Annotated in this window: 108 protein-coding genes and 3 pseudogenes (2 of these 111 cut by a window edge); 54 read left to right on the top strand and 57 right to left on the bottom strand. The window is 65.6% G+C overall.

Translation table 11 applies throughout. The annotated features are described in order from the left end of the window. The 7 genes in view from ACGFK1_RS19895 to ACGFK1_RS19865 are tightly spaced (at most 55 nt apart) and all read left to right on the top strand, a layout consistent with a single transcriptional unit that may run on beyond the window. Window positions 1–1,308, top strand: the 3' portion of a protein-coding gene (locus ACGFK1_RS19895) for an FGGY-family carbohydrate kinase (RefSeq protein WP_393432884.1). The gene continues 207 nt to the left of window position 1, outside the view; only the last 1,308 of its 1,515 coding nucleotides appear in the window; its start codon lies off the left edge, out of view; the stop codon is at window positions 1,306–1,308. Beyond that, window positions 1,305–2,624, top strand: a complete 1,320-nt coding sequence (locus ACGFK1_RS19890; RefSeq protein ID WP_393432881.1) for an ABC transporter substrate-binding protein — start codon at window positions 1,305–1,307, stop codon at window positions 2,622–2,624. Before ACGFK1_RS19895 ends, ACGFK1_RS19890 begins: the two co-directional genes overlap by 4 nt. A gap of 55 nt (window positions 2,625–2,679) precedes the next feature. Beyond that, window positions 2,680–3,531 (top strand): carbohydrate ABC transporter permease, encoded by an 852-nt coding sequence (locus ACGFK1_RS19885; protein ID WP_393432878.1) that lies wholly within the window; start codon window positions 2,680–2,682, stop codon window positions 3,529–3,531. After that, entirely contained in the window at window positions 3,528–4,343 is an 816-nt protein-coding gene (locus ACGFK1_RS19880) for a carbohydrate ABC transporter permease (protein ID WP_393432875.1), read from the top strand. Before ACGFK1_RS19885 ends, ACGFK1_RS19880 begins: the two co-directional genes overlap by 4 nt. A 21-nt stretch (window positions 4,344–4,364) precedes the next feature. Then, window positions 4,365–5,462 (top strand): ABC transporter ATP-binding protein, encoded by a 1,098-nt coding sequence (locus ACGFK1_RS19875; RefSeq protein ID WP_393432873.1) that lies wholly within the window; start codon window positions 4,365–4,367, stop codon window positions 5,460–5,462. Then, complete coding sequence (locus ACGFK1_RS19870) at window positions 5,459–6,232, top strand: SDR family NAD(P)-dependent oxidoreductase (protein WP_393432864.1); 774 nt, start codon at window positions 5,459–5,461, stop codon at window positions 6,230–6,232. Before ACGFK1_RS19875 ends, ACGFK1_RS19870 begins: the two co-directional genes overlap by 4 nt. A gap of 46 nt (window positions 6,233–6,278) precedes the next feature. Beyond that, window positions 6,279–7,100: a BtpA/SgcQ family protein gene (locus ACGFK1_RS19865; protein WP_393432861.1), complete on the top strand. Its 822-nt coding sequence runs from the start codon at window positions 6,279–6,281 to the stop codon at window positions 7,098–7,100. Here the strand turns inward: ACGFK1_RS19865 and ACGFK1_RS19860 are convergent. The 9 genes and pseudogenes from ACGFK1_RS19860 to ACGFK1_RS19820 all read right to left on the bottom strand — a co-directional run bounded on the left by ACGFK1_RS19860 (window position 7,097) and on the right by ACGFK1_RS19820 (window position 16,539). Continuing rightward, window positions 7,097–7,732 (bottom strand): pyridoxamine 5'-phosphate oxidase family protein, encoded by a 636-nt coding sequence (locus ACGFK1_RS19860; protein ID WP_393432858.1) that lies wholly within the window; start codon window positions 7,730–7,732, stop codon window positions 7,097–7,099. The genes ACGFK1_RS19865 and ACGFK1_RS19860 overlap by 4 nt on opposite strands. 271 nt (window positions 7,733–8,003) lie before the next feature. Continuing rightward, window positions 8,004–8,474: pseudogene (locus tag ACGFK1_RS19855) on the bottom strand (VOC family protein). A 523-nt stretch (window positions 8,475–8,997) separates the two neighbouring features. Then, complete coding sequence (gene mgrA, locus ACGFK1_RS19850; RefSeq protein ID WP_393432855.1) at window positions 8,998–10,068, bottom strand: L-glyceraldehyde 3-phosphate reductase; 1,071 nt, start codon at window positions 10,066–10,068, stop codon at window positions 8,998–9,000. A gap of 63 nt (window positions 10,069–10,131) precedes the next feature. Beyond that, the gene (locus ACGFK1_RS19845) at window positions 10,132–10,761 is read right to left on the bottom strand and encodes a DAK2 domain-containing protein (RefSeq protein WP_393432852.1); all 630 of its coding nucleotides are present in this window, start codon (window positions 10,759–10,761) and stop codon (window positions 10,132–10,134) included. Between the two features lie 3 nt (window positions 10,762–10,764). Then, window positions 10,765–11,766: a dihydroxyacetone kinase subunit DhaK gene (locus ACGFK1_RS19840; RefSeq protein WP_393432850.1), complete on the bottom strand. Its 1,002-nt coding sequence runs from the start codon at window positions 11,764–11,766 to the stop codon at window positions 10,765–10,767. A 28-nt stretch (window positions 11,767–11,794) separates the two neighbouring features. Further along, entirely contained in the window at window positions 11,795–12,856 is a 1,062-nt protein-coding gene (locus ACGFK1_RS19835; RefSeq protein WP_393432847.1) for an ABC transporter permease, read from the bottom strand. Beyond that, the gene (locus tag ACGFK1_RS19830) at window positions 12,853–13,911 is read right to left on the bottom strand and encodes an ABC transporter permease (protein ID WP_393432844.1); all 1,059 of its coding nucleotides are present in this window, start codon (window positions 13,909–13,911) and stop codon (window positions 12,853–12,855) included. Before ACGFK1_RS19830 ends, ACGFK1_RS19835 begins: the two co-directional genes overlap by 4 nt. Then, complete coding sequence (locus ACGFK1_RS19825) at window positions 13,908–15,422, bottom strand: sugar ABC transporter ATP-binding protein (RefSeq protein WP_393432841.1); 1,515 nt, start codon at window positions 15,420–15,422, stop codon at window positions 13,908–13,910. The genes ACGFK1_RS19830 and ACGFK1_RS19825 overlap by 4 nt, the downstream gene beginning before the upstream one ends. 67 nt (window positions 15,423–15,489) lie before the next feature. Then, window positions 15,490–16,539, bottom strand: coding sequence for an autoinducer 2 ABC transporter substrate-binding protein (locus ACGFK1_RS19820; RefSeq protein ID WP_393432838.1), 1,050 nt, complete (start codon window positions 16,537–16,539; stop codon window positions 15,490–15,492). 206 nt (window positions 16,540–16,745) lie between these two features. Between ACGFK1_RS19820 and ACGFK1_RS19815 the strand changes: the two genes are divergently transcribed. Together ACGFK1_RS19815 and ACGFK1_RS19810 are read left to right on the top strand one after the other, a co-directional pair. After that, window positions 16,746–17,486: a DeoR/GlpR family DNA-binding transcription regulator gene (locus tag ACGFK1_RS19815; RefSeq protein ID WP_393432835.1), complete on the top strand. Its 741-nt coding sequence runs from the start codon at window positions 16,746–16,748 to the stop codon at window positions 17,484–17,486. 93 nt (window positions 17,487–17,579) lie between these two features. After that, entirely contained in the window at window positions 17,580–18,182 is a 603-nt protein-coding gene (locus tag ACGFK1_RS19810) for an HD domain-containing protein (RefSeq protein WP_393432832.1), read from the top strand. A gap of 23 nt (window positions 18,183–18,205) precedes the next feature. Here the strand turns inward: ACGFK1_RS19810 and ACGFK1_RS19805 are convergent, their stop codons facing one another. Both ACGFK1_RS19805 and ACGFK1_RS19800 read right to left on the bottom strand, forming a co-directional pair. Continuing rightward, window positions 18,206–18,514, bottom strand: coding sequence for a hypothetical protein (locus ACGFK1_RS19805; RefSeq protein ID WP_393432829.1), 309 nt, complete (start codon window positions 18,512–18,514; stop codon window positions 18,206–18,208). Window positions 18,515–18,583: 69 nt separating this feature from the next. Continuing rightward, window positions 18,584–19,345 carry an alpha/beta hydrolase gene (locus ACGFK1_RS19800; RefSeq protein ID WP_393432826.1) on the bottom strand — a complete coding sequence of 254 codons (762 nt, stop codon included), beginning with the start codon at window positions 19,343–19,345 and terminating at the stop codon, window positions 18,584–18,586. A 281-nt stretch (window positions 19,346–19,626) separates the two neighbouring features. Here ACGFK1_RS19800 and ACGFK1_RS19795 point away from each other — a divergent pair, with 281 nt between their 5' ends. Both ACGFK1_RS19795 and ACGFK1_RS19790 read left to right on the top strand, forming a co-directional pair. Then, on the top strand, window positions 19,627–20,244 hold the full coding sequence (locus ACGFK1_RS19795; protein WP_393432823.1) for a class I SAM-dependent DNA methyltransferase: 618 nt from the start codon (window positions 19,627–19,629) through the stop codon (window positions 20,242–20,244). A 58-nt stretch (window positions 20,245–20,302) separates the two neighbouring features. Continuing rightward, a complete protein-coding gene (locus ACGFK1_RS19790) occupies window positions 20,303–20,938 on the top strand; it encodes an FKBP-type peptidyl-prolyl cis-trans isomerase (protein WP_393432819.1) in 636 nt (211 codons plus the stop codon). A 49-nt stretch (window positions 20,939–20,987) separates the two neighbouring features. Here ACGFK1_RS19790 and ACGFK1_RS19785 read toward each other — a convergent pair whose 3' ends face one another. Next, entirely contained in the window at window positions 20,988–21,824 is an 837-nt protein-coding gene (locus ACGFK1_RS19785) for a class II aldolase/adducin family protein (protein WP_393432816.1), read from the bottom strand. Between the two features lie 84 nt (window positions 21,825–21,908). Between ACGFK1_RS19785 and ACGFK1_RS19780 the strand changes: the two genes are divergently transcribed. After that, window positions 21,909–23,729 carry a helix-turn-helix domain-containing protein gene (locus ACGFK1_RS19780; RefSeq protein WP_393432813.1) on the top strand — a complete coding sequence of 607 codons (1,821 nt, stop codon included), beginning with the start codon at window positions 21,909–21,911 and terminating at the stop codon, window positions 23,727–23,729. 5 nt (window positions 23,730–23,734) lie between these two features. Here the strand turns inward: ACGFK1_RS19780 and ACGFK1_RS19775 are convergent, their stop codons facing one another. The 4 genes from ACGFK1_RS19775 to ACGFK1_RS19760 form a co-directional block, all read right to left on the bottom strand. Continuing rightward, window positions 23,735–24,004, bottom strand: a complete 270-nt coding sequence (locus tag ACGFK1_RS19775) for a hypothetical protein (RefSeq protein ID WP_393432810.1) — start codon at window positions 24,002–24,004, stop codon at window positions 23,735–23,737. Window positions 24,005–24,102: 98 nt separating this feature from the next. Beyond that, window positions 24,103–25,092, bottom strand: a complete 990-nt coding sequence (locus ACGFK1_RS19770) for an amidohydrolase family protein (protein ID WP_393432807.1) — start codon at window positions 25,090–25,092, stop codon at window positions 24,103–24,105. Window positions 25,093–25,143: 51 nt separating this feature from the next. Next, window positions 25,144–25,737, bottom strand: a complete 594-nt coding sequence (locus ACGFK1_RS19765; RefSeq protein ID WP_393432804.1) for a hypothetical protein — start codon at window positions 25,735–25,737, stop codon at window positions 25,144–25,146. Between the two features lie 294 nt (window positions 25,738–26,031). Further along, window positions 26,032–26,793, bottom strand: a complete 762-nt coding sequence (locus ACGFK1_RS19760) for a CDP-diacylglycerol diphosphatase (RefSeq protein ID WP_393432801.1) — start codon at window positions 26,791–26,793, stop codon at window positions 26,032–26,034. 98 nt (window positions 26,794–26,891) lie between these two features. Here ACGFK1_RS19760 and proS point away from each other — a divergent pair, with 98 nt between their 5' ends. From proS to ACGFK1_RS19745, 3 genes are read left to right on the top strand one after another with little or no spacing between them, the layout of a single operon-like run. Then, window positions 26,892–28,298 carry a proline--tRNA ligase gene (gene proS / locus ACGFK1_RS19755; protein WP_393432799.1) on the top strand — a complete coding sequence of 469 codons (1,407 nt, stop codon included), beginning with the start codon at window positions 26,892–26,894 and terminating at the stop codon, window positions 28,296–28,298. 44 nt (window positions 28,299–28,342) lie between these two features. After that, a complete protein-coding gene (locus ACGFK1_RS19750; protein WP_393433196.1) occupies window positions 28,343–29,944 on the top strand; it encodes a methyltransferase regulatory domain-containing protein in 1,602 nt (533 codons plus the stop codon). Between the two features lie 30 nt (window positions 29,945–29,974). Further along, the gene (locus tag ACGFK1_RS19745) at window positions 29,975–30,208 is read left to right on the top strand and encodes a DUF6480 family protein (RefSeq protein ID WP_393432796.1); all 234 of its coding nucleotides are present in this window, start codon (window positions 29,975–29,977) and stop codon (window positions 30,206–30,208) included. A gap of 12 nt (window positions 30,209–30,220) precedes the next feature. Here the strand turns inward: ACGFK1_RS19745 and ripD are convergent, their stop codons facing one another. Together ripD and ACGFK1_RS19735 are read right to left on the bottom strand one after the other, a co-directional pair. After that, a complete protein-coding gene (gene ripD / locus ACGFK1_RS19740) occupies window positions 30,221–30,844 on the bottom strand; it encodes an NlpC/P60 family peptidoglycan-binding protein RipD (protein WP_393432793.1) in 624 nt (207 codons plus the stop codon). A gap of 236 nt (window positions 30,845–31,080) precedes the next feature. After that, window positions 31,081–32,406: a sensor histidine kinase gene (locus ACGFK1_RS19735; protein ID WP_393433194.1), complete on the bottom strand. Its 1,326-nt coding sequence runs from the start codon at window positions 32,404–32,406 to the stop codon at window positions 31,081–31,083. Window positions 32,407–32,592: 186 nt separating this feature from the next. On the opposite strand from ACGFK1_RS19735, the gene aceA reads away from it, so the two are divergent. Then, complete coding sequence (gene aceA, locus ACGFK1_RS19730) at window positions 32,593–34,893, top strand: isocitrate lyase ICL2 (protein ID WP_393432790.1); 2,301 nt, start codon at window positions 32,593–32,595, stop codon at window positions 34,891–34,893. Between the two features lie 5 nt (window positions 34,894–34,898). On the opposite strand, the gene ACGFK1_RS19725 is transcribed toward aceA, so the two are convergent. From ACGFK1_RS19725 to ACGFK1_RS19710, 4 genes are all read right to left on the bottom strand, one after another. Beyond that, window positions 34,899–35,246, bottom strand: coding sequence for a hypothetical protein (locus tag ACGFK1_RS19725; protein ID WP_393432787.1), 348 nt, complete (start codon window positions 35,244–35,246; stop codon window positions 34,899–34,901). 23 nt (window positions 35,247–35,269) lie between these two features. Beyond that, window positions 35,270–37,861: a hypothetical protein gene (locus ACGFK1_RS19720; protein ID WP_393432784.1), complete on the bottom strand. Its 2,592-nt coding sequence runs from the start codon at window positions 37,859–37,861 to the stop codon at window positions 35,270–35,272. 17 nt (window positions 37,862–37,878) lie between these two features. Next, window positions 37,879–38,733 carry a peptidoglycan-binding protein gene (locus ACGFK1_RS19715; RefSeq protein ID WP_393432781.1) on the bottom strand — a complete coding sequence of 285 codons (855 nt, stop codon included), beginning with the start codon at window positions 38,731–38,733 and terminating at the stop codon, window positions 37,879–37,881. Window positions 38,734–39,000: 267 nt separating this feature from the next. Next, window positions 39,001–40,359 carry an aldehyde dehydrogenase family protein gene (locus tag ACGFK1_RS19710; RefSeq protein ID WP_393432779.1) on the bottom strand — a complete coding sequence of 453 codons (1,359 nt, stop codon included), beginning with the start codon at window positions 40,357–40,359 and terminating at the stop codon, window positions 39,001–39,003. Between the two features lie 62 nt (window positions 40,360–40,421). Here ACGFK1_RS19710 and ACGFK1_RS19705 point away from each other — a divergent pair, with 62 nt between their 5' ends. Further along, complete coding sequence (locus ACGFK1_RS19705) at window positions 40,422–41,168, top strand: glutamine amidotransferase (RefSeq protein ID WP_393432776.1); 747 nt, start codon at window positions 40,422–40,424, stop codon at window positions 41,166–41,168. On the opposite strand, the gene ACGFK1_RS19700 is transcribed toward ACGFK1_RS19705, so the two are convergent. Next, on the bottom strand, window positions 41,150–41,725 hold the full coding sequence (locus ACGFK1_RS19700) for a TetR family transcriptional regulator (RefSeq protein WP_393432773.1): 576 nt from the start codon (window positions 41,723–41,725) through the stop codon (window positions 41,150–41,152). The genes ACGFK1_RS19705 and ACGFK1_RS19700 overlap by 19 nt on opposite strands. Before the next feature lie 81 nt (window positions 41,726–41,806). On the opposite strand from ACGFK1_RS19700, the pseudogene ACGFK1_RS19695 reads away from it, so the two are divergent. Further along, window positions 41,807–42,699, top strand: a pseudogene (locus ACGFK1_RS19695) (SDR family oxidoreductase). Window positions 42,700–42,782: 83 nt separating this feature from the next. Here the strand turns inward: ACGFK1_RS19695 and ACGFK1_RS19690 are convergent. The 4 genes and pseudogenes from ACGFK1_RS19690 to ACGFK1_RS19675 all read right to left on the bottom strand — a co-directional run bounded on the left by ACGFK1_RS19690 (window position 42,783) and on the right by ACGFK1_RS19675 (window position 46,761). Beyond that, window positions 42,783–44,113 (bottom strand): annotated as a pseudogene (locus tag ACGFK1_RS19690) (LLM class flavin-dependent oxidoreductase). Continuing rightward, the gene (locus ACGFK1_RS19685; protein WP_393432771.1) at window positions 44,110–45,156 is read right to left on the bottom strand and encodes an ABC transporter substrate-binding protein; all 1,047 of its coding nucleotides are present in this window, start codon (window positions 45,154–45,156) and stop codon (window positions 44,110–44,112) included. Before ACGFK1_RS19685 ends, ACGFK1_RS19690 begins: the two are co-directional and overlap by 4 nt. A 19-nt stretch (window positions 45,157–45,175) precedes the next feature. Beyond that, window positions 45,176–45,895, bottom strand: a complete 720-nt coding sequence (locus tag ACGFK1_RS19680) for an ABC transporter ATP-binding protein (protein ID WP_393432768.1) — start codon at window positions 45,893–45,895, stop codon at window positions 45,176–45,178. Next, window positions 45,892–46,761: an ABC transporter permease gene (locus tag ACGFK1_RS19675; protein WP_393432765.1), complete on the bottom strand. Its 870-nt coding sequence runs from the start codon at window positions 46,759–46,761 to the stop codon at window positions 45,892–45,894. Before ACGFK1_RS19675 ends, ACGFK1_RS19680 begins: the two co-directional genes overlap by 4 nt. Window positions 46,762–46,990: 229 nt before the next feature. Here ACGFK1_RS19675 and ACGFK1_RS19670 point away from each other — a divergent pair, with 229 nt between their 5' ends. Both ACGFK1_RS19670 and katG read left to right on the top strand, forming a co-directional pair. Further along, entirely contained in the window at window positions 46,991–47,446 is a 456-nt protein-coding gene (locus tag ACGFK1_RS19670) for a Fur family transcriptional regulator (RefSeq protein WP_393432762.1), read from the top strand. A 36-nt stretch (window positions 47,447–47,482) separates the two neighbouring features. Next, window positions 47,483–49,723 (top strand): catalase/peroxidase HPI, encoded by a 2,241-nt coding sequence (gene katG / locus ACGFK1_RS19665; protein WP_393432760.1) that lies wholly within the window; start codon window positions 47,483–47,485, stop codon window positions 49,721–49,723. Window positions 49,724–49,774: 51 nt separating this feature from the next. Here katG and ACGFK1_RS19660 read toward each other — a convergent pair whose 3' ends face one another. From ACGFK1_RS19660 to ACGFK1_RS19650, 3 genes are all read right to left on the bottom strand, one after another. After that, the gene (locus tag ACGFK1_RS19660) at window positions 49,775–50,467 is read right to left on the bottom strand and encodes an Rv0518 family GDSL lipase (RefSeq protein ID WP_393432757.1); all 693 of its coding nucleotides are present in this window, start codon (window positions 50,465–50,467) and stop codon (window positions 49,775–49,777) included. Window positions 50,468–50,583: 116 nt separating this feature from the next. Continuing rightward, complete coding sequence (locus ACGFK1_RS19655) at window positions 50,584–51,828, bottom strand: acyltransferase family protein (protein WP_393432754.1); 1,245 nt, start codon at window positions 51,826–51,828, stop codon at window positions 50,584–50,586. Between the two features lie 149 nt (window positions 51,829–51,977). Then, window positions 51,978–52,520: a hypothetical protein gene (locus ACGFK1_RS19650; protein ID WP_393432751.1), complete on the bottom strand. Its 543-nt coding sequence runs from the start codon at window positions 52,518–52,520 to the stop codon at window positions 51,978–51,980. Window positions 52,521–52,667: 147 nt separating this feature from the next. Here ACGFK1_RS19650 and ACGFK1_RS19645 point away from each other — a divergent pair, with 147 nt between their 5' ends. The 5 genes from ACGFK1_RS19645 to ACGFK1_RS19625 all read left to right on the top strand — a co-directional run bounded on the left by ACGFK1_RS19645 (window position 52,668) and on the right by ACGFK1_RS19625 (window position 57,454). Continuing rightward, on the top strand, window positions 52,668–53,954 hold the full coding sequence (locus tag ACGFK1_RS19645; RefSeq protein WP_393432748.1) for a GTP cyclohydrolase II: 1,287 nt from the start codon (window positions 52,668–52,670) through the stop codon (window positions 53,952–53,954). Then, the gene (locus tag ACGFK1_RS19640; RefSeq protein WP_393432745.1) at window positions 53,951–55,144 is read left to right on the top strand and encodes a DUF1688 family protein; all 1,194 of its coding nucleotides are present in this window, start codon (window positions 53,951–53,953) and stop codon (window positions 55,142–55,144) included. Before ACGFK1_RS19645 ends, ACGFK1_RS19640 begins: the two co-directional genes overlap by 4 nt. A 4-nt stretch (window positions 55,145–55,148) precedes the next feature. Next, complete coding sequence (gene upp / locus ACGFK1_RS19635; protein ID WP_393432742.1) at window positions 55,149–55,778, top strand: uracil phosphoribosyltransferase; 630 nt, start codon at window positions 55,149–55,151, stop codon at window positions 55,776–55,778. 329 nt (window positions 55,779–56,107) lie between these two features. Then, entirely contained in the window at window positions 56,108–56,770 is a 663-nt protein-coding gene (locus tag ACGFK1_RS19630) for an alpha/beta hydrolase family protein (RefSeq protein ID WP_393432739.1), read from the top strand. A gap of 33 nt (window positions 56,771–56,803) precedes the next feature. Continuing rightward, window positions 56,804–57,454 (top strand): MBL fold metallo-hydrolase, encoded by a 651-nt coding sequence (locus tag ACGFK1_RS19625; RefSeq protein WP_393432736.1) that lies wholly within the window; start codon window positions 56,804–56,806, stop codon window positions 57,452–57,454. Between the two features lie 188 nt (window positions 57,455–57,642). Here the strand turns inward: ACGFK1_RS19625 and ACGFK1_RS19620 are convergent, their stop codons facing one another. The 3 genes from ACGFK1_RS19620 to ACGFK1_RS19610 form a co-directional block, all read right to left on the bottom strand. Next, window positions 57,643–58,383, bottom strand: coding sequence for a DUF899 domain-containing protein (locus ACGFK1_RS19620; protein WP_393433191.1), 741 nt, complete (start codon window positions 58,381–58,383; stop codon window positions 57,643–57,645). Window positions 58,384–58,391: 8 nt separating this feature from the next. Further along, on the bottom strand, window positions 58,392–59,168 hold the full coding sequence (locus ACGFK1_RS19615; protein WP_393433188.1) for an ArsR/SmtB family transcription factor: 777 nt from the start codon (window positions 59,166–59,168) through the stop codon (window positions 58,392–58,394). A gap of 69 nt (window positions 59,169–59,237) precedes the next feature. Next, on the bottom strand, window positions 59,238–68,357 hold the full coding sequence (locus tag ACGFK1_RS19610) for a BTAD domain-containing putative transcriptional regulator (protein ID WP_393433185.1): 9,120 nt from the start codon (window positions 68,355–68,357) through the stop codon (window positions 59,238–59,240). Between the two features lie 219 nt (window positions 68,358–68,576). On the opposite strand from ACGFK1_RS19610, the gene ACGFK1_RS19605 reads away from it, so the two are divergent. From ACGFK1_RS19605 to yaaA, 3 genes are all read left to right on the top strand, one after another. Beyond that, on the top strand, window positions 68,577–69,713 hold the full coding sequence (locus ACGFK1_RS19605; RefSeq protein ID WP_393432732.1) for an alkaline phosphatase family protein: 1,137 nt from the start codon (window positions 68,577–68,579) through the stop codon (window positions 69,711–69,713). A 511-nt stretch (window positions 69,714–70,224) separates the two neighbouring features. After that, the gene (locus tag ACGFK1_RS19600) at window positions 70,225–70,845 is read left to right on the top strand and encodes a peptidoglycan endopeptidase (protein WP_393432729.1); all 621 of its coding nucleotides are present in this window, start codon (window positions 70,225–70,227) and stop codon (window positions 70,843–70,845) included. Between the two features lie 43 nt (window positions 70,846–70,888). After that, the gene (gene yaaA / locus ACGFK1_RS19595; RefSeq protein WP_393432726.1) at window positions 70,889–71,635 is read left to right on the top strand and encodes a peroxide stress protein YaaA; all 747 of its coding nucleotides are present in this window, start codon (window positions 70,889–70,891) and stop codon (window positions 71,633–71,635) included. Here the strand turns inward: yaaA and ACGFK1_RS19590 are convergent. Beyond that, complete coding sequence (locus ACGFK1_RS19590; RefSeq protein WP_393432723.1) at window positions 71,613–71,915, bottom strand: DUF1330 domain-containing protein; 303 nt, start codon at window positions 71,913–71,915, stop codon at window positions 71,613–71,615. The genes yaaA and ACGFK1_RS19590 overlap by 23 nt on opposite strands. A gap of 241 nt (window positions 71,916–72,156) precedes the next feature. Continuing rightward, on the bottom strand, window positions 72,157–72,309 hold the full coding sequence (locus ACGFK1_RS19585; protein ID WP_393432720.1) for a hypothetical protein: 153 nt from the start codon (window positions 72,307–72,309) through the stop codon (window positions 72,157–72,159). Window positions 72,310–72,489: 180 nt separating this feature from the next. Here ACGFK1_RS19585 and ACGFK1_RS19580 point away from each other — a divergent pair, with 180 nt between their 5' ends. Further along, a complete protein-coding gene (locus ACGFK1_RS19580; protein WP_393432717.1) occupies window positions 72,490–72,663 on the top strand; it encodes a hypothetical protein in 174 nt (57 codons plus the stop codon). On the opposite strand, the gene ACGFK1_RS19575 is transcribed toward ACGFK1_RS19580, so the two are convergent. After that, complete coding sequence (locus tag ACGFK1_RS19575; protein ID WP_393432714.1) at window positions 72,660–73,178, bottom strand: hypothetical protein; 519 nt, start codon at window positions 73,176–73,178, stop codon at window positions 72,660–72,662. The two genes, ACGFK1_RS19580 and ACGFK1_RS19575, sit on opposite strands and share 4 nt — an antisense overlap. Before the next feature lie 103 nt (window positions 73,179–73,281). Here ACGFK1_RS19575 and ACGFK1_RS19570 point away from each other — a divergent pair, with 103 nt between their 5' ends. Continuing rightward, on the top strand, window positions 73,282–74,142 hold the full coding sequence (locus ACGFK1_RS19570; protein ID WP_393432711.1) for an oxygenase MpaB family protein: 861 nt from the start codon (window positions 73,282–73,284) through the stop codon (window positions 74,140–74,142). 5 nt (window positions 74,143–74,147) lie between these two features. Here the strand turns inward: ACGFK1_RS19570 and ACGFK1_RS19565 are convergent, their stop codons facing one another. Further along, the gene (locus ACGFK1_RS19565) at window positions 74,148–75,779 is read right to left on the bottom strand and encodes a fatty acid--CoA ligase (protein WP_393432708.1); all 1,632 of its coding nucleotides are present in this window, start codon (window positions 75,777–75,779) and stop codon (window positions 74,148–74,150) included. A 96-nt stretch (window positions 75,780–75,875) separates the two neighbouring features. Here ACGFK1_RS19565 and ACGFK1_RS19560 point away from each other — a divergent pair, with 96 nt between their 5' ends. From ACGFK1_RS19560 to ACGFK1_RS19540, 5 genes are all read left to right on the top strand, one after another. Continuing rightward, window positions 75,876–76,238, top strand: a complete 363-nt coding sequence (locus tag ACGFK1_RS19560) for a hypothetical protein (protein ID WP_393432705.1) — start codon at window positions 75,876–75,878, stop codon at window positions 76,236–76,238. 56 nt (window positions 76,239–76,294) lie between these two features. Then, window positions 76,295–76,537 carry a hypothetical protein gene (locus tag ACGFK1_RS19555; RefSeq protein ID WP_393432702.1) on the top strand — a complete coding sequence of 81 codons (243 nt, stop codon included), beginning with the start codon at window positions 76,295–76,297 and terminating at the stop codon, window positions 76,535–76,537. Between the two features lie 81 nt (window positions 76,538–76,618). After that, window positions 76,619–78,046: an amidase gene (locus ACGFK1_RS19550; RefSeq protein WP_393432699.1), complete on the top strand. Its 1,428-nt coding sequence runs from the start codon at window positions 76,619–76,621 to the stop codon at window positions 78,044–78,046. 9 nt (window positions 78,047–78,055) lie between these two features. Then, a complete protein-coding gene (locus tag ACGFK1_RS19545; protein WP_393432696.1) occupies window positions 78,056–78,904 on the top strand; it encodes a hypothetical protein in 849 nt (282 codons plus the stop codon). A gap of 15 nt (window positions 78,905–78,919) precedes the next feature. Then, entirely contained in the window at window positions 78,920–79,834 is a 915-nt protein-coding gene (locus tag ACGFK1_RS19540) for an alpha/beta fold hydrolase (RefSeq protein ID WP_393432694.1), read from the top strand. On the opposite strand, the gene ACGFK1_RS19535 is transcribed toward ACGFK1_RS19540, so the two are convergent. The 7 genes from ACGFK1_RS19535 to ACGFK1_RS19505 form a co-directional block, all read right to left on the bottom strand. Further along, entirely contained in the window at window positions 79,769–80,746 is a 978-nt protein-coding gene (locus tag ACGFK1_RS19535; protein ID WP_393432692.1) for an ACP S-malonyltransferase, read from the bottom strand. The two genes, ACGFK1_RS19540 and ACGFK1_RS19535, sit on opposite strands and share 66 nt — an antisense overlap. Next, the gene (locus ACGFK1_RS19530) at window positions 80,743–81,351 is read right to left on the bottom strand and encodes a malonate decarboxylase holo-ACP synthase (RefSeq protein WP_393432690.1); all 609 of its coding nucleotides are present in this window, start codon (window positions 81,349–81,351) and stop codon (window positions 80,743–80,745) included. Before ACGFK1_RS19530 ends, ACGFK1_RS19535 begins: the two co-directional genes overlap by 4 nt. Further along, window positions 81,348–82,085 (bottom strand): biotin-independent malonate decarboxylase subunit gamma, encoded by a 738-nt coding sequence (gene mdcE, locus ACGFK1_RS19525; RefSeq protein WP_393432687.1) that lies wholly within the window; start codon window positions 82,083–82,085, stop codon window positions 81,348–81,350. The genes ACGFK1_RS19530 and mdcE overlap by 4 nt, the downstream gene beginning before the upstream one ends. After that, window positions 81,989–82,978, bottom strand: a complete 990-nt coding sequence (locus tag ACGFK1_RS19520; RefSeq protein WP_393432684.1) for a triphosphoribosyl-dephospho-CoA synthase — start codon at window positions 82,976–82,978, stop codon at window positions 81,989–81,991. Before ACGFK1_RS19520 ends, mdcE begins: the two co-directional genes overlap by 97 nt. A 2-nt stretch (window positions 82,979–82,980) precedes the next feature. Further along, window positions 82,981–84,624 carry a malonate decarboxylase subunit alpha gene (gene mdcA / locus ACGFK1_RS19515; protein WP_393432681.1) on the bottom strand — a complete coding sequence of 548 codons (1,644 nt, stop codon included), beginning with the start codon at window positions 84,622–84,624 and terminating at the stop codon, window positions 82,981–82,983. Continuing rightward, a complete protein-coding gene (locus ACGFK1_RS19510) occupies window positions 84,621–85,400 on the bottom strand; it encodes an alpha/beta fold hydrolase (RefSeq protein WP_393432677.1) in 780 nt (259 codons plus the stop codon). Before ACGFK1_RS19510 ends, mdcA begins: the two co-directional genes overlap by 4 nt. A gap of 86 nt (window positions 85,401–85,486) precedes the next feature. Then, window positions 85,487–86,698, bottom strand: coding sequence for an enhanced intracellular survival protein Eis (locus ACGFK1_RS19505; RefSeq protein ID WP_393432674.1), 1,212 nt, complete (start codon window positions 86,696–86,698; stop codon window positions 85,487–85,489). Window positions 86,699–86,790: 92 nt separating this feature from the next. On the opposite strand from ACGFK1_RS19505, the gene ACGFK1_RS19500 reads away from it, so the two are divergent. After that, window positions 86,791–87,165, top strand: a complete 375-nt coding sequence (locus ACGFK1_RS19500; RefSeq protein ID WP_393432671.1) for an amino acid-binding protein — start codon at window positions 86,791–86,793, stop codon at window positions 87,163–87,165. Here the strand turns inward: ACGFK1_RS19500 and ACGFK1_RS19495 are convergent, their stop codons facing one another. After that, a complete protein-coding gene (locus ACGFK1_RS19495) occupies window positions 87,166–87,390 on the bottom strand; it encodes a hypothetical protein (RefSeq protein WP_393432669.1) in 225 nt (74 codons plus the stop codon). It lies immediately after the preceding gene. 18 nt (window positions 87,391–87,408) lie between these two features. Here ACGFK1_RS19495 and ACGFK1_RS19490 point away from each other — a divergent pair, with 18 nt between their 5' ends. Continuing rightward, window positions 87,409–87,903, top strand: coding sequence for a macro domain-containing protein (locus ACGFK1_RS19490; protein ID WP_393432666.1), 495 nt, complete (start codon window positions 87,409–87,411; stop codon window positions 87,901–87,903). Then, window positions 87,900–89,000, top strand: a complete 1,101-nt coding sequence (locus tag ACGFK1_RS19485) for a glutamate--cysteine ligase (protein ID WP_393432663.1) — start codon at window positions 87,900–87,902, stop codon at window positions 88,998–89,000. The genes ACGFK1_RS19490 and ACGFK1_RS19485 overlap by 4 nt, the downstream gene beginning before the upstream one ends. Here the strand turns inward: ACGFK1_RS19485 and ACGFK1_RS19480 are convergent. Both ACGFK1_RS19480 and ACGFK1_RS19475 read right to left on the bottom strand, forming a co-directional pair. Further along, window positions 88,978–89,688, bottom strand: a complete 711-nt coding sequence (locus ACGFK1_RS19480) for a 2OG-Fe dioxygenase family protein (protein ID WP_393432660.1) — start codon at window positions 89,686–89,688, stop codon at window positions 88,978–88,980. The two genes, ACGFK1_RS19485 and ACGFK1_RS19480, sit on opposite strands and share 23 nt — an antisense overlap. Further along, a complete protein-coding gene (locus ACGFK1_RS19475; RefSeq protein WP_393432656.1) occupies window positions 89,685–90,962 on the bottom strand; it encodes a competence/damage-inducible protein A in 1,278 nt (425 codons plus the stop codon). Before ACGFK1_RS19475 ends, ACGFK1_RS19480 begins: the two co-directional genes overlap by 4 nt. A 39-nt stretch (window positions 90,963–91,001) precedes the next feature. On the opposite strand from ACGFK1_RS19475, the gene ACGFK1_RS19470 reads away from it, so the two are divergent. Further along, window positions 91,002–91,388: a PaaI family thioesterase gene (locus ACGFK1_RS19470; RefSeq protein ID WP_393432654.1), complete on the top strand. Its 387-nt coding sequence runs from the start codon at window positions 91,002–91,004 to the stop codon at window positions 91,386–91,388. A gap of 11 nt (window positions 91,389–91,399) precedes the next feature. On the opposite strand, the gene ACGFK1_RS19465 is transcribed toward ACGFK1_RS19470, so the two are convergent. From ACGFK1_RS19465 to ACGFK1_RS19455, 3 genes are all read right to left on the bottom strand, one after another. Continuing rightward, window positions 91,400–94,114: a glycoside hydrolase gene (locus ACGFK1_RS19465; protein ID WP_393433182.1), complete on the bottom strand. Its 2,715-nt coding sequence runs from the start codon at window positions 94,112–94,114 to the stop codon at window positions 91,400–91,402. Window positions 94,115–94,251: 137 nt separating this feature from the next. Next, window positions 94,252–95,595 (bottom strand): pyridoxal phosphate-dependent decarboxylase family protein, encoded by a 1,344-nt coding sequence (locus tag ACGFK1_RS19460; protein WP_393432651.1) that lies wholly within the window; start codon window positions 95,593–95,595, stop codon window positions 94,252–94,254. Window positions 95,596–95,620: 25 nt separating this feature from the next. Next, window positions 95,621–96,355: a glucose 1-dehydrogenase gene (locus tag ACGFK1_RS19455; protein WP_393432648.1), complete on the bottom strand. Its 735-nt coding sequence runs from the start codon at window positions 96,353–96,355 to the stop codon at window positions 95,621–95,623. Window positions 96,356–96,423: 68 nt separating this feature from the next. Between ACGFK1_RS19455 and ACGFK1_RS19450 the strand changes: the two genes are divergently transcribed. The 6 genes from ACGFK1_RS19450 to ACGFK1_RS19425 all read left to right on the top strand — a co-directional run bounded on the left by ACGFK1_RS19450 (window position 96,424) and on the right by ACGFK1_RS19425 (window position 103,057). Continuing rightward, window positions 96,424–97,497, top strand: a complete 1,074-nt coding sequence (locus ACGFK1_RS19450) for a diacylglycerol kinase (RefSeq protein WP_393432645.1) — start codon at window positions 96,424–96,426, stop codon at window positions 97,495–97,497. A 15-nt stretch (window positions 97,498–97,512) separates the two neighbouring features. Next, complete coding sequence (locus ACGFK1_RS19445) at window positions 97,513–98,280, top strand: HAD family hydrolase (protein ID WP_393432642.1); 768 nt, start codon at window positions 97,513–97,515, stop codon at window positions 98,278–98,280. A gap of 155 nt (window positions 98,281–98,435) precedes the next feature. Further along, window positions 98,436–98,699: a hypothetical protein gene (locus ACGFK1_RS19440; protein WP_393432639.1), complete on the top strand. Its 264-nt coding sequence runs from the start codon at window positions 98,436–98,438 to the stop codon at window positions 98,697–98,699. A gap of 129 nt (window positions 98,700–98,828) precedes the next feature. Further along, window positions 98,829–99,962: a nitronate monooxygenase gene (locus ACGFK1_RS19435; RefSeq protein ID WP_393432637.1), complete on the top strand. Its 1,134-nt coding sequence runs from the start codon at window positions 98,829–98,831 to the stop codon at window positions 99,960–99,962. Window positions 99,963–100,194: 232 nt separating this feature from the next. Then, window positions 100,195–100,788, top strand: coding sequence for a TetR/AcrR family transcriptional regulator (locus ACGFK1_RS19430; RefSeq protein ID WP_393432634.1), 594 nt, complete (start codon window positions 100,195–100,197; stop codon window positions 100,786–100,788). Beyond that, window positions 100,778–103,057 carry a molybdopterin-dependent oxidoreductase gene (locus ACGFK1_RS19425; RefSeq protein ID WP_393432631.1) on the top strand — a complete coding sequence of 760 codons (2,280 nt, stop codon included), beginning with the start codon at window positions 100,778–100,780 and terminating at the stop codon, window positions 103,055–103,057. The genes ACGFK1_RS19430 and ACGFK1_RS19425 overlap by 11 nt, the downstream gene beginning before the upstream one ends. A 15-nt stretch (window positions 103,058–103,072) precedes the next feature. Here the strand turns inward: ACGFK1_RS19425 and ACGFK1_RS19420 are convergent, their stop codons facing one another. Next, window positions 103,073–103,621 carry a TetR/AcrR family transcriptional regulator gene (locus ACGFK1_RS19420; protein WP_393432628.1) on the bottom strand — a complete coding sequence of 183 codons (549 nt, stop codon included), beginning with the start codon at window positions 103,619–103,621 and terminating at the stop codon, window positions 103,073–103,075. Window positions 103,622–103,678: 57 nt separating this feature from the next. On the opposite strand from ACGFK1_RS19420, the gene ACGFK1_RS19415 reads away from it, so the two are divergent. Beyond that, window positions 103,679–104,275 (top strand): DUF2867 domain-containing protein, encoded by a 597-nt coding sequence (locus ACGFK1_RS19415; RefSeq protein ID WP_393432625.1) that lies wholly within the window; start codon window positions 103,679–103,681, stop codon window positions 104,273–104,275. After that, a complete protein-coding gene (locus tag ACGFK1_RS19410) occupies window positions 104,272–104,742 on the top strand; it encodes a hypothetical protein (RefSeq protein ID WP_393432622.1) in 471 nt (156 codons plus the stop codon). Before ACGFK1_RS19415 ends, ACGFK1_RS19410 begins: the two co-directional genes overlap by 4 nt. A 1-nt stretch (window position 104,743) precedes the next feature. Here ACGFK1_RS19410 and ACGFK1_RS19405 read toward each other — a convergent pair whose 3' ends face one another. Beyond that, entirely contained in the window at window positions 104,744–105,259 is a 516-nt protein-coding gene (locus ACGFK1_RS19405; RefSeq protein ID WP_393432619.1) for a hypothetical protein, read from the bottom strand. Window positions 105,260–105,480: 221 nt separating this feature from the next. On the opposite strand from ACGFK1_RS19405, the gene ACGFK1_RS19400 reads away from it, so the two are divergent. Further along, window positions 105,481–106,731, top strand: a complete 1,251-nt coding sequence (locus ACGFK1_RS19400; protein ID WP_393432615.1) for a cytochrome P450 — start codon at window positions 105,481–105,483, stop codon at window positions 106,729–106,731. On the opposite strand, the gene ACGFK1_RS19395 is transcribed toward ACGFK1_RS19400, so the two are convergent. Then, on the bottom strand, window positions 106,682–107,014 hold the full coding sequence (locus ACGFK1_RS19395) for a hypothetical protein (RefSeq protein ID WP_393432612.1): 333 nt from the start codon (window positions 107,012–107,014) through the stop codon (window positions 106,682–106,684). The genes ACGFK1_RS19400 and ACGFK1_RS19395 overlap by 50 nt on opposite strands. Before the next feature lie 85 nt (window positions 107,015–107,099). On the opposite strand from ACGFK1_RS19395, the gene ACGFK1_RS19390 reads away from it, so the two are divergent. Together ACGFK1_RS19390 and ACGFK1_RS19385 are read left to right on the top strand one after the other, a co-directional pair. After that, window positions 107,100–107,876: a helix-turn-helix domain-containing protein gene (locus ACGFK1_RS19390; RefSeq protein ID WP_393432609.1), complete on the top strand. Its 777-nt coding sequence runs from the start codon at window positions 107,100–107,102 to the stop codon at window positions 107,874–107,876. A gap of 14 nt (window positions 107,877–107,890) precedes the next feature. Then, entirely contained in the window at window positions 107,891–108,307 is a 417-nt protein-coding gene (locus ACGFK1_RS19385) for a lipoprotein LpqH (RefSeq protein WP_393432606.1), read from the top strand. Here the strand turns inward: ACGFK1_RS19385 and ACGFK1_RS19380 are convergent. After that, a complete protein-coding gene (locus ACGFK1_RS19380) occupies window positions 108,285–108,842 on the bottom strand; it encodes a PadR family transcriptional regulator (protein ID WP_393432603.1) in 558 nt (185 codons plus the stop codon). The two genes, ACGFK1_RS19385 and ACGFK1_RS19380, sit on opposite strands and share 23 nt — an antisense overlap. Window positions 108,843–108,916: 74 nt before the next feature. On the opposite strand from ACGFK1_RS19380, the gene ACGFK1_RS19375 reads away from it, so the two are divergent. The 3 genes from ACGFK1_RS19375 to ACGFK1_RS19365 are packed head-to-tail and all read left to right on the top strand — an operon-like array spanning window position 108,917 to window position 110,728. Further along, entirely contained in the window at window positions 108,917–109,288 is a 372-nt protein-coding gene (locus ACGFK1_RS19375; RefSeq protein WP_393432600.1) for a nuclear transport factor 2 family protein, read from the top strand. A gap of 49 nt (window positions 109,289–109,337) precedes the next feature. After that, a complete protein-coding gene (locus tag ACGFK1_RS19370) occupies window positions 109,338–110,060 on the top strand; it encodes a FadR/GntR family transcriptional regulator (protein WP_393432597.1) in 723 nt (240 codons plus the stop codon). After that, window positions 110,057–110,728: a sterol desaturase family protein gene (locus tag ACGFK1_RS19365; protein ID WP_393432594.1), complete on the top strand. Its 672-nt coding sequence runs from the start codon at window positions 110,057–110,059 to the stop codon at window positions 110,726–110,728. The genes ACGFK1_RS19370 and ACGFK1_RS19365 overlap by 4 nt, the downstream gene beginning before the upstream one ends. Before the next feature lie 3 nt (window positions 110,729–110,731). On the opposite strand, the gene ACGFK1_RS19360 is transcribed toward ACGFK1_RS19365, so the two are convergent. From ACGFK1_RS19360 to ACGFK1_RS19350, 3 genes are all read right to left on the bottom strand, one after another. Continuing rightward, window positions 110,732–111,475: a L,D-transpeptidase family protein gene (locus ACGFK1_RS19360; RefSeq protein WP_393432591.1), complete on the bottom strand. Its 744-nt coding sequence runs from the start codon at window positions 111,473–111,475 to the stop codon at window positions 110,732–110,734. A 102-nt stretch (window positions 111,476–111,577) separates the two neighbouring features. Then, the gene (locus ACGFK1_RS19355) at window positions 111,578–112,159 is read right to left on the bottom strand and encodes a Pr6Pr family membrane protein (RefSeq protein ID WP_393432588.1); all 582 of its coding nucleotides are present in this window, start codon (window positions 112,157–112,159) and stop codon (window positions 111,578–111,580) included. 31 nt (window positions 112,160–112,190) lie between these two features. Then, the gene (locus ACGFK1_RS19350) at window positions 112,191–113,480 is read right to left on the bottom strand and encodes a hypothetical protein (protein ID WP_393432585.1); all 1,290 of its coding nucleotides are present in this window, start codon (window positions 113,478–113,480) and stop codon (window positions 112,191–112,193) included. Between the two features lie 210 nt (window positions 113,481–113,690). Here ACGFK1_RS19350 and ACGFK1_RS19345 point away from each other — a divergent pair, with 210 nt between their 5' ends. Continuing rightward, window positions 113,691–113,855 carry the 5' end (the start) of a peptide MFS transporter gene (locus ACGFK1_RS19345; RefSeq protein ID WP_393432583.1) on the top strand. It continues 1,302 nt past the right edge of the window, so only the first 165 of its 1,467 coding nucleotides appear in the window; its start codon is at window positions 113,691–113,693; its stop codon lies beyond the right edge, outside the window.

The raw sequence follows: 113,855 nt of genomic DNA, 5'->3' as shown, positions 1-113,855 counted from the left end.
GCCGACGAGGTTCAGGCGATCGCCGTCTCAGGCATGGTTCCCGCCGTCGTCCCATTGGACCGCGACGGAAATCCGTTGCGCCGGGCGATCTTGCAGAACGATGCCAGGGCCTCGCTCGAGATCCAGGACCTGGCGTCGGCGCTGGCCGACATCGACCTGGTGACGATGACCGGTTCGGCGCTGACCCAACAATCGGTCGCCCCCACCACGACGTGGCTGCGCGAGCACGAGCCCGAGGTCTACGAGCGCACCGCGCACTATGTCGGTTCCTACGACTGGGTGTTGACGGCGTTAGGTGCCGAGATCCACGTCGAGCAGAACTGGGCACTCGAGTCCGGTCTGTTCACCATCGACGGTGAGATCGCGCAACCCGTGCTCACCGCCGCCGGCCTCGATGCCGCAACGTTGCCGACGGTTCACCGACCGGGGACCCGGGTTGGGGATCTCAGCGAGGCCGCGGCGCGTCAGACCGGCTTGTCGGCAGGCACCGCATTGGTCGTCGGCGGCGCCGATCACGTGCTCTCGGCGTTCGCGGCCGGAGTCAACGGGCCTGGCGACGCGCTCGTGAAACTCGGCGGTGCAGGCGACGTGTTGGTCGCCAGCAATACCAGGATCGTCGACGAACGGCTCTATCTCGATGCCCACCCCGTGCCCGGACACTGGCTGCCCAACGGCTGCATGGCCACCAGCGGCAGCCTGATTCGCTGGTTTCAGGCTCTCGTCGGCGGCATAGACCTCACAGAGCTCGACGAGCAAGCAGCGTCATGCCAGCCGGCGGAAGTGCTGTGCCTGCCGTACTTCCTCGGGGAGAAAAGCCCGATCCACGATCCCGATCTGCGCGGGGTGTTCGCGGGAATGCATCTTGGTCACAGCCGTGCCGATCTCTACCGATCGGTGCTGGAGGCCATCGCTTTCGGCTTCCGGCACCACTTCGACGTGTTCGCTGACATCGATATCGAGCCAACAAAGGTGATGGTCACCAATGGTGGGTCAAAGTCGACGCTGTGGAAGCAGATCCACGCCGACGTGCTCGGCGTTGAAATGTTCCCCGTCCGTGGCCATCCCGGGGCTTCGCTGGGCGCTGCGGTGATCGCTGCCATTGGCGTAGGTGCCCTTGACGACTGGTCGGACGCCGCGCGCTTCGTCACGCTCGACCCGCCGGTTGTTCCGGAACCGGCGACGCGGGCGGTCTACGACGACGCCTACCAGACGTGGCGTGAACTCGGTGCCGCGGTGGCGCCGATCTCGCACACCATGGCACGACGTATCGGTAATCCACCAACAGTGAAAGGAACAGTGCCGCAATGATATCCACCACGACACCTCGGCGGAGGCGGCCGTTCATCGCCGTCCCTATTATCGCGCTATTGGCGGTGCTCACGTTGTTGATCAGCTCCTGCGCGGGCAGCGGTGGTCCCGAGCAGCCGCAGGGCAGCGGATCCGGCGAAGTCCCCAAAGACGTCAAGGGTACCGTGCGCATCCTGATGGAGAACGTCCCCGACACCGACATCGTGAAATCGATGGTGCCGGAGTTCAATAAGGACTACCCGAATGCCAAGATCGACATCGAGACCCTGACCTATGACCAGATGCGCGACAAACTGGTGTCGTCCTTCCAGTCGCCGTCGCCTGCCTACGATCTGATCATCGTCGACAACCCGTGGATGGTCGACTTCGCGAACGCGAAGTTCTTGCAACCGCTGGATTCCCGCATTGACAGCACGCCAGACTACGACGCGGGTGACTTCTTCCCGTCGCTGACGGCGATCACCACCGTCGACAAGGTGCGCTACGGCGTGCCGTTCTACAACTACGCGCTCGGATATCTCTACAACACAGACGATCTCGCACAAGCCAAATTGCAGGTGCCCACCACTCTCGACGAGCTGGTCAGCACCTCCAAGGCGCTCAAGGTCGGCGACCGAGCGGGTATCGCGATGCAGCCGCAGCGCGGCTACAAGATCTTCGAGGAATGGGGCAACTGGCTGTTCGCGGCGGGCGGATCGATCTACGACGCCAATGGCAAGCCCAGCCTGAACACCCCGGAGGCCAAGCGGGCGCTGAACGCGTACATCGACACCTACCACACTGCCGCACCGCCGAACAGCTTGAACTGGGCCTTCGACGAGGCGTTCCGATCCGTGTCCAGCGGCCAGGCCGCATCGATGATCAGCTACAACTGGAATCTGCCCGCGCTCAACGAGCCCGGATCCGGACCGTCGGCCGGAAAGTACAAGCTGGCCCCGATCCCCGGTGGAAAGCAGGTGCTCGGTTCGTGGAGCTGGGCCATCCCGGCCAATTCCGGTGCTTCGGATGCCGGTTGGGCGTTCGCGTCATGGCTCACCTCCAAGGCGCGTGACGTCGAACGAACCGAGAAGGGCGGCGCCGCGATCCGCCAGAGCACACTGAAGAACCCGGCAGTACTCAACGGCAAGTTCGGCGCGGACTATTACAAGACCGTCGAGCAGATTCTCGCGAACGCCTCACCGCTGAGCCAGGGCCCCAGCGGCGAGGAGATGATCCAAGCCGTCGGTACCGAACTCAACGAAGCCGTGGCCGGCACCAAGAGCGTCGACGACGCGCTCGCCGCAGCGCAGGCGGCCGCCGAGAAGATCCAGGGCTAAGTCGTTCGATGGCCCTTCGGAAACCGACCACGTCGATGGAAAGGACACGGCCGCTGTGGCATTCAAATATCGAATGATCGCACCGCTGATCGCCCTTTTCGTGGGCGTGGTCGGTTTCCCCCTCGTGTATGCGTTCTATTTGAGCATCACTGATTACAAACTCACCAGCCACCGCACGCCGGACCTGATCGGTATCGGCAATTATGCTGCAACCCTTAAGGACCCGGCGTTCTGGCAGGCGTTCGGCACCACCGCGACGTTTGTGTGCGTGGCGGTCGCGCTTGAACTGACCATCGGCCTCGCGATTGCTCTGGCCCTGCAAAAGCAGCGCTGGGCACGCGATCTCACCAGATCGATGCTGCTTGCTCCGATGTTCATCACCCCCATCGCTGTCGGTCTCACCTTCCGATTCCTGCTCAACGACCAGATCGGCGCGATCCCGCGCATGTTGCAGGCGATCGGCATCGACTACGACTTCTTCGGACCCGGCCGCGCCCTTTACACGCTCGCCTTCATCGACGTCTGGCAGTGGACGCCGTTCATGGTGCTGCTCCTGCTAGCCGGGCTGCAGTCGATTCCGCAAGAACCGATTGAAGCCGCCAAGGTCGACGGTGCCGGTGGGTGGTACGTGTTGCGTCGCGTCACGCTGCCGCTACTCGCGCCGGTTCTGGTGGTCGCGGTGTTGCTGCGCTCGCTCGACGCCCTGAAGGTGTTCGAGTATGTGTTCGCCACCACCCGCGGCGGCCCGGGCACCGAAACGCAGACGTTGCAGTATTTCGTCTATCAGACGGGAATACAGTTCTTCCGCATCGGATCGGCGTCTTCGATGGCGTTTGTGGTGCTGCTGCTTGTGCTGACGATCATCATCGTTGCCTTCCGCCGCATGGAGAAGGCCAAGCAGCCATGAGGTCATCGCGCACCCTCGCCGTCTGCCGCATCGCACTGTTGTGGGCCGCGGCCATCACGGTGCTCTTCCCGATGGTATGGATTGCCTTGGCAAGCCTGAAAACACCTGAGCAGCTTAACAATCCGTTCCTCGTGGCGTTCACACCTGACTTCGCCAGCTGGCGCAACGTGCTGTCTTCCGAGATCCTGGCCGCGGCCGGCCGAAGTGCGATCGTCGCGCTGAGCACCGTCGGTATCAGCCTTGTCGTGGGCAGCATGGGCGCTTATGCCATCGCCCGTTTCCGGGCCGGTGGCACCGCCACGCGGTTCGGAATGCTTGCCGCGCAGGTACTCCCGCCCGCAGTGCTGGTCTTCCCATTCCTCACGATGGCCTACGCCTTACGGCTCACCGACACCCTGGTGCCCGTGATATTCGCACACCTGAGTTTCGTGCTTCCGGTGGTGACCTGGTTCCTGATCGGTTTCTTCGAAGCGGTCCCCCGCTCTTTGGAGGAACAGGCCCAGGTCGACGGGTTCACTCGATTCCAGGCTTTCCGGCTGGTCGTGCTCCCCCAGGTGTATCCCGGGATCGGAGCTGCAGCGATTTTCGGCTTCACCCTGTCGTGGAACGACTTGTTCTACGGCTTGATTCTCGCCCCAGGCAAAGCGGCGATCCTGCCGGTCGCGATCGCCGGGTTCAACACGTTCCGCGGTGTGCAGATCGGGTCGATGAGCGCCGCGATCCTGATCGCCGTCGTCCCCGTCGTCATCGCGAGCTTTTTCATTCAGCGTCAGCTGGTGCAAGGCATCAGCGGTGGCGCGGTGAAGTTCTAGAAGGTTGGTGACTGTCCGCACATGGCAACTATCCGATTCTCCGGTGTCAATAAGTCTTACGGGTCGAGTTCTGTGGTCAGCGATCTGAACCTGGAGTTGCCCGACGGCTCGTTCACCGTTCTTGTCGGCCCGTCCGGTTGCGGCAAGTCGACATCGTTGCGGATGCTGGCCGGACTGGAATCGGTCACCTCCGGCACCATCATGATCGGTGACCGTGACGTCACCAATCTGCAGCCGCGCGATCGCGACGTCGCGATGGTGTTCCAGAACTATGCGCTCTACCCGCATCTCAGCGTCAGAGAGAACATCGCGTTCCCGCTGCGTGCCACCAAGACGCCGCGCTCGGAGGCCCTGGAACGCGCCGACAAGGTGGCCGAGTCCCTCGGGCTGAGCGCCATGGTGGGCCGTAAACCGAAGGATCTCAGCGGGGGCCAGCAGCAGCGAGTCGCCATCGGCAGAGCGATCATCCGGGAACCGTCGGTGTTCCTGTTCGACGAACCACTGAGCAATCTCGACGCCAAACTACGCGTCGAGACGCGCACCGAGTTGCTGCAGATCCAGCGCCGACTAGGGATCACCAGCCTCTACGTCACCCACGATCAGGAAGAGGCGATGACGCTGTCGGATCGGATGGTGGTGATGCGTGACGGGCGAACAGCGCAGGTCGGCACGCCGCTCGACGTGTACAACAGTCCGGTCGACACATTCGTCGCAGCGTTCGTCGGCAGCCCCAAGATGAACCTCATCGACGGCGACTTCCGCGGTGAAACCTTCACTCTCACCAATGGTTTCACCCTTACCGTCGCGGGGGGCGGCGCGAGCGGGCGTCTGACACTGGGTATCCGTCCCGACGACCTTGTACTGACGGCGGATGACACCGCCGAAGCCCGGGTTCGGTTCATCGAACTCCTGGGACCGCGAGCGATCGTCACTGTGGATGCACGTGGTACCGAACTCACCAGCGTCGTCGATGTGTCGCGATTGACGGGCATCGCCGAAGGCGCGCATGTCGCGCTGTCCGCTCGACCGGGCGGGGTGCATGCGTTTGACGCACAAAGCGGCCAACGCGTCGTTGGCTTCGACTCACAACAAGGGCAGATGGGAACGAACATCTCATGACCAAGACAGTCGTGGTCACCGGGGCCGGCTCCGGCATCGGCGCAGCCATAGCGATGACGCTGGCGCAACGGGACTGGCAGGTGATCGTCACCGACATCGACGGCGGCGCAGCGCAACAAGTCGCCTCATCACTGCCACCCATTGACGGCGTTGAGCACGAAGCCGCAGTGCTGGACGTCAGTTCACCGACGGGCGCGGCCGCCGTCGCCGATGACGTCGCCGGTCGCCTTGGGTTGAACGCGTGGGTCAGCAACGCGGGCATCTCCTTCATGCATTCCTTTCTGGACGCACCGGTCGAGCGCTACGACAAGACTATGGAGGTCAATCTCAAAGGTGTGTTCGTGTGCGGCCAGGCCGCCGCCCGAGCCATGGTGCGTAACGGAACAACCGGTGCCATCGTCAACACCGCGTCGATGGCCGGCAAGCAGGGCCGAGTGCCCTTCCTGTCCGACTATGTGGCGTCTAAGTTCGGCGTGGTCGGGTTGACCCAGGCAATGGCCTATGAACTCGGGCAATACGGCATCACCGTCAACTGCGTCTGTCCCGGCTATGTCGAGACGCCGATGCAATCACGAGAACTCCTGTGGGAGGCGGATTTACGCGGCGCCACACCCGACGAGGTACGCGACATGATGATCAACGACACCCCGCTGCGACGCCTCGAGCAACCCGAGGACGTCGCCCGCTCGGTTGCCTTCCTGCTCTCCCCCGACGCTCAGTTCATCACCGGCGAAGCCCTGGCCGTTAATGGCGGCGCATACATGGACTAGGCCACCCCGTCAACTTGCGATACACCACAATTGAGAGAGGTATAACGTGACCACCACCTGGCTGGACGAGGTCTTCAAGGTCAGAAAGCCCGTCATCGGCATGCTCCACCTAGCCGCACTTCCCGGCGATCCCAGCTTCGACGCCGCGGGCGGCGTAGCGGCCGTCGTCGCGCGAGCCCGCACCGAACTGGACGCCCTGCAGGCCGGCGGCGTGGACGGCGTGATGTTCTCCAACGAGTTCAGCCTGCCGTATCTGACCAAGACCGAACCGATCACAGCCATCACCATGGCCAGGGTCATCGGCGAGCTGCTGCCGCAGATTGTCATCCCCTACGGCGTCAACGTTCTGTGGGACGGCCAAGCGTCGATCGATCTGGCGGTCGCCACCGGCGCTCAGTTCGTCCGCGAGATCTTCACCGGGGTGTACGCCAGTGACTTCGGGTTGTGGGACACCAACGTGGGTGCGGTCGCTCGCCATCGCTCTCGGGTCGGAGGCGCCAACGTCAAGTTGTTCTTCAACATCGTGCCGGAGTCGGCTACCTACCTCGCCAGCCGCGACCTCGAATCAATCACTCGCACAACGGTGTTCGCGACCGCACCAGACGCAATTTGCGTGTCCGGAGCAACCGCTGGTTCACCAACCGACGCGGATGCGCTGCGGCTGGTGAAGTCGGCTGCAGGTGCTACGCCAGTATTCGTCAACACTGGGGTGCGCGCAGAGAACGTCGCCGATCAGCTCGAGGTCGCAGACGGAGCGATTGTCGGAACTTATTTCAAGCACGACGGTGTCTTCGAGAATCGTGCGGACCGCGCGCGCGTCGACGAGTTGATGGCCGCGGCACGAAAGTTCCGCGAGCAACTGGCCTAACCAGCCCCCGCTGGCGCCGGATCGCCGTACGCATGCACCGCGGTTGTCTTCGATACGAACCCGGCGTTCTCCGTCGACACGGCATGCGTAACGGCGAATTCAACGATCCGTACCGGCGTTGAGGCCGGCGCCGTCGTCTGCCTGGGGCTGGCTTGTCCGGTGAGCTGGAGCAGCACGCCTGACTCGAAACCCAAGACGGTCAGGCCCGCCCGGCCATCGGAATGCAGGTTTCCCAGCGTGTTGAAGACGCCGTTGCCGGGATAATCGGGGAACCGCAGCGTGGTCCCGTCAGCGGACGACTCGACGAACCCGGGCGGCCCGCCCCGGTGTGAGACGTCAGCGCTGCCGTCTGGTCCGATGCTCGCGATGAACATGGTGTCGGTATTTCGCACGAGCGCACGGCCCTCAGCGGAGAGTCGGTCAGATTGTGTGACGATCACGCGCGATGAAGCGTTGTCGACGGTGAAATCCCGGCTGTGAATGAATTTCGGGCAGTTGGCATAGCACTCCTCGACTGCGAGTGTCATTCCATCCTCATCGGCGCGTAGCGCCCCGTTGATCCGCGCGCGCATCCGTCCCTGTAGATCGATCGCGAGCATGCCTGCACCCCAGTCGCTTCCTCGCCCTGCCACCTGGAGTGGGTCCCCTTGTGGCAAGTGCGCGGCGATCCGGACGTTTGTGTCGGTAGGGGTGCGGATGATTCAACTTCGCCGAAAATTGGTGACGCCCAGACTCTTCCAACCTCGTCGGCGCTGCCGATGAGCGCCCACGGTAGCGTGGTCAAGAATCTCGACAGGGCGTTGGGTACACTCCTCCGGACCGTGCGCGCCATCTTCGCGGCCTGATCGACGGTATCCGCCTGGGTCTGTACTGCCAGCTCGCCAGCGTGATAGCTGCGCGACATCAGAAGAATCCGCAAGTGGGCGCGCCGTCGTCGCGTGCCGGGTGAGTCCCCAGGCCCTCGCGGGTGCAGATTTCGATACGGATTCCGTCGGGATCAGTGAAGAAAATGCCGCCTGATGCCGAACCTGGCTGATGGGCCACGATGTCGTCATAGGTCAGGGGAACATCGAGTTGCCGCAGTCGAGCCAACGCATCCCGCAGGTCCTGAACGGAGGGCACCGCGAACGCCAGATGATGCAGTTATGGCTGAGAAGTCTGAAAAACGCCGTCGCTCTGCTCCCATAGCGTCAAAGCGATCGTGTCGTCGTGGCCTAGAAAGGCGTACCGGCGGCCGCTGTCAGTGCCTTCCGCGAGCAGATCGAAGCCGAACACCGCCCGATAGAAGGCAAGCGACCTGGCGAGGCCCGTGACATTGAGACCGACATGCCCAATGACGGATGTCGCCGGCTTCGAATCCACATGCGCATCCATTGCATCCTCCTGGATTGTTCTAACTATATAAATCAGTGTATGCGGTTAGAACGACCGTTAGCAAGCGTCATGGCGCACAGGGCCGAGTTCATCGCCGCTGCTTCGTAGCTTCACTGACGTACCCAGCAGGGCTTGTTACGAGAACCGAATCGCTTCTTTCATTGCCTGCCACGCAGTTTCGCGGAGGCACGTCCAAAGGCGTCTATCTCCAGCGCAGCGATTCCATCCCCTATGAGGGTTCGCTCGACGTGTTGTTGTCCGCTCTGGTGGGCGGTGCCCGTCAGAGCGACGGCCTCGGTGGCGACGCAACGGCAACATCCTTGCCGGTGTGGGGTCGTCCGTGATCGAGCGGGGTCTGGACGGTGTGTTAACTCGCCAACGAGGTCCATTCCGGACCGATCGTGGTGACGCTGCAGGTGCTCAGGGTGATCACGATGGTGTTGGCCACCGTGCTCATCCCGAAGGTGATCGGATGGCTCGACCGCCGGTCACCGTCTCAGCGGCCGCCGTCGCCGCACAGCTCTCAGATATCGGAGCTTTCGCGCCACAGGTCGATACCGGATTCCCTCGCATGCTCGTCGATTTCGCTCAGCTCGTCGGGGCTGAAGTCGAGATTGTCGAGTGCTCCGAGGTTTTCCTCCAGCTGTTCGACGCTGGATGCGCCGACCAGTGTCGAGGCCACGGAGGGGTCGCGCAACACCCAAGCAAGGGCCATCTGGGCCAGGCTCTGACCACGTCGCTGGGCGATCGCGGCCAGGCCCCGCAGACGTTCGCGGACGTTGTCGGTGACCAGCTCATCGTCGAAAGTCGGACGCTCCGTCGCCCTGGAAATCTCGGTGGGCGACTGCTTCAGGTAGCGGTCGGTCAACAGCCCTTGCGCCAACGCGGTGAACGCGATGGCGCCCATCCCCGCACCGGCGAGTGTGGAAAGCAGATCCGTTTCGACCCAACGATTCAGCAGCGAGTACGACGGCTGGTGAATGACCAGTGGTGTACCCAGTCGCTGCGCGATGGCCGCCGCTTCGGACGTCTTGGCGGCCGAATACGACGAGATGCCGACGTACCGGGCCTTGCCTGCACGCACCGCGGTGTCCAGCGCGCCGATCGTCTCCTCGAGCGGGGTGACCGGATCGATGCGGTGTGAGTAGAAGATGTCGACGTAGTCGAGTCCGAGGCGGTCGAGCGACGAGTCGAGACTGGCGAGCAGATAGGCCCGGCTACCAAGCTGGCCGTACGGACCCGGCCACATATCCCAGCCGGCTTTGGTAGAGACGATCAGTTCGTTGCGGTAGGGCTTGAAGTCGCGACGCAACATGCGACCGAAGTTCTCTTCGGCCGATCCGTAGGGCGGACCATAGTTGTTGGCGAGATCGAAATGCGTGATGCCGCGATCGAACGCGTACCGCAGAACTCGACGCTGATCGTCGAACGCCCGGTTGTCGCCGAAGTTGTACCAGAGGCCCAGCGAGATCGCAGGCAGCAGCAGCCCCGAGGTACCCACTCGCCGGTAGGGCATCGTGTCATAGCGCTGCTGCGAAGCCACCCACGGATCGTTCGTGAATGGGACGTCGGAGATCGGGAGGTCACTGGTCATGAGATGATCCTACGGGGTGAAATAGCACAGTTGACAACGGCTTTCACGGGCTTTCGCTGGCTTTCAGGATGCGTCTGCCGCCTTGGCGGCATCTCGCCACGCTTCGAGGAAGCGAAGGAAGGCAGTCGCACCTGGGTCTTGCAGCCCGATGCTGCGCTCCTGCAACCAGGATGCGCGCCCGCGGCGGGACTGCAGCGCGGTGGTATCGACGACGGCGCGTTCGGCGCCGGCGATGGCGTGCTCCAAGCCCGAGGCGGCGTCGGTTGCGTTATCCAGGGCGTCCGCGGCGGGCATGATCGCGTCGAGGATGGTTTTGTCCCCGAGTTGGGTCTTGCCGCGCAGCGCGATATTGTCTCCGGCGGCGCGGATGAAGCTCGCCGCGTCGCTGACCGAGATTTCGGTGACATCGGTCCAGATCTTCGAGCCGGCGAGCAACCCGCCTGCGACCAGCGCGGCCATCGTCGACGGATTGGCGTTCGCGAACGCCTTGGCGCATTCGCGGGCAATCTGAGCAGGCGCGGCGGAGTCGGGCAGCGTCGTCACCGCCTCGATCACCGCCTCCGCTCCGAGTGTCACCGTGATGCCCAGATCGCCGTCGCCAAGGGCCTGATCGAGATCCCGCAATTCGTCTGCGCTCTTGACCAGTTCGGTCAGACTGCTGCGGATGTGCGTTTTCAATTCGTCGGCGTTCACGGCTCAGGCCTGCTCGAAGAACGGGGACGACGCCGGTGCATTCAAAAGGGCCAGCCTCTCGTCGTTGAGCGCCAGCAGCGAGATCGAGGCTCCGGCCATCTCCAGGCTGGTGGCGAACTCACCGACGAAATTCTTGGTGATCTCGATTCCCAGCCCACTGAGCACCTGGTGTGTGCGGCGGTACAGGATGTAGAGCTCCTCCAGGGGTGTCGCCCCGAGACCGTTGACGAGCACGGCCACCGGGTCGCCGGACGTCAATCCCAAATCCTCGACCAGAGCAGTGACGATGCGATCTGCGATCGCGTCGGCGCTGTCGAGCTTGCCGCGGTGAATCCCCGGCTCCCCGTGGATGCCGATCCCGATCTCCATTTCCCCATCCGGCAACTCGAAGCTCGGGGAACCGGTGGTCGGCAGGATCGTCGGAGAAAGGCCGATGCCCATCGTGGCCGTGTGCTCCACCACGTCCTCGGCGATGGCGGCGACACGCTCCAGATCGTCGCCTCGCTCGGCCGCGGCTCCGGCGGCCTTGTATGCGAAGAAGATCCCGGCTACGCCGCGGCGGTCGGCCTTGCGCTCCTTGGGTTGGCTGGCGACATCATCGCGACCCAGCACGGTGCGCGTCGGGATGTCCTCGAGCTCGGCAAGGTCGGCGGCCAGGTCGAAGTTGAAGACGTCACCGCCGTAGTTGCCGTACAGATACAGCACGCCGGCGCCGCCGTTCACCGCGGCGGTCGCCTCGAAGCACTGCTGCGAGCTCGGCGAGCTGAACACGTTGCCGATTGCGACACCGTCGCACAAGCCTTTGCCCACATAGCCTTTGAAGAGCGGCAGATGTCCGGAACCGCCACCGGTGATGATTCCGACCTTGCCGGCGACAGGAGCGTCGGCGCGTACCATGATGCGCCGGTCGTCGCCGGGCGTCTTGACCTTGTCGGGGTGTGCGAGCAGGATGCCTTCGACCATCTCGTCGACGAAATGCTCGGGCTGGTTCAGGATCTTCTTCATCTGTTCCTCTGTCCGATTAGTGGTGCGTTCAGCGGTCGGCGCCGATCGCGGATGGCTGCGCCGGTTTTCGCCGGCGGCGGCGCACGGTGACTTGATCGGCGATCATCACCAGGATCAGGATCACTCCCTGGGCGATCGCGTACTGGTATGCCGACAGCCGCAGTGCGGTGAAACCACTGGCGACGATTTGCAATGTGAGGGTGGCCAATACGACACCCAATACGGTGGCGAATCCTCCAGTCGGGTTGGTGCCGCCGAGCACCGCGATGACGATGACGAGCAGGACGTAGGACGCCCCGTAGTCGGCCGACGCCGAAGGATTGCGGGCGATGAACAGCACGCCCGCCAGCCCGCCCAGCAGTCCGGTGACGAGGTAGGTGCTGGTCAGCACTGAGCGGCTGCGGATGCCCGAGTAACCCGCCGCCATCGGATTGGAGCCCTCGAGCTGGATCTTCAGGCCCATCGGTGTGCGGTTGATCAGCAGTGCAACGAGCACCGCCGCTAATACGAAAATCAGGAACAGGATGGGTATACCGGCAATCGTCGCCTGGCCGAGGTTGGTCAGCCCGGCAGGAGAACCGTAGAGGGTGCGGCCTCCGGTCCACACCACCGCGATCCCGTTGTAGACCTGCATGGTGCCCAGCGTCGCCAGAATCGGCGTGATGCCGACGTAGGCGACCAGCACAGCGTTGATCGCGCCGCCGACCAAACCCATTGCCAGCCCGGCCAATACGAGAACCGGCACCAGTTGCTCGGCCAGCGCCGGGTTGCCGGCGTGGATGGTTGTGTAAAGCGTCGACATGGTGATGGCCGAGAGGTTGGCGATGTTCACCAGCGACAGGTCGATACCGCCCGTCAGCATCGCCAGCATCATGGCGATCGCGAGCACACCGACCTCCGGCGCTGCCAACGCCAGGTTCTGCAGGTTCAGTGTGCTGAGGAAGACGTTGGGGCGAAGCGCGGCGAAGAATGCGAACGCCACCACCAGCAGCAGCAGCATTCGCCCGGTCCCCCGACTGACGTGCAGCCGGTCGATGAGTTCTGTTGTGCGCGTGCCCAGATCGTCGTTGAGTTGGCGCAGGCCGGTCATACGGTCATCGCCTCCTGCGTCAGGTCGGGCCCCTCCGCGCTCGGCTGGCGTTTACGACGGCGCTTGGCCGAAACCGCCTGCACTCCGACGCCGATGATGAGCAGCGTGCCGACGGCGGCCCGCTGCCATGCGCTCGGAACTCCGGCCAAGATCAAACTGTTGCCGATCACCTGCACGAGCAGCACACCCAGGATGGTGCCGACAACCGATCCGCGGCCGCCGAAGATCGATGCGCCGCCCAGCACGACGGCGGCGATGATGTCCAGTTCGGTGCCGACCAGATCCTGTGGACTGGCGCTGCGGCCCATGATGATGTAGATCAGCCCGCCGAGCGCCGCCGTCATCCCGACCAGCACGTAGAGCATGATCTGCGTCCTGACCACCCGGAAGCCGGCGCGCCGCGCCGCCTCGACGTCGCCGCCGATCGCGTAGATCGAGCGCCCGAACATCGTGCGGCGCAACATGAGCGCGACCACACAGCACAGCAATACCGCCGGGACCACCATCACATGCAGGTATGCGCGCCCGCTTTCCGTCGCAATCGACAGCAGGTTGGTGGTCGACAGGCTGGCGATGGCGGGCGGGAGGTCGGCGATGTAGCGCGACCCGACGAAGGTCAGCAACGCGCCCTTGAAGATGCCCTGCGTCCCCAGCGTGACAATCAGCGTCGGCAATCGGAAGCGGGCTATCACCACGCCGTTGATCAGGCCGAGCGCAGCGCCGATCGCGAGGGCGAGCAGCACGGCTCCGACCAGTCCGGTGCCGAAGGCGCCGGACCCGAACGCTGTCACGGTCGTGTAGGCGGCGAATATCGCTATCGCGGCGAACGAGACGTCGATTCCGCCGGAGACGATGACGAGCAGCACCCCGAGCGCGAAGATCAGCGGCACGATCGAGCTACGCACGATCGCGAACAACGTCGACACCGAGAAGAACACCGGGTTGAGCATCGACATCACGATGATCAGTCCCAGCAGGATCAACGCAAGGATGCCTTCGTTGTTGCGTCCGCGCAGGTTCGGCATCGAGAAGCGTTGCGGCCGTGTCTCGGTCACGCCGCAATCCTCTCCAGGATGATGTCGGAGTTGACGTCGTCGTCTTGCAGGGTGTGGGTGATGCGACCCTGCCGGACCACGAGAACTCGATGGCACGCGGCGACGAGTTCGGGGACGTCGTCGGAGATGACGATGATGGCACGGCCCTCGGCCGCCTCGGTGCGCAGGATGTCGAGGATGTCCGCCTTGGAGCCGACGTCGACTCCGACGGTGGGTCCGTTGAGGATGAGTACACGCGGTTTGATGGCCAGCCATTTGGCCAACACCACCCGTTGGGCGTTCCCGCCGGACAGCGAACGAACCGGGGCCGCGATCCGCGGGGCCTTGATGCGCAGACGATCGAACAGTTCGCGGATGGTCGTGCGTGTTTTCGCGTTGTCCAGTGTGCGCCAGCGTGTTCGGTACCGGTCGAGCGATCCGGCGATGATGTTGTCGCCGATGGCGCGGTCCATGAACAGGCCCTGAGTCAGGCGGTCCTCCGGGACGTAGCCGATGCCCGCAGCAATGGCGTCCTGGATGGACCGCAGGGTGACCGGCTTTCCGTCGAGTTTGACGGTGCCGCTCGCCGCGGGACGCACACCGAACAGTGCCTCGGCGATCTCGGTGCGACCCGAACCGAGAAGCCCTGTCACACCGAGAATTTCGCCTGCGCGGACGGTGAAGTTGACGTCTGTGAAGGCGCCGGGGCGGGTCAGCCTCTCGACGTCGAGCACCACCGGGGCGGTAGCGGGAAGCGGACTGATGATGCGTTCTTCGATGATTTCGCGTCCGGTCATCAACTCGCCGATCGACTGCCGGGTGAACTCACTGGTCGGCCCGGTGACCACCTGCTTGCCGGACCGCAGGATCGTGACGCGCTGTGCAATACGCAGAACTTCATCGAGCTTGTGGGATACGAAGACCAGGCCCACCCCGCGCGAGCGCAAGGTGTCGACGAGGACGAAAAGACGGTCGACTTCGCTGTGCGTGAGTGCGGTGGTGGGCTCGTCCATGATGATGACGCGGGCCTCGTGGACGACGGCGCGACAGATCGCGGTCAGTTGGCGATCCGCGACCGTCAACGCCGACACGTCGGCATCGAGATCGAGGTTCAACCGCAGTTCGTCGACGATGCGCCGTGCCGTCTTCTTCGCGTCGGACGGCGAGTAGAGCCGACGGCGCTCGGCCACTGCGCTGGTGAGTGCGATGTTCTCGGCGACAGTGAGATTGCCGAACAGGGAGAAATCCTGGTAGATCACCTGGATACCGCTGGTGATCGCCGCGGTCGCGTTCATGAAGCGGTGTGCGACGTCGTCGATGATGATCTGGCCGGCGTCCGGCCGTTCGGCGCCGGAGATGACTTTGATCAGAGTGGACTTACCGCACCCGTTTTCGCCTGCCAGGCAGTGCACTTCGCCGGCGTAGAGGTCGAAGGAGACACCGTCAAGGGCGGTGACGCCGCCGTACGTCTTGACGATGTCACGTACCTGGAGCACCGCCTTGGCCGTGTCGGTGGCGCTTGGTGCTGTCATTGGTGAAACTTTCCGGCACGGCCGCGCGGAATCGGCGCGGCCGCACCTTCGGCTACGGTGCTGATCGTCAGAAGTTGTACTGGGACATGGTCTTCGCGTCGGCCTCCAATGCGGCGTTGCCGACGTAGACGTTGTCGTAGCCGTCGAGTTTGGTCAGCGACTCGTACCCGGGAATGTTGAGGTTGGTGCCGGCCTCGATCTTCTTGCCCTGGGCGAGCATCATGGCGATCTGAAGCTGTGCCTCACCGGCCTGTGCGGGGTCCCAGAAGAAGATCTTGTCGATCGATCCGTCGGCCAGGTATTTCGATGCCGCAGACGGGATCGAGGTGCCCATCACGCAGATCTTGTTCTGCAGGCCTGCTTCCTGAACCGCACGCGCGATTCCGGGCACATCGTTGCCCGCCGACCCCTGGAAGCCCTTGATGTCGGGGTATTTCGCCAAAACTTCCTTGGCCTTCTCATAGGCGGCCTGCTCGTTGTCGGTGCTCTCGATCGGGTCTTCGACGCGCGTCATGTTGGGGTATTGACTGGTCTGCAGATCATGGGCAGCGCCGACCCACTGCATGTGCGTCTTCGCGGTCAGACCACCGACGAACTGGACGTACTTGCCCTGCTGGCCCATGCATTGCGCGAGATTCTGCATGATCTGCTTGCCGTAGGCGGCGTTGTCGAAAGCTTCGATGTCGATGTCGGCGTTCTGGATTCCGGTGGCCTCGTGCGTGACGACCTTGATGCCCTGCGCCCGGGCCTGGCCGAGGACATTCTGCAACGCCTCCGGCGAATTGGGGACCACGGTGATGGCGGTGGGGTGCTGCGGGATCAGATCCTGGATGATTTGGATCTGCTTCTCCGGACTGGTGTCGTCCGCGCCTTCCTGTCGGGTGTCGACGCCGGTGCGTTTGGCGAAGTTTTGATCGCCGACGGCCATCCGGTCGAACCAGGCGATGCCCTTGACCTTGACGACGTTGACCATGGTCATGTTCTTGGGGTCCTGCGTGGCGCCGCCCGCTGGGGCGCTGCTGTTGCCTGCGGCTCCCCCGCCGACTGAGCCGCAGCCGGCGATCAGCGTCATGGTCAAGCCCACGGCGCCCAGAAGGGCTGCCCGCCTCTGCTGCATTCGTCACTCCCTTGTGAACTCGCGGAATTTCTGGCCGACGACGGCCGACCTGCGTGACAGTAGACGTGACCTTGCGCACAGTCAAGCATCTGCTGGCACGAAAACACGCATTTTGGTACGGCAAATGCACGAAATCGTGCATCATGTCGCGTACACGCGTTTCGGCTCTTGCCGCGTTCGCTCATTCGAAGAGAAGGCTGTCCCTCATGTCACGTCGCGCGGATATCGTCAACCGCCTGCGGGAGCACGGGTTCCAGAGCGTCAACGCACTGGCTCAGGCCTTCGACGTCGACGCCTCGACGATCCGACGCGACCTCGACAAGCTCGCCGCGGATGGCGTCGTCGAGCGCACGCATGGCGGTGCGGTGCCCGTTGACCGCGCACTCGCGCCGCCGCGCAGGGATGATCAGCACCATGCGGAGAAGGCAGCCATCGGTGCGGCGATGGCCGAACGGGTACACGAAGGCCAGACGATCCTCCTCGACACCGGCGAAACGACGCTCGAGGTCGCTCGTCATCTGCGGCATTCGCGGCTGACAGTCGTCACCCACGATCTTCGGGTCGGCCTCGAGATCGCGTCCAAGCCGTCGATCAACCTGGTGTTCGTCGGCGGGGAGCTACTGCCCTCGGGATTCGGCATGTGGGGTCCCACGTCCGTGCAGCAGGTCGAGAACTTGCGTGTCAACGTGGCCATCTTCGGTGCAGGCACCATCATGGACGACGGCATCTACTCCGCGTCCAGCTATGAGATCGAACTGAAGCGCAAGATGCGTTCCATCGCCAGCGAAGCGTTCTTTGTGGCCGACAGCTCCAAATTCGGCCGCGAGGCCCTATTCAAGGTTTTCGGATTCGAGGAATTCACCGCTGGCATAACAGATTCCATGCTCGACCCCATCAGGGCCGCTGCGCTCCCCCTGCCGGTCATCAGAGTAGCGGTCGACCGGTGACTCAGGGACGACCTCCCTGGCCTGACACGTCGCCGAAACATGCGGCCGCTACGTTGGTTCGGACCGGATAGACCGTATCGAGAGGAGTCGGCGATGAGCACCCGAACACGTGCGACCTACCGCACCATGGTCGAGGGCACCGCGGAAGACTACGCGCTCATCGCCCGCGCGGAAGCAACGAACAACGCCGGACTCGTCCCCCGCGTCCTCACCCTCCTCGAGGCCCTCGCCGACGGCGAGCAGGCGTATCCGGTCAGCAGGCTGGACCACTCACTGCAGTCGGCAACCAGGGCTTTCGACGACGGCCGTTCCGTCGAGTACGTCGTCGCTGCGCTCCTGCATGACATCGGGGACACCTACGCGCCGCATGCGCACGGTGCCTTTGCGTCGGCGGTCATCGCGCCATACGTGTCCGCCCGTATGGCCTGGATTGTCAAGGTGCACACCGAATTTCAGCAGTACTACTACGCTCCGCACATGGGCGGGGTCCGCGACGCCCGGGACAGGTATCGCGGCCATCCATGGTTCGACGACTGCGTCGAGTTCTGTGAGAACTACGACCAGAACTGCTTCGACGCGGAGTTCGAGCACCGTCCACTCGAGTTCTTCCGCCCGATGGTCGAGGAGATCTTCGCCCGCGAACCATGGGCCACCTTCGGGCACTCGGCCGAATCAGTTGTCAGGCAATCCCCTTAGCCCGCTGCCTTCCAGGCCGCGGCCTAGACCTGGCCCAGCGGCCGGCAGGCGTTGGAAACCGGATTCCAGTACTGACCGTCTCCGCAGTTGGGCGGCATCGGCACCAACGGCGGCCTGCAGACATTGCCGACCGGATCCCACCAGTCGCCGTTCTGGCATCCAAGGGGTGCCGGTGCCGGCGGTTGGCAGACGTTGGCGACCGGATCCCACCACTCTCCGTTCCGGCAATCCAGCGGTTGCGCCGAACCAGTCGCCGGGGCGATCAACGACAGGGCGGCGATCGGCGCGAGAGCGGCTGTCAGGATTGGCGCACGACAAACGAACTTTCGCATGGCATCAGCCTGCCCCGTCCAGGGCAGGCTCAAACCGCTGAAGGAGGCTTCGTTCCGAGACCCACGTCGTCAGCCTGAGGCCGCGTTGCCGGACCGGCCGAGGTGACGAGTGAAGAACCGGGCCGTGCAGTCGCGTTCGTGTTCGGGCACCGTGCGGTAGCTACCCGAGTGAGCGTGCAGCGTCTTCTCGTTCGAGGCGAACGCGTCGAACAACGCGAACGCAGCTGTCCGATCGAATTCATCGTCGTCCCAGGGAATTCGGTATTCGACGGGCACGGTGATTTGCCTCGCCGCCTCGATCAGGGTGCTGGACACGAAGACCGCACCGAAGCTCACTGCTGCCACCCGCGGCTCGGCCGCCGCCAATATCAGGCCCGTCACCACGCCCAGCGTTACGCCGCCGTAGCCGATCGGCGCTTCCATGTCGATCTCGGGCAATGCCTGCAGGGCGTTCATCGTCTCCTGCCATTCCGGCACCGCGCGCTGTGCCAGCGACGCGCTGAAGTCGATGACGATCGGAGCGACCGATTCGCCAGCCACCCTGGCCCGATGGATGGCCTCGGCCCATTGGTGGTCGCGGGTGTTGCGAGGGCGCTCACCGTGGCCAGGCGCGTCGATGGCGGCGACAGTGAAGCCATCGGTCGTCACGCTGTGGTGGGCGTGGGCGACCAGCCCCGGCGCCTTCTTGTGCATGCCGCCGGAATGTCCCAACAGCAGCAGTGGTGAGTCGACGGTCGCTGCTACTGGTGACCAGAGCACGCCGGTGATGTCCCCCAGGATGAAGCTTCGTTCGACGACGCCGTTCGACGATGTCTGTGAGGTGAATTGCATGATGTTGCCTTTCGGGTTTGCCTTGTTCAGGCGCTCCCGGCGACACCTACGGTTATCGCGGCTCGACCGTGAATGCGAGTGGGAGCACCCACATGGTCACTTGGTTCACGGGTCTCACCTCCTCGCGTGATGTCACGGTGTTGCGCACGTTATCAACCTGAAGAACAGCGCGTCCAACGCTTTTCGCGGTGCCGCCGGCGTCGGCGAATCCGGGTGATTCTGGTAGCGGCCACGGCGATTCAACCGCTGTCGGAATCCTCGAACCGATATCGTCTGTGAGGGTGCGGCTCACTTCAGTGAAGGCGATTTACTCACACCTCGCGAAAACCTACGACCGCGAACTGCGCGACGACATGAAGTACACGGCGTACGTGGAGGTGCCGCGGTTGATCGTCGGCGCGCTGGGAGCAACGCGGGCCAATGTCCTCGACCTCGGCTGCGGCACGGGGCTCTCGTCGCTGGTGTTCTTCGAACACGGTTATGACGTGACAGGCATCGAGGGCACCAGCGCCATGGTGCGTCGGGCGCGAAAGCTGCCATACAAGAAGGTGATTGAGCAAGACCTGGAATCACCATGGCGGGTCAAAGACCGCTCGTTCCATGCGGCGGTGATGCTCGGGGTGATGGAGTACATCATCTATCCTGCTCGGCTCCTGCGACAGGCGCACCGAAAGCTACTCCCGGGTGGGGTCTTCGGACTGACCGTGCCAGACAAGAGCGAGCTCTATGCGCAGTCCGGCTTGAAATCTTATTCCGCGGACGAAATCCTGCCGATGATCACCGAGTCCGGCTTCGAGGTCGTGACCTCGCAGAGGACGTTGGGCTACGAAGATGCGGGACGAGACGTCCTCTACTGGAACTACCTATTGCGCAAGGGCGCGATGGACGCGATGGAATAGTCAATCTGCGCCGGACCGCGTACGGGTGGGCGCGTCTCGCATCTGTAGCGTGTCGACCGTGAACTTCTCTCGTTGGCCTTCTTCTGTCGCACTCGTGACCGGTGCCGCCGCGTTCGCCCTCACCATCGCCGCGTGTGGCTCGGACTCCCAACCGTCGGCGTCGACCTCATCGTCATCTTCCGTCGCGGACGTGATCACGCCACCTTCGATCATGGAAACGGCCACCGACGCCAGCGCATGCCCGACCGCGGCTCCGCCGGGCGATGCTGCACCGGAGTGGACGCAGGCAGGCGCGACCGGAAGCGTCGCCGTCACCGGATCCACGGACACGGCTGCGCCGCTGGTCAAGGTGAACGGCCCGTTCAGCGTGCCGGAAACCGTGGTTCACACGTTGAAGCCCGGGGACGGGCCGGTCGTCCCGGACACGGCGACCGTGTCGGTGTGCTACATGGGTGTCAACGGACGCGACGGGTCTGTGTTCGACAGCAGCTATGAACGGGGCCAAGCCGCCGAGTTCCCGCTCAACGGCGTCGTGCCGGGTTTCCAGAAGGCCATCGCAGGGCAGAAGGTCGGATCAACAGTCGCGGTCGCGATGACCTCTGCCGACGGCTACCCGGAGGGCCAGCCGAGCGCGGGTATCCAGAAGGGTGACACGCTGATCTTCGCGATCAAGGTGCTCGGCGTCTCGGGCTGAGCGGATGTCGGCACAGCACGACGCGGCGGCCAATCCCGCTTGGGTGATCTCAATCCAGCAGATCAGGGTGTTCGGCGAGGATGTCGGCCAGCAACGGTCGGAAGCTGAACCAACCGGCGTAATGTGAGCCGACCTCCTCACGGGTGACTTCCGCTGTCGCATCGTCGATTTGGATCGGTTGACCGGCAGCCATCGCGATGAGCTGAGCCTGGCAAGAGCGCTCCAGGGTGATGAACCACCAGGCAGCCTCCCCCACGCTGTGCCCGCACGTGATCAGGCCATGGTTGCGCAGGACGGCGGCCTTGTTGCGGCCTACGGCTTCAGCGATGCGCTCAGCTTCCTCCGCATAGCTGGCGGGGCCTCCGTAACCGTCGTACAGGCCGATGTCCTGATAGAACGCCGCGGCATCCTGCGTGATCGGCGCCAATAGCACCCCGAGCGACGAGAACGCCTTTCCGTACAGCGAGTGCGCGTGGGCGGCGGCCACGACGTCCGGGCGAGCCCGGTGCACGGCCGAATGGATGCAGAAGCCAGCCCTGTTCACCGGCCCGTGACCTTCCATCACCTCGCCATGCTCGTCAACCAGGAGCAAGTCCGAGACGTGAATCTGCTTGAAGCTCATACCGAATGGATTGATCCAGAACCTGTCCTGGTATTCAGGATCGCGCGCGGTGACGTGTCCTGCGACCCCTTCTGAGAATCCGAATTGTCCGAAGATTCGGAAGGTCGCCGCGAGTTCGCGTTTGCGCAAGCTGCGTTCCTCGTCGACGGAGAGTTCCTCCGGCGGAACCGGCAGGCCGCTGTCTTCCGGCTGGAAAACGTTCGCATGGCCGCGGCTGTCGGCGTCGCCGGGTTTCGTGTGATGGGTGTGTGTTGATGTGGTCATGCCCTCAACGTAAAAGCGTGAGCAACGGGACAGCTATGGTCAGTTCATCCTGGTATCCAGGATTCGGGTGTATGGTCCGCCTATATGCCGGATAGTTGGCTGAGTTTGCTGCTGGCGGGCGCGTCGGTGGCCGCGATCGATCGACACCGCGACGACTTGATCCGAGGCGGGGCGGACCCCAACGACGCACACCGGCAAGCCGGCGAGGCGATTCAGCTGTTGACCCTGCTCGACGAGCGTCGCCGACGAGCTGCCGAATTGACCGCCGTGAACGACATCGCGGTGCATTTGACCAGCACCCACGCGGTCGATGACGTCCTTCGGCAGATCACCATGCAGGCACGTCGATTGCTCGGTGTGGATCTTGCCTATGTCGGGGTGGTGCGTGGGGAAGACTTCGTGTTCGAGGTGGCCAGCGGAGCACTGACGGCGAAGCTGGAGGGCTTACGCGTGCCACGTAGGACAGGAATGGTCAGTCTGGTGCTGGCCAGTGGCGAGCCGATCTGGACCAGTGATTACTTCAATGAGACTTCGTTCGTCCACGACCAGTTCGACGCTCTCGCGCGCGCCGAACAGTTTCGGGCATTGCTTGGTGTCCCGCTCACCATGTCCGGCCGCGTTATCGGCGTACTGTTCGTCTGTAAACGCGCCGAGCGTCATTTCCGCGACGACGAAATCGCCCTGTTGGCCGCGTTGGCCTCTCACGCCGCGGTGGCGATCGACAACGCGGCCACCATTGAGCAGCAACGTCGAACCGCGGACGAACTCCGTACGGCCAATCGGCAGCTGCAACGCTCGTTGGCGTGGGACCACCGGCTTTCCGACATTGTCCTGCGCGGGGGTGGGGTCGAGGACTTGGTGGCTGAGATCGCGGCGGCGGCTTCTGGCCGGGTACTCCTGCTGGACGCATACGCGAACCTGCCCGAGGACTTATCCCCCCGGTCTCCCGGATTAGCGCGGGCGCTGGCGACGGCGCAAGCCAATCCGGAAGCGGCCGAGTCGGTTTCGTCATTCGACAGCGGATCGACGAAATTCGCCTGGATAGTCGCGAACCGCGAACCGCTCGGTGCGTTGATTCTCGTCGACGGGGATGACGACGCCGGCGATCACCTCTTGCTGGAGAGGGCCGCACCCGCCCTGGCGTTGGCGATGCTCGAGGAGCGTGCGGTGGCGGATGCGACGCGGTTGACTCGAGAAGCCATGCTCGTCGATCTGATGACCCGGCCCGCCGAGGAGTCAGCGGCACTTCGCCAACGGATGCGCGCTGCGGGGCTCGACACGGCAGAGCGGTACTGCGTCGTCGCGGCACAACCGCGCACCCTATTCAGTCGGACGTGGCGAGCCCAAGCTGCGGCACTCATGCCCGTGGGCACGATCGCCGCCGCCGACGGCACACGACTGCTCGCGGTCGTACCGACCGACCGCCCGGACATCCTGGCGCGAGAGCTGACCGCGGCGGCTTCGCACCTCATGACCGCGGGCATCGCGGGGCCCGCCGACGGCGCCGCTGACTTGCACGAGTGCTATCGGCGAGCCGTTGACACGATGAACGCACTGTTGCGTCTCGAGAGGGCCGGCGCAATCAGCACAGCCGATGAACTCGGTATCTACCGAATCCTGTTGCAGCACACCGGCCGTCAAGAGCTGCAGGCGCAGTTCAACCGAGAACTCGGCGCGGTGGTCACGGAACAAGGACGGCGTGACATGCCGATGTTAGCGACGCTTCGGGGCTATCTCGACCACGGATGCCGGGCGGCGCCTGCCGCCAGGGCGCTCGGAATCCATGTCAATACGCTTTATCAGCGAATCGCGGCGTTGGACCGCCTACTTGGAGAGGATTGGCGAAAGCCCCCACGATCGCTCGACTTACACATCCTCGTGCGAATCGTTCCAGATCAGGGGTGATGCCGTTAACCGCCGCCGGTGACGGGGTTCGACGACAGCGGGATGAAGCCGCCGTTGATCCACACGCCCCACCGTCCGCCCCAGCCCGAATACCACACGACGGGCTGTCCGTTCCACACCTCCGCGGGCTTCCGCGGCGCCCAATCCGGCGGCACCTCACCCTGAACGGGCGCGGGTGGCGGCGGAACCGGGTCGGCGCTTGCGACGGCACCGCCCATACCGGTGAGTCCCCCCGCTAATGCGATCGCAGCAAGGGTGGTCCTGATCGAGATCATGAGATGACTCCAGTGGCTCGCTACCGATCCTTAGCTGACATAAGCATGCTAGCTCACGTCCGGCTGCGGTGGCTGCTCGCCCTGCGGCGTCGGTCAGGTCAGCGACGGATTCCGGCGCACAACTTCTCCCAGTTGCCTGCGGCGATGTTGTCCCGGTCCGATCCGCTGAGGTCGGCTTGTTCGAGGAAGCGGCGGCTGCCGCCATCCGGCGCCAGCACGTACGGATAGTCGGAGGCGAACAAGATGCGCTCAGCGCCGATCACATCGAGCGACCATTGCAGGTAACGCTGACTGAACACGCCGCCCGGCGTGACGAATACGTTGCTGCGCACGTAATCCGACACCGGCCGATCGAGATCGGCGATGCCAGTCATCCGGTCGATGCGGTCGAGGTAGAACAGCATCACCTCGCCCCAGTGCCCGAGGATCAGTTGCAGACCGGGGAATCGGTCGAACACCCCCGCGAGGATGAGCCGCAGCAGTTGTAGGCCCGCGTCGTAATGCCAACCGATTCCATGCGTGGCCAGCGCGCCGTCGACCGCATCCCCCAGTCCGCTGAAGTAGGCCGTCCGCACGCTCGGTGGCGGCGGCTGCGGGTGCAGGTACAGCGGCGCGTTGAGCGCCTCCGCTGCCTCGAAGATCGGCCAGAAATCACGATGATCGAGATTGCGGTCGCGGGTGCGCCCATAGAGCATGGCGCCGTTGAAGCCGAGTTTTATTACCGCCCTGTCGAGTTCAGCCGCAGCGGCCTCCGGTGCGGGCGTCGCTACGGCCGCGAAGCCCTGTAGCCGGTCGGGATGGCGACGCACCGCGTCTGCCAGGGTGTCGTTGCACACCCCCTGCAACGCCACGGCATCCTGCGGACTGAGGTTCTGCAGCCCCGGCGTCGTCATCGACACCACCGAAACGTCGAGGCCGGTCGCGTCCATGGCGGCGATCCGCTCGACGTCGAGGTCGATCAGCCGTCGGCCGAGTTCGTCGTCAGCCGACCCGGCGATCCCGACGTCTCGCCATTGCGGCTCCAGCGCCTGCCATGCCTTGATCACCTCGGGTGTCGCGAAGTGTTCCTCGAGACCAACCAGCTTCATTTCCGCGATGGTAAGAGCGGTTTCTGGGTTGGTCCTGAATGACCGACGTGGTTAAGGGGTCGGCGGCGCCTGCGGAATCGTCGGTGGCGCTGCCGGGTCGGCCGGTGGCGGCGTGTCGTAGTACCCGGGCGGCGGCGGCCCGTTCAGCGGGTAGTACCCCGGCGGCAATGGAGGCCCGCCCGTTGCCGGGCCCTTTGGCGGAGGGCCGTTGGACTCCGGGGCATTGATCGAGACGTATCCAGGTGGCAGCTGCGGCGGCGGACCCGCACCAGGGGGCGGCCCCGGTGCATCTTCGATCGGTGCGGTCAAGTTCTCCAACGGATTGCCGCTGTGAAAGGTGTGCCACAGATCCCTGAGGTAACCGAAATTGCCCGGCGTCTGCCCCGCGCCATAGACGGGGTTCTGAATCTCCGGCACGGTCGGCGGCCCCGCCGGCGGGGGCGGAGGCGCCGCGATCGCGGCGTTGGGATCCAGCACCGGCTGGCCGGGAGGCGGAGGCACCCCGGGGGTCGGCGTCGGTAAGGGCGCCGCGGGGTCTGCGACGGCCTGCCCCGCGACTGCGAGCGCACCACCTGCGAGGAAAACGCCCGCGACTGCCACTCGCACGAACGTGGCTGGGGACGTCGCGCGTGTTCGTTCGGCCATAAAACCCGGTTGTCCTCTCTGGTGGCGCTCGCGAGCGCCCCTCTCAGGAGCAGCGCCGCAGCGCCGGACCCGACTTCCGAGCAAGGCTAGCGCCTCGCCCTCTTCGGCGTCACCTGGTTCGCCTACCCCCGGGTTATCGGCAGAAGGCCGCCGCGAGTTACTCACGGCGGCCTCGTGGCCGCCGAGACTACGGTTTATGACGCAAATCGGGTGAAATCCCGTCATAAACCGTAGCTTCGGTGAGCCGGCGCAGGCTCAGAGCACGACCACCGACCGCAGCATCTCGCCGCGGCCTCACTTGGCGGGCGGACACCGCGTGTGGTCCTGCAGTTCCTCGGCTGCACCGGGGTTTCCGGTGGCCGGGTCGGCGCGACTGGCCAGCACGACGAAGCCCGGCTGGCCGTCAGGCAGATACGTGCCGACGACCGCCAGCGTCTGGCCGCCCATGTCGTCAACCCGCTTGGCAAGTGACTGAACAGGATTGGTGGCCTCAAGCGTCTCGCCCGCGACGGCCAGCGCCTGGTACTGGTGTCCCATCAAGGGTTCGGGGAACGGCGCCCACACGGGTCCGACATCCGCGAGGCGTCGGCTCAGCGTCTCCCGCACATCGGCGCGGACACAATCGATGTGGATGTGCAGTTGGTCCTGCGTTCTCGCGACGGCAGAGTTGACGGTGAGACTCAGCCAGTCGCGCGGAATGTCGACACCGGCCCGCTGGTCGACGAAAGTGGTTGCCTCCCAAGCGGCCGCGAAGTAGTTGGGCGCATCCGGGTCGAGAAGTTCGGGGCTATCGACACCAGAGATGCGCTCCGTGGGGATCAGCAGAAACTGCGTCGCACCAACGAGATCTTTCAGCACGGCGTACCCGCGCTGCTGCCCTGCGTCGAGGTTCACCCGCGAGCACGGGGCGGGGTTGCCGCTGGCTTCCCGATCCGGCACGCACTGGTCATGCACGATCGTCCACAGCGCATTCGGATCGGCATTCGCCGGCGAGGCCAGCACCCCGGCGGCGACCACAAGCGCTACCGGAAACAACAACCACCGGGGAGGATTCACGCCAGCGAGGCTACGGGCTTTCGACGGCCCCTCGTCGGCCTCCGTCGGCCTGCCCGTCGGCGAAAAATTCGTTTCTCCCACGCCCCTAGGCTTGTCGTATGGCGGTGCTGACCCCTCAGCGAGACGACTTCCCGCGTTGGTACCAAGACGTGCTGACCAAGGCGAAGTTGGCCGACAACGGGCCAGCGCGCGGGACGATGGTCGTCAGGCCAACGGGTTACGCGATCTGGGAGCGGATGCAGGCCGAGATGGACGCTCGCATCAAGGCCGCAGGGGCGCACAACGCGTATTTTCCGCTGCTAATTCCGATGAGCTTTTTCCAGCGCGAGGCCGAGCACGTCGAAGGGTTCAGCCCCGAACTCGCGGTCGTCACGCACGGCGGCGGTAAGGAACTGGCCGAACCGCTCGCAATCCGTCCGACAAGTGAGGCGGTCGTCGGCGAGTACATGGCCAGGTGGGTGGACAGCTATCGCGACCTGCCGCTGCTTCTCAACCAGTGGGCCAACGTTGTCCGGTGGGAGCTGCGGCCACGAATCTTCCTGCGCACCACCGAGTTTCTCTGGCAAGAGGGCCACACCGCACATGCGACGCAATTCGATGCGCGGCAGTACGCCCGTCGCATCCTGCACGAGGTCTATCACGATTTCCTGCGCAACGTGCTGGCCATGCCCGTCATCGTGGGTCGCAAGACCGCCACCGAACGGTTCGCAGGTGCCGAGAACACCATGACCTGCGAGGGCATCATGCGCGACGGCAAGGCGTTGCAGATGGCCACCTCACACGAGCTCGGCCAGCGATTCAGCCGCGCGTTCAACATCACCTACTCCAGCGCCGAGGGTGCCAGCGAGCTGTGCTGGACGACGTCATGGGGGTCATCCACCCGAATGCTGGGCGGCCTGATCATGTGCCACGGCGACGACCATGGACTGGTGCTGCCGCCGGCGCTGGCGCCCGTGCAGGCCGCCGTTGTCGTAGTCAAGGATGCCGAGGGCGCGGTGACCCGGGCAGGCTCGAGGTTGGTCGACGAGTTGGTCACCCGTGACGTGCGGGTGAGGCTCGACGGCAACGTCGATCAGCCCTTCGGAAGGCGTGCCACCGATTGGGACCTTCAGGGCGTGCCGATCAGGGTCGAGATCGGACCGCGCGACCTGGCAAATGATGTCGCGCTGCTGTACCGGCGCGATACCCGCGAGAAGTGCACTGTGCGGATCGATCGCGTCGCCGACGAGGTCCACCAGCTCACTAGCCGGATACAGCACGACATGCTCGAAGCGGCGACCGCGCGCCGCAACGTGGCCACGACCGACTGCACCACGCTCGACCAGGCCCGCGAGGCCGCACAGTCGGGCGTTGCACGCGTGCCGTGGCAGGTCGTCGGCGCGGCGGGCGAGCAGGACCTTGCGACCAGCGGCCTGACGGTGCGGTGCCTGCAGCTCGGCGACGGCTCGCTGCCAGAAGCCGACGACGATGGCGGCGCGCTGGCCTATGTTGCCCGCGCGTACTGAGCCGTCACCTTCCGTTAAGACAACCGTGGTCGGATGCCGCGGTGATGCAACCAGTTGACGACCTGACCGACGCGATCGAGCAACTTCGCGCCGACTATGACGCGACGCCCTACACCTCGAATTCATTTCCGCAGTCGGCGCCGGGATCGCTGGCCGCGGTCGCGTGCCTGTTCGGGTTGGAGACCCCGGATGTGGCGACGGCGCGGGTGCTCGAGATCGGCTGCGCGGGCGGCGGCAACCTGTACCCGTTCGCGGCGGCGCACCCGCACGCGCGCGTCGTGGGAATCGACTTGTCGCAGAAGCAGATCGACCAAGGCACAATGCGCGCACAGTCGTTGGGCCTTGGGAACCTCGAGTTGCTGTGCAGCGACATCGCCAACGTCGAGCTGGAGGCGCTGGGACAGTTCGATTTCATCATCGCCCACGGCGTGTACAGCTGGGTGCCGCCCGAGGTTCAGGACGCGCTGCTGGCCGCCATCCGTAGGCTGCTCGCTCCCCTCGGCGTCGCCTATCTGAGCTACAACGTGTACCCGGGCTGGAAGTCGAAGGAGATACTCCGCGACGCGATGTTGTTGGCCAGCGGCGGCAGCACGTCGCCTGAGCAGAAAGTGCGCGAGGCCAGGCGCATGATCGACTTTCTGCAGGAATCGACGTCCGCTGACAGCGCGCTGGCGAGAATAATCGCCGATTCCAAGGCCCACGCCCTCGGCTTCGCGGATTCGTTCCTGCTGCACGACGAACTCGAGACGTTCAACGCGCCCTGCTACTTCTACGAGATGCTGGGCCGCGCTGGGGCGCACGGCATGGTGTTCCTGGCAGAGGCACGCCCGGAGGCCATGGTCCCCGCCAACTACGGCCCCAAGGTCGCGGACTATCTACTGGAGAAATGCGGCGGCGTCCAGGTTCTGGTGGAGCAATATCTCGACTTCGTCGCGGATCGCACGTTCCGCGAAACGCTTTTCGTTCATGCTGAACGCGCGCAACAGATTCGCTACAACCCCGACCAGTCCCGCTTCCGCCGTTTCCACATTGCCGTGTCGGCGCCTCCTGTCGACGGGGAGACGCGCCTCGACCACTCGCGTCAGGAGTTCGACCAAGGTGACGGCGCGACGCTGTTCACCAACGATCCCGGCGTGAAAGCCGCCCTGGACGCGCTCACCGCCCGCTGGCCGTGGACGCTGTCCCGACAGGACCTGGTGGACGCCGTGCACAATCGGTTGCTGTCCGCGGGGCTGAACCCCAGCGACAGCATCCCTGACCTCGTCGACAATTTGATGGGCGTGCTGATTCTGCAGGGGCAGGGCCGTTGCCGCCTCGAACCTGTTTCGCCGGAACCAGTGAGCGGGAACCTTCGGCTCGACGAAACCGCAAGGCGGATGGCCGAATTGACGAGTAATGACCATGAGGCGTCGACGTTCAACCTCTGGCACGAGTCACAGGTGTTGTCACCGCTGGACCGTCTGGCGCTGCCACTGCTGGATGGCACCCGGGATCGCGATGCGTTGCTCACCACGCTTGCGGCCGTCGCGGCCGAGCGTGCGATGTCGATCGACCGCGATGCACTTGTCGACTACGTCGACGCGTTGCCGCAGCACCTCGCGGAAATGAAACTGCTGCGCGGTCATTTCCCTGCGGTCGACGTGTGAGCCGAGCGCGATCGGGTATTCGCTGCTCGTATGACTGCACAACCGCCCGATCCCAATCCGGCACGAACCCCCGGCCTCGAGCCCGGCGGCGGCGTCGCCCCCGGCGCGACCCCGCCCGACTCGGCGCAGACGTCAGGACTTTCCGAACCGGAACCCCGACCGAGGCGGCGGCTGACACCAACGACCGTCGTCGGGGTCATCGCCGTCTCCGCCCTGATTCTGTTGTTCGCGGCGGTCGCGATCGGCCTGCTCGTGTCTTTGTAGGCTGCGGTGCCGTCAGGCGATGATGCGGACCAGGTACGGCGTCATGTTGTTGATTCTCACCGGCGACACCGCGACCCCGCTGTCGGTCGTCTCGACCATCTGACCATTGCCGATGAAAAGCGCGACGCTCTGGGTGCCGTCGGGACCGTAGAACAGCAGATCGCCTGGCAGCGCCTGCGCCGGCAGCACCTTCTGGCCAACCTTGTACTGCTCACCGGACGACCGCGGCATCTTGATCCCGACGCCCGCGAAGGCGTAGACGATCAGACCGGATGCGTCGAATCCGACCTTGCTGACGCGCTGTTCGGCGGTGGGGGCTGCGAGCGGGTCGACAGCGGCGACCGCGGGGGTGGTGACCGGGGTCAGGCTCAGCCCGGTCGCGCCCGCGTTCGGCACAACCGGCGCGGCGGGCAGACCGGGGGTCGCGGCGATCTGCGGCGGCGCCTCGACGGCGACAGTTCCCAGGCTGGGTCCCGACGCGTTGCCGCCACCGTAGGCGAACGGCACGCCGCGCTGTGAAAGTGCCCGCTGGATTACGAGATTGATCGCCTGCTGGCGGTTCGCGTCAGCGGTCGCGACACCTGGCGTCGCGATCAGCAGAGCCAACCCGAGCATCACGGCGCAGATGCGTTTCATTTGTGCTTCCTTCGTCCTCGTGGCGGGGCTGCCACACCTGATCGGATGCGGTTTCCGGGCACCCTTGACCGCGTCGCCGACCTTATTAACACCAGTCACTATATTCACTTCAGCAACATACTGGCGCCGTGGGTGGCAGCTTTGCCGAGGTCAAGGCTGGATTCTTTGTCGTACTGTGACCATGCCGGTGACGATTCGTGATCGACCACCGAGACCGACGTAAGCGCCGCCCCCGGCTACTTCGGTCCTGGCAGTCGCAAGACCAGCCGCGCGCCGCCCAACGGGCTTGCCTCCAGCGCGGCGGTGCCGCCGTGCAACTCGGCCTGCTGGGCCACAAGGGCCAGCCCGAGACCCGAGCCCGAGCGTGCGGCCGTCGAGCCCCGGGAGAACCGCTCGAACACGGCGGCTCGCTCCTCTTCTGGCACTCCGTCGCCGTTGTCGTCGACGACGATCTCGACGCCGTCGCTGGAACTCTCTGCGCTGAGCCGGATTTCGGTCGCGCCACCGTGCTTGATCGCATTGGTGATCGCATTGTCGATGACCAGTCGCAGGCCGGCGGGCAGCCCTACCATCAAGACCGTCGTCGAACTTGCCAGCGAGACATGCAGATTCGGGTAGTTGCGCATCGCGTCGTGCGCCGCCCGGTCAAGCAGGTCGGTGATGTCGACGGGGACGAAGTCGTCGACGGTGGTCAACTCTCCTTGCGCCAGCCGTTCAAGCGCCGTCAGGGTCGCCTCGATGCGGCTCTGCGTTCTGATGATGTCGCCGACCACTTCTTTGCGCTGCTCGTCGCGCAGGTCGAGCGTCGACAGCACCTCGAGATTGGTGCGCATCGCCGTCAGCGGCGTGCGCAGTTCGTGCGAGGCGACCGCGGCGAAGTCACGCGCGGATTCCAGCGCCGCCCTGGTCCTCCGTTGTTCGTCACCGATGCGGGCGAGCATTCCCTCGACCGCTTCGGCGATCTCAACGGCCTCCTGCACCCCGCGCACTTGCACCTCATCCGGTTTGGACTGCGCGTTGATGGCGCGGGCCTGCTGGGCCAGCAGCCGGAACGGGTTGATCATGATCAGCCACATCACCCAGCCCACCAGGACGGTCCCGATGATCACGCCGCCGCAGATCAACAGCACGCGGCGGTGAAGTTCGTCGATGCGACGCTGTGTGTCGGCGGTCGGCGCCCCGACGGCAACCGATGCCATTCCCGCGGAGAACGTCCGGACGCGGTATTCAACGCCGTTGATGGTGGTGTTGGCGTAGCCGTTCTCGAACTGCGGCAAGACGACGTCGCGGGGCACCGAGACCGTGCCGCGCCCGATGCGCACGGTGCGGACCAGGCCGCCGTTGGGAAGAGGCTGGTCGACGGTGTTGTTCTGAACGCTTCGCAGCAGTGTGTTGATGTCACCGAGACTGCTCACCGAGTCCAACCGCCGGTCGAGCTGGCTGTACTGGTCGTTGGTCACCCCGAACCAGACCCATGCGCCCAGCGTGATCACGAGGACAACGACCGAAATCGCCGCCACGATGACGATGATGCGCAGCGAGAGGACGCGGGTCAGCAGCATGTTCAGCCGTTGGCCGCGGAGCACCAGAACCCTCGTATCGCCGAACCCGACATGCCTGACATATTGCCGGATGTTAGCGGTTGCTGATTACGCCATCGCACCGCAAAGCCGCGCCGTATGGTCTGGTATGTGACGGCCCACGCGTGGGTTGTCGTCGAAAGCTGGCTCAAAGAGGAGCATTGACCCATGGCCATCATCGAAACGGATGCGGCGCCCCAGACACCGTTCGACCGGGAAGTTGCCGCGACGCAGCAATACTTCGACAGCCCGCGGTTCGACGGGATAATCCGCCTGTATTCGGCGCGGCAAGTCGCCGAGCAGCGCGGCACCATCCCGACCGACTACACCGTGGCGCGTGAGGCGGCCGAGGCTTTCTACCCGCGACTGCGCGAGTTGTTCGCCAAGAAGAAGAGCATCACCACCTTCGGCCCCTACTCCCCCGGCCAGGCCGTGGCGATGAAGCGGATGGGCATCGAGGGCATCTACCTCGGAGGCTGGGCGACGTCGGCCAAGGGTTCCACCACCGAGGACCCCGGACCGGACTTGGCCAGCTATCCGCTCAGCCAGGTGCCCGAAGAGGCCGCGGGGCTGGTTCGTGCCCTGCTCACCGCCGACCGCAATCAGCAGTATCTGCGCCTGCAGATGACGGAGACGCAGCGTGCCGCGACGCCCGCCACCGACTTCCGGCCGTTCATCATCGCCGATGCCGATACCGGTCACGGTGGAGATCCGCACGTGCGCAACCTGATTCGTCGCTTCGTCGAAGCCGGCGTGCCGGGTTATCACATCGAGGATCAGCGTCCGGGCACCAAGAAGTGCGGCCATCAGGGCGGCAAGGTACTTGTTCCTTCGGACGAACAGATCAAGCGGCTCAACACCGCGCGGTTCCAGTTGGACGTGATGCGCGTGCCCGGCATCATCGTCGCCCGTACCGACGCCGAAGCCGCAAACCTGATCGACAGCCGCGCCGACGAACGTGACCAGCCTTTCCTGCTAGGCGTCACCAACCTGAAGATCCCCTCGTACAAGGCCTGCTACCTGGCGATGATGCGACGCTTCTACGACCAGGGTGTCGCCGAAGTCAACGGCCACCTGCTCTACGCGCTGCCCGACGGCGAATACACCGCGGCCGACGCCTGGCTGGAAAGGCATGGCATCGCCGCGTCGGTTGCCGAAGCCGCCGCGGCCTACCAGGACGGTGCCGATCCCTCGATCGACGCGACCTTCGACAAGGTCGAGTCGGAGTTCGTCGACGCGTGGCAGGTCGATGCCGGCCTGATGACCTACGGCGAGGCGGTCGCGGAGTTGCTCGAATTCCGGGAGAGCGAGGGCGAGCCACTCGACATGAGCGTCGCCGAGTGGCGCGAGTTCGCCCAACGCGCACCGATGTACACCGCCAGGGAGAAGGCGAGAGAACTGGGTGCTGCGGTCGGTTGGGACTGCGAACTCGCGAAGACGCCGGAGGGTTACTACCAGGTGCGCGGCGGCATCCCGTACGCGATCGCCAAGTCGCTTGCCGCCGCGCCGTTCGCCGACATTCTGTGGATGGAGACCAAAACGGCCGACCTCGCCGATGCGCGCGAGTTCGCCGACGCCATTCACGCCGAGTACCCGGACCAGATGCTGGCCTACAACCTGTCGCCATCGTTCAACTGGGACACCACCGGGATGACCGACGACGAGATGCGGGCTTTCCCTGAGGAACTCGGCAAGATGGGCTTCGTCTTCAATTTCATCACCTACGGCGGCCATCAGGTCGACGGCGTCGCGTCCGAAGAGTTCGCCACCGCGCTGCGGCAGGACGGCATGCTCGCCCTGGCTCGGCTGCAGCGCAAGATGCGTTTGGTCGAATCTCCTTACCGGACACCGCAAACCCTTGTTGGCGGGCCCCGTAGCGACGCAGCGTTGACGGCGTCCTCGGGCCGCACGGCCACCACCAAGGCGATGGGCAAGGGCTCCACCCAGCATCAGCATCTGGTGCAGACCGAGGTGCCGAAGAAGCTGCTCGAGGAATGGCTGGCTATGTGGGGCGAGCACAACCAGATCGGCGAGAAGCTGCGTGTGCAGTTGCGGCCCACGCGACCCGGCTCGGACGTGCTGGAACTCGGCATCTTCGGCGAACGCGACGGCGGAGACGGCGAGAAGCTGGCCAACGTGATCGTCGACCCGATCAAGGACAGGCACGGACGCAGCATCCTGACCGTGCGCGACCAGAACACCTTCGCGGAGAAGCTTCGCAAGAAGCGGCTGATGGACGTCATCCACTTGTGGCTGATCCATCGCTTCAAGCCCGAGATCGTCTATTACGTCACGCCGACCGAGGACAACATCTACCAAACCGAGAAGATGAAGTCCCACGGCATCTTCAGCGACGTGTACCAGGAGGTCGGCGAGATCATCGTCGCCGACGTCAACCAGGTCCGCATCGAGGAACTGCTCGCGCCCGACCGCGAGGCGCTCGGCCGGTTGATCCGCAAGGAGGACTGAGTCGTCTAGTACGGGTAGCTGTGCAGGGCCAGGCTGAAGAACAGATACGCCATGCACAGCAGTGAGTTGAGCAGAAGGAGCACCAAGCCCGCCACGATCAGCCATCGCATGAGTCGACGCTGGGTGCGCTTGAGCTTGGCGTGGCGTTCCTCGCGCTGAAACTCGGTGGCGGCGATCGCGAAGCTCACGTCGGTCAACTCGGCCTCACATGCCGAGGCGCCCGCAGATATCTGCCTCAGCCTCGCGGCGGGAATGGAGACGCCCACACCGTCGAAGCGCCGACTCATGCGTCGCGCCTGACCGCGGGTCAGCGCCCGATCGTGCATCAGCACGCGATGCGACGGGCGTGTCACAGGTGCCAAGTCTAGGTCCGCGATTACGGTGACGTCGCCGTTCCGCCCGAAGTCGTTCCACCGGAAGTGGTGTTGTTGGAAGTAGAGTCGCCCGAACTGGTTCCGGTGGACCCGTCAGAAGTCGTGCCGGTCGACGTCGACCCGTCCGTGGTGCTGTCGGTTGAGGTCGTGCCACTGGACGTGGTGGGGCCACTGGTCGTCGCAGTCGGGCTGCTGGACGAGGCGGTGGGCGACGAGCTTGTCGTCGGACTCGGCGACGCCGTCGGCTCGGCGGTCGCGGACGGGCCCGGAGTCGGGGTGGACGACACCGTCGCTGTCGCCGTCGGGGTCTGTGACACGGCTTGCGACGCTGCGGGTGTGGATGCAGCGGACGGTGGCGGTGGCGTAGCCGTTGCCGACGCCGTGGAAGACGAGACCGTATCCGTTTGGTCGGCGAGGATTTCCTTGATCTGAGTGCTGAACTCCGCCAAGTCATCATCGATCTGGTTGATCTCGTCAGGCGTCAACCCACCCGCGTCGATTTTTGCGTTCAGCTCGTCCTCGTAGTCTTGAATCTGCCCCCAGAGCTCCTCGAGCTGGGCCCTGTTCTCGTCGGTGAGCGGACCGTCGACCGTGATGAAAAGCTGTTCAGCGAGAGCGTATGTCATGCAGTTGACGCAGTCGTAGTTCAGCGCGCCCGCCAGGTTTTGCGGAGCCGCGACGTTGTCGTCGGTGTTGTCGGTGTCGATGACGAGAACTACCTGATAGGCGACGGCGACCGCAGAGCAGGAGTCGCATGACGCGTACGCCTGCGCCTCGTTGACACTCATCGCATCGCGGCCGTCCTCGACCCAGACCATCGCGAACGCGACCTGATAGTCCGTCGTGTTGTCGGTGGTGTTGAAGACCAAGGCTTGGTTGTCGTCGGGAGATTCCCGAACCAGGGGCTTGCTGACCGGAAAAACCCAACCGTGATCAGCGGTCGTTGTGGGACTGGCGAATCCGGCACCGCCGCCACCCACCACCGCTCCGGGAACTTTGCTGGGCACCAGGATGACCGCAAGCTGCGGGTGGGTGAAGGTCGGCGGCCGCTTGGTGTCCAACACCGCGCTCATGACTCCGCGCTGACCCTTCACGAGCGTCCTGGACGCCGCGGCGGGGCGCGGTGCCGCAGTGGTGCGCGGTGGTTGGTGCATCCGCTCGACGCCCAGCGCATAGGCGATGTCGCCGACGGTGCCGCGTTCCCATGGCTGGATCGGCCGGTACTTGCCATCCCCCGGCCACCACGCGTAGGCGATTCCGGCCATCACCACAGCGCCGACCAGGACGGCCAGCGTGCGCATGACCGGTTTGCCTGCTGTGCTCGAAACGGCGCCGACGATGGTTTGCCTGGCGATCCGAACCAACATGTACGCCACGCCGGCGACCGGGATGAGGATCGCGATGATGGCCAACACCCGCGCTGTCGCCTGGATGATGTCGCCGTCGGCCCACGCGGTCACGAGCACATCGTGCTGCTTACCGAGCGCCGACCACGCCGTGCCGATCAGGCGGGGAAGCGCGAGGATCGCCCCGGCGAGCGTGCACAGCAGCAGCGGCACGACGACCATCACCCATACGGTCACCAACGTGCGGGCCCACGGCTTGAGCATCCGCGCGTGCGGGTCGCCCCACCGCCACGGCAGCAGGCCCAGCAGCGTCGGTTTGATGCGTGAGTACAGATCCGGCACCCCGGTGATGTCCGCCAGCATGTGGTATCCGTCGAACCTGACCATCGGACCAAGCTGCCGAATCATCTGCAGGATCTGGGTGGCGACAACCAACAGAAGTGCGTCATACCTCACCCACCACCACAAGCCGGTGATCGCGACCGCGACAATCGCGTTGAAGTAGAGCCCGCCGAGGTCGGTGCGCACCCGTCCGGTGCGGCCGAGTCGGTACGAATCGGTGACGTCGGTGTAGAACGCAGGCCAGACCAGGTAGATGCCGAAGCCCATGACTCCGGGCGTCGCGCCTCCGTACCTCGCCGCCGCAGCGTGCCCGAACTCATGGAAGCCGGCCGACAGGATGGTTACGGCGAAAACCAGGATCAGCAGGCCCGGGCGCTCGAAGGCGTCATAGGCGGCGTGCGCCAACCCTTTTCGGAAGAACACCCACCAACACACGACCGCGAACGCCGCCAAGAGAGGAACGACCATCCACGGTCGAAACAGGAACCGGAACGGATCGGTGAGCCGCTTGGTCCGCTCGGGCTCCGTCACCGCGTATCGAAACCGCAAGCCCAACAACGGGTTCCGCTTCTTGGTCCGCGGCTGGCTACCGTCTGGCTGCACCAAGAGCCCGAGGGGGCGCAGCTGCTTGTCGACGAGGTGACGGATGTTGTCCTCGTTGACGTCCCGGTCGGTCGCGTCGGATACTGCGCCGGCCACCTCCTCTGGGGTACGGCGGCCGTCGATCTCGCGCAGCGTCGCGTACAACAGCGGGGTCAACTGGATCGTTTGGCCATCGGCGCGGCGGACCAAGGAGGGCGGGACCTTGTAACCAGATCCCGCCATCTCCCCGATCAGTTCGACACCATCGGCTCGCAGCAACACCGCCTGCGACGGCGGGGCCACATGCTCGGTGGTCGCGGTCACCTTGTGCTCCTAGGGGATCAGTTGGTGCTCGTGCCTCCGGTGCTGCCACCGCCGCTGCTTGTGCCACCGCTGCTCGTGCCGCCGGTGGAATCGCCGGCACTCGTCGTGCCGCCGCTGTCACCCATGGTCGAGGCCGTGGCTCCCGCTGTCGAGTCGCCCGTGGTGTCACCAGCGGTCGTGCCGGTGCTGCCCTGGTCGATGCTGGAGGTTTGATCGGAGTACGCGGTCGCGTGGACGTCGTACATGCTCTGGTTGATGGTCGCGTCCTGGATGGTGACCGCGTTCGCAGTCGAGTCGATCGACCCGATGTTCGCCGCCACACCGGCGTTGATCGGCGCGGCTACGTTGGCGTTGGCTGCCACGGCGCCTGCGATCGGTGCGGCAAGGTCGGCGTTGAGGTCGACGTTGACATCGACGTTGAGCAGCGCGCCCTCGGTCAGCCCTGCTGTGCTGGTGTCCACCGTGGTGCCGGTATCGGTGCCGCCGGTATCGGTCCCACCGGTGTCCGTGCCGCCGGTGTCCGTGCCACCCGTGCTGGTGTCGCCGCTCTGATCGATGCCGCTGTCCTGCAGCGACGTCGCGGTCGCGTCCACGTCGTTCATGCCCTGGTTGATGAGCACGCCGCCGTCGGCTGAATGCGTCGCGGTCGAACTGGCGTCCGACCCGTACGTCAGAACGTTGGCGCCTGCGGCGGCCTGAATCGGTGCCGCGACGTTCAAGTTGGCGGCCGCCGACAGATCGATCGGTGATGCGGCGTCGATCCCGACGTTGATATCGGCGTTGACGTCGATGATCGACACGACCTCCTTGGCTGGGAGCGCGATGCCGATTTCGGCTGCCAGCTCCTCGGGGCTTAGTCCCTTGCCGCTCATGACTGCGTCTCCTGTTCCATGTCGCTCCCGGCCACGGCCGTTTGCCCACGCCGAGGAATCTCGTCAGCACTTGTGCAAGCGCGAGTACCCAGTAGCTGCCATGATCAATAAGAAAAATCCAGGAAAATTTCAGAAATCAGGCTTCGGCCCAGGTCGGACCGAGAAAGAGAATTAACTATCCCGTTGATAAGCTCTCGCCGCCCAGCAGGTCGTTGTTGCGTTTCGCCAGCTAATCGAGCGTGGAGTCTTTGCTGACGGAGAACCGCGTCAGCCCGGCTGCGACCAGTGCACCACTTTCATCGCGGTCATCTCGTCGAGTAGTTCGGGGCCGAACCCGAACCCGCTTCCGCTCGCGCGGCGCGGTTCGGACGCACCGCCCGGTGCTCCGCCGAACACGGCGTTGATCTTCACCGTGCCCACCGGAAGGCTGCGCCAGGCCCGCTGAGCCCGTGCCATGTCTGAGGTCAGAACGGTCGCGGCGAGCCCGTAGTCGTCCGCGGCCGCTTCGGCCAGCGCGGCATCGAAGTCCGGCACCACCCGCACCGGGGCAATGGGCCCGAACGTCTCCTCACGCATCACCAACATGTCCGGCGCGCAGTCGACAAGGACCGTCGGCGGATAGAACGACCCCACGCCGTCGCGCGGTTCACCGCCGATCACGATGCCGGCCCCACCCTTCACCGCGTCGGTGACGTGCCGGTGTACCACCTCTCGCTGCCGCTCGTCGACGAGAGGACCGATGCGTTCAGTCCACCGTCGCGCCTCGGTGACCAAAGCGTCGATGAACGCCTCGGCCACCGACTCGACGACATAGATGCGTTCAACCGAGGTGCAGATCTGGCCTGCGTTGGCGAACGCACCCTGTGCCGCCTGCTCGGCGGCCCACCGGGGGTCGACATTGCCGTCGACGATCAACGGGTCATTGCCGCCGTTTTCGAGCAGCGCCTTGGCTCCTCGCTCCGCACATGCCCTGGCGATCGCGCGCCCGGTGACGCTGCCGCCCACATGAGCGACAACGTCGACGTCTTTGGCAGCGGCCAGCCGGGCGCCGACTGTAGCATCGCCGTCGAGGATCTGTAACACGCCGGCGGGCAACTCGGCGGCGAGCAGTTCAGCGAACCGTCGTCCGGTACCGGGACACCGCTCACTTGGCTTGTGCACCACGGTGTTTCCGATGACCAGTGCGGCGCCGAGCAATCCGGCCGCGACCGCAACCGGGTCGTTCCACGGCGTCAGTACCGCCACCACGCCGCGCGGCTGCGGAATCATCAAATCGGTTGCGCCCCAAGCGCCCTGCAGGCTGCGACCGCTGTGAAGCGGGCCCAGCTCGGCGTACTGCACCAGCGTGGCAGCGCCTGCGCTGACACCGCCCAGCGCATCGTCGCGCAGCTTGCCGGTCTCGCGCTCGTTGAGATCGGCAAGCTCTTCGGCGGCGCGCCGGACCTTCTCGGCCGCAGCGCCAACAGCCGCGGCGCGCTCGGCGGGTGGCGTACTGGCCCAGTCGGCGCACGTCGCGCGGGCCACCGCCACCGCCGCATCGCACACCGCCGCGTCGGCGATGGGCACGCGGGTGACCAGTTCTCCTGTGCGTGGATCGTTGACAGTGATCGCGGTGTCCTCGGCCATGACGGTGAGTTACCCCCGACAGGACCGTCGACACCTTCGTCAGCCGTTAGATTGAGCCCATCATGTCAACAGCCGCCCCGTTTTTGCTGCTCTCGATACGCGCCGAGGACGCCGCAGCCGACGACGAATACGAGGCGATGATGCGGTTCGCCGGGGTCGATGCCGACGGAATGCACCGCATCCGGCTCACGCACCAGTCGTTGGGCGATATCGATCTCGGCGACTGGTCGGCCATCATCCTCGGCGGCGGACCGTACAACGTCAGCGACCCGGTGGCATCGAAATCGAAAACCCAGCGACGCGTCGAATCGGAACTGCTTCCGCTGATCGGCCGTATCGTCGACGCCGACTTCCCGTTCCTCGGTTGTTGTTATGGCGTCGGCACGCTCGGTTCTGTCGTCGGTGCGTCCGTCGACCGGACCTATCCCGAGCCCGTCGGTGCGATGACCGTCGCCCTCACCGACGAAGGCCGCCGAGATCCGCTGTTCGGCGACTTACCCGAACGCTTCGACGCCTACGGCGGCCACAAAGAGGGAGCCAGTGCCCTGCCGTCGCACCTGGTTCGGCTGGCGTACTCCGCGGATTGTCCGATCCAGGCATTCCGCGTGGGCGCCAACGTGTACGCGACGCAGTTTCATCCCGAACTCGACGCCGACGGAATATGCACTCGAATCGACGTCTACAAGGATTACGGCTACTTCGCGCCCGAGACCGCGGAGTCGTTGAAGTCGGATGCGTTGCAACACAGGGTCGAACATCCGCCTGCGATCCTGCGTAGGTTCGCGCAGCGCTACGCCCGTCGGGTGTGATCGGTCAGCGCCTTCAATTCGTCGAGCGATCCGCCGATGACGCTGGTCAGATCTTTTCGTCCCGCGGTGCTCAACCATCTGCCGTAGGCCACCTTGAACACCGCGATCGCCGTTTCGGCGGTGAGCGCGGCCGCGGACTCGGCGACACCGCGGCGCCTCAGCGCTGCGGCCATCGCCTCGGCCAGCGATGCCAGCTTGATCAACTCGCGCTCCTGCAGTCCAGGATTGGCGTCGATGACGGCTTGGCGCCGCCGGGCTTGGGCACGGCGGGTCTCCAGCATTTCGCCGGCAGCCCTCAAGCCCTCCCCCGCCGCGTCGATCGCTGACGCGGACTCAGGCGCCTGCGCGATGGCCGTGGTCATCCGTTCGATGAGCGCGTCCTGCCCCCAGAACAACACCTCACGCTTGTCGTTGAAGTGCCGGAAAAAAGTCCGCTCTGTCAGGCCTGCCCGGTCGGCGATCTCGGCGACCGTGGTCTGGTCGAATCCACGCTCCGTGTACAGCTCCAGCGCCGCCTGCTCGAGGCGGCCGCGCGCGTTGGGCTGCCACCGGCTCACCTCCCCGAGCTTACGGGAATGACAGTCACTGTCATCGTCGTTGCTGTGATGACAGCAGCTGACATCAATGGGAGGTTTCCAATGCGAGTGTTCATCACAGGCGGGTCGGGTTTCGTGGGGTCGGCCGTCGTTGCGCAACTTCTCGCCGCCGGTCACCAGGTCGTCGGCCTGGCTCGGTCCGAGTCATCGGCGAGTGCACTCGAGCGCGCGGGTACGCGGGTGCACCGGGGTGACATCGAAGATCACGAAAGCCTGCGGGCGGGTGCTGATTCCGCCGATGCGGTGATCCACCTGGCGTTCACCCACGATTTCGCGGACTTCGCAAGGGCCGCGGACAGCGACCGTGGCGCCATCGAGGCCATGGGCGAGGTGCTCGCCGGATCGGACCGGCCATTCGTTGCGACCTCGGGGCTGGCCGGGTTCTCGCTCGGTCGAGACCTGACCGAGACGACGTCGCGTCACCCAACTCGCCGCGCTTCTCGGAGCAGGCGGCGCTGCAATTCGCCGACCGTGGTGTGCGCGTCTCGGTGGTTCGATTGCCGCCGTCGGTCCACGGCAAGGGCGATCACGGCTTTGTTCCTCGACTGATCGAGATTGCAAGGGAGACAGGGGTTTCCGGCTTCCCCGCGGACGGGTCGAACCGGTGGCCTGCCGTCCACCGACTCGACGCCGCCCGGCTGTATCGGTTGGCCCTCGAATCGGCGCCTGCGGGCGCGCGGCTACACGCCATCGGTGACAACGGAGTCGCGGTCCGCGACATCTCCGCTGTGATCGGGCGCCATCTCGGCTTGCCTGTCACTTCCATCGCACCGGACGCCGTGGCCTCCCACTTCGGCTGGCTCGGTGCTTTCTTCTCGCTCGACGTCGCGGCGTCCGGCACCCGCACGCGCGAACTGTTGGGGTGGCAGCCCACCGGCCCCGGGCTGCTCGACGACCTCGAAGAGGGCCACTATTTCCAGGCGCGAGCGGCCTGACCGCTCGAGACTGCGGCCAGATCGCGGTTCTCGGTAATCTCGTGATCTGGCCGCAGTCTCGGCGACATGGTGGCCCCGCTGCGTCACCCGACGTTGTGGAACTGGTTGGCGGGCACGGGAAGTCCGTAGTGCTCACGCAGCGAGGTGCCGCTGTAGTCCTCGCGGAACAGCCCCTTGCGCCGCAAGATGGGCAGCACCTGATCGATGAACGTCTCCAGTCCCGACGGCAGCGCCGCCGCCATGATGTGAACCCGTCAGCGGCGCCGCCTTCGAACCACGCGACGATCGTGTCGACGACCTGATCCGGCGTGCCAGTGAAAGTGAAGTGTCCGCGTCCACCGCCGAGCCGCGACAGAATCTGGCGGACGGTCAGAGCTTCGCGCTGTGCCAACTCGATGATCAGGTCGGCGCGACTCTGGGCGCCTTCCAGTTTCGGACGCGCCAACACCGCTGCGGGTAACGGCGTGTCGAGTTCGAACGCCGACGCGTCGACCTCGAGGATGTTCGACAATTGCCACAACCCGTACTGCGGCACCCGAAGCTCGTCGAGTTCCTTGGCCAATTCCGTGGCTTCGCGCTCGGTCGACCCGATGATCGGCACGATCCCCGGCAGCACGAGCACGCCGTCGGGATCCCGGCCCGCCGCTTTGGTGCGTGCCTTGATGTTGGCGTAAAAGTCGGCGGCCCGCTCGTAAGTCTGGTGCGCGGTGAAGATCGCCTCGGCGTGCCGGGCGGCGAACTCCTTGCCGTCCTCCGACGATCCCGCCTGCACCAGCAGCGGATAGCCCTGCGGTGGACGCTCCACGTTGAGTGGACCGGCGACGTTGAAGTGCTCCCCGCGGTGGGAGATCGCGTGCAGGCATGCGACGTCGGCATAACGACCCGATGCTTTGTCGCCGAGGTAGGCCTCGTGTTCCCAGCTGTCCCACAAGGCTTTTGCGACATTCAGGAACTCGTCGGCCCGAACGTACCGCGACGCATGGTCGAGGCGGTTGTCGAGCCCGAAGTTCGCCGCCTCCTCCGGAGTGGCTGAGGTGACGATGTTCCACCCGGCGCGGCCACCGCTGACATGGTCGACCGACGCGAGCCGCCGCGCCAGGTTGTACGGCTCGTTGTACGTCGACGACACGGTCGCGATCAATCCGATGCGGCTGGTGTGCTGCGACAGCGCGGTCAACAGTGTCAGCGGCTCGAGTTGGCCGGGCGGGCGGAATGCCCCGGTGCCCGTCAGCGCCGGGCCATCGGCGAGGAACAGCGAGTCGAACTTGGCGTTCTCCGCCAGTTGCGCCAACCGAATCCAATGCGCCAGGTCGAAGTCGGCCCGCGGGTTGCTCTGCGGTAACCGCCACGCCGCCTCATGATGACCCGCCTCCATCAAGAAGGCGTTGAGATGAAGTGCCCGACGGCTGCTCATGTCAGCTTGGTGCTGTCGAAGCCGTCAGGAAGCAGGTTGTCGGTGATCTCCGCGACGTCGACCTTCTTGGTGATCTCACCGGCGTCGAGGAAGGCGTCGCTGAGGTCCTGTTCGGCCTTGATGTCCTCCGGCAGCACTTGAGTGACCTTGAACTGGCACGCGTCCACCGTAGTTCGGGCATCCTCCTTGGAGATGCCGGTTTCCTTCGCGATCGCCTTCGCGTAATCGTCGGGATGCAGCTGAGCCCAGTTGAAGATCCGCGCGACGCGGGTCAACACGTCGGCAAGCGCGGCCCGTTTGGTGGGATCGTTGAGCGACTTCTCGTTCGCCACGTAATAGTTGTTGACTTGGTCGATCGGCGGCACCCCCTTGGCCAGGATGCGCGCCCCGTCCTTGACCGCGATCGCCGACGGCGGATTCCAGATGGACCACGCGTCGACCTTGCCGGTGTCGAAGGCCGTCGCGCCGGCCGCCGGGCTGAGGTACACCAATTGCACATCCTTCGGCGTCAGACCGACGCTCTTGAGCGCGAGCAGCGCAAGACCGTGCGCCGAGCTCCCCTGCGGCACCGCGACTTTCTTGCCCCTCAGGTCGGCGAGCGTTCGGATCGGCGAGTCCTTGCCCACAATGATGTTCTCGGCGGCCTTGTCGGGATCGGAGCCGTGTTGGGTGGCGACGATCTTGAAGCCGAATTGCTTTGCCGCACCGGTGATCGGTGGCACCGTGCCCACGTAGCCGAGGTCGATGTCGCCCGTCGCGGCGGCCTGGACCAGTGGTGGGCCGTAGTCGAAGCGGGCGAAGCGGACTTTGTACGGGGCATCGTCGAAAGCGCCGGTCACCTTCGCCAACTCTTCGCTGCCGTCACCGCCGTTGTCACCGATGGTGAAGGTGTACTGGCTCCACTCGGGGTGGTTGGCCGCGGTCGATCCGCCCGCGCTGCTCAGCGGAGCGTCAGGCGCTTTTGCCGAGGAGCACGCGGTGAGCACGCTCACGGCGGTGAGCAGCACCGCTCCGATGCTCACATGGAAAGACTTGTGCGACATGATTTCTCCTCGAAGTGGGTTAGTGCTGGCTGGCGAGTCCGAGATCGGTAAGAAGCGAGGCGCGTAGCTCCTCGCGGGCGACGCTGGCCTCCCGCTCGGCGGCAGTCAGTCGGACAGCGTGCGCGTCACCGATCCTGCCGCTGCTCATCACGACGATCCGGTCGGCGAGGGCGATCGCTTCGTCGACGTCGTGGGTGACCAGCAGCATGGACGCGTGGTGCTTGCGGCGAAGTGCGCGCACCAGGTCGTGCATGCGCAACCGGGTGATCGCGTCCAGTGCCGCGAACGGTTCATCGAGCAGCACCAGGTCGGGCTCCGAGACCAGGGCCCTGGCCAGCGCGACCCGCTGCGCCTCGCCACCGGAAAGTTGCTTGGGCCAGGCCCTTTCGCGACCTGAAAGGTTCACCTCGGCCAGCGCCTTGCGGGCTCGGTTGACGGCGTCAGCGCCGCGCAGACCCAACGTGACGTTGTCCAGCACGCGTTGCCAGGGCAGCAGACGGTCGCCCTGGAACACGATCGCGCGGTTGGCAGGCACTTCGATGCGACCGCCGTCCGGCTTGTCCAACCCCGCGAGCAGTCGCAACAGGGTGCTCTTGCCGCAGCCCGACGGGCCAAGCAGCACCACGAGTTCGTCGTCGTCGATCACCAGGTCGAGGTGGTCCAGCACGACGCGGTCACCGAACCGGCGGACGACCTGTTCGGCGAGCACCCCCTTCTGGGTGCGCAACGCGGCCGTCATACCGCCTCATAGCTGGGTCGCCACCGCAGCAGCACCCGCTCGAGAATCCGGACGGACTGGTCGGCCAGCAGGCCGAGGACCGAATAGATCACCAGCCCGACGAAGACCTTGTTGGTCTGTAGATAGGTCTGGGCCTGCGTGATCAGGAAGCCCAACCCCTCATCGGCGTTGACCGTCTCCGCGGCGACCAGCCCCAGAATGCTGTAGGCCAGTGAAAAGCGTAGGCCGACAAGGAAACCCGGTAACGCGCCGGGGACGAGGACTCGGGTGACGATTCGCCAAGGACCTGCCCCCGTGGTGCGCGCCATCTCGATCAACCGCTGGTCGACGCCGCGGATCGCCGAGAACAGGTTGACATACATCGGCACCCCCGCCCCGAACGCGATCAACAAGACCTTCGTCAACTCGTCGATGCCGAACCACACGACGAACAGTGGCAGCACCGCAAGCAGCGGAATGGTGTTCAAGATCTGCGCGACACCGTTGAAGAGGTACTCGCCGGCGCGCAGGAAGCCGCCGAGCACCCCGGTCACGATGCCGACGGCCAACCCGATCGCCAGGCCGATCCCCGCTCGCTGCAACGAGATCGCCAGATCCGGACCGAGCACCCCGTCGCGCCAGAGTTCGACCGTCGTGGTCAAAATGTCCGACGGCGCAGGCGCGTAGGCCGGCTTGAGCAACCCCGCATGGGCCGACACCTCCCAGATCAACAAGATCAGCACCGGGGTGGTGTAGACGCCCAGTGGCCAGCGCAGCCTGCGGCGCAGCGTGCCGAGGCGAGACCGACGACGGGCGTCCCCCGGCAGGAATACGTCGCGCGGTCGCGGCGGTGTGCTCGTCAGCGCCGGGGGCGCAAGTAGAACCATTGTTTGCCTTTCGAAGGCGACATCCATGGCCGTGCGCGCTGTTGCGTTGCGCGCCGGGAAGATTCGCGGACAACTGGTGTTGTGAGCACCATGCCGCAATGACATTGCGCGCGGGAGCCATGAAATCGACGCGATTATTTGTCGCCGCCTGATTGCGGCCTCGGCGCGCCGCGAAATGGTCCTGCGGAGATACTTGACTCATTCCAGAAACGCGACAATATTGGGTGCCGTGACATCCGGACCCGATTACGCCGATCAGCTTCGTGCTGCTGATCTGCGCGTGACGCGGCCTCGGTTGGCGGTGCTGCAGGCGGTTCATGCGCTGCCGCACGCCGATACCGAGTCGATCTTCGGAGCCGTGCGGTCCGACCTGCCCGACGTGTCGAGGCAGGCGGTGTACGACGTGCTCGCGGCCCTGACCACCGCGGGCTTGGTCCGGCGGATTCAGCCCTCGGGTTCGGTAGCCCGCTACGAGTCGCGCGTCGGTGACAACCACCACCACGTGGTCTGCCGATCCTGCGGCGTCATCGCCGACGTCGACTGCGCGGTCGGCGAGGCACCGTGCTTGACTCCGTCGGACCACGATGGCGCGCTCGACGGCTTCGTGCTCGACGAGGCCGAGGTCATCTACTGGGGTCTGTGCCCCGACTGCTCGGCTTCACAAACAGCGCGATCACATCCGTGATCACAGCCCGTAACACCCACCCTCGGAAGGAATGCTGTGTCATCTGATACATCTGACGTTCGGCCGCCGCATGACGACTCCAAGACGGCCAGTCACAGCGAGAGCGAAAACCCGGTCATCGATTCGCCGAAACCGAAGACGCATGCTCCGCTGACCAACAGGGATTGGTGGCCGGAGCAGGTTGACGTTTCCGTGCTGCACAAGCAGAACGAGAAAGGCAATCCGCTCGGTGCGGACTTCAACTACGCCGACGAGTTCGCCAAGCTCGACGTCGAGGCTTTCAAGCGGGACGTCATCGACCTGATCAACACTTCGCAAGACTGGTGGCCCGCCGACTACGGCAGCTACGCCGGTTTGTTCATCCGCATGAGCTGGCATGCCGCGGGCACCTACCGCATCTTCGACGGCCGCGGTGGCGCCGGGCAGGGCGCGCAGCGCTTCGCCCCGCTCAACAGTTGGCCGGACAACGCCAACCTGGACAAGGCGCGCCGGTTGCTGTGGCCGATCAAGCAGAAGTACGGCAACAAGATCTCCTGGGCCGACCTGATCGCCTATGCGGGCAACGCCGCGCTGGAGTCCGCCGGCTTCGAGACGCTCGGCTTCGCGTTCGGTCGCGAGGACATCTGGGAGCCAGAGGAGATGTTGTGGGGCCAGGAGGACACCTGGCTGGGCACCGACCAGCGGTACGGCGGAACCAACGACACCGATCGCCACTTGGCCGAACCGTTCGGCGCCACCACCATGGGCCTGATCTACGTGAATCCCGAAGGCCCGGAAGGCAAGCCTGATCCGCTCGCCGCCGCGCACGACATTCGCGAGACGTTCGCCCGGATGGCGATGACCGACGAGGAGACGGCTGCGCTGATCGTCGGCGGCCACACGCTGGGCAAGACGCACGGTGCGGGCCCGGACGAGGGTATGGGCCCCGAGCCGGAAGGTGCCCCGATCGAGCAGCAGGGTCTGGGTTGGAAGTGCCCGTTCGGCTCCGGTAAGGCCGGCGACACGGTCACCAGCGGTCTCGAGGTCGTCTGGACGGACAAGCCGACGCAGTGGAGCAACCGCTATCTGGAGATCCTCTACGGCAACGAGTGGGAACTCACCAAGAGCCCCGCCGGTGCCTGGCAGTTCGAGGCCAAGGACGCCGAGCCGACGATCCCCGACCCGTTCGGCGGATCGGATCGCAAGCCGACGATGCTGGTGACCGACATCTCGATGCGGGTCGACCCGATTTACGGTGAGATCACCCGGCGGTGGCTCGACCATCCGGAGGAGCTCAACGAGGCGTTCGCCAAGGCGTGGTACAAGCTGATGCACCGCGATATGGGCCCGATCGAGCGCTACCTCGGGCCGTGGGTGGCCGAGCCGCAGCTGTGGCAGGACCCGGTTCCCGCTCAAGAGGGTGAACTGATCGACGAGGCCGACATCGCGTCGCTGAAGGGCAAGCTGCTCGATTCCGGCCTGACCGTGCAGCAGCTGGTCAAGACGGCATGGTCGGCGGCGGCGAGCTTCCGCGGCACCGACAAGCGCGGCGGCGCCAACGGCGCCCGCATCCGCCTCGAGCCGCAGAAGGATTGGGAGGTCAACGAGCCTGCCGAATTGGCCAAGGTGGTGCCGGTGCTGGAGAAGATCCAGCAGGAGTTCAATGCCGCCGGCGGTAAGCGGGTCTCGCTGGCCGACCTGATCGTGCTTGGCGGTTCGGCAGCGGTCGAGAAGGCGGCGCGCGACGCCGGCTACGAGATCGACGTCTACTTCGCGCCTGGCCGCACAGACGCGTCGCAGGAGCAGACCGATGTCGACTCGTTCGCGGTGCTCGAACCGCGGGCCGACGGGTTCCGCAACTTCGTGCGTCCCGGCGAGAAGGCTCCGCTGGAGCAGCTGCTCGTTGAAAAGGCATACATGCTGAACCTGACGGCGCCGGAGATGGCGGTGACGGTTGCCGGTCTGCGGGCGCTCAACGTCAACCACGGCGGCAGCAAGCACGGCGTGCTCACCGACACACCGGGCACGCTGAGCAACGACTTCTTCCTCAACCTGCTCGACATGAGCACTGAGTGGAAGCCGTCGGAGACCGTGGAGAACGTCTACGAGGGACGGGACCGCTCCTCGGGTGCGGTCAAGTGGACGGCGACTGCCAACGACCTTGTGTTCGGTTCCAACTCGGTGCTTCGCGGCATAGCCGAGGTCTACGCGCAGGACGACAGCAAGGGCAAGTTCGTCGAAGACTTCGTCGCCGCCTGGGTCAAGGTGATGAACAACGACAGGTTCGACCTGGCCTGATCGAAACCACGGCGACGCCCCGCAAGTCACCCGGCTTGCGGGGCGTTGTCGTCAGATCTGCCGACTGAGTTGCGCGCCGATTAGTGGCGCGATCTTTTCGGCCATGTAGGCGTGCCCGGCGTCGGTGGGATGCACGCCGTCCTTTCCGATCAACTCCGGGTGTCCGACGAACCAACCCTGGGCGATCGGATCGATGAACGTCGCGCCCGCGACCCCTGACTGATACTTCAGCGTGTCGCGGATGCCGAGCACCCATGCGGGCGGATCGGCGGTCGGCCACGGCGGACCGATCACCAGGAACTTCGCGGATGGTGCTGTGCGACGGGCCAATTGGAAAGTGCCCCAAGCCAGGACCGACAATTGAGTCGGGTCGACGTTCTGGTCGTTGCGGGAGCCGTAGAACACCACCAGCGCGTCGTCTGGCTTGACCGCATCGGCCGTCAGGTCCTCGAACACGCTGCCATGGTTTCCGCGGGTGCCGTAGCCCGCGCCCCCTTCGGCGGCCACGTCGGCCGCCACCCGGACACCGTCGCGCGCCAGCAACTGCCACGCGCGGGTCGTCCAACCCTTTGCCCCCATACCGCCGAGATCGGTGCCCGTCGTATACGAGTCTCCGACCACTGCGATGCGATTGATCGAGGCGTCGAGCGTCTTTATCTCGTTGTGCCTCACCGACGTTGGAGCCGGGTTCAACAGAGCAACCAGCAGAGCGATCGCAACGACGAATGTGACCAGACGACTCACCGGAACAGCCTACGGCCGGATCCTGGGAATTGCCGCGCCGGCCCCAATTGTGCACAACGCGTTACAGAACCACCGCATCGCCGTCGGACGCAGCGCAATTGGATGATCACCATGCGTCAGCCGGCGCGGGCTGTCACCGCACTTGCGGTCACTTGCCGGGGGCCGTGGATCGGTTGAAGCTTGCCCTGCGCTGGGTCGGGTTCCTCCGAATGCGGATCGGCGACTGGAAGGCGTCGCTCCTTGACCATTCTGCGCATCCAGATGCGCGCTGGTTCTTCGACCAAGTGGTACAGCAGCACCGCGCCGAGAAGGGCGACGGCGAACACAGCGGCCACGATCAGCTTGGCCGACCAACTCGGGGTGAGGACGATCTCGAATTGGGCGGTGACCCAATTCCATGCGGTGTGCACGATTTCGTGGACCATGTACAGGCTGAACGAGATGTAGCCGCCGTACACCATCACCCTGGTCGACAGCAGCCGCGGCAGGCTGCCGACTCCAATGGCCAACGTCACGACGAACGGGACGAACAACACGTCGACGAGCCCACTGGAATCCGACACCTTGGGTACGGGGTGCGCGTCCAGGAAGTACAGGATGGCGATGATGCCGATGCCGATCGCAAGGGATAGATAGCCGGCGCCACGGCGGACCCGGTCGGACGGCTGCATCTTGCGGACGGCCGCGCATGCCAGCGCACCCGCGGTGAACTGCATGACAATCCGCGGGAGCCAACTCCATGGGGTGTAGAAGTGGCCGGTCGCGAGCAACAGCAGCGCGGGCGGCAGGCACGCTACTGCGGCCAGCATCAGCAACCCCCTGACGCTGGTGGCCCTGGCGATCCGGAAGATGACCAGCACCGTGGCACCGAACAGCAGATAGGCCAGCCACTCCGCGCTGATCGACCAGGCGGGTCCGTCCCAGCTCGACCCGTCGAAGAACGGCTGGAACCACAATTGCACCAGCAGGAGTTGCCGGGCGTAGCTGACGGCGCTGAGCTGATCGGCCACCGGTGACGGCAGGTGGCCGACGTACAGCGTGAAGATGATCCACGCCAGCGCCAAATGAAGCGTCACCACGTACACCGGCCACACCCTGGCCAGCCGTAGCCACAGGAAATGCAGTGTGGCCTTCATCGAAAACGACTCGCCCATGCGGTCGACGTAGTTCCACGTCAGCACGAAGCCGCTGAGGATGAAGAAAAGGTCGACGCCCTGGGCGCCGCAATTGATCACAGGAGCCAGCGCCGCCCTGAACCCAGGCGCCGACACTTCGAGCCACGGCCGGAAATGGAACAGCACCACCCACACTGCGGCAACGATGCGCAAGCCGGATAGGGCTTTGATCTCTCCGGTGCGCACAAAACTCTTTTCGTGAGGGACTCTGCTGTTTCGGACCGCGACGCCGGCGGCTCAAGCCCCGGCGTTGGCAGAATAACAGCGGCCTTGGCCAATCGCCGTGCACCAAATGCTGTGTGGTTTCTGTAAAACCCACGGCTCGCGAGTGACGCCTACAGAAGTCCGCCGAGCAGGCCGCCGCCGTCATCGTTTTTCCGCGGCGGACCGTGATTCGGGAACGGCGCACGCGATTCGGGGCTGACGCTGATCGGCGCGCGGGTTGTTGGCGGGGGCGGCATGGTCGCGGGCGGTGCGCTGGCGGCAGTGGGCGGCACCGGCGGTGGCGGTGCGGTCGGAGTCGGCGGTGCGGAGGCGCTGACGGTCGCGGGCAGCCCGGGCATGGACAGTTCTGTCGAGGTCGGCGCCGCCGGGGAGGGCGTGGTCGAGCGCGTCGTGGTCAGCGGTGTGGTGTCGGTCGGCGTGATCATGGGCCGCGCAGGTGCGATCGGCCCGAGTAAGACGACGACCGTCGCGGCGGCCGCCGCCAGCGTTGCTAGCACGACGCAGGTGAGCACGATTCGGCGCGACCAGCGGCCGTCTTCTCGCCGGCGGGGAAACGCGTACGCGGTCTCATCGGCGCCGTCACCGGCGGACTCGTCGGCTTCCAGCGGCTCGAACAGGTAGTCGAACCGGCCGGGGGCGTCCTCCCGCAGCATGCCGTGATGGTACGCGCGGTGTTTGCCGCCGCGGCGCGTTGTAGGCGAATTTGTGTTTGCTATGGCGTGTCGCGACCGATGCCTCTGCATGAACAGCGCCGAACGGGCAGAGTGGATATGCTTGCGCCTTCTCGAGCGAGGACGACCATGTCTGCTGATGCCGGTGCCGATGAGCCACGGCCTGCGATGTCGAGCGGCGCTTCGGGGCATATCAGACTGACGTCGCACAGCGGCGGCCTCGATGCCCCGCCGATTCGCTGGGGTGCGCCGACCGCGACGGAACGCGGTCCCTTGATCGGCACCACCACCAGGCGCGCGCATCGCAATGTGATCGGGACGCACAGTGGCTCGTACAGCGTCTACCGCGCATTGGCAGTGGCGGCCGGCGCGCTGTCGCGCGAGCACAAGGCCGATCTGACCGACACCGCGCCCACCGACGTCATCGGTCCATCTCCCAGGTGGAGCGAACCAGGGGCGATCGTCAGCCTGGATCCGTGGGGAGCCATGGTGGCTGACGTCTTCGCCACCGACCTGGCCGCCGGCTACGACATCAGACCGACGATCGCGATCACCAAAGCGCATGTGATCGTGCCGGAGATCATGGAAGCCGTTCACAAGGGACGACTGGTTCCCGACGGCCGGATCCTTTTGCCGACGGGCGCCGCGCTGGTGACCAAGGCGGCGATCGAACCAGTCTGGCACCTGCCCGGCGTGGCGCAGCGGTTTGGCTGCAGCGAGACGAGTCTGCGCCGCGTGCTGTTCGAAGAGACCGGCGGCATGTACCCCGAACTGGTGACGCGCTCGGACCTGGAGGTCTTCTTGCCGCCCATCGGCGGGCAGACCATCTACATCTTCGGCAATGCCAGGGACCTGAGTGATTCCAGCGTCGAACTGACCGCGCGGGTGCACGACGAATGCAACGGGTCCGACGTCTTCGGGTCGGACATCTGCACCTGCCGCCCGTACCTGACGCATGCGATCGAAGAGTGCATCCTCGGCGCCCAGCGCGGCGGCGTCGGCTTGGTCGCCTACTCCCGCAAGGAGGGCCGCGCGCTGGGTGAGGTGACGAAGTTCCTGGTCTACAACGCCCGCAAGCGCCAAGCCGGTGGCGACACCGCCGAGGCGTACTTCGCCCGCACGGAATGTGTGGCCGGCGTGCAGGACATGCGTTTCCAAGAGTTGATGCCCGACGTGCTGCACTGGTTGGGGATCACCAGAATTCACCGACTGGTCTCGATGAGCAACATGAAGTACGACGCCATCACCGCGTCGGGGATCGAGGTCGGCAAACGGGTGAACATCCCCGACGCGCTGATCCCGCCCGACGCCCGCGTCGAGATCGACGCGAAGATGGCCGCGGGTTACTTCACTCCGGGACCGGTGCCCGACGCCGAGGAATTGCGCAAGGCCAAGGGTCGGGGGTTCGACGGATGAGCCTCGCCGGCGTGCGGGCCGAGCACGACACCAACAGCCCGGTGGGCGCGGTCACGGCACTGCGCACCACCACCGCGATCCGCGAGCGCGCGCACTATCTGCTCACCCGGGCCAGGGCTGGCGACTCCCCCTGGTTCGTGGTCGACGACGACTCGCTGCACGCGGCCGCTGCCGATGTCGCCGACCTCACCCGAGCCCGCTACCCGGATCTGCACATCCCGTTCCACAGCCGCTGGCGTCACTTCGAGGCAGGCGGTGTCGAGCGCAGGGCCGATCTCGACCCGCGGGCAATGGTCGATCTGACCGTGGTCAGCGTCTTACTCGACGCGGGCGCAGGTCCGAACTGGCACTACCTGGAAACAACGACCGGACAGCGCTTCAGCCGGTCCGAAGGCCTCGGTGTGGCGAGTTGGCACGCCTTCTGCGCGGGCGTGTTCTCCTCCGATCCGGCGCGCCCGTTGCAGGTGGACGGATCGGGCTTGCGGGATCTGACCGCGGCCGGGCTGGCCGACGCATTTCAGTGCCGACCAGGCAACCCGCTGGTGGGGCTCGAAGGCCGGGTGTCGGTGCTGCACAGGCTGGCTGAGGCGTTGGGCCCCGATGGTCGGCCGTGTGATCTTTTCGATTTGACGGCCGGTCGCCGTATCGCCGCACACGACATCTTGACCAAGGTGTTGACCTCTTTGTCCCGAGTGTGGTTGGCGCCCAACGATATCGGTGACGAGCCACTGGGCGACTGCTGGCGCCACGCCGCCGTACCGGGGCCGGGCCTGACCGGCGGTTGGGTGCCGTTTCACAAGCTGTCGCAGTGGCTGACCTATTCGCTGCTGGAACCGGTCCAGTGCGCTGGTATGCGGGTGGAGAACCTGGATGAACTGACCGGTCTCCCCGAGTATCGCAACGGTGGCCTGCTGCTGGACACCGGTGTGCTGCGGTTGCGGGATCCGGAATGGGCGGTGCGCAGTTGGGACGTCGGCGACGAACTGGTGGTCGAGTGGCGGGCGCTGACCGTGGCCCTGCTCGACGAACTGGCTCCGCTGGTGCGCACAGCTCTGGGCGTGGCCGCCGATCACATGCCGTTGGCGTGTGTGCTCGAGGGCGGCACCTGGGCTGCAGGTAGAGCACTGGCCGCACGCCTGCGTGACGGGAGTCCCCCGATTTCCGTTGTCAGCGACGGGACGGTCTTCTAGCGCCATGGCCGCCGTACACCTGATCGAGCATCCACTGGTGCAGCACAAGCTCACGCTGATGCGTCGAAAAGACGCTTCCACCAACAGCTTCCGCCAATTGCTGCACGAGATCTCGGCACTGATGGCCTACGAGGTGCTGCGCGACATGCCGCTGCACGACATCGCGATCGATACCCCGTTGGAGAGCACCACCGGCAAGGTGATCGACGGCAAGAAACTGGTGTTCGTATCGATTCTGCGGGCAGGCACCGGAATTCTGGACGGCATGCTCAGCGTGGTGCCCGGTGCCCGCGTCGGCCACATCGGCCTGTACCGCGACCCCAAAACGCTTGTCGCCGTTGAGTATTACTTCAAGATGCCCGGCGAACTAGCCGAGCGCGACGTCGTGGTGGTCGACCCGATGTTGGCGACCGGCAACTCGGCGGTGGCCGCGGTCGATCGGCTGAAGGAATGCGGGCCGAAATCCATCAAATTCGTCTGCCTGCTGACCTGCCCGGAAGGCGTCGCCGCACTGCACGCCGCACATCCCGACGTGCCGATCTACACCGCGGCCATGGATCGCCGACTCGACGAGCACGGCTACATCCTGCCGGGCCTTGGTGACGCCGGGGACCGCATCTTCGGCACCAAATAGCCCCTAATCCCCCAACCTCGCGACCGCGGATATGCCCATGGCGGGCAGACGGCGTAGGGGCGTGCAACCCGTTTCGGCGCTCGTCGCAACTCCATAGTGTGCTGCTCAGACATACAAACCGCGGCACGAGAGGAGTTGAAAGTCATGGTGCACTGTCGGTACTGCAGTCGATTCAGGCTGACGCGAACGGCCGGTCCCGGGGCTTGGCTCCTGGAATGCGGGCACACGTATCTACCCCTTCCCAGCGAAGCGCAGATCTGGGCGGCGTACACCCGGGACGCCCGTCGCTCACGGGGTTAGCCGCGGCGCGCGGTGGGCAGACTGCGGACATGCAGACGCTGGAGTACGGCCCCGGCAGGGCGGTTGACGTGATCGGTGAAACGGGCCCCGTGGTGCTGATGTGGCACGGCGCGCAGACCGATGCGCGCGCTACGATGCGACCGCTCGCCGAACTGGTGGCCGGCCACGGGCTCACGGTGGCGGTGCCGGATTGGAACTCCCACGCCGCTGATGGCGGCCGCAGGGACCTCCTCGGATCGGTCGAGTTTGTCGCGCAGCGATTTGGTCCGGACGCATTCAGCCTCGTCGGCTGGTCACTGGGTGGTGCCGCCGCTGCCGGGCTGGCCATCAACGCCGGGGAATTCGATGTGTCTGTTGCGCATACCATCTGCCTGGCCGGTGCGTTCATGGCACGAAGCCCGATAACCGGCGCACCCCTGCCCACCCAATTGCCCAACAACCCTTCACCTTTCACGCTGTTGCACGGTGCGGCCGATGATGTGGTGCCCGTCGAGGTGAGCCGCTCGTTCGCGGCGACGATGCGCGACAACGGTTGGCCCGTCGAGTTTGTCGAGCTGGCCACCGATCACGGCGCGATCGCAGGCGCCAGCTACGACCGTGCCGCCGATCGCTACGTGGCCGCTGACGACCCTGACGTACTGGCGGTGGCGGCCGATGTGGCCCGACGGATCGCGTCCGCGGCCAGGGCTTGACCTCAACAACGGTTGAGGCAGCACGGTGGAACCATGAGTTCCGAGATGACCCAGATCCGCGAGGATCTTTGGCAGACCCGCACCGATTCCCCGTTTCCCGGGCTGACGACCCACGCTTATCTGTGGCAGCGGTCAGGCGGAAACATCCTGTTCTACAGCCTGGCCTCCGATGCGGACTTCGACGCAATCGACGACCTCGGCGGGATCAGCGCGCAGTACCTGTCGCATCTTGACGAGGCCGGTCCGATGCTGGCCCGAATCGCCGAGCGGTTCGGTTCCCGGTTGCACGCACCGGCGGCCGAACTGGCTGCCATCAACCGGCACGCGCGCGTCGACGTGCCTGTCGGCCCTCGGCGGCATGTCGACGAGAACGGGCTGGAAGTGATTCCGACGCCCGGACATTCCGACGGCAGCACGTGTTATCTGGTCGAGGGTGCGGGCGGGAAGAAGTATTTGTTCACGGGCGACACGATGTTTCCGACCGGCGACGGCACGTGGGCGACATTCCTTGCCCCAGGCCGCGGCAGCGCTGCCGCGCTGAGGTCCAGCCTTGAAGCGCTTGCGGCCGTGCAGCCGAAAGTGGTGATCTCCAGCGCATTCGGCGGCGACACGGCGATCGAGGCGGTGGACAACGGCCGCTGGCGCGAATGCCTCGACGAGGCGCTGAAGACGGTGCCGTCCTAGCCGTCGATGTAGGTGACTGTCTCGTCGAGCGGTGCTCGACCGGTCCGCGGAGAACGCACCGTGGTGTCCTCGTATCCGATCGGTCGGATCGATCGATACCGTCGCATCTATCCGCGAAATGCACGTTTTGCAGGGAAAGTGCGAGTAGGCCTGCGCAAAACGTGCATTTCGCGGAGCCAGGGCCGCGTCTATGATTCCTTTCGCGGTGGCCGCTGGTCATTGGGATCCATCGGGTCCGGATCGCCGAACCATCGCCACGGTGAGTGCTGTGCGTAGGTGTCGTGCCAACTCCACCACTCATAAGGGGGGGTCTGCGGGTAGCCATCCGGGGAATCTTCCCAATCCTCTTGTCGACCCAGGGCTGTCACGTCGAGCAAGTTCCAGGTGTTGACGAAAACCTCGTCGCCACGACCATTGATGAAATAGGTGCGGAACACGCGGTCGCCGTCCCTGATGAACACGTTGGTGCCGTGCCAATCCTTCACGCCGAAGTCGTCGGCGAAGTCGTCGGTGATGGTGAACCACGGGTGCCGCCAGCCCATTTTTCTCTTCATCCGTTCCAGATCCTGCTGCGACGCACGCGACGCGTAGACGAAAGTGGTGTCGCGTGCATTCAGGTGCGCGAGGTTGGGCACGTGGTCGGCCATCAGTGAGCAACCCACGCAGCCGTGGTCGGGCCAGTCACCCGTGCCGGGTTCGATGAACGCGCGGTAGACGATCAACTGGCGCCTGCCGTCGAACAGGTCGAGCAGGCCCAGCTTGCCGTCGGGGCCGTCGAACGTATATTCCTTTTCCACTGCCAGCCAGGGCATTCGGCGACGCTGCGCCGCCAATGCATCCCTGGCGCGCATCACTTCCTTCTCCTTGGCGAGCATTTCACGCCAGGCGGCGTCCCACTCCTGCGGCGATACGACCGGTGGTGTATTGATGTCGCTCGTCATGATTGCTCGAGCGCCGTCTTCAGGTTGGAGAGCTTCCACGGCCAGCCACCGGAGATCAGGCCCAGCACCGTGCTGTCGGGACCGAAGTCGTCGTGGATGACGGTCAACTTGACCATTTCGCCCTCCGGTTCGATGTCGAAGGAGACCTTCGAGCGGCCTTCCGCGGCACACGTGGCCACGGTCTGTTCGTCGAGTTGTTCGACGGCCGTAGCGAGTTCGGGCACGAAGGTATGGAAGGTGAACGCCAGCCTGCGGTACGGATCGGACTCCAGAATCACCTGCTCGGGGTGTTCGATTGTCAGCCCGTGGTCCTCCCAGGCGTATGTGGAGCCCTTCTTCCAGTCAGACACCATTGCGTGGCCCATGTACCGATGCGAGAACGCGGGATCCGTGATCGCCTGCCAGAGCTTCTCCGGCGTGGTGCGGATATAGGTGGTGTAGACGAATTTCATACTGTCGCTCATTGATTCGCTCTCCAATGCTGTCTTGAGGTCCGCGAGCGCCTGCGCCCGCGCGCGGTCATACTGCGTTATCCAACGGTCGGCGATCGCGTTGATGGGTTCCGCGTTGAGGTAGTGCAGCTTCTCCCGTCCCCGCCACACCGTGGTGACCAGATTGGCCGCCTCGAGCACGGCAAGATGCTTGCTGACGGACTGCCGCGCCATCGACAGCCGTGCGCATAACTCCTGCAGGTTCTGCCCGTTGCGGGCATTGAGGCTGTCAAGCAACAGGCGGCGGCTCGGGTCCGCCAGCGCCTTGAATACCTCGTCCATCTCTGCCATATCCGTTATATGCAGCTGAATGGCTGCATGTCTGACTATATGCAGCCCCACGGCTGCATGTCAACGGGTCGACTGATCGAGTTCCCGGAACCGCGTGACGGCGAAGTCGCGCTGGTCGGAGTCGAACATCTCGAAGTGACTGAGTCGACCACCGTCGAACAAGCCGAGCATCACCATCGGAATCTCGACCTCGGTACCGTCTGCCGATGTCCCCCTCGCCAGTAGGTCGCTGAGAACACCCGACGCCGAGTAGTCGATGATTTCGGTGGGCTCCACCCAGACGTTCGGGATGAGCGAGGCGATCGCGGCGACTGATGTGCTGAAGTCATCGACCGTCTCGCCTGCTCCTAGTTGACGGTGGTTGAGGTACGTGGCGCCGGCGATGCTTGCCCGCCACGCCGGCCAGTCGTGACGGTTCAGTTGCTGAAGTACCTTCAGGTGCGCTTCGATGACTTCGGGATTCGTCACCTCGCCTGATGCGAGCCAGCGAGCGGTGAGTTCAGCGAGCGCGCCGTTCATGTCCTCCGGATCGAAAATCACTGCGTTGTGCGCCAATTCGTCATCCGTGACTTCGGTCAGCGTCAGGGATTCGACGGTGACCGGACGGTCCGTTTCACCCATGTCCCGCCATTTCTCCCGGGTCAGCCCAAGGTGCTTTCCTCGGATGGCAACGGGTGCTACCTCGAAATGCCAAGAATCCGGCGCTCGGCACATGGCCTCAGCGGCTTTGCGTCGTTCGAGCCCCACATGCGACGCGTGCAGACCCTTGCGCCGGTCCTCCAACCGTCCGTCAGCCGACGAGAGGGCGTGGAAAGCCTCCGCATCGCGTCGATTGATCGCGTCGACTATTCGCGTCCACGTCCTGATCGCGGCGTTCGCGAGTCCTTGTACGTGGGAACTGAGTTCGGTGAAGCGTTCAAGCGCCATATCGCATTGCGACAGGTCGAACGCCTCCATCCGAGCAACACGGGTTGCGTCGAAGACGATGAGAACGAGGGCCGGAAGCTCGATCGCGGTACCTCCGGCGGTGGTGCCTCTCACGATGACATGACTGACGACGCTGGTCGCTGAGTGCGCGAGTATCTCGGCAGGGTCCACCCACATGTCGGGGATCAGCGAGGTCAGCGCGCGGATCGATCGCCAGTGGTCGGCAATCGTTTCGGGATGTTCACTCGTCAGTTGCCGATGATTTACGTAGGCGGCATCGGCTTCGATGGCAGCGATCGCATCCCAGTCGTGACGGTTGTACGCCTCGTTCTCTTGGCTGGCTGCCTCGATGACCGCCGGATGCGTGACCTCCCCCGACGCGATCCAGCGCGCCGTGAGTTCCGCGATCGCGCCGTTTTTGTCGTCCGGATCGAAAAGAACTGTGCGGCGGATCAAGCCGTCGTCACCGAGTTCCGTCACCATCAATGTCTCGGCGGTGATCGGCTGGTCGTCCTCGCTGGTGTCACGCCACTTCTCCCGGGTGAGGCCGATGCCAGAACCTCTGATGGCGACTGGTTCCACTTCCATCCGCCAGTTCTTGGGGGCGTCGAGCACCGCGTGCACCACCCTTGGCTCGGCTCTTCCGCTGTCTCCTAGACCTTTTCGTCGATCGTCGTAGCGCCCGTTTTGATCATGAAGGGAAAGGAACCGGTCCATGTCGCGGCGGTTGAAGGCCTCCGCGAGCTGCGCCCTGGCGTGTGTCGCCGCGTTACCGAGGTGGCGTGGTGCGGCAGTGAGTTCGTCGAACCTGGCGAGAGCGGCGTCGAGATCTGCCTCGTCGAACATCTCGCAGCGGTTGACCGCGGTGCCGTCGATCGCCAGCACTGTGACCTCTCGCCACTCTGCGTGAAAGCCATCGGGTGAGGTGCCGTATGCCGCATGCGTGACGACTGCACCGCGATCGCTCAATTGGTGTACGGCCTCGACGCGAACCTCGATGTCCTTCGCTAGCTCAAAGGCGGCATGGATGTAAGGAATCAAGTCCCCCTGGGCGAAGGTGACCCCTCGTCTGTGGTCGACACTTACGAAATCCGTTGTGGTCGTCGGTGCCTCATGCCGGTTGAGCGCCGCGTAGCCAGCGGAAATGACCGACCATGTGTGCACATGCGCGGCGGCTTCACCGGCAAGGTATCGGGTGTTGAGTTCCTCGAAGGCTGCGTCGAGATCTTGAAGGTCGAAGCTGATACCCGCCACGATTCGGTTGTCCGCGTCCGTTTCGATGACAGTGAGCATCTCGAGGTTGAAAGCCTCCGCTCGTCGGCCGCCACCCGATACCCGGGTTCGGCCGAGTGCGAGGCGGTCGCCGCGCGTCGCGATGACTGTCGCATCGAGTTTTCTGACACCCACCTCGACAACGGCCCGTAGATTGGCGATCTGGGCGTCTCGACCGCGTTGGATGCCGCTGCTGATCACACGTCGCCGATCCTCGTTCACTATGCCGTCGGCGATCGTCTGCGCCATCGCATTCCAGTCCCGATCCGCGAGGCTGGCGTTGAAGTGTTCGAACACCCGGCTTGCGGTGTTCTCCAATCGGCGTGTCGCTGCGGCAACGTGGTCGAACCTCTCCAGGGCCACGTCGAGATCCGCTTCGTCGAAAAGCTCGCAGCGGGTGATGCGGTCGTTTTCGACCGTCAAGAGTTGAACCATCCGCCATTCGGCGCCAAAGCATTCCGGTGAGCTCCCGTAGGAGTTGTGGGTGACCAGGACTCCGCGACTGCTGAGTCGATGCACCATCTCGACATAGACATAGAGGTCCGGCGTGAGGTCCCACACCTGAGCATGCCCAGATGAAGCGAGGACATTGGACGCGAACGGTGTCCCATGGCGGTGGTCGACGAAAACCCAGTCGAGCGCTATCTGCTCGCGCCGATTGAATTTCGAGTAGGCCTCGGCGATCACCGACCACGTGTGCGCGTGCGCTGCGGCTTCGCCGACAAGGTAGCGGGCGTCGAGTTCTTCGAAGGCGGAGGCCAGGTCATCGGGGTCGAAGACGGCACGGGCCGCGATGCGTCCGTCCGCCCCGATCTCGACGACATCGAGGAGGTCGGTACGAGACGCGTTGGGTCCCCGGTCATGGCCGTAGGCCCAGCCATGATTGAGGACAAGCCGCTGGCCCCGGGTTGCGACCACCTCGGAGGCGATGAACTTCATTCCCACTCCGGCCATCGCCGTCAAGTCGGCGATGGTGGCGTCCCGGCCTCGTACCAGGCCCGCATTGACCACGCTGCGACGGTCGTCGGTGACCACGTCTGCGGCCAGAATTTCGGCCACACGGTCCCAGTCGCGGTCCATGAAGCAGGCCTTGATCCGCTCGTACGCTCGGCTCGCCTCGTTCTCCAGTTGTACGGGCGGCTGAGCGCGCTGTTCGAACCCGGCGAGCGCGGTGTTCAAGTCATCCTCGTCGTACACCTCCACCCGCGCTGACTCGGACGTCCACGACAGAGCGAATGCCCATTGCACTTCGGTCCCGTTCGCGTGCGTGCCGTCGACCGCCAGGCCGATGACCGCACCGTCCGCGGTCAGTGCGTGCACCCGCGTCACGCGATAGTGTGCATCTGGCGCGAGGTTCCACAGGGTCCGCAGGGCATGTTCGAAATCCCCTGGCGCAACGGGGATTCTACGATGGTCGATGAATTCTGTGCTGTGAAAGGTCGGCCACAATTCGTGACGGTTGAGCGCGGCGACCATGTCGATGACCGCCTGCCAGATGCGCGCATGCGGTGCCGCCTCGCCTGCGAGGTAGCGAGTATCGAGTTCAGCGATCGCTTCGTCGACGTCCTCAGGATCGAAGGTGCTCAGAGCCACGATCCGGCCGTCGGCGTCGATCTCAAGAAGGTCGAGTGCTTCACCGACAACTGCAGCGGAACGGTCGCGGACGGCGAATGCGTGATGCTCCAGTGCCAGGCGTTGCCCGCGAGTCGCCACTGGGGTCGATAGAACCTCGGTGCACCCGAGTTCAGCGCCGACTCGCGCGTTCGCAATTTCGGCATCCCGACCGCGCCGGATTCCACTGCCAACCACCCGGCGGTGATCATCGCCAACGAAGGCGTCGGCCAGCATGGCCCTCATCGCATCCCAGTGACGGGCCGCGAAGTGCGCGAGGTAACGCTCGGCCGCGCGACTGGCGCCGTTTTCCAGCCGTCGCTGCTGCGGGCGCAGCTCTTCGAAGCGGGCGAGCGCAGCGTCCACGTCGTCGTCCTCGAACACCTCCAACCGCGTTCGTCCAGACTCGAACGTGATGACGTCGGCGACCGACCAACGTAATTCATTGCCGTGTACGTCGATGCCGTCGATGACGAGATTGATGACCGCGCCGTGGGCATCGAGCGCGTACACCGCTACTGCCCGATAACGCGCCTCCGGCAACAGCTCCCACAGCCTGTCGGTCACATGACCGATATCGTCCGACCCGAAGGAGATTCGTCGATGGTCGACGAATGCGGAGATGCCCTCCGCCATCGCGCCCGGCTCGCGACGGTTGAGTGTGATGCCGCCCTCGACAATCGCTTGCCAGACGTCTGCGTGGGGTGCGGCCTCGCCGGCAAGATAACGGGCGTTGAGTTCGACGAACGCGGCGTCCATCTCGTCGACGTCGAAGACGGTGAACGCAGCAATACGTCCTTGCGCGTCGATTTCGGTGATGCGCAGCAGTTCGCCGTAGTAGGCGTCGGGCCGTGGTTCTCGACTGAGGTCAAGGGTGCGGACGAGAGCGAGGCGCTGGCCGCGGGTGGCGAGGACTTCAGAGGTCATCGTCGCCGTCCCCACGTCACCGGTCGCCTGTACTTCCGCGAGCATCGTGGCCCGTCCGATCCCCACCCGCTGGACTCCTCGACGCCGGTCGTCCACCCGAATGTCTTCTGTGAACGATTCACCGATCTCGTCCCATTGCCTGCGGGCAAATAGCGAGTTGACTCGCGAATCGGCTCGGCTTGCAGCGTTCTCGAGCGAGGCGCCTGGATGCCGACAGTCGAATCGGGCATGCGCGGCATCCAACTCGACGAGTGCGCCGTCGATGTCTTCGACGTCGAACCACACCTGCATGGCGATTCGACCGTTCTCATCGAGACCTGCGAGATGGAGCAGTTGGTCCTGCGGCGCACCCGAACTCAGATCCGCGGTGCTCAACTCCAACCGCGTGAGCGCAAGACGCTCGCCCCGCACGGCGACAACCGCGTGCCGGTAGCACACCATGCCGGTGTCGACGAAATGTCGCATATACTGCGGCCACTCGCTCGATAGGACGTCGATCCGAGGGAAGCCGACGATCTTTCGTCTGCTCTCGACGGATACGCGCGGAGCAAGCAGTCGTTCGACCTCGTCCCATGCCCCGCGATTGACGGCGTCGATCACCCGGCTGCCCGCCCGTACGCAAGCATTCACGACCTCGACGCTGCGGTGGTCATCAGAAGCGCGCTCCGGTGTGACCGCATGTGTAGTCAGCAGCCTGCGCGCCTTCTCGATTAGCGCCGCAGCCCCTTTCCGTTCGTACAGACCCACCGCCTGCTCGGCCGCGGCCCGCGCGCCGGTCACATCACCGATGGCCTCCAACACCGTTGCCAGCGCAAGGCACGCGTCGCCGTGGTCGACCAGCGCATCCGTGCGCCCAGCGATGGCGACGGCCTCCTGTGCCACGCGCCGCGCCTCATCGGCTGCGCCGCTGCGCGCCAACAGCTGCGCCCGCACCGTGCGCCAGGCGATCGCCGCCCTCAGCGCGTGGCCGGCCAAACGCTCGCTCTCCGTACACAATTCATCGGCCTCGGCGTCCCTGTCCATCGCGAGGCAGACTCGCGCCAACAACGCGGCCGTCTCGGCGGTGTCGGTGTCGATACCCATCCGTCGGAAACCGCGGTACGCCCGGCGCAGGTACGGTTCGGCCGCCGCAGGATCGTCGGCGACCAGTTCGACGATCCCCGCGAAGTGGTCGACCTCGAGGACGGCGTGCCGTAGGCCGAGTTCGGTGAGCGTGCGTCTGGCGGACTCGATCAGGCTGCGACCCGCGGCCGCGCGTCCGCGAAACGCATCCAGCACTCCCTGGCAACGGGTGGACGTCGCTTCGACCACGGGCGAGCCCGTCGTGATGCGAAGCAGCCGCACCACGTCGAGGCACCGCCCGCCCGCCCGCGGAACCGGGTTTGGACCCCATAGCGCCGCGAGCGGCGCGTTCGCCAACACCGCGTTCACGCGGCGGTGTTCGCGGGTACGGCGCGCCGCAGTGAGCGCGCGGTCCAGCGCCAATTCACAGTCGGCGATTCGACCGAGGCGAGCGAGGCAACCGGCCCGCACGGTGTGAGCCATCGCCTCCCCCGCCGCGTCGTTCAGCGCAGCCAGCTCTTCGGCCGCGGCACCGAGCACGGATTCGATTTCGTCCAGCCGCTCGGGATGGGTCAGCATCGACAGCTGGCCGTCGAAGCAGGCACCCCAGGCGGTGAGACGAGGTGAATCACCTGTCGCGCACTGCAATTGGGAAACCGCACTCGCCGCCGTCGTGACGTCGCCTGCCGCCAGGAGCGCCTCACAGCGCGCGACCAGCAGTTCGCCGTGCACATCGTCGCGGTCCGCTAACTCGTCGTCGAGTTCCTCCAGCGCGTGCAGCGCACGGTCGTAGAGTTCGGCCGCGCCCTCGTAAGCCAACCGGGCCATCGCCTGGTCTGCTGCGCGCCTGCAATATTCGACGGCCTTGGCCGCGTTGCCTGCCCACGCGCATTCGAAATAGTGGTGAGCTAGTTCGCCCAACAACTCGTCATCCGCGCCTGTCTGCGTCTCGAGTGTCGCGGCGATGCGCTGATGAAGCCGCATCCGGCGTACCGACGCGAGTTCGGCGAGCAGTGACTGGCGGACTATGGCGTGATTGAACCGGTAGCGGCCGCCGGGCTCTTCGACGACGATGCCCGCCTTGCACGCCTCGTCGAACGCATCGACGAGGTCGGCGCCGACGACCCGCTCCACGAGGTCGACGGCAAACCGGCTGCCGACCACCGCCGCAGCGGCGAGGGCCGTGTTGGTCTCCGGCGAAAGTCGAGACAGTCTGCGGCTCACCGCTTCCCGGACGCCCTGCGGCAGGGTGTCGGGATTCCAGCGACCGCCGCTCTCAGCCACGTGACGCAGCGCCTCGATGAGGAAGAACGGGTTACCGCCGGTGACCGTAGCCAACGCCCGGCCCAGTTCCTCGTCGTCGTAGCCCGCTTCGGCCACGTATGCGCTGACATCGTCTTCGTCGAGCCCACGGAGATGAAGGCGAGTGTCCGACCCGTCGCGGTGAAGATCGGCGAGCATCCCCGCAAGAGGGTGCGAGCGGTCGAGGTCGGTGCTGCGGTAGGTGCCGACGATTTGAACGTGGGCGTGCTCGCCGAACCGCAGAAGGTGGCGCAACAGCAGCAGCGTGGGCTTGGCCGCCCAGTGCAGATCGTCGAGGATCAAGACGACGGGAGCACATGTCGACGCGACGCCCAGCAGCGCGACGACGGCGTCGAACAGTGCATAACGTTCGGTGTCCGGGTCCGCGCGCGGCGGCGCGGCAAGATCCGGCAGCACGTCGGTCAATCCGGGCACCAGCGGAAGAAGCGCTTCGACGCCGCGAAGGCGCCGCAGACGGTCGGCGCCGATGCACGGCACGAGCGAACGAAGCGCTTCCGCGAACGGCTGGTACGGCGCACCAAGATCCTCATCGCAGCGGCCGTACAGCACCACGGCGCCTTCGTCGTAGGTCTGGCGGGACCATTCAGCGGCCAGGCGGGTCTTTCCCACCCCGGGCTCGCCGGCGATCAACACGGCGTGCGCGCCCGCGGCCAAGGTGGTCTGCCATGCCGACCGCAGTGATTCCAGTTCGGCACCCCGCCCAACGAACGGCCCAGGCGCGGCGAGCACGGCAGGCAGCACAGGTCGCTCGATCGGGACATCGGTGAGTGCGGCGGTAGTACCGTCGGTGGTCTCCAAGCGAAGCTCGAACACGTGCTCCGGGCGGGTCAGGTTGCGCAGACGGCGCGTCCCCAAGTCGTCGAGCACGACGGTCTCGGGCAGCGAGTCGATGACGAGTTCTGCTGTCGCACCCGAACACAGGATCTGACCGCCGCTCGCCAGCGACCGCAGGCGGGCCGCGCGATTGACCGCCCGACCGAAGTAGTCACCGTCCCGCAATTCGACTTCGCCGGTGTGCAGCGCCACCCGAATCCGCACGGGCTGCACCAACCGCCACGGTTCATAGCGGATCGCGTCTTGCAATTCAATCGCCGCGGCCGCGGCCGCTGACGGCCGGTCGAACACCGAGAACGTCGCATCACCTTCACCGCGGGTCTTGACCAGCCGACCGCCGCGCGAGGTGACAACCTGTTCGACGATCTCGTCGTGTCTGGCGAGCGCCACGGCCATGGCGTCGGCATCGGCCTCCCACGCCTCCGTGGATCCCTCGATATCGGTGAGGAGAAAGGTCACCGCACGAGTCACTATCGAGAGTTGCTGTGGCACAGCAATTTCCAGTGCTTCATCCTGCGCGACGATCGCGGCTTCCAGCCGGCGTAGCTCCGGTCCCGGGTCGACACCGAGCTCGTGGGCGAGCAATGAGCGCGCACGCTGATATGCGCTGAGTGCCTCACCCTGTCTGCCGGCCCGGTACAGGGCGAGCATCAGCTGGCCCCACCGCCTCTCGCGCAAGGGAGCGTCGGCGACTGAGGCCTCCAGCTCGCCGATGATCTCAGCGGCGCGGCCCGTCGCAAGCAGCGCGTCGGCTCGATCCTCCACCAACGCGGCGTGGCCCTCGATCCAGCGCGTCTTCTCGGCTGCCCCGCGTGGGCCGCCGGGCAGTTCCGGGATGCCGCGCCACACGGCCAGCGCCTCGTTGAAGCGCGCGACCGCCTCGCTGGTGTTCCCGCCGGCGACGGCCTCGCGTCCCATCTTGACGGCCGACTTGTAACGCGATGCATCGATCTCGGTGGTGCTCAGTGTCCAGCCGGAGCCCTCAGTCAAAACGAAGCCGTCGCCCAATGTGCGCCGCAGTGCGGATATGTGAGTCTGTAGAGCCTTCCCGGCGGTGCGTGGCGGATCGGCCTCCCAGAGAAGCTCCACGAGCACGTCGGCCGGCACGACAGAGCCGCCGTGCAGCCCCAGCATCGTGAGGATGGCCCGCGGCTTGGCGCCAGGAACCGCGACCGGCAGCCCGTACTGCCGGACCTGCAGAGGCCCCAAAACCCCCAGCTCCACCGTTTGAAGGTTACTCATTTGGGCATCGTCAAAAAGCCGAATCAACAGGTGGTCAAGGTCGAGTAAAGGTGCGCAGTAACTTCATTGCGTTGACAAGCACATAGGACATCCCGCCGCCACCCGGCAAGCGCTGCGCGACTCCTGCGCCTCGCATGCCCGGCGTGCCAAGTGATGCGCCGCTCGAACGCGCGTAATCCGCCTTTGTGGCAGGCTCGCGCTGTGGACCTGCCCAAGCCCGATCCCGACCTTGCACACCTTGCCGATGTGGTGCCATCGGTGCTTTCGGCCATGGGCGCCGACGATTTTGACCGGCCGATCCCGCTGCGTGACGGGATCACCGGCGCCTGTGTGCTGTTGGTGGACGGGCTGGGTGCCGAACTGCTGGACACCTACGCCGATGACGCCCCGGTACTTGCTGGGCTGCGCAGCAACACACTGCAAGTCGGATTCCCGTCGACCACGGCGGCCGGCCTTGCTGCGGTGGGAACCGGCCGCCACTCCGGTGAGCACGGCATGGTCGGCCTGTCCTTTCGGCTACCGGGCGGGGAGGTGATGAATGCGCTCAGTTGGCGGCCCCATCCGAAGGGGAGCGACCTGCGCGACAAGGCGGTGCCAGAACAGGTTCAACCCCTGCCGACCACCTTCGAGCGTGCGGCGGGGGCCGGGATCGCGGTGAGCGTGATCTCCGGCGCGGAGTTCAGTCACTCCGGGTTGACCAGGGCGGTGTTGCGCGGCGCGCGCTACGTCGGCGTGCATGCCCTCGGCGACCTGGCGGCGGGTGTGCAAGCAGCACTCGCCGACGGCGGGTTCTGTTACGGGTACCACTCCGAACTCGATCTGCTCGGGCACGTCTACGGCCCCGGTTCGGCCGCCTGGCGGATGCAGTTGCGACAAGTGGACCGGTTGGTGGAGTCGATCGTCGAGGCACTACCGCCCGACAGCTTGCTGGCCGTGGTCGCCGACCACGGCATGGTCGCGGTAGAGGCCTCGGACACCGTCGATATTGACACCAGCCCTCCGTTGCTGGACGGAGTCGCGGCCATCGGCGGCGAGCCACGTGCCAGGCACGTATACGTCGACGACGGCGCACTCGACTCGGTGCTCGCAGCCTGGCGGGAATCCTTGGCCTCGCAGGCTTGGGTGGCGTCGCGCGACGAAGCGATCGCCGCAGGCTGGTTCGGCGAGCGCGTCAGCGACGACGTTCGGCTCCGGATCGGCGACATCGTGGCCGCGGCCCGTGGCGCAACAGGATTGATGCGCCGCACAGTGGAGCCGTTGTTGTCCTCGCTCATCGGTCAGCATGGTTCACTCACGACTGCCGAGCAGCGGATACCGTTGTTGCTCGCATACGGCTGATATCGAAATTTCCTGTGCCGCATGGTTATTGACGACGTACCAAACTATCTTGGTCGAGAACAGTTTTCATTGCGATATGCCGTAATGGCTTGCTTGCAAGGCAATTCCCAGCAACCACTCGGGCAACTGGCAGCCCCATGGCCAACCAGCGCCACGGAATCGTGTACTAGGCCGCGGGTTTCGGCATCCGCGCGCTGTGGCGCAGCGCACATTTTCTGATCTTGAAGTGTGATACGCAGCACTGGTGAGCGGGCTGCGCGGCGCGTCGTCCGACCGACGGCCAGCACGAATCGGCAACAGTTCCATCGCTGGATGGCATTTGATGACACCCCTTTGCAGACGAAATTATGCCTTGCGAGCTGGGTCTTTCTTCGAAATATCAAGCGGCGGTGTCGGATTGGAGGGGTGAACGAATGCTCGGCTCGGGTGAACTGGGCCGCATGAATTGCGAGTTGTGAAGGGGGTCACAGATTTTGGTACGTTACAAAACCCTCTAGTAGCGTCCGGCCGCATGTTTGCTACCGTAACGCTTTTGACGCTCGTCAACTCGGTTTCAGGCACGCCGTACATCTCGGGTGGCGACTCCCCCCGTGGCACGGACTGCTCGGGGCTGGTTTCGTGGGTCGCCAATGCGGCAAGTGGCCGACCCGTTTACGGCGATCGTTTCAACACCGGCAACATCGAACGGGCACTGCTCTCCCGCGGATTTCAGTACGGTTCACAGCCCGGCGCGCTGAACGTCGGATGGAACGGCGGACACACCGCCGCGACGCTTCCGGACGGCACGTCGGTCTCCTCAGGCGAAGGCGGCGGCGTGCGAGTCGGTGGCGGCGGCGCATTCCAGAGACAGTTCACTCACCACATGTTCTTGCCGATCGCGGTCGAAGAGGCCCCGGCGCCCGACGCGATGCCTGCCCCCGACCCGATCATGCCGTTCGCACCTCCGCCGCCCGAGATGGTGCCGCCCGCCCCGGAAGCGCCCGTCGTGATGATGGCCGGCGACGCCCCGGCCCCCGAAATGGCCCCGCCTGCCGCGGCTCCGGAAATGGCCCCGCCGCCACCCCCTGCCGATCCGTTCGCGCCCCCGCCACCGCCTGCCGATCCGTTCGCGCCGCCGCCTCCGCCGGCATAGGTCCCTCCGCAGGCCTGCGCCCGACTCGGCTAGCGTCACGGCGGTGATCGTGCTGCTGCCGCCGTCGGAGACGAAACACGCAGGGGGTGACGGTCCGCCCCTGCGACTGGACGGGCTGAGCTGTCCGGAGCTCGGGCCGTTGCGTGAGGCGTTGGTCGACGAACTCGTCGAGCTGGCGCGGGACCACGACGCCTCCCGCAAGGCGCTCGGCATCTCGCAGTCTCAGCACGCCGAGATCGAACGCAACGCCGCTTTGCGCAGCGCGCCGACGTTACCCGCGATCAACCGCTACACCGGTGTGCTCTACGACGCACTCGACGTGGGGTCGCTGCGCGGCGCATCCGCTGCGCGGGCCAACAGCCGGCTCGCGGTCGGCTCTGCACTGTTCGGCTTGTTGCGGGCGGATGATCCGGTGCCCGCCTACCGGCTCTCTGCCGCGTCGAAACTGCCAGGGCGACCGACGTTGGCGGCGCGATGGCGTCCGCTGCTCGAACCCGTCCTCGCGCAAATCGCGTCGACGGAGTTGATCGTCGATCTGCGCTCCGGTTCATACGCCGCGTTGGGACGGTTGCCCGGCGCGGTCAAGGTCGACGTGGTGGCCGAGCATGCCGACGGCAAGCGCACTGTAGTGAGTCACTTCAACAAGGCGCACAAGGGTCGGCTGGCGCGGGCGTTGGCCACCACCCGGTCCGAACCCAGCGATGCGGCGCAGGTGGCGAATGTGGCTCGGCGGGTGGGCATGCAGGTCGAACGTCAGGGCAACGAGCTCACCGTGGTGATTCCCGGATAGCCTGCACCAACAGCACCACTGTCTCAGCGCCAGCTCGTCGATCTTCCGAAATCTGTTGATATTCAGGCGATTCCGCCCAATCGCGAAATGCCTGTTCGTGGGGAAAGCTCATCACCACGACCTTGTCCCCGGCCCAGTCGCCTTCGATCACCAGCGGCGCCTCGTCGGCGGCCAGAAGCGTTCCCGAATAGCGTTGGAACACGTCCATGAACGCCGCCTGGTAACGGTTGTAAGCGTCGCAGTCGGTGAACTTCAGCTGCGCGATGGCGTAGACGGTCACCCCGACACCCTAGTACCACTGTCGCGGGCGTCAGTGGGATAGCTAGCAATTACCCAGTGCATCAACAACATTCGCTCACCTCGACTTGGGTCAGCCGAGCGTTCGTCCGCGACCGTTGTTGTGCAGAATGTCCGCACGATAAGTGCACGAAGTTGCATGACGGGAGCGACCTTGGTCACCAGCGCGGGGTATCTGACTCGATCGTCCCGAACCCGCGGCCGACATCGGAAACCGCCGTCAGCTACGCGACTTCTGCTGCAAAGGCGGATGGTGCTCGGGGATCGGCGGCCTTGCTGGCGGTGCTGATGGTCTCGGCGGGCGTCTTGATGAAGTCGGCAACCCACCCGCCGGATGCACCGACTGCCCGTGCGCCGCAACCCCCGACTGCGCTCACCCCTGTGCGTCCAACTCCTCCTCGCCCGGCCGTGCCTGTCCCCTTCGCGGTCGATGCGAAAGGGTTCGTGAACTCCCCGCGCGATGCGACGGCGCCCAAACCGCCGTCGCGATCGGCAGGACCCCCGGTTCACTCGTGGTGATCTGCGGCGACCCGAGCGGTCGGTACGGATACCGAGGTGTGCGGCTCAGCGACGATGCGGTACTGACCACCTCCGCCCGCAGCACTCCGGCTGACACCTTCGTCGCGCAGCGTTCCAGCGTGACGTACTCGGTGTCTCCGACCGAGCTACGTGTCACCGCGGGCAACGCGGTGATCAAGCACGAGCCGATGCTCGATTACCGGAGGCCTTAAAGCTTCGCGATGAAGTCGGAGGTGTAGAACTCGTCCGGTGTCTGCGACAGATAGCCGGGGCGACTGACGTACATCCATGCGCCCGTGGCGCCGGGCGCAATCGGACCTCGAACGGTGGTACTGCCGTTGCCCAGATCGTCGGCCGTGAGCACGCCCGAGATCACGCCGGGGTCACCGGGGTTGCAACCCACCGCAGACGAGTGAGGGATTTGGACCAATCCCACGACATAGACGGTGCCAGGGATCGCCCTGACAACCTGGACGTCGGCGATCACCTCGCCGCCCGACCTGCGCACGGTGGCGCTCGGACCCGCGTAGCCGGTCGGCCCGATGTGTGTGTTGGCGCTGAAATCGCACCGCCTGAAGATCTGGGCGAACGCCAGGTAGGTCCCGCCACCCCCCGTTGCGCCGCCGCCCGTCGGCCCGTCGGCATGCGCTGTGGCGACGCCGACCGCAAAGGCCGCGGGCATCGCCACGACCATCGCTGCCACAGTGTTCAGAACGCGCTGCCGCATCATTGCTACCTGCCGTTCATCGGTGCCTGCGTTGCCTCGACACTAATAATTGACGCCTCGTCGGACCGCGAAACCGCCGATCCGTTCGCGTACCGTCGAAAGCATGACGGTGTTGCCGGACCTCGGTGCGGTGCGCCAATCATTGGGGCGCAGCCTGTTCGGCATGGTGGCAGGACCAGAAGGACCCGCAAACCGAGCGCGCATCCACCAGACGCCCGGGCCACGCTGGTTCGCCGAAGACCGCCCGATCCGCCAGGTGCACGCCGACGCCTCGATGTTCGTCGGCGGCCTGCGGGCTCTGCTGCTCCAGTCGCTACATCCGCTGGCGATGGCCGGCGTGGCCGAACACTCCGACTACCGCGGTGATCCGTGGGGCAGGCTGCAGCGCACCAGCACATTCCTCGCGGTGACGACCTTCGGACCCGCAGACGATGCCCGACGTGCGGTCGACCGGGTACGCGGAATCCACCGGCGGGTGCATGGCACCGCCCCGGACGGCAGGCCATACCAAGCGTCGGATCCGCACTTGCTGGAATGGGTACACATCGCCGAGGTCGACAGCTTCCTTCTGGCCCACCGACTCTACGGCGCGCAACCCCTCGACCAGGACGGCCGCGACGGATACGTGGCCGATACTGCCCGTGTCGCGCGGGCGCTGGGAGTGCCCGACCCGCCGTTGACCGAACTCGACCTACGCGACCGTATCGAGGCGTACCGTCCGGAACTCGTGGGAACACCGGCGGCGCGCGACGCGGCGCGCTTCCTGCTGCTGACTCCGCCGTTGCCGATCGCGGCACGGGCACCCTACGGCCTGCTGGCCGCCACTTCGGTGTCGATGTTGCCCAGATGGGCCCGAATGCCGTTGCTGTTGCCCTATTTCCCGCCGATCGAAGCGACCGTCATTCGGACGGCCGGGCACTTGGTCGTCGGTGGTATCCGGTGGGCAATGACGGCGGGCCGCTGAGCCGGTCAGTCGCGACACTCGAGAATGTCGAAGGCGCCGTCGGCGTAGCGACCCCTGATGACCTTCTTGTCGAACTTGCCGACACTCGTCTTGGGGACCTCGTCGATGAAGGTCCAACGCTCCGGCAAACAGAACCGAGCAACCTTGTCGCACAGGTGCTTTCGTAACTCGGCCGCGGTGACCGCAGCGTCTTTTTTGACCACCACCGCCGCCAACGGTCGTTCCTGCCACCGCGCGTCGGGCACTGCCACCACCGCGGCCTCCAGCACCGACGGGTGATCCATCAGCAAGAGTTCCAGTTCCACCGACGAAATCCATTCGCCGCCCGATTTGATGACGTCCTTGGCGCGGTCGGTCAGCGTGATGAATCCCTGCGGATCGATGCGGCCGACGTCGCCAGTGCGAAGCCAACCCTCGTCGAACTTCGCCGGGTCGGCATTCTGGTAGTACGAACCGGTGATCCACGGTCCGCGAATCTCGATCTCGCCGACGGCCTTACCGTCGTTGGGCAGTACGCCACCGGCGTCGTCGACCAGGCGGACCTCGACTCCGCTGATCACCCGGCCCGCGGTGGCCCGCAAGGTCCAGTGGTCCGCCTCGGACGCCTCCGGTGGCGGTGTCGCGATCGCGGCAAGCGGCGAAGTCTCCGTCATGCCCCAGGCTTGCCGGATGTGCACACCATGGGACTGCTCGTATTCCTTCATCAACCCGACGGGGACCGCCGAACCTCCGCACGCCACCATGCGCAGCGACGAGATGTCCCTCCCCGGGTTGGCATGCAGGTACTGCAGCACGTCGTTCCAGATCGTCGGCACCGCGGCGGCCACGGTGGGGCGGCGCTGTTCGATCATGTCGACCAGCGGTGCGGCCTGCAGGAACCGGTCCGGCAACAACAGGTCGGCGCCGGCCATCACCGCCGCATACGGCTGACCCCATGCGTTCGCGTGGAACATCGGTACGACGGGCAGCACGCGGTCGCCGTCGCGCAGGCCCAGCGCGTTGGCGGTGCACACCGACATCGAATGCAGGTAGCTCGACCGGTGGCTGTACACCACACCTTTCGGGTTTCCCGTCGTGCCGCTGGTGTAACACATTGCAGCGGCGCTTCTTTCGTCGAGATCAGGCCAGCTGAACTCCAGTGGCTGGCCGTCGAGCAGGTCGTCGTATCCGATCACGGTCTTGCCCGACGCGGTCAGCGGCGACGGGTCGCCCTCACCGACTGCGACCACGGCGCGCACTGTGGTCAGCTGCGGCAGTACCTCGGCAAGCAGCGGCGCGACTGACATGTCCACCACCACAACGCGATCCTCGGCCTGGTTGGCAATGAAGGCGATCTGCTCGCCCGCCAGTCGGATGTTCAGCGTGTGCAGAACCGCACCCATGCACGGTGCGGCGAAGTAGGCCTCGAGGTGTTCCTGGTTGTTCCACATGAAGGTCGCGACGCGATCACCATTGGCGACCCCGAGTTGCCGCAGTCCGTGGGCGAGTTGCGCCACCCGCGTTGCAAGCTCGCCGTAACTGCACTCGCGGTACCCGTCGCCGGTGGCAGTCGTGACACGCCGGTTCGAGTTCCACCCGGTGCCGTGCCGCAGAATGCCGGTCACAGTCAGCGGGAAATCCTGCATCGTGCTCTGCATGTCCACCCCCAGAGTCGCTGGCGCAATGATGGTGCATAGCGGATCGACGCCGTCAACAAACCGCTAAACAACCAGTACCCATTAGCATCGCGTGTCATGGCGCATCCCGGTCATCCGTCGCCGTCGAAGCCGCCGATCGCGACCGCGGACTTGTGGATATCGATCGTCGTACTCGTGATGACGGTGGCGTTCGGGGTGCTCGCCGCGACCATGGGCTTGTTCCTGCTCGCATTTCTGGACCACTGCCCGCCGGAAACCTGCAGCGTCGACGGCGCCGTCAGCGCCGTCGGCACCACATTGCTGGCGGTCTGCGGCATCGGCGTGGTCGGCATGGTGGTGACGGTGATCCAGCTGTACCGGCGTAAGCCGGGCTGGCCGTTTGCCGTCGCGACGCTGCTGTTGTGCGGGGTGGCGGTGGTGCTCGGTGGCGTCGGCTACTCGATCGCGGTCGGTGGTTGAGCCGGGGCGGGCGAAACCGGCCCACCGGGGAGGTCGGTTCGCCTACGGTCGTCAAGGTGGAACCACACCATTTGCAAGCCCCCGAGCTGGTGCCCGTCGAGGCGCTGCGCTCGGGGGAGCATGTCACCGACGTCAACGGCGGCGGCGCGCATTACATCGTGTTGGAATCGAAGGTCCTCGGCGGCGGATGCGTCGTGCTGGAACTTGAATCCAAGGCCCACGATCAGCTCCGGGTCATCGAGATGTCCTTCCCCGCCGGCTACGAAATGGGTAGATCACCGCGCCGTCCCATGCTCTGACACCACCTGAGTCCAGCGGTTCACACTCCAGGCGCCGCCTCGAGTTGCCCCGCGATGCTGCCCGCTGAATGATCCGTGCCAATGGACACCACAGATGCCTTTGCGCTCGCCGACGTCGATGCCATCGGCCAAGCGCACTTGGTCGCCTCCGGCGAGTTGACGGCGCCCGAACTGCTCGAGGCGGCAATCGTGCGCCTGGAGGCTGCCCGTTCTTTGAACGCCGTGACAGCGGATCTGTTCGATCGCGGACGTCAGCAGGCCGCGGCGCTTACCGCCCGGGGGCCGCTCGCGGGAGTTCCGTTCCTGCTCAAGGATCTTGGGGCATCGCTGGCCGGCGCGCCGGAGGCGATGGGCTCACGGGCGCTGCGTACGCACATCGCCGCCGAGTCGGCCTGGATCGTCGATCGGTACCTCGCGGCGGGCCTCGTGGTGTTCGGCAAGACCAACACTCCTGAGTGGGGCAACCACTGCACCACCGAGCCGTCGCTGTTCGGGCCGACGGTGAACCCGTGGTCGCCGACGATAACGCCCGGCGGGTCCAGCGGCGGCTCGGCCGCAGCGGTGGCGGCGGGCGTGGTGCCCGCGGCCTCGGGCGGCGACGGCACCGGATCAATCCGGGTGCCCGCATCGTGTTGCGGATTGGTCGGGCTGAAACCCCGTCGCGGCCGCACCTCGTTCGCGCCAGGTGCAGGCCACGGACTGGAAGGGTTGGTCAACGAGCATGCGTTGACCCGCACCGTGCGCGACAGCGCAGCGCTTCTCGACGCGGTCGCTGGATCGGCCCCCGGTGATCCGTACAGCGCTCCCCCACCGAATGGTCCCTTCCTGCAAGCGATTTCGCAGCAGCCCCCGGCAACTCGGATCCTGTTGGCAACCTCCTCACCGTATCCAGGGCCGGCCACGCACCCGGAGGTGGTGGCGGCCGTCGAGCAGACCGGCGCCGCGCTTGGTCACCTCGGCCATTTCGTCGAACCGGGCGCTCCCTCAATCGACGCGGACGTCGTCGCCGACGCGATCGCCGTCCTGCACAACGTCAGCAACGTCCAGTTGCACGCGCTGGCGACGGCGCACCTCGGCCGGGAACCGCGCGAGGACGAGTTCGAGCCGAGCACCTGGGTGATGGTGCGCGAGGGGATCAGGACGACGGGCGTCGCGTACGCAGACGCCATCGCTGCGGTGCACGCGCAGACGCGCCGGTTCGTGGCAGGCATGACCGGATACGACGTGTTGCTGGTGCCTACCTTGCTGACGGCTCCGCCGCCGTACGGGCTGCTGGACCAGCCGCGCGGCACGACCAGGGCCTTCTTCGACGTCGAGTTCGCCACCACGGGTTGGACCTCGCTGGCAAATGTGACCGGCTGGGCGGCGATCTCGTTGCCGCTGGGCGTCACCTCCGATGGACTGCCGATCGGTGTCCAGCTGATGGCGCCCGACGAGACGATCCTGCTTCAGCTCTCCGCGCAACTCGAGATCGCGATGCCATGGTTACATCGGCGGCCCAGTATGTAATGTCGCGGCATGGTGCGCGACATTCGCGAGCTGACCGATTCGCCCGAGGCGTACGCGGATGAATTGCGGCGGCGGTGGGGTGGATTGCTGAGCTACCGCTACATCGGCCGCAGCTACGCGCAGATGGACCTCGGGCCGGAGGACAACACCGTGGCCATCCGGCGCGATATGCGCAACGGAGCGGACGGGCTACTGCTGGCGGTGTTGGGCATCGCCTCACCGGAGGGCGGCCACATGTCCGATCTCGAGGCGGTGCCCAATCCCGTCATCCACTCGTGTCAGATCGTCGACCCAGGCCGCGACGTGCGGCGCATCGAGGTCGTGTCCGAGGAACTCAAACGTGGTCGCCAGATGGGTTACAGCCGATCCAGAGTCGTCGACGCCGACGATCCGGACCGCGTGCTGGCCTTGACCCAGGGCCAGGGCGTCAGCATCGGCGTGCCACCCGAGGGCCTGCAACGCATGGAGGCCAACCCGTTGGACGTGGTCGACTCCCCCGACCTGCCGCCGCTGTGGCAGGTGTTCGGCGGCCACCGCAGGAGTGACGGTCACTGGTCGTTGCCCGAACTCGCCGTCGAGGTGGCCTCGCCGGACGCGGCGCTGCACATCGGTCCGCAATTCGTCATCCTCGAGACCGCCGCGATCGATGCCGCGGCCGCCGTCGCCGGCACCGACCGCATCCAGGGCGTGTCGTCGCACGTGATGTTCATGGCACGCGGCAAGGCGGGCCCGTTCCGGGTCGAGACCGAACCGATGGCCGGTGCCGACAGCACCGTCGCCGTCCGTACGGTGCTGTACGACGAAGGATTGGATGATCGGGTCACAACCGTGGGGTCCTATTTGTTCCGGTCGGCGTGATGAGACACTTTCGGCATGGCTGTCGCAATCGCCCGTCCCAAGCTGGAAGGCAACATCGCCGTCGGTGATGATCGCCAGATCGGGTTCGCCGAGTTCGGCGACCCTCGGGGCCGTGCGGTGTTCTGGCTGCATGGCACGCCGGGCGCCCGCAGGCAGATTCCGATGGAAGCGCGGGTCTATGCCGAGAAGCAGCACATCCGGCTGATCGGTGTCGACCGGCCGGGCATTGGATCGTCGACCCCATACCAGTACGCCACGGTCTTGGCGTTCGCCGACGACCTGCGGACCATCGCCGACACATTGGGCATCGACAGGTTCGAGGTGATCGGGCTGTCGGGCGGCGGTCCGTACACGCTTGCCTGCGCTGCGGCGATGCCCGATCGGGTGGTGGCCGCGGGTGTGCTCGGCGGGGTCGCTCCTGTGCGGGGTCCAGACGCGGCCAGCGGCGGCATCTCGACTTTGATCTCGGCGGCGGCGCCGGTGGTTCACCTCGCGGGCGCACCACTGCGGTTGGCCGCCAGCACACTGATCCGAATGATCCGGCCAGTCGCCGAACCGGCGCTGTACGCCTACGCCAGCATCTCGCCGGAGGCCGATCGGCGGCTGTTGGTCCGGCCCGAGTTCAAGGCGATGTTCCTCGACGACCTGCTCAACGGCAGCCGTAAACAACTTGCTGCGCCGTTCGCCGATGTCACGGTGTTCGCCCGCGACTGGGGTTTCCGGCTGGAAGAGGTCAAGGTGCCGATCCGCTGGTGGCACGGCGACCGCGACCACATCGTGCCGTTCGAGCACGGTCAGCATGTGGTGTCCCAGCTACCCGATGCGCAGTTGACCCATCTGCCCGGCGAGAGCCATCTGGCCGGCCTAGGTCGGGCCGAGGAGATCCTCGACACGATGGTCGCGCTGTGGGATCGCACCGAACAACGGTGACCTCAACCGGGCGCTGATCGAGCCGACACCGTTCTCGGTCACGTTGAAGACGTGCAGCGAAGTCGTCGTCGCGCTGACAAGACGACTCAGCACGTCTCCCGGCGGCATCTCCACGGTGGCGGTGACACCGAGTTCGGGAAGCATCCGCACGATGTCGAACCAGCGCACCGGATGTACCACGGCGGTGGCCAGGTCGTCGAGCACCGCGGCGGAGTCGTCGCGGACTCTGCGGGCGCCGACGTTGGTCATGTAGACCGCACGCAGTTGTCTGCGCGGAACCGCTGAAAGCTGCTGTGCCACAGCACGTGCCGTGTCGGATTGACACGGTCCGTGCGACGCGACGGCGACGTCGAGCAGCGCAAAGCGCCGTGCGCCCGCACTTTGGGCCGCCTGCCGCGCGCTGTTCAGCGCGGTGATGGTGCCGCCGAGCACCACCTGGTCGGCGGCATTGACGTTGGCGATCCATAACTCGTCGCCCGAAGCCGTTGAGTCGACGAGGTCGCGAACCTCCCGCAGTCGCAGGCCGGTGAGTGCGGCCATCCCCCACCGCCCCGCGCCGCACGCTCGCGCCATCGCATCACCCCGGACCCGCACGGCCGCGACGGCTTCGGCAAACGTGAGCACCCCGGCCCCGACCGCGGCGGCGAACGCCCCCGCCGAGTGACCCGCGACGACATCGGGCCGCACGCCGTGTTCATCGGTCAGTGCCCGTGCCGTCGCGACGCCGCAAAACAGCAGCGCCAGTTGGGCATTCGTGGTGAACGTCAACGATTCGGCGGCGTCCAGATCGCGGATCGATCCGATGAGTTCTGTCGCTTCGTCGAGCGTGCTTCGCACTGCCGCACTGTCGGGCAGGGCGGCGAGCATGCCGGCCTGTTGGGCGCCTTGGCCGGGATAGAGGAACGCGATCATGACGCCAACCGATCCGCCTTCGTCAGTATCGGTCCGTCAGCGGTGCGGACGAGCACCAGATCGGCCGGGCTCAGCAGTTCGTCGAGTGCCACACCGCCGATCGGCAGATCCAGTTGGCAGTCCACCCGTGCGGGCAGGACGCGGAACGACTCCCGCAGTGCGGCCAACGTCGCAAGCGGCGGCACATCGTCGAGGGTCAGCACGATGTCGAGGTCACTGCCGGGCGTGACCGCGCAAACCCCTGTCGCCAAGGTGAATCCGACGCTGCCTCCAGGGCCCCAGCGCAGACCTGTCGGTGCAAGCAGTGCCGCCACCCGGCCGAGTGTCTCCTTGACCGCACCGTCGGGCAATTCATCGATGTGGCCGACAAGGTCGGCAGGCGTCACCACTTCGGTGATGCACGACAGTTCGACGGCGGTCGCGTGGCGGCGTGATCGGCCTTGGCCGCGGATGCCGACCGGCAGGAAGCCCGGTGCGCACCTGGCCCGGCGGACCACCACCCACGGCGCGTCCCGCAAGGCGGGTGTCACCCATTGCGGGCTCGTTCTGCACAGCTGTGCCGCCGATCCGATGCGCACCAGGTCGTGTGGCCGGGGTGTGGTCATGATCGGGTGGCCTGATGCCATTGCGCGGACATCGCGTCGCGGATGGCCCTTGACGCCTTACGGTTGGCGAGAGCACCCGGCGAGTCCAGACGGTTCGACAGGTCACGCGGTCCGCTGCGGGCGGCGCTGATTGCGGCATCGACGGCTTGGCGCACCGCGTCGATGTCGGTTGCGGTCGGATCGTCGGCGTCGGACACCCGCAGCAGGCCATCGCACATCCCGAGCTGAGCCCAGTCCCGCACGTTGTAGCTCAGCGGCACAATGGTTTTCGCCAGCTCGTCGAGTTCGTCGACGGTGCGCAGCGTGATCCTGGCGGCGGCGGACTTGTGCATCGCGTGGATCTCGACGCCGGGATCGTCGAGCGCGAGGATCCGCTGCGCCTGCAGGCCGTGCGCGAGGAACCCGCCCGACAGTGCGTGTCCGACGACGATCGCTATCGTCGGGTGACCGGCGTTGCGTGCACGGTGATATGCATCGACAGCGGCGGCGATGGCGTGGTGCAGGCCTGCCATTTCCTCGATGCGGCCGTATGCCTGGCTGGGCAGATCCACAACGGCGACAATGGCGCGCTTGGTATCTGCGGTGCGCTCGGAGGACATGACGTCATCGATCGCGGTGGCCAGTGCCCAGGATTCGGTCAGCCCCACCTCACCGTTCCGCGCACGGTGGAACGGGTTCTGCGGATCCGGGACGACTGCCAAGTAGGTGGCATCCTCGGTGTCGGCCCTGACCACCGACGGGATGACGGCGACGGGCTCGGCGGCGGCCACGGCGGCCAGCCACCGCCCGCCGCGACTGGTGGGCGCGGCAGGCCTGCCGGATGGTTTTGGCTGCGCGCGGTCGGGGGACTCGAACGTCGACCCCCACGACTGCCGAAGGGTGTGCGGTGCGGGCGGCGTGCGGGGGTCGATGCCGGCCAGTCGCCACCCGAGGACGTCGACGCGCGCAGCACATCGGCGGCGCAGCGTTGCACGAAGGCCAAGCCCCGTGCCCCACCGCGTTGTAGCACGCAGGTGTCGTCGAGTCCCGCCATGATCGCCATCAGCGCGTTGAGCGCTGCGGCGTCGGCCGGTTGGCCCCGCGTCAGGCACCTCCGCAGCATCGGCAGGCCGCGGCCGATGATGTGTGGGAAGCCGTCCTGCGCTTCGCCCATCGCGCCGCGGGCTCCGAAGCGCATCCGCGCCCGTTCGCCGTTGGACAGCGAACCGCGCCTTGCAGGATCCGGTAGTCGTGCCAGCCGCGCTGCGAAATCAGTTGCCCCGGTGATGTTTCCGGTTACCGCGACACCAGCTGAGAGCAGGCCGAGCGCCCACAACGCGCCGCGGTGGGTGTTGACTCCTGCGGTGGTGTCGAGCATGCGCCGCTCGCCGTCGCGACCGATGGCACCGATACGCATTCTGAGTTCACGTCCCAGCGGCATGGACGTCGCCGCATCTGCGCACTGCCGCAACGGTTCCCGCAGGGCCCGGGCAGAGCGGGTCAACATCGCCAGGCTCATGTCGGGGTGGCTGTGTCGCCCGGACGCGTCCACCAGTCCCGGTTTCGGCGTCAGCAGCGCCTCCGCGATCATCGCATCGACGGCGGCATCGGCAATCTGTTCGCTTGCCAGGGTGACGGTCGTGGTCATGATCACCAATCCCGAAACTGTGCGGGCGGATCGTAGAGTCCGCCGGACCATGCGACCAAGTCCTCGATGCTGCGCGCCGCGAGCAACGACCGATCCGCCTGCCGCGCAGCGATTCCGAGATCCTCGGGAAAGGCCACCAGCCCGTCGCGGCGCAATTGCTCGGTGCGGGACGCGTCGGCGGCCCTGCCGACCGGCGTCACACCGGCGATCGCCGCCAACGCGTCTCTACGATCGGCCAGTGACGGCGTCTTGTACAGGTAGGCGACGCCTTCCTCGGTGACCACGTGGCTGACGTCGTCACCGTAGATCATCACCGGCGGGATGGGCATCCCGGCGTGCTTGCCGACCTCGACGGCGTCCAGTGTCTCGACAAACGTTGGAATGCCGCCTTTTTGGAATGTCTGCGCGATCTGCACCACCAACTTCCTGCCGCGCAACGCGTCGGACTCCCCGTGCGCGAGGCCGAGCCAGGCTGGTGACGAGTGTCTGCGGCCGTGTGGATCGTGGCCCATGTTCGGTGCGCCGCCGAAGCCGGGCAGCCTTCCGTCCGTGACGGTCGACGAGTTGGCGTCGCGGTCGATCTGCAGCGACGACCCGATGAACATGTCGACGGCGTACTGTCCCGCGAGTTGGCACAGCACCCGGTTCGACCGCAGCGAGCCGTCCCGCCCGGTGAAGAAGATGTCCGGTCGGGCCGCGGTGTAGCGCTCCATACCGGCCTCACCGCCGAAGCAGTGGATCGACTCCACCCATCCCGACTCGATCGCCGGTATCAGTGTCGGATGGGGGTTCAACGTCCAGTGCTTGGCGATCCGGCCCTTCAGGCCCAGTTGCGCCCCATACGTTGGCAGCAGCAATTCGATTGCCGCCGTGTCGAATCCGATCCCATGATTGAGCGATGTCACCTCGTGACGTTCGTAGACACCGCGGATCGCGATCATCGCCTTGAGGATCTCCACCGGCCCGATCAACCGGGGATCGCGAGTGAACAGCGGTTCGAGGGCGAACGGCCGGTCGGCCTCGACGACGAGATCCACCCAGTCCGCCGGGATGTCGATGCGCGGCAAGTCACCCACATCCACGATTTGGTCGGCCTGCACCACCACGATGCCGTCGCGGAATGCGGTCGCCTCGGCGATCGTCGGGGTGTCCTCGGTGTTCGGCCCGGTGAACAGGTTGCCCTCGCGGTCGGCTTTCGTCGCGCACAACAACGCCACATTGGGCGTCAGGTCGGTGAACATCCGCGCGTACAACTCGACGTAGGTGTGGATGGCGCCGATGCGCACCTGGCCGTCCTCGACCATCTGCGCGATGCGGACGCTTTGCGGGCCCGCGTAGGCGAGATCCAGTGTGGCGGCGATCTTCTGCTCGAACAGGTCGAGGTGTTCCGCGCGCGACACCGACGAGATCAGCATGTGCAGGCCGTTGACCTTGTCGGGATCGCACTGCGCCAGCGTGCGCGACAGGAAGTCTGCCTGCTTTTGGTTGTCACCCTCCAAAGCAACGCGGTCCCCAGGCCGAAGTAGGCCCTCCAAAGCGTCACGCAACCGCGACTGCTCAATCACCTTGCCGTCGACATAGCGGTCGATCCCTGCGAGCCGAACCTGTTTGTCGACTCGGCGATGGTCCCATGTCGACGGGCTCACCCTCCGGTGGCCTCGATGATCAGGTCGGCGACCTCCCGGGCCTTCGACACAATCGACAGATGGCTGGCGTCGAGTTCGATTGTCTTGGCGCCCATCCGCTCTGCCATGAACCGCTCGAGATCGGGGTTGATGGTGCGGTCGTTTTTCGACACCGCATAGAACGTCGGCTTGTCTCGCCAGGCTGCATTCGTGGTGCGTCCGGTGAACAGCTCGTTCGAGATCCGGCCCTGCACTGCGTACAGCACCTTGGCCCTCGCCGCCGGCACATCCTGGGCGAAGTCGTTGAGGAAGGCCGCCTCGGAAAGTTGCGCGTATCCGTCGGGCGCTTTCACCAAACCCGCGCTCGCAGGCGGTGTCGGGTACTGGGCGGCCAGCGCGGTGTAGTCCTCGCCGGCATCGGGAGCGCGGGCGGCGATGTACACCAGCGCCGTCACCTTCGGGTCGACGCCGACCTCGGTGGCGATCATGCCCGAATATGAATGCGCGACAAGCACTGTGGGGCCGTCCATGAATGCCAGTGTGCGGCGGGCGAATTCACAATCTTCTTCCAGCGTCCGCAACGGATTCTGCACGGAAGCAACGTTCAGCCCACGAGCCTGGAGGTACGGGATCACATCGGACCAGCAGGAACCGTCGGCATATGCCCCGTGCACCAGTACCACATTGCGCGCTTGCGGCATTGGATTGGGGACAGGTGCGGCCGACACGCGTTGTGCCCCGATCAGCGCTGCAGCGCCGCCAATGGTCACCGCTGCGGCGAACGTCCGTCGGTCCATGCGCGCTCCGATTCAACCAGGTCCGGCCCCCGCCCGGCAGATCATGTATGCAATCGGTGGCTGCGTCAATTCGACGGAGGTCGTGACTAGAAACCGTAGCCCAAGACAGCAGGCACGTCAGTCATAAATGCGGCATCCAGTTGCGCGATCAAGCCGAGTTCACGTACTTGTAACCGATTCGCGCTGGCGAACGACGACGCCTTGTGTGCGCCAAGGTAAAGACTGCCGAGGACGTCGAGCCCCATGCGGATGTCGGGTTCGGCACTGGTGGGCATGCACCGGGCCGTCCCGTCGCGCACCTCGAGCGCGAAACATCCACCGTCCCTTCGGAATCCATCATTGACCTCGAGCACGGTCGACAGCTCCGCGTGATACGTCCGCGCTTCCAGCGTTGTTGGAATGTCCATGATCCGCAGCCACAGGTCGTCCTCGACGTGGGTCACCCTGGCCACCCGGTGATCGGTCAGCAGATACGGCAGCGGGTCGGCGGGATGTGTGCCGAACGAGACGGTCTGCATCAGGTCGAGGCCGAGCAGCGCCCTGGCCAACGCGATGGCCGCTTCTGTGGTCGCCGCGACGAATTCGCCGACGCGGACCACCATCGGGTCGTCGCCGAACACCCGGTACAGCGCGTAACCATCGGGATGAAGAAACGCATACCACTCGGTGCCGCCCCTGCGGACCCCCTCACGGTCGGTGAACAGTTCGTCCCACAGCGCCTTGGGCCGGATCAGGCCGCCGGGGGTGCGCCGCCGCCAGCGCTCGAAGATGTCCTCGAACTCGGCGCGGTGGTCGGCGGGCTTGATGATCCGGACCCCGCCGGGATCTGGCGCGTCGTCGCGGAAACGCGCGAACCTCCGGTCAACGGTGAGTTCCTGTTCGATGGTCGCGGGCCCGTACCCGAAGCGCCCGTAGATGCCGCCCTCGCTGGCGGTCAGTCCTGCGATCGGATACCGGGCGTCGGCGATGCGCTTGTGCAGTTCGGCGTACATGGTGCGCAGGATGCCGCGTCGGCGGTGGGTCGGCGCCACACCGACGATCGTGACGCCGGCCATCGGCAGCACCGCTCCCCCTGGCACCGTCAATCGAAGATCCAGATAGTGCGCCATGCCGACGATGTCGAGTCCCTCGCAGGCGAGCACCGTGGCGTCGGTTGCCATCACCGACCGCCACGCAGCAAGCGACTCGGGATGCCCGAATCTGCCGAAATTGGTGGCGTCCAGCAACGCGATCGCCGGCCAATCGGCTTCGGTGGCGGATCGGATGGTCAGTGACGTCGGCGTCTCGGAGGCGAGCACAGGGTTCGACGCTGCCACAAAGCGGCGGCCGAGCGCATCCCAATTAGGTGCTCAGCGGATACCGTGGAAGACGCACGGAAGGAGCGCTCGCCATGGCGACCGATCTGACGCTCTACCTCGACGACCAACCCGGCGAACTGGCGAGGGTCGGCGACGTGCTGGGCAAGGCGGGCGCCAACATCGCGGGCTTGTGTGCGCTGAGCACCGGCGGCGGGCAGGCCGAGGTGCATATCCTGGTACAGGACGCCACGTCGGCGTTCGAGGCCCTGCACGGCGCCGGAATCAAGATCGCCTCCGAGCAGGAGGTGATCGTGCTCGATGTCGAAGATCGGCCGGGCGCGCTCGGCGAGGTGGCGCACCGGCTCGGCCACGCGAAAATCAACCTGACGATGGCTTACCTTGCGACCAACACCCGACTGGTGCTGGCTGCTGACAACCTCGCAGAGGCCAAGGCCGCGCTCAGCTGATCAGCGCTTCAGCCAGCTTTGGACGGTGCTCAGATCGCGGGTATAGGCCGTCATGATGTCGTCTTGGTAGAGCGAGCTGCCGCTGATCGCTTTGTCGCCCTGCCAGATCACCTGCACTCGGATGATGCCCTTGGCGTAGTAGTCGGTGCGGTCGACATCCCGACGATGCCAGCCGCCCAATTCGGCCAATTCGGCAATCGCCTGCCGCTCGTCGGTTGAACTCATCGGTGAGACGATACAGCGATGCTCACGCTGGAGGTTCGGCAGGCCGATGTGACACGGCTCGAGGTGGACGCGATCGCCAACGCCGCCAACACGCGGCTCAAACACGGCGGCGGGGTGGCGGGTGCGATTGCCCGCGCCGGCGGCCCCGCGGTGCAGCGGGAGTCGACGGCCAAGGCGCCGATCGGCCTTGGCGAGGCGGTCGACACCACGGCCGGAGACATGCCCGCGCGTTACGTCATCCATGCCGCGACGATGGAACTCGGCGGCCCGACCTCGGCGGAGATCATCGGGGCCGCGACCCGGTCGACCCTGACCAAGGCGGACGACCTCGGCTGCCGGTCACTGGCGCTTGTCGCGTTCGGCACCGGCGTCGGCGGCTTCGGGCTCGACGAGGCGGCGCACCTGATGGTGGACGCGGTACGCGCACACCGGCCCCGTTCACTCGAGCGAGTGGTGTTCGCCGTGCACGGCGATGAGGCCGAGCTTGCGTTCCGAGACGCCGTGGAATCGTGACCGACATCGCGACAATCGGTGTCGAGGAGGAGTTCATCCTGGTCGACCCCGACGACCTCCGGCCCCGACCGGCCGCTGCCGCGGTTGTCACGCGTGTGGCGCACGAACTCGGCGATCGGATCTCGGGCGAGTTCACCCGCTATCAAGTCGAAACCAAGACTTCCCCGTGTGACGACGCTGAGCAGTTGCGCGCGGAGCTTCGCCTTACACGCGCCGCCGCCGCCCGCGCGGCCGCGTCAGAAGGTCTGAGGCTGTGCGCTTCCGGGACGCCGGTATTGGATCACCGCGGCCCGGCAGCTGTCGGCGAGCTTCCCCGTTATCGCGCGGGCATCGCGCAGTACCGGACGATGCTCGACGACTTCTTGGTCTGCTCGCTGCACGTGCACGTGCACCTGCCAGACCGTGAGCTCGCCGTGCTGGTCAGCAATCACCTACGATGCTGGCTGCCGCTTCTGCTCGCGGTGAGCGCGAACTCGCCGTTTCATCGTGGGGTTGACACCGGATACGCCGACTGGCGCGCGGTGATTCGAAGCCGCTTCCCCTGCCTCGGCCCGCCGCCGTACGCCGAATCTCTGCAGCACCATGAGGAACTCGCGGCGGCGATTGCCGACTCCGGTGCCATGCTCAACGCTGCGACGCCGTTCTGGGATATCCGGCCGAACCCGCACGTGCCAACGCTGGAAGTCCGGTCGACCGATGTCGTCGCCGACGTCGAGGACGCCGTGGCGCTCGCGGTGTTGATCAGGGCGCTGGTGGCGACCGCGTCCGCCAGCGTGCTGGCAGGCGATCCCGGGCCGCCGATCAGCAGTGAGTTGTTGCGCGCCGCGTATTGGCGCGCGGCAAGGGATGGATGGTCCGGCTGCGGAGTCGATGCGCTCACCGGACAAGTCCTTCCCGCGCCGGTGCAATTCGAGCGGCTGCTCGATCATGTTGGCGATGCACTGCGCCGCGCCGATGACGATGAGACCGTGCGTGCATTCATGGCTCGGCTCACGCTGCGCGGCACCGGCGCCGATCTCCAGCGTGCCGCGCTCGCCGGTTCCGGGTCATTAGCCGGCGTGGTCGACGATGTGGTCAGGCTGACGGCGCGAACGTGATGACGAGAACGTCGCGTTGAGCGGGCCGCGACGGATCACGCGGCCGCAGCGGCGAGACGCCGTGCAGGGTGCGCCGGTCGTCGCCGAGTAGCAGCGTGCCGGTGTCGCGCAACGTGGCCGCGAGGATGCGATGGCCTGCCATGTCGGTGACCGTGCTCTCGCCGCCGACGGCGTTGCGCCTGCCGATCAGCAGCGAGGTGACCAATGTGACGCCGTCACGGTGCATCCCTTCGGGGGTCGCCTGTCCCGCGTTGTCGGCCGAGGCGAGCACCCGAAACGGTGTCACCTTGGCGTCCCATTCCGGCGCGTCTGCGAGCGTCGAAGCGACCTCGCCCAACAGCTGCAAAATCTGGTGCAGCAGTGGCTCTTTCGTGAATCTCTCGGTCAGTGGTTCGAATTCGCGGTCGGTGTCGACATAGAGCGGGTTGGAGTTTTCGGGTTGGACGAACGCGGTGTGGGCGGCCGGTTCGAACGTGCCGTCGGCGGCGCTGAAGAGGAAGTGGCCGTATCGACGTAACCGGTGTGTGCCGAGTTGCTCGGCGTATGTATCCGGGGCCAGATCGTCCCAGTGCGCGGCGAACGCCTGCCACTCGGAGCCGTCAAGGCCCAGGCAGGTGTTGAGTTCGGCGGGCTCCATCAGATAGCTGCCGATCTGTGCGAGCTGCTGGGCGACGTGTCCTGGCGTCATGGCGCCAGTTGAATACCCGAAAGTGCGCGCCGCAACATGTGCATTGCGACGGTCGTGGACCGTTCGCGGATATCGGATCGATCGCCGGGCAGCCGAAGGGTGCGGGCGGTCGTCTGCCCGTCGGCGAGTTTCACGGTGAAGCAGACCGTGCCGACCGGCTTGTCCTCCGTACCGCCGCCGGGCCCGGCGATCCCGGTGATCGCGACCGCGGTGTCCGCGCCGAAGCGGCGCAGCGCACCGTCGGCCATCGCCTCGGCGACCGGCTCGGACACCGCGCCGTGCGTGTCGATGAGTTCGGAGGGAACGTCGAGCAGCTCGGTCTTCGCCTCGTCCGCGTACGCCACGACGGCGCCAGCGATATACGCTGAGGAGCCCGGCAGGTCGGTCAGCCGCGCGGAAAGTAGTCCGCCCGTGCAGGATTCGGCTGTGGCGATCCGGCGGCCGCGCAGCAGCTGCGCAATCTGATCGTCCACACGCGACCCGTCTTCGGAGAAGATCTCCCGGCCGTGGTGCTCGCGGAGCAGCTGCACCAAGTCGGTGTAGATCGGTGCGGCATCGGGTTCGTAACGCGTGACGATCTCGAGTTCGCCGCGCCGAAGGCACGTGGTGATCTCGAGCCGGTCGAACCCGTCGATGCTGTGTTCGGCCTCCCGCAGCGTCTCCGCCAACCCGGATTCCGGCAGCCCGAACATCCGCACCATGTCCTGTCGGTATGTGGTGCGACCGGCGATCGCCCGTTGCACCGCGTCGGTTTCGATGGCCAGCGGCCACATCGGCTGCAGCTCGCGCGGCGGACCGGGCAACACGACGATGGTCGGTTTGCCCGGCACGACGACACCTGGCGCGGTGCCGATCGGGTTGATGACGTGCGCGCCTGCGGGAATCAACGCCTGCTTGCGGTTGGCCGCCCGCACCGCGTCGATGTCGACGTTGTCGAAGCGGGCCATCAGCCGCTTGAGGATGTCGGTGATGCGGTCCTCGAGGGCCCGGTCGAGCAGCAACTCGAGACCCGCGAACTTGGCGACCGTCGCCACCGTCAAGTCGTCGGCGGTCGGCCCGAGGCCACCGCTGGTGACGATCAGGTCGACGCCTTCGTCGGCCAGGAAGCGCAGCTGCGCGGCGATGTCGGCCTCGCGGTCGCCACAGATGGTGATGTGCGCCAATTCGATGCCCAGTTCCAGCAACCGGTCGGCGAGCCACGGGCCGTTACGGTCCTGAACCCTGCCGGTCAACACCTCGGTCCCGGTGATGACAATGCCCGCGCGTGCGCTCACGCCCACCGACATTACGGCAGCCCGGTAACCTCATTCTCCATGACGGCGCCCAAGTCGCTCCGAGAGCTGTTCGATCAGCTCGGCCTCCAGGAGGTGCCGTCGTCCGACGGCACCGTGGTGATGGAGATGCCGGTCGACGACCGAACGATCAACACGGCGGGCGGGCTGCAAGGCGGTCTGATCGCGACCATGGCCGACGTGACGGCCGGTCAACTCGCGTCGCGCACTACACCGTTCGGCATGGGCATCGCGACCACCGACTTGTTCATTCGCTACCTACGTCCCATCAAGGTCGGGCCCGCGCGAGCCGTCGCCAGGATCCTGCGCACCGGCAAGCGCTCGGTGGTGGTGCAGGTGGACATCTACCGCGCCAACGACGACCAGATCGGCGCGACGGCCACGGTCAACTTCGCGGCCGTCGACTAGCGCACGTCGGGCTAGCGGATCGGCACCAGTTGCGCCGGTGTGTTGTAGCCCGTCACCCGCACCCAGTTGGGAGTCACACCGGTCCAGGCCTGCCCCTGGAGTTCGACCGTCTCACCGGGAAACACCGTGACGTAGTTGTCGCTGTATTCGACCGGCAGGATCTCGTCGTCCTCGGGCGCCGCAACCAGTTCGGCGCGCTCGAAGAACGCCACCCGCTGCGACGGGTTGTGCAGTCGAATGTTCACCCTGTTGTCGCCGGCATCGGCCGATCTGGAGGCCGTCACCTCCAACGGCGCCTTGGGCATGGAGTTCAGGCCCGTCATATCGGCCCAGCTGGTCTGCTTCAGCTCGAACGCGAAGTCGTTGACGGGATCGCCGACGTCGTCTAGCTTCTGCGACTGCCAGTACACGTTCTCGGAGACCACTTTTCCGGTCTTGTCGAGCAGTTGCGCGCGGACAAACACCACGCTGGAGTCCCTCGCGAGACGCGGGAGTGCCAATGCCGGCGCCACTCCCCCGGATACCACGTTGATGTTGCCCGCGCTGCGGTCGTCGCGCAGCCTGCCCTGCAGGTCGTAGGTGCGCACGCGCACCGTGAGATTGGTTTGCTCCCTTGGCGTCTGATTGACCACGGTGATGTTCGCGTGGTCGTGTACGCCGGTCGCGTATGAGTCGAAGACGACGGAAAGCGGGCGCAGGCCCTTCTTGGCGCCGTAGTAGGCTCCACCCGGCCGCAGGTAGTAGTCGAAGATGTGCCCGAAGAACGACGGCCAGTGGTTGTTAAGCATCCAGTAGATCGTCATCTTGTGGTTGGCCCAGCCGCCGGCGGCGAACGCCTCGAACTGGGCGCGGGTGGACTCGTAGTGCGCCAATTGCGCCTTGCGTGCGAAATCCTCTGCGCTGGTGGATAACCCGTACCGACGGTCGACCGCCTTCCGGATGCTGGTCAGTGCGGAGTTCCTGACGTCCGAGCCGGCGTGGAAGAACCAGGTGTCGTTGATCGGCCACAGCTTGTCCGGCGGGATGAACTTCTTCAGGCTGGCAAACGGCGGGATCTGCTCATTGTCGCCCTGCTCGGCCGTCGCGCCCGTGGTGGCCGGATAGCGGCCGGAGAACCAGTAACTCGGTGGGCGCCAACTGTACGGCCCCAGCATGCGAATGCCGTCCCAATCGCGGTCTCCGGTCTTGTCGTCGACTGCGAGCGACGACACTGTGTCGACGGTCGCGTTCGGCCAGTGCAGATCCGAAAGGATTCCGTGGTAGGCGGCCAACACGTCGCGCGGCGGCTTACCGTCGCTGCCGTTGGCCCACACGAACACCGATGGGTGACTGCGCAGCTCTTCGATCTGCGACCGCAGGCTGTCCCTGGCTACGCGATTGTCTTCGGCGTCCCACTGGCTCCACTTCTCCCACTGATTGCAGCACATCCAGCCGTACATCAACGGGATGCCCATCTGGTCGGCCATCTCGGTGATCCGATCACCGGGGAATTTGCCTTCGAGCCGAATCATGTTGAGCCCGAGATCTTTCACGTAGCCGAGGATCGCCGCGTCGCGGTTGGAGTCGTTGGCGTAGAGCAGGTCCGGTGTGTAGGCCGCACCGCGGACCAGGAAGTCGCGCCCGTTGACTTTGAGGTAGAAGTTGCCGCCCTTGCCGAGATCGGGGTATTGCTCGTCGTTGTCGCGGAACTGCTGCACCGAGCGGATGCCGAAACGCAGACTCTTCTGGTCGACCGGGCGGTTGAACTGCCGGAATTCCAACCGCAGGTCGTAGAGGTCGGGCCGTCCCATCGTGTACGGCCACCACAGATCGGGGTTGCGGACAGTCAGTTGGGAGAACTCGTCGGGAGTGAAGCTGACGTCGCGTTGTTCGCCTGCGCCAAGCGTTTCCGGCCGCTCGACCACCACATCGGGTTTGCCCGGCCGGGTTATCGTCGCGCGCAGTACGCCTCGGACCGGTTGAGAGGACGCATTACGCAAGTTGCTGTAGATGGTCAGCTTCGCGGAATCGGTTCTCGGAAGCGGAAGTTCCGAGTTGACCGTCGACGGGCCGAGCACCACCGCTCCGGACGTCTTGAGGTACACCGGCTTCCAGATGCCCGCATTGCGGTCCGGCACAAACGAATTGCCGTTGGCGGGATTCTTACCCGGCCCCTGGTAACCCAGGTAGTTCCAGTTGATCCAGTCGTACCAGCTGTCTGCCAGTTCCACGCCGTCGATGTCCTGCAGCGCGCGCTCCGGGGTGATTTTGACCGCGAGCGCGTTGTTCTCGCCTTGGTTGATCCACCGCGATGCGTCGACTTCGTGGCGGACGTGCATGCCGACGATCTGGTCGTTGCCCGCGATCAGATGCCCGTTCAACCAGATTTCGGCGCGGTAGTTGATGCCTGGAAACTCCAGCAGATATGTGCTGTGACCCGCGGGCGCGATGAACGTGGTGCGATACCACCAGTCTTGCTTGTAGAGGTCTTGCGGGACGGCCGCCAGATTGGTGCCGTAGTAGAGATCGGGATGCGTGCCGTCATCCTGCAGGGTCTGCAGCACCGTCGCAGGCATCCGGGGAATGGCATGCCAGCCCGTCACCTTGTAGTCAGGCCTCGACAGCGCAGCGCCGCCGGCGTGCACGTCACGGGCCGAGACCAAGCTCCAACCCTGCGCCAACTCGATCTGTCCCGGGGGCGGTCCCGGCTTGGCGAAATCGGGGAAGTCGGCCGCGCAGAGCAGCAGAAACAACGCGACCGACAGCAGAATCCTGAGGACGATGTGCCGACGTCGTCGCACCGGCCTCTGCTCGTCCACCGCATCACCGTACCCGCAGCAAGCGGTGCCGGCTCAGCCAAGCAGCGCAACGGAATTGGTGCCCGTCACACCGTGCGCCCCAATACCTCCCGCACCAGGTCCAGTTGGGTACCCGGATGAAGAAAGGCGAACCGACCCACCGTCTCGCCTTCCCATTTCGTCGGCGGGATGAACGCCACCTGGTCGTCGTGTAACCGCTGGGCCCAGGCGTCGTAGTCCTCCGGCTTCCAGCCCAACCGGCGGAACAGCACGACGCCGAGGTCGGGTTCGCGTATCAATTCCAACTGCGGGGCATCGTTGATCAGTTCGGCGGTCTGCCGGGCCAGCGATACCGCGACCTCGATGGCTTGCCGGTATGCATCAAGGCCGTAGACCGCCATCGAGAACCACAGCGGCAGGCCCCGCGCGCGCCGGGTCAGATGGTAGGCGTAATCCGAGGGATTCCACTCGCCGTCTCCCGGATGGATGACGTCGAGATAGGACGCGTCCTGGGTGTGGGTGGCCCGCGCCCATTCCGGTTCGCGGTAGAGCAGGGCGCAGCAGTCGAACGGAGTGAACAACCATTTGTGCGGGTCGAGGATGAACGAGTCGGCCTGCTCGAGGCCGGCGTACTTGGGCTTCAACGAGTGCGCGAAGATGCCGGCGCCGCCGTAGGCGCCGTCGACATGAAACCACCACCCGCGCTCCTGGGCCAGCGCGCCGATGCCCGCCAGGTCGTCGATGATGCCCGCGTTCGTGGTGCCTGACGTGCACACCACCGCGGCGATGTTGCTCGCGTCGACGGGGACGGCGTCGCTGACGGTGTCCGCGGTCAACCGGTGGTCCGGCGTCTCGACCACCAGCGCGTCCATCTCCAGCAGCCGCAGCGTGTTGGCGATCGATGAATGCGCATCGCTGCCGACCACCACGCGCAGCCTGCCGGTGGCTCCTCGCTTCTTGGCCGTCTCGCGCGCGACGGCCAGCGCGGACAGATTGCCCGCCGATCCGCCGGAGACGAAGCAGCCTCCGGAGGTGGTCGGCAGGCCCGCCTCATGCGCGATCACCCGCAGCACGCTGTTCTCCGCCGCGATGGCGCCGGAGGCCTCCAGCCACGAGATGCCTTGGATCGACGCGCAGGACACCAGCATGTCGAACAGCAGCGCGGCCTTGGTCGGGGCGGCGGGGATGAAACCGAGGAACCGCGGGCTGTCGGCCGAGATCACGCTCGGCGCGATCACCGATGTGTAGACGCCGAGCACCTCATCCGGTGGCCGCGGCTGATCGCGGATCACCCCGTCGAGCCGGTCGTAGAGTTCACCGGCGGGCAGCACTCCCTTGTCGAGCGGCACAGGGTTCATGCGCAGCCGGTTCTCGGCATACGCCAGCACACTGCGGACCATCTGCTCGGTGGTTTGGTCGACCTCGTGCATGGCCCGAAGTCTTCCACTCCACCCGCTATTTGTGCGGCACGTCGTTCGTCAGGCCGCCGTCCATCACGTACTCGGCTCCTGTCGAGTAGCGCGACTCGTCGCTGGCGAGGAACACGATGAACGTCGCGACCTCCTCGGGCTGGCCGGGACGTCCCAACGGAATCCGCAGCATGTTGTCCGGGAAGTGCTTGGTCATCGGAGTGCGGATGAAGCCGGGGTGCACCGAGTTCACCCGAATGTTGAACTGCCCGAGTTCAAGCGCCGCCGACTTGGTCAGGCCGCGCACCGCCCACTTGGACGCCACGTACGGATGCACCATGACGGCGCCGCGCAGGCCCTCGATCGAGGAGATGTTGATGATGGAGCCGCCGCCGTCCGCCTTCATCGCCTCGACGGAGGCTTGCATGCCCAGAAACGTCCCTGTCAGGTTGACGTCGATGACCTTCTGCCACTTGGCCATGTCGAACGAGCCGATCTGGCCGAGCGCCACCGTTCCGGCGTTGTTCACCAGCACGTTGAGCTTGCCGAAGTCGTTCACCGCGGTGGCGACGGCGGCCTCCCAGTCGTCGGCCTGCGTCACGTCGAGGTGGACATAACGCGCGGAGTCGCCGATCTCGTCGGCCAAGGCCTTGCCCTTGTCGTCGAGGATGTCCCCGATCACCACCTTGGCGCCCTCGGCGACCAGTGCCCTGGCATCCGCGGCCCCCATGCCCTGGGCCCCGCCGCTGATGAGTGCAACTTTTCCGTCCACGCGTCCCATGAGGGGCCAGGCTACCGTGCGGGCGTGCTACAAGTAGAACCTGTTCCAGTCTGGCGAGAGGAACCAGGATGGCGATCCGCGTCGCGCTCATCGGCACCGGCAATTGCGGAAGCCTCGCACTCAAGCAACTCGTGCGGGATGCGCGTTTCGAACTGACCGGAGTCTGGGTGTCCTCCGACGCCAAGGTCGGCCGAGACGCCGGTGAGCTGGCCGGGCTCGAGGTGACGACCGGTGTCACCGCGATCGGCGACCTCGACGAGATCATCGCGGCCAAGCCGGACTGCGTGGTGTATTGCGCGATGGGCGATACCCGACTGCCCGAAGCGATGGCCGACGTGCGCAAGATCCTCGCCGCGGGCATCGACGTCGTCGGGTCGGGACTGGGCGTGCTGCAGTACCCGTGGCAGGTGATTCCCGACAAGTACATCCAACGCATCGAAGACGCTGCGCGAGAAGGCAATTCGACGGTGTTCTTCACCGGTGTCGACCCGGGATTCGCGACCGACCTGCTGCCGTTCGCGCTGGCGGGAACGTGCCAGAGCATCGAGCAGGTGCGCACCATGGAGATTGCCGACTACGCCACCTACGACGGCGCGACCGTGATGTTCGAGGTGATGGGTTTCGGTAATGACATCGGAGACCTGCCGATGCTCTATCAGCCCGGTGTGCTCAGCATCGCGTGGGGCACGGCCATCCGCCAACTGGCCGCCGGCCTCGGCATCGAGGTGGACGAGATCAAGGACTCCGTCGAACAGGAGCCAGCCCCTGAGGACTTCGACGTCGCGGTGGGCACCATCAAGAAGGGCACGGTCGCCGCGGTCCGCTTCCAGATCGAGGGCGTGGTGGCTGGCAAACCGGCGATCGTCGTCGAACATGTCACCCGACTGCGTCCCGACCTGCGGCCGGACTGGGCCCAGCCCGCCCAGCCCGGCGGGTCGTACCGCGTCGAGATCACCGGCGAGCCGTCATACGTGATGGACATCTGCCCCACCAGCCGCAACGGCGACCACAACTACGCGGCCATCCTGGCGGCGGCCGGGCGGATCGTGAACGCCATCCCCGACGTGGTGGCCGCGGAGCCGGGCATCCGAACGACGCTCGATATGCCGCTGGCGACCGGGAAGGGTTTGTACACAGGCTAAGTAGGCTGGTGCGCGATGACCGTCCAGCCGCCGACAGCAGACCCGATCGCGGAGATCGGCGCGGCCCCACCCGGGCCGCAGGTCGGCGCGTTCTTCGACCTCGACGGCACGTTGGTGGACGGGTTCACCGCCACCGCCCACGCAAGCGACCGGATCAAGCGCAGGCAAGCGCGGATCGGCGAAGTGCTCGGGGTCATCGAGGCGTCGATGCGGTATCGATTGGGCAGGATGCGCTTCGAGCATCTGTTGACGCGGGCGGCCGGTTATCTGCGGGGCGAATCGCTGGTCGAACTCGACGAATTGGGCGAACGGCTGTTTGTCGAGCGCGTCGCAGCGCGCGTTTTCCCGACGATGCACGAGATCGTGCAGGCGCATCAGGCCCGCGGGCACACCGTGGTGCTCAGCTCGTCCGCATTGACCATCCACGCCGAACCGGTGGCCCGTTTCCTCGAGATCGGCCACGTCTTGTGCAATCACTTCGAGGTGGACGAGACCGGGCGGCTCACCGGGCGGATCGCCAAACCGGTGGTGTGGGGCCGCAACAAGGCGACCGCGGTCGCGCAGTTCTGCCAGACCAATGACGTTGAGCTGCAACGTAGTTACTTCTACGCCGACGGCGACGAGGATGCGGCGCTGATGAAGCTGGTGGGTCAGCCCCGCCCGGTGAACCCGCGGCCCGGTCTGGCCGCTGCGGCTGCCGAGCACGGATGGCCGGTGCTGCAGGTGACAGGCGCCGGCGGCCGCAGGCGCCGCTCCCTGCGTCGCCTGGTCGGATACGACTGAGCACCCCTAGTCCCCTAACCGCGCACCGCCGTCAATCCCCGAGGCTGCGTTGCCGAACGGCGGTGCACGCCCCGTTCCCGCAGCATGCTCGTGATTTCCAGAATGGCTTGCATCAGGCGGCCCGCCGGGCCGCCACCGCCTCAAGGAGACACAACATGAACATTTCCCGTCTTGGCGCCTTGACCGCCGCTGCAGCTATTGCGTTGGGAGCATTGGTTTCTGCAACCGCACCCATCGCGAACGCCGAGAAGATCAACGAGAAGACCATCAAGAGCGAATGCAAGTCCGCCGGTGGGACCTACACCTCGGTCGTGAAGCAGGGCACGCGGTTTTCGACGTGTGATTACAAGGACAACGAGGGCAACGGCTTCCGGGACTACTACGCCGACGGTTCGTACTACTCGACGCGGCCGCTGTAAGCCGCGGTCGGCTCGGGCAACGAAGATCCGAAGCCACAGCAGACGGGGTGCTTACTGGATCCGGTCCGGGCGCCTAAGCTAAACTAGAACACGTTTCAGTTTGGCGACCGCCCCACCGGAGGAGCAGGCATGCATACCCCCATCTGCGATGACTTGGGCATCGAATTTCCGATCTTCGCGTTCACTCACTGCCGGGACGTGGTCGTCGCCGTCAGCAAGGCCGGTGGGTTCGGCGTGCTCGGCGCGGTGGGCTTCACGCCCGAACAGCTCGAGATCGAGCTGAAGTGGATCGACGAGAACATCGCCGATCACCCGTACGGCGTGGACATCGTGATTCCGAACAAATACGAAGGCATGGATTCGGTCGACCTCTCCCCCGAGGTGCTCAAGAAGCAGCTCAACGCGCTGGTGCCGGAGGAGCACATCGAATTCGCCAAGAAGATTCTCGCCGACCACGGCGTGCCCGTTGAGCACAGCGACGACGACGCGCTGCAGTTGTTGGGCTGGACGGAGGCGACCGCGACACCTCAGGTGGAGGTGGCACTGCAGCACCCCAAGTGCACGCTGATCGCCAACGCGCTCGGCACGCCTCCCGCCGACATGATCGAGCACATCCATGACAGCGGCCGCAAGGTCGCGGCGCTCTGCGGTTCGCCGTCGCAGGCTCGCAAGCACGCCGACGCCGGCGTCGACATCATCATCGCCCAGGGCGGTGAAGCGGGCGGACACTGCGGCGACATCGGTTCCATCGTGTTGTGGCCGCAGGTCGTCAAGGAGGTCGCGCCGGTGCCCGTTCTTGCTGCGGGCGGCATCGGCAGCGGCCAGCAGATCGCCGCGGCGCTGGCGCTCGGCGCGCAGGGCGCATGGACCGGATCGCAGTGGGTGATGGTCGAGGAGTCCGAGCACACCGACGTGCAGCATGCCGCCTATGCGAAGGCCACCAGTAAGGACACCGTGCGCAGCCGGTCCTTCACCGGCAAGCCGGCGCGGATGCTGCGCAACGACTGGACCGAGGCCTGGGAAGACCCCAACAACCCGAAGCCGCTCGGGATGCCGCTGCAGTACATGGTGTCCGGGATGGCCGTCGCCGCCACGCACAAATATCCCAACGAAAGTGTCGACGTCGCGTTCAACCCGATCGGCCAGGTGGTGGGTCAGTTCACCAAGGTCGAGAAGTCCTCGGCGGTGATCGAGCGCTGGGTGCAGGAGTACCTGGAGGCGACCACCACGCTCAACGAGATCAACGAGGCCGCTTCCGTCTGATTCGCGGCTCGGCCGCTTCCGTCTGATTCGCGGCTCGGCCGCGGTCGTCTGATTCCCGGCGCACTGCGCCGGCTTGTGCTCACCGCGGCGTAGCAACGCGTCGAGAATGCGGCCAGATCGCGGTTCCGCGAAGATTCGCGATCTGTGAGCACTCTCGCGGACGGGTCTGGTGTCGCGCCCACGAGTTATGTAAGGTGACATACATAATCGGGTCGGATGAAGGGATGCACTGATGCCCACCCCCCGCGAGCGGATGGTGATCTCTGCCGCGCTGTTGATCCGGGAACGCGGCGCCCAACCCACCGCGATAGCCGATGTACTCGAACACAGCGGCGCGCCGCGCGGCTCGGCGTACCACTACTTTCCCGGCGGTCGTACTCAATTGCTATGTGAGGCAATCGATTATTCCGGCGATTACGTGGCAGCCAAGATCGCCGATGCCGCATCCGGACTCGACGCGCTCGACGGCCTCATCGGCTACTACCGCAAGCAACTGCTTCGGTCTGACTACCGGGCGGGTTGCCCAGTCGTCGCGGTGACGGTCGAGGCAGGCGATCCCGCCAACCAGGACCAAACGACACGGGTGATCGACCGCGCGGCGACCGCCTTCGCCCGGTGGAACGACCTCATCGCGCAGAGACTGACATCGGACGGCATCTCCGCCAAGCGTGCAGACGAACTCGCAATGCTCATCACCACCGCGATCGAGGGCGCGATCATCGTCGCCCGTGCCTCCCGCGATCCCAAACCCCTCGACCTTGTCCATGGCCAACTGCGCGACCTGATTTCGGCCGCGACATCGGAAAGGAAATCCCGTGAGCGGTGAATGGCAAGCCAGTGCGTGCATCCTGTGTGAGTGCAACTGTGGCATCGTCGTACAACTGGACGGCCGCAAGTTCGCCAAGATCCGTGGCGACAAAGCCCATCCGGCCTCGCAGGGCTACACCTGTAACAAGGCCCTTCGACTGGACCACTATCAGAACAACGGCAACAGGCTGACCGCCCCCATGCGCAGGCGACCCGACGGTAGCTACGAGGAAATCGACTGGGACATCGCAATATCCGAGATTGCGGCCGGATTCACGCGCATCGCAGACACCTACGGCGGCGACAAGATCTTCTACTACGGTGGCGGCGGACAGGGTAACCATCTCGGCGGCGCCTACAGCAGCGCTTTTCTCGCAACGCTCGGTTCGCATTATCGCTCCAACGCGCTGGCCCAGGAGAAGACCGGAGAAGCGTGGGTAGACGCGCACCTTTACGGCGGGCATACCCGCGGCGAATTCGAACACGCCGAGGTCTCGGTGTTCGTAGGCAAGAACCCGTGGATGTCGCAGAGTTTCCCGCGCGCCCGCACCGTGCTCAACGAGATTGCCAAGGATCCCGGTCGCGCGATGATCGTGATCGACCCCGTGATCACCGATACCGCGAAGATGGCCGACATCCACCTGCGGGTCCAACCGGGAACCGACGCGTGGTGCCTTGCGGCGCTGGCCGCCGTGCTCGAGCAGGAAAACCTCTGCGACGAGGCGTTTCTGGCCGAACATGTCAATGGCGTCGGCCCGGTGCGTGCCGCACTGCGCGACGTACCGATCGCCGACTACGCCGCGCGATGCGGTGTCGACGAGGAGTTGATCCGCGCCGCGGCACGGCGCATTGCGGGCGCCGAAAGCGTGGCGGTCTTCGAGGATCTCGGTATCCAGCAGGCGCCGAACAGCACGCTGTCCTCCTATCTGAACAAGCTGCTGTGGATACTGACCGGCAACTTTGCGAAACGCGGTGCGCAGCATCTGCATTCGTGGTTTGCTCCGTTGTTCCGGCACACCCGCGGCGTCGGCCGCACCCCGGTGACCGGCGCGCCGATCGTCGGCGGCCTGATACCGAGCAACGCGGTGCCGCAGGAGATCTTGACCGATCACCCCGACCGCTTCCGGGCGATGATCGTGGAAAGCAGTAATCCTGCACACTCCCTTGCTGATTCGACCGCGTGCCGCGAGGCGTTCGAATCACTCGAGCTGATGGTGGTCATCGATGTCGCGATGACCGAGACGGCCAGGTTGGCCACCTATGTGCTGCCCGCGGCGAGCCAGTACGAGAAATGCGAGGCGACGTTCTTCAATCTGGAGTTTCCGCACAACACGTTTCACCTTCGGCATCCACTGCTGAAGCCGCTAGGCGGCACGCTGCCCGAACCTGAAATCTGGGCGCGGCTGATGCGTGCACTCGACGTGATCGACGACGCGGAACTACAGCCCCTGCGGGATGCTGCCGAAAAGGGATTGGATGTGTACGCGCAGGCATTCTTCACGGCGGTGGCAGCCAATCCGACGTATAACAAGGTGCTTCCCTTCGTGTTGTACGAAACGCTCGGTCCGACACTGCCCGACGGGCTTGCCGGTGCTGCGGCACTGTGGGGTCTTTCGCAGAAGGCGGCGATGAGCTACCCCGACGCGGTTCAACGGGCAGGACATCCCGACGGCAACGCGCTGTTCGAGGCCATCCTCGCCGGCCGGTCCGGCGTGACCTTCACCGCGCACGAATACGACGACGACTGGCGACTGGTGACCCACGACGACCACAAGATCGCACTGCACATCAAAGAAATGCTCGACGAGATGCGCGGGTTGGCCGACGGCCCGGGCGCGTTCACGACGCCCGACTTCCCCATCGTGCTTTCCGCGGGCGAGCGGCGGGCATACACGGCCAACGACATCCTGCGCGACCCGTCATGGCGTAAACGCGATGCCGACGGCGCGCTGCGCGTCAGCGTGGAGGATGCGCAGATGCTCGGCCTCGCCGACGGAGGCCGGGCAAGGATCACCACCGCCGCGGGGAGCGCCGAGGCCAGCGTGGAGATCAGCGAAGCGATGCTGCCTGGCCACGCTTCTCTCCCAAACGGTTTCGGCGTTGACTACACCGATACCGACGGGCGGGCGACGATTCCCGGGGTCGCACCGAATTCGCTGACCTCTTCGGACTGGCGCGACGCGTTCGCCGGCACGCCGTGGCACAAGCACGTGCCGGCCCGCATCGAGGCTGTGATGGCCTCCGAACGTGAACTTATGCTCGAGAATTCGGCGAAATCGTCTGCATAGCCTCACGTTCGACGACTACGTCAACAGCTTCTGAGTCGCGCGTTCCAGCACCTGCGCTCGGCTCCGGCCGTCGTGGTCGGCGGCGATGAAGTGGCTGGCGATCGCGAGTGAGAAGGCAAGCATGCTACGGGCCTCGACATCGTCCTCGTCGTCGCTGAGGGTGCCGATCATGGCCCGTAGGTAGGCCATCCGGTGGTTGTCGACGCGACGCAGACGCTCGGCCACCGAGCGGTCGCGTCTGGCCCAGTCGCGCACCGCGAGATCGATCGGCAGCAGTTCGCGCGAGAAGGTCAGCATGCTTGCCTTGCGGACTTTGACCCGTGCGTCGCCGCCCTCGGTCTCTACCCGCTCGAGCACCTCATCGGTGCTCGCATGCTCCCACGCGTCGAGCAGCGCGTCGACGAACACCTCGCGGCTGGCGAAATGCCAGTAGAAGCCACCCCTGGTGACACCAAGGGTTTTCGCCAGCAGGTCCACCCGCACCGCATCCGGTCCGCCTGCCGCGAGCGCCCGCAAGCCGGCGTCGATCCACGTGCTGCGCGGAGTGCGCGTCTGGGCAACCATCACGCCTCACTCTCGACCGGGCTTGACGACGATCCGCCGCCAAGCATACAGTACTGTATGTTTGGTTCAGCACCGCTTGACACGGCCGAACACACCATGCGGCCGTGGCGAATTCACGCGATCGCCAGAGAATTCCGCGTTCTCGATGTTTGGCCGTTGCCGACCCCGGGAGGCCGAGACGACTTCCCTCGCCTGGTACGGCTGATGGCCACCCTCGATCCCGCCAACACCTCGGTGATGGTGCGCACGTTGTTCGCCGTCCGCTGGGCGCTGGGCCGACTGTTCGGCCTGGACGATCAGCCTTCCGGTCTCGGCGCAAGAGTACCCAGCCTGCGTGACCGGTTACCGGCCGAATTGGCTGATTTGCCAACCGGTTTCGACACGCATCCGTTCACGCCGCTCTACGTCACCGATGACGAGTTCGCGCTCGAGATCGCAAACCAAACCGTGCACGGCGTCATGCACATCGGCTGGGTACCTGACCAGACATGCGGCCATCGCGGCCAGTTGACAGTGTTGGTGAAGCCCAACGGCGCGCTCGGCACCGCGTACCTGGCGGCGATCTCGCCGTTCCGCCACTTCATCGTCTATCCGCTGATGCTGCGCGACATCGGGCGCGCTTGGCGGCAAGCGACCGCGGAGACCCGGCGATGATCACCGATGTGCGTCAGATCGACGTTCCCGCAACAGCGCGAGCACTCAGCACGCTGCCTCGCATCGACTACAGCGACGCGTTCCTGTTCAGCCACGGGTCACCGCCTGCCGAGACTGCAGAGGACGTGATGCGCGAGATACTCGAAGGTGCGCCACTGGCCGTCCGCACCCAATTGGTGTCCGGGTGGTCGGCCATCGGGTTGAAGGTGTCCAGCGGGTCGCAGGGTTCGGTGCTCGGCTGGGATGTCCGACGCTCGGAACCGGATCATGTGCTTCTCGGCGCCGACTCGCGCATCGGAATGCCCGGCGAACTGCTCCTCAAGAAAGAGCACGATGCATTGCTCTTTTCGACGTTTGTGGCGCAGCAGAACCTGATGGCCCGCGTGGTGTGGGCCGTCACGGAACCGGTGCACGTGCGCGTGGTTCGCGACCTACTCAGTCAAGCGGGTCAGCGGCTCCGCAGTTGAGTCACGGCGCGGGCGGCGCAGGAGGAGCCAGCCAGGGAACCAGCGGAGGCGGCGGTGCCGGCGCGGGCTCGGCGCCGGGGGCCGGCGGCGGGGTCGGGTTCACCGGCATGCCTGCAGGCGGCATGGGGTTGGCATTCATCGGTCGCTGCGTGAGAAGCAACAAAGCGTCGCGCCCGGTGATCTCCTGAGTCTGGTAGGCGTGCCAGAGGTCGCGCAGATAGGACCCACGGCCCTGGGTCGGATCCGGTGTATCAGTGGTGCCCGGCGGCAGGTTCTCGGGGCTGGAGAGATGCTGCGTGCCGTCCGGAGGTGTCGGCAGAGTACCCGCGGCCGCCTGCAACGTCGCGTCGGGCGCGGGCCCAGGAGTGGGAACCGCGGGGTCGGCGGGCGAAGGTGCAGGCGGTGGCGGAATCACTGGAGCCGGATCGGCGAGCGCCGTCGGCGCTCCCAGAGTGAGCGCCATTGAAAGCGCTCCTGACGCGACGGTGAGCGCCATCATCTCGCTGCTGATCCTCACCCGAGGCCCCCTTCCCGTTAGCGCGTTGCTGGTGCTACAGGGTGCTTCCGTTTGCCCGACAAAATTGTTACACCTGAGATAGCTGTGGCCAAGCGTTACCGGGATTTCCGGCTCCCGATAACACGTTCCACTCGGGATTTGACGTAACCGGCCGCACCGCCCCCCAGCTGTGGTGTAGCAATGCGATAGAGCACTAGACAACGTCACCGAGGAGTGCATTCATGGCGTCTCCGGACCTCCCGCCCGGCTTCGACTTCACCGACCCGGATATCTACGCCGAACGGCTGCCCATCGAGGAGTTGGCGCACATGCGCAAGGTGGCGCCGATCTGGTGGCAGAAGCAGGAGAAAGGCAACCTCGCATTCGGCGACGACGGCTATTGGGTGGTGACCAAGCACAAGGACGTCAAGGAGATCTCCCGCCGCAGCGACGTGTTCTCCAGCAACAAGAAGACCGCGCTGCCGCGCTACCGGGACGAGGCCGATCCCGCGTCGCTGGAGGGCGGCAAGGTCGTGCTGCTCAACCAGGACGCGCCGCACCACACCCATCTGCGCAAGATCGTCTCGCGCGCGTTCACCCCGCGGGCCATCGAGTCTCTGAGGGCGGAACTGCGTGAGCGGGCGCGCCGCATCGTCGAAGCCGCTGCCGCTCGGGGCTCGGGCGACTTCGTCGAGCAGGTGTCGTGCGAGCTGCCGCTGCAGGCGATCGCCGGCCTGATGGGGGTGCCGCAAGAAGACCGCAAGAAGCTGTTCGACTGGTCCAACCAGCTCGTCGGCGACCAGGACCCCGAGTACGCCAGAAACGACCCGACGGCGGCGTCCGTCGAGCTGATCATGTACGGCATGCAGATGGCCGCGGACCGCGGCAAGAATCCCGGCGATGACCTCGTGACCAAACTGGTTCAGGCCGACGTCGAAGGCCACAAGCTCACCGACGACGAGTTCGGCTTCTTCGTGATCCTGCTTGCGGTCGCAGGCAACGAGACCACCCGCAACTCCATCACCCAGGGCATGATGGCGTTCACCGAATTCCCGGACCAGTGGGAGCTTTTCAAGGCGCAACGGCCTGCAACGGCGGCCGACGAGATCGTCCGGTGGGCGACGCCGGTGACTTCGTTTCAACGTACCGCGCTCGAGGACACCGAGCTGTCTGGGGTGAAGATCAAGAAGGGCGACCGGGCGGTGATGTTCTACCGGTCTGCGAATTTCGACGAGGATGTCTTCGAGGACCCATACGAGTTCGACATCCTGCGAGACCCGAACCCGCATGTGGGTTTCGGCGGCACCGGTGCGCACTACTGCATCGGTGCCAACCTCGCGCGGATGACCATCGACTTGATCTTCAACGCGATCGCCGACGAAATGCCCGAGCTCACGCCGATCTCGGCGCCGGAGCGGCTACGGTCGGGCTGGCTCAACGGAATCAAGCACTGGCAGGTCGACTACACCGGGAAGAGTCGGGCCGCGAACTGACCGTCGGATAGTCGATGATCGAGCGCCAGTAGTCCTCGGGTATCTCCGCGCCCGAGCGCAATACAATCGCCAGGCCGGTGGCCATCGCGATGCCAAGGAGCCCGAGCCACAGACCGGCAAGGCCGATGATCACCCAGCACATCGCGGTCAGCATCGGCCACGGCGACAGCATCGCGAGCGCGGGCGCGAAGAAGAACCCGGCGCCGATGTACCACGCCGATCCCGCACGGTCCGAGATCAGCACGAATCGCAACCACTTGGCGATGTTCTGCTGGGTGTTCATGCCTCGACGGTCACTCGTACAGGTAAGCGGCGCAATTACCTGACAGGTAGTGGCTGGGCTGCGCGCGGTACGCGACACTGGGCGCGTGACCACCGTCGCCCAGAGTCCCCCGTTCGGCTCGTTGATGCGTCAATGGCGCCAGCGCCGCCGGCTGTCGCAACTCGATCTCGCCATCGAGGCGGATGTGTCGGCCCGGCACGTCAGTTTCATCGAAACGGGCCGCTCGGCGCCCAGCCGCGAGATGGTGCTGCGGCTGGCCGACGTGCTCGAGGTGCCGCCGCGCGAGCAGAACCAGCTGCTGATGGCGGCGGGGTTGGCGCCGGTCTACCGGGAACGGCCGCTGGACGATCCGGACATGGCCGCGGTGCGAGATGGTGTTGAGCGAGTCCTCAACGCCTACAACCCTTTTCCCTGTGTCGTGGTGGACAGGGCCTGGCAGATCGTGCATGCGAACGCGGGCGCCGCCGTGCTGCTCGACGGCGTGGCGCCGCACCTGTTGGAGCGGCCGAACGCGTTGCGCATCGCGGTGCATCCCGACGGCATGGCGCCGCGCATCCGCAATCTCGGCCAGTGGCGTCATCACCTGATCGACCGGTTGCGGCGCGAAGCCGCGGTCAGCGGTTCGGCCGAGCTGACCGCACTGCTTGCCGAGATCGAGTCCTACCCAGGGGGTTTGGCCGAAACCCGTGAGCTGGGTGGGGTCGCGGTGCCACTGGAGTTGTACGCCCGCGACGGGCGGGTGCTGACGTTCCTGAGCACGGTCACGACCTTCGGCACCGCGCTGGACCTGACCGCCGCCGAGTTGAGCATCGAGGCGTTCCTTCCCGCGGACGAAATGACCGCCGCGGCGTTACGCGGGTAATAGAGTCAGGCGACATGCAGACCCGACACATGATGGTGGCCGCGGCGGTGCTGATGCTGGGGCTCGCCGGCTGCGGTGGACAGGCACCTGCCCTCGGCGGCACCACCGCGAAGGTGACTATTGACGGCAGGGACACCGGAAATCCGCACCCGGTGCGGTGTTCCCAGACCGGATGGGCGTGGACCATCGAAACCCCGGAGAAGGGCAAGGGTTTCACCGCGGTGCTCAATACCGGAGACAAGGTCAGCGTCAAGTCCGTCGACTTCCGCGACTTCGGAGGCTTCTCGGGAACCCACTGGGACAACATCGGCGAGGCCGAGGTGACGGGCGTTGGCGGTAAGTACACGATCACCGGTTCCGCGGACGGCAACTTCGCCGACAAGCCGGGCAAGGAAGTGACCGCGACTTTCAGGATCGAAGCCTCCTGCTGAGCACGTCGAGCGCGGCGGTGCACCATTCGATGTTGGTCTGCTCGTACATCCGCCCGCCCATCAACGTCAGATAGGGGCCGATCCGGTCGGAGTCGATTTCGAAAGCATCGGCGTCGCGGCCGTCGAGCATGTCGGCCAGCAACCGCTCGTAGCGGGCCAGCTTCGCCCGTGCCCGGTCCAGTCGCACCATCAGTTCCTTGCTGACCGAGTGCATGTCCCCCACGTCGACGGCTTGAAGCTTGACCAACAACTCGTCGCGCATGGCCGCGGGCTTGGCGGGCGTGCCCGCGAAGCGGTCCAGTTCCGCCAGGCCTGCATCGGTCGGGGTGAACACCCGCTTGTCGGGTCTTCGCTGCTGGCGCACCAGTCGCGCTGCCACGAGCCCCTCGGCTTCCAGTCGGTCTAATTCGCGGTACAGCTGTTGCGGTGTCGCCGACCAGAAGTTGGCGACAGAGACGTCGAGACGCTTCGCGAGCTGATAGCCCGACGCCTCGCCTTCCAGCAGCGCGGCCAACACCGCGTGGCGCAATGCCATCTGGACAGTCCTCCGGCCAGGGATTAGCGTCGTTCGCACCTATTCAACTAATTGAGTATAGAGGTGGTCAAGCGATGCACCCATTCCGCCGCGCGATCGAAGCGCGCGATCTCGACTTCGCCGTCGCCCTGATGCGCGATGACGTCCTTTTCCGCAGCCCCGCCGTGTTCAAGCCGTATCAGGGCCCCGAGGCCGTGCGCCGACTGCTCGAAGCCGTGATGGCGGTGTTCGAGGACTTCCGATACGTCCGCGAGATCGGAGCCGAGGACGCGAGAGACCACGCCCTGGTCTTCGAGACGCGGGTCGGCGACAAGCAGATCGAGGGCTGCGATTTCATCCAGCTCGACGACGATGGTGCGATCAGCGAGCTCATGGTCATGGTTCGGCCGATGTCGGGCATACTGGCGCTCGCCGAGGCGATGAAGGTGCAGCTCTCGCGCACGTAACTGGTAAGACCACTTGACCTCTGGCCTGTCGGCCTGGCACGCTGGCGGCATGGCCCTGCAACCGGTGAACCGCCGCTCGGTGCCCGAGGACGTCTTCGAGCAGATCGTCACCGAGGTACTGAACGGCGGAATGCAACCCGGCGAGGCACTGCCGAGCGAGCGCAGGCTCGCCGAGGTGCTCGGAGTGTCGCGACCCGCGGTGCGCGAGGCGTTGAAACGGTTGACCGCCGCCGGCCTGGTGGAAGTGCGCCAAGGCGACGCGACCACCGTGCGGGATTTCCGCAGGCATGCCGGACTCGACCTGCTCCCCCGACTGCTGATCCGAGCAGGTGAACTCGACCTATCGGTCGTGCGCAGCATCCTGGAGACCCGACTTCACAACGGGCCCAAGGTCGCCGAATTGGCGGCCGCGCGACGACGTCAGGACCTGGCGGCGTCGTTCGACGAGGTCCTGCAGAAATTGGCCGACGAGGAAGATCCCGTCGAGCGGCAGCGACACGCGCTGACGTTCTGGGACCACATCGTCGATGGGGCGGACTCGATTGCGTTCCGGCTGATGTACAACACCCTGCGCGCCACCTATGAGCCTGCACTCGCCGCACTGGCCACCGTGATGGCCGACGAAGTGGGCAGGCCCGAGGCCTACCGCGAACTCGCCGACGCCATCACCGCCGGTGATCCGCAGCGTGCGAGCAAAGCCGCCCAAGACCTGCTCGAGCCCGCGACCACCGCGCTGCTCAGCGTCATCGACCACCTGGAGGAGCAACGATGACCACCTCGGCCGACCGGCCTACCCGCAGAGGTTTCGCCCTTGCCGACGCCGGCCGCGAATTCTGGAAACACCCGTCCCCCTGGATGATTGGCGTGGTGTTCGTCGCGGCGCTGTCTGCGCGCATTCTGGTCGGCGACTGGCAGCTCACCGACGCGGTGGTACCGCTTGTGATGGTCGCGCTGTTTCCCTTCTTCGAATGGCTCATTCACGTGTTCATCCTGCATTGGCGGCCGAAGCGGCTGGGCAGTCTGACCGTGGACCCGCTGCTGTCCCGCGAACACCGGGCGCACCACATGGATCCACGCAACGTGCCGTTGATCTTCATCCCGTGGAAATCGCTTGTGTCGTGGGTGCTCCCGCTCACCGTTGCCGTCGCGCTGCTGGCGTTCCCGCGCCTCGGCATGGGCCTAACATATCTGGTGTTCATCGCCGCGATGGGGTTGGCCTACGAGTGGACCCACTATCTCATCCACAGCGACTACAAGCCGAAAACCCGTGTCTATCGGGCGGTCTGGCGCAATCACCGCAATCACCACTACAAGAACGAGCACTACTGGTTCACGGTGACCAGTTCCGGCACCGCCGACCGGGTGCTCGGCACGTATCCCGATCTTGCCACCGTCGCGACGTCACCGACCGCGAAGAACCTGCACGCCGACGTCGCGTAGCTGCTACTGGATGATGATCGGGTCGCCGATGCTGACGTTGTTGTAGTACCAAGCGGCATTGTCGGGACTCAGGTTGATGCAGCCGTGGCTGACGTTTGAATTGCCCTGAGACCCCACCGACCATGGCGCGGAATGCACATAGACCCCACCCCATGTGACCCGCACGGCATTGGCGACCGTGAGCCGATATCCCTCGGGATCGCTGAGCGGAATGCCGATGGTTCGCGAATCCATGATGACGCTCGACTGCTTTTCCAGCGCGGTGAACGATCCCGTCGGCGTGGGGTGCTTGGGCTTGCCCATCGAAGCGGGCATCGTGCGCGCAACTACGCCGTCGATGCTGACAGTGAAGGTGTGCGCATTGATATCTGCCACGGCCGTCGTCGCTGCGGCGGTATCGAACGACGTCTTCGCGCCTCCCGCTGTCACGATTATGTTCGAGTGAGCGGGCCAAAACCCCTTCGGATTCCATTGCACGACACGATCATTGAGCCAGGTGAACGATCCAGCCGGCATCGCCGGGGAGGTGAAGGAGATTGTGCGTTCGGCAGCTGGGCGGTCCGCGATCGACTGCGCGAACGTCACAGTCACAGGCATCGCCACTCCGACCTTCTGGCCCGGCTCGGGAGTAATGCTGACGACGTCGGTCGGTGTGGTGACGCTGGCCGCACTGGTGGTGACGGACCCCGCGGTTGCTAACACTGCAATGCCCACCACGACAAGCAATTTACGAACGGCTCTACGCAATTTTCACATTCCTCCGTGATGGGCTGTCAGCAAGCTTTCATCCTAGTTGGCCACCGACGGCTCACCGGGTACCCGCAAGTTAGAGCGCTTACGCATGTCGCGTCATCGCGCAGTGGCTACGCGGTTGATGCCCAGCAGGATGTACCCGAGCACAAGTGCACCGCAGGCGAGCACACACACGTTCACCACCACCGACGCGGCACCGATGCTGCCGGGATCGAGGAAGTAGTACGGCGCGCGGCGGCCCACGTGGTTGAGCACAAGTAGCGCGAGGGCCAGATATGCCGCCGGATAGGCCAACCACACCATCGGCTGCCACCACCGGACATGCGCCTGATCCCGGCCGACCAGGAGCCAATCGGTCAGTGCCAGCACCGGAACGACGACGTGCAACAGCAGGTTGGCGGGCGTGTAGCCCATGCTGTATTCGGTCAGGAACAGATTCCAGATCACGCCGGCGATCAGCACGTAGAGCACCACGGCGCCACGGATGCCCACTCTGGCGTCCGCGCGAGGCCAGGCCAGTGACCACAGGTAGTAGCCGGCGGCGAGCACGTTGGCCTGATAGGTGAACGTGCTGAGCCGCCACAGCAGACCGGACCGAGTCGACGTCGCCACCACGATCAGGGCAAGTGCAACCGCGAACACGATCGCGACGCGCAGCGTCACCCGAAGCACTGGCACCTCTGCGAGGCTATCCGTGTCGAGGAGCGGATCAGGCAGGCGGCGGCACCGGCGGCGGCGGTGCTGCCGCAGGATCGGCGGGCGGCGCGATCGCGGCATCGGCGGGCGGCGCGACGTCGGGCGCGGGCACCTCGTCGTCCCTGACGCCGTGGAGCCGGTCCCTGATCCGGCTGAGGATGCCCGGGCGTTGCTCGGGCGCCGCCGGAACGGGCGAGGGAAACTGCTCCGGTGGCAGTGGCGTGTCGGCGGCCGGGTCAGCAGGCACAGCTTCGACGGGCGGCGCGTCGGACAGGGGTGCCGCTTCCTCAGGAAGGCTGACCGGTGCCTCGCTGTACACGGGCGGAGGGGCCTCCGGTGGCGGCGCGGGCAGCGCCTCGACGACCGGCGACGGCGGGGCGACCACCGGCACCTGGTAGTGGGTGGCGGCTGTGGGCGTCTCGGCGGTGACCTTGGCCGCCGGCCGCGGTTCCGGCGTCGCCCCGTCTTTCTTGGGGACCAGCTGCAGGCTGACCGCGACCGACGCGGAAACCGTGAACGTCAGCACCCCGGCCACCAGCAGGGCCAGAGGACCTGTCTGGCTGAGCTGCCGACCGCGCGGCTGCACAGCGGCCTGCTCACCGAAGTGATGGGCATCGTCGATCAGGCTGAGGTCGACGTTCTGGGCCGATGCCAGCGCAGCGCCCCGCGCGAGCGCGAGTTGGGCTTCCGCCGGCGCGAACACCGGAACCGACAGTGCCTCCTCGAGCACTGGCATCAACTCGTCGTCGCCGCCAGAGCCGACCATGACCAGGGCTTCCGGTCGCCAGTCGGCCCGGGTGAACAGGGTGCTCAGCCATCGGATCAGATCGTCCTCGCTGACGATCCTGCGGTTGACCGATGTCTGCACCGCACCGTCACGCAGATGCACGATCAGCGCGATCACGGTGTCGGGTTCGAGGACACACACCGCCGTGGTGCCGTACCCGATGACCTCGGCGATGCCGCGCGCCAACGCTTCGGTGGCCTCGGGCATCCTGACGGGCACGACATTGTCGAACCCGGAGTCGGTCAGCGACTTCAACAGCAGTGAAGCCTCGGCGTTGGCGTCGTCGCTCCAGGTCACGCCGATCGAGTGCAGACGATGGCCGTGAGTGGCCGCGATCGCTTCACTTCGCCGCACCGCGGCCGCCGCCTGCCGGGAGGTCTGCACGGCGTCGCACCGGCCCCGGAAACCCACCTCGAATGCATTGCGGTCCATCGTGGCGCCGTCGGCGTCCTGCCCTTCGACGAGGACGAGGCCGACGGCGGACGGCGTTACCGATAAGCCGAGTACGGCGTCCACTCACACCCCTTCGGACGTCCACCTGTCGGGGTGACACTACCTGCACCCGGCGCCATCGGCTCATCGAGGCCGCGTGCCGATCCTGAACGGAAAAGTCGAAATATGCTGTGCCCCACGAACGTCCTGCGCATCCGAGCGTGTTGCCTTTGCCGATGAATCGCTTGACGCGATCCGCCACATGGCATCGGCGGGCGTGGCATCGTGCCGGACATGGCAGCAGTAGAACAGACGGAGGGCCGACCCACCGAACGCACGCTGTTCGGGCATCCGGTAGGCCTGGCCAACCTCTTCGGGGTCGAGTTGTGGGAGCGCTTCTCGTTCTACGGGATGCTCACCATTCTCGGTTATTACCTCTATTACTCGGCCACCGACGGT

The organism is Mycobacterium sp. NPDC048908, assembly GCF_043197955.1.
GTDB lineage: Bacteria > Actinomycetota > Actinomycetes > Mycobacteriales > Mycobacteriaceae > Mycobacterium.
The sequence above is the reverse complement of the archived record's forward strand: the minus strand, read 5'-3'. Positions and strand labels throughout refer to the sequence as shown.

Coding starts and splice junctions, on each gene's coding strand:
- ACGFK1_RS19890 (WP_393432881.1), top strand. CDS start 1,305: ATGATATCCACCACGACACCTCGGCGGAGGCGGCCGTTCATCGCCGTC.
- ACGFK1_RS19880 (WP_393432875.1), top strand. CDS start 3,528: ATGAGGTCATCGCGCACCCTCGCCGTCTGCCGCATCGCACTGTTGTGG.
- ACGFK1_RS19875 (WP_393432873.1), top strand. CDS start 4,365: ATGGCAACTATCCGATTCTCCGGTGTCAATAAGTCTTACGGGTCGAGT.
- ACGFK1_RS19870 (WP_393432864.1), top strand. CDS start 5,459: ATGACCAAGACAGTCGTGGTCACCGGGGCCGGCTCCGGCATCGGCGCA.
- mgrA (WP_393432855.1), bottom strand. CDS start 10,068: ATGACCAGTGACCTCCCGATCTCCGACGTCCCATTCACGAACGATCCG.
- ACGFK1_RS19840 (WP_393432850.1), bottom strand. CDS start 11,766: ATGAAGAAGATCCTGAACCAGCCCGAGCATTTCGTCGACGAGATGGTC.
- ACGFK1_RS19835 (WP_393432847.1), bottom strand. CDS start 12,856: ATGACCGGCCTGCGCCAACTCAACGACGATCTGGGCACGCGCACAACA.
- ACGFK1_RS19825 (WP_393432841.1), bottom strand. CDS start 15,422: ATGACAGCACCAAGCGCCACCGACACGGCCAAGGCGGTGCTCCAGGTA.
- ACGFK1_RS19820 (WP_393432838.1), bottom strand. CDS start 16,539: ATGCAGCAGAGGCGGGCAGCCCTTCTGGGCGCCGTGGGCTTGACCATG.
- ACGFK1_RS19815 (WP_393432835.1), top strand. CDS start 16,746: ATGTCACGTCGCGCGGATATCGTCAACCGCCTGCGGGAGCACGGGTTC.
- ACGFK1_RS19810 (WP_393432832.1), top strand. CDS start 17,580: ATGAGCACCCGAACACGTGCGACCTACCGCACCATGGTCGAGGGCACC.
- ACGFK1_RS19805 (WP_393432829.1), bottom strand. CDS start 18,514: ATGCGAAAGTTCGTTTGTCGTGCGCCAATCCTGACAGCCGCTCTCGCG.
- ACGFK1_RS19800 (WP_393432826.1), bottom strand. CDS start 19,345: ATGCAATTCACCTCACAGACATCGTCGAACGGCGTCGTCGAACGAAGC.
- ACGFK1_RS19785 (WP_393432816.1), bottom strand. CDS start 21,824: ATGACCACATCAACACACACCCATCACACGAAACCCGGCGACGCCGAC.
- ACGFK1_RS19780 (WP_393432813.1), top strand. CDS start 21,909: ATGCCGGATAGTTGGCTGAGTTTGCTGCTGGCGGGCGCGTCGGTGGCC.
- ACGFK1_RS19775 (WP_393432810.1), bottom strand. CDS start 24,004: ATGATCTCGATCAGGACCACCCTTGCTGCGATCGCATTAGCGGGGGGA.
- ACGFK1_RS19770 (WP_393432807.1), bottom strand. CDS start 25,092: ATGAAGCTGGTTGGTCTCGAGGAACACTTCGCGACACCCGAGGTGATC.
- ACGFK1_RS19765 (WP_393432804.1), bottom strand. CDS start 25,737: ATGGCCGAACGAACACGCGCGACGTCCCCAGCCACGTTCGTGCGAGTG.
- proS (WP_393432799.1), top strand. CDS start 26,892: ATGGCGGTGCTGACCCCTCAGCGAGACGACTTCCCGCGTTGGTACCAA.
- ACGFK1_RS19750 (WP_393433196.1), top strand. CDS start 28,343: ATGCAACCAGTTGACGACCTGACCGACGCGATCGAGCAACTTCGCGCC.
- ACGFK1_RS19745 (WP_393432796.1), top strand. CDS start 29,975: ATGACTGCACAACCGCCCGATCCCAATCCGGCACGAACCCCCGGCCTC.
- ripD (WP_393432793.1), bottom strand. CDS start 30,844: ATGAAACGCATCTGCGCCGTGATGCTCGGGTTGGCTCTGCTGATCGCG.
- ACGFK1_RS19735 (WP_393433194.1), bottom strand. CDS start 32,406: ATGCTGCTGACCCGCGTCCTCTCGCTGCGCATCATCGTCATCGTGGCG.
- aceA (WP_393432790.1), top strand. CDS start 32,593: ATGGCCATCATCGAAACGGATGCGGCGCCCCAGACACCGTTCGACCGG.
- ACGFK1_RS19715 (WP_393432781.1), bottom strand. CDS start 38,733: ATGAGCGGCAAGGGACTAAGCCCCGAGGAGCTGGCAGCCGAAATCGGC.
- ACGFK1_RS19710 (WP_393432779.1), bottom strand. CDS start 40,359: ATGGCCGAGGACACCGCGATCACTGTCAACGATCCACGCACAGGAGAA.
- ACGFK1_RS19705 (WP_393432776.1), top strand. CDS start 40,422: ATGTCAACAGCCGCCCCGTTTTTGCTGCTCTCGATACGCGCCGAGGAC.
- ACGFK1_RS19685 (WP_393432771.1), bottom strand. CDS start 45,156: ATGTCGCACAAGTCTTTCCATGTGAGCATCGGAGCGGTGCTGCTCACC.
- ACGFK1_RS19680 (WP_393432768.1), bottom strand. CDS start 45,895: ATGACGGCCGCGTTGCGCACCCAGAAGGGGGTGCTCGCCGAACAGGTC.
- ACGFK1_RS19675 (WP_393432765.1), bottom strand. CDS start 46,761: ATGGTTCTACTTGCGCCCCCGGCGCTGACGAGCACACCGCCGCGACCG.
- ACGFK1_RS19650 (WP_393432751.1), bottom strand. CDS start 52,520: ATGCTGCGGGAGGACGCCCCCGGCCGGTTCGACTACCTGTTCGAGCCG.
- ACGFK1_RS19645 (WP_393432748.1), top strand. CDS start 52,668: ATGTCTGCTGATGCCGGTGCCGATGAGCCACGGCCTGCGATGTCGAGC.
- ACGFK1_RS19640 (WP_393432745.1), top strand. CDS start 53,951: ATGAGCCTCGCCGGCGTGCGGGCCGAGCACGACACCAACAGCCCGGTG.
- upp (WP_393432742.1), top strand. CDS start 55,149: ATGGCCGCCGTACACCTGATCGAGCATCCACTGGTGCAGCACAAGCTC.
- ACGFK1_RS19630 (WP_393432739.1), top strand. CDS start 56,108: ATGCAGACGCTGGAGTACGGCCCCGGCAGGGCGGTTGACGTGATCGGT.
- ACGFK1_RS19625 (WP_393432736.1), top strand. CDS start 56,804: ATGAGTTCCGAGATGACCCAGATCCGCGAGGATCTTTGGCAGACCCGC.
- ACGFK1_RS19615 (WP_393433188.1), bottom strand. CDS start 59,168: ATGGACGAGGTATTCAAGGCGCTGGCGGACCCGAGCCGCCGCCTGTTG.
- ACGFK1_RS19600 (WP_393432729.1), top strand. CDS start 70,225: ATGTTTGCTACCGTAACGCTTTTGACGCTCGTCAACTCGGTTTCAGGC.
- ACGFK1_RS19575 (WP_393432714.1), bottom strand. CDS start 73,178: ATGCGGCAGCGCGTTCTGAACACTGTGGCAGCGATGGTCGTGGCGATG.
- ACGFK1_RS19570 (WP_393432711.1), top strand. CDS start 73,282: ATGACGGTGTTGCCGGACCTCGGTGCGGTGCGCCAATCATTGGGGCGC.
- ACGFK1_RS19565 (WP_393432708.1), bottom strand. CDS start 75,779: ATGCAGAGCACGATGCAGGATTTCCCGCTGACTGTGACCGGCATTCTG.
- ACGFK1_RS19560 (WP_393432705.1), top strand. CDS start 75,876: ATGGCGCATCCCGGTCATCCGTCGCCGTCGAAGCCGCCGATCGCGACC.
- ACGFK1_RS19550 (WP_393432699.1), top strand. CDS start 76,619: ATGGACACCACAGATGCCTTTGCGCTCGCCGACGTCGATGCCATCGGC.
- ACGFK1_RS19545 (WP_393432696.1), top strand. CDS start 78,056: ATGGTGCGCGACATTCGCGAGCTGACCGATTCGCCCGAGGCGTACGCG.
- ACGFK1_RS19540 (WP_393432694.1), top strand. CDS start 78,920: ATGGCTGTCGCAATCGCCCGTCCCAAGCTGGAAGGCAACATCGCCGTC.
- ACGFK1_RS19535 (WP_393432692.1), bottom strand. CDS start 80,746: ATGATCGCGTTCCTCTATCCCGGCCAAGGCGCCCAACAGGCCGGCATG.
- ACGFK1_RS19530 (WP_393432690.1), bottom strand. CDS start 81,351: ATGACCACACCCCGGCCACACGACCTGGTGCGCATCGGATCGGCGGCA.
- ACGFK1_RS19520 (WP_393432684.1), bottom strand. CDS start 82,978: ATGACCACGACCGTCACCCTGGCAAGCGAACAGATTGCCGATGCCGCC.
- ACGFK1_RS19510 (WP_393432677.1), bottom strand. CDS start 85,400: ATGGACCGACGGACGTTCGCCGCAGCGGTGACCATTGGCGGCGCTGCA.
- ACGFK1_RS19500 (WP_393432671.1), top strand. CDS start 86,791: ATGGCGACCGATCTGACGCTCTACCTCGACGACCAACCCGGCGAACTG.
- ACGFK1_RS19495 (WP_393432669.1), bottom strand. CDS start 87,390: ATGAGTTCAACCGACGAGCGGCAGGCGATTGCCGAATTGGCCGAATTG.
- ACGFK1_RS19490 (WP_393432666.1), top strand. CDS start 87,409: ATGCTCACGCTGGAGGTTCGGCAGGCCGATGTGACACGGCTCGAGGTG.
- ACGFK1_RS19480 (WP_393432660.1), bottom strand. CDS start 89,688: ATGACGCCAGGACACGTCGCCCAGCAGCTCGCACAGATCGGCAGCTAT.
- ACGFK1_RS19470 (WP_393432654.1), top strand. CDS start 91,002: ATGACGGCGCCCAAGTCGCTCCGAGAGCTGTTCGATCAGCTCGGCCTC.
- ACGFK1_RS19460 (WP_393432651.1), bottom strand. CDS start 95,595: ATGCACGAGGTCGACCAAACCACCGAGCAGATGGTCCGCAGTGTGCTG.
- ACGFK1_RS19455 (WP_393432648.1), bottom strand. CDS start 96,355: ATGGGACGCGTGGACGGAAAAGTTGCACTCATCAGCGGCGGGGCCCAG.
- ACGFK1_RS19450 (WP_393432645.1), top strand. CDS start 96,424: ATGGCGATCCGCGTCGCGCTCATCGGCACCGGCAATTGCGGAAGCCTC.
- ACGFK1_RS19445 (WP_393432642.1), top strand. CDS start 97,513: ATGACCGTCCAGCCGCCGACAGCAGACCCGATCGCGGAGATCGGCGCG.
- ACGFK1_RS19440 (WP_393432639.1), top strand. CDS start 98,436: ATGAACATTTCCCGTCTTGGCGCCTTGACCGCCGCTGCAGCTATTGCG.
- ACGFK1_RS19435 (WP_393432637.1), top strand. CDS start 98,829: ATGCATACCCCCATCTGCGATGACTTGGGCATCGAATTTCCGATCTTC.
- ACGFK1_RS19430 (WP_393432634.1), top strand. CDS start 100,195: ATGCCCACCCCCCGCGAGCGGATGGTGATCTCTGCCGCGCTGTTGATC.
- ACGFK1_RS19420 (WP_393432628.1), bottom strand. CDS start 103,621: ATGGTTGCCCAGACGCGCACTCCGCGCAGCACGTGGATCGACGCCGGC.
- ACGFK1_RS19415 (WP_393432625.1), top strand. CDS start 103,679: ATGTTTGGTTCAGCACCGCTTGACACGGCCGAACACACCATGCGGCCG.
- ACGFK1_RS19410 (WP_393432622.1), top strand. CDS start 104,272: ATGATCACCGATGTGCGTCAGATCGACGTTCCCGCAACAGCGCGAGCA.
- ACGFK1_RS19400 (WP_393432615.1), top strand. CDS start 105,481: ATGGCGTCTCCGGACCTCCCGCCCGGCTTCGACTTCACCGACCCGGAT.
- ACGFK1_RS19395 (WP_393432612.1), bottom strand. CDS start 107,014: ATGAACACCCAGCAGAACATCGCCAAGTGGTTGCGATTCGTGCTGATC.
- ACGFK1_RS19385 (WP_393432606.1), top strand. CDS start 107,891: ATGCAGACCCGACACATGATGGTGGCCGCGGCGGTGCTGATGCTGGGG.
- ACGFK1_RS19380 (WP_393432603.1), bottom strand. CDS start 108,842: ATGGCATTGCGCCACGCGGTGTTGGCCGCGCTGCTGGAAGGCGAGGCG.
- ACGFK1_RS19375 (WP_393432600.1), top strand. CDS start 108,917: ATGCACCCATTCCGCCGCGCGATCGAAGCGCGCGATCTCGACTTCGCC.
- ACGFK1_RS19370 (WP_393432597.1), top strand. CDS start 109,338: ATGGCCCTGCAACCGGTGAACCGCCGCTCGGTGCCCGAGGACGTCTTC.
- ACGFK1_RS19365 (WP_393432594.1), top strand. CDS start 110,057: ATGACCACCTCGGCCGACCGGCCTACCCGCAGAGGTTTCGCCCTTGCC.